This is a genomic window from Pseudomonas sp. Bc-h, assembly GCF_002080045.1.
Lineage (GTDB): Bacteria > Pseudomonadota > Gammaproteobacteria > Pseudomonadales > Pseudomonadaceae > Aquipseudomonas.
The window spans coordinates 344,740-460,082 of the sequence record NZ_MUIN01000002.1 but is presented as its reverse complement, the minus strand read 5'-3'; the positions used below and the strand labels follow the sequence as shown (position 1 = coordinate 460,082).

General features: G+C 60.7%; 92 protein-coding genes, 1 tRNA gene and 2 pseudogenes (2 of these 95 only partly in view). 63 read left to right on the top strand and 32 right to left on the bottom strand.

Features of this window, described 5'->3' with window-relative positions; all coding sequences use genetic code 11:
• The 12 genes from fdnG to BWR59_RS04135 form a co-directional block, all read left to right on the top strand.
• On the top strand, nt 1–501 hold the 3' end of the coding sequence (fdnG, locus tag BWR59_RS04195; protein ID WP_143490756.1) for a formate dehydrogenase-N subunit alpha. Its footprint begins 2,565 nt before the window's first position; 501 of the gene's 3,066 nt are visible here — the last part of the coding sequence; its start codon lies off the left edge, out of view; it ends in the stop codon at nt 499–501.
• Nucleotides 501–1,454 (top strand): formate dehydrogenase subunit beta, encoded by a 954-nt coding sequence (gene fdxH / locus BWR59_RS04190; RefSeq protein ID WP_081564366.1) that lies wholly within the window; start codon nt 501–503, stop codon nt 1,452–1,454. Before fdnG ends, fdxH begins: the two co-directional genes overlap by 1 nt.
• Complete coding sequence (locus BWR59_RS04185; protein WP_081564365.1) at nt 1,451–2,131, top strand: formate dehydrogenase subunit gamma; 681 nt, start codon at nt 1,451–1,453, stop codon at nt 2,129–2,131. Before fdxH ends, BWR59_RS04185 begins: the two co-directional genes overlap by 4 nt.
• Nucleotides 2,132–2,135: 4 nt before the next feature.
• Complete coding sequence (gene fdhE, locus BWR59_RS04180) at nt 2,136–3,068, top strand: formate dehydrogenase accessory protein FdhE (RefSeq protein ID WP_143490755.1); 933 nt, start codon at nt 2,136–2,138, stop codon at nt 3,066–3,068.
• A gap of 130 nt (nt 3,069–3,198) precedes the next feature.
• Nucleotides 3,199–4,629 (top strand): L-seryl-tRNA(Sec) selenium transferase, encoded by a 1,431-nt coding sequence (gene selA / locus BWR59_RS04175; protein WP_081564363.1) that lies wholly within the window; start codon nt 3,199–3,201, stop codon nt 4,627–4,629.
• A complete protein-coding gene (gene selB, locus BWR59_RS04170; RefSeq protein WP_081564497.1) occupies nt 4,626–6,557 on the top strand; it encodes a selenocysteine-specific translation elongation factor in 1,932 nt (643 codons plus the stop codon). The genes selA and selB overlap by 4 nt, the downstream gene beginning before the upstream one ends.
• An 8-nt stretch (nt 6,558–6,565) precedes the next feature.
• Nucleotides 6,566–6,661 (top strand) — tRNA-Sec (locus tag BWR59_RS04165).
• A 327-nt stretch (nt 6,662–6,988) separates the two neighbouring features.
• On the top strand, nt 6,989–7,669 hold the full coding sequence (locus BWR59_RS04160) for a TIGR04211 family SH3 domain-containing protein (protein WP_081564362.1): 681 nt from the start codon (nt 6,989–6,991) through the stop codon (nt 7,667–7,669).
• 211 nt (nt 7,670–7,880) lie between these two features.
• A complete protein-coding gene (locus BWR59_RS04155; RefSeq protein ID WP_081564361.1) occupies nt 7,881–9,215 on the top strand; it encodes an MFS transporter in 1,335 nt (444 codons plus the stop codon).
• Nucleotides 9,216–9,569: 354 nt separating this feature from the next.
• Nucleotides 9,570–11,294 (top strand): gamma-glutamyltransferase, encoded by a 1,725-nt coding sequence (ggt, locus tag BWR59_RS04150; protein ID WP_081564360.1) that lies wholly within the window; start codon nt 9,570–9,572, stop codon nt 11,292–11,294.
• Between the two features lie 231 nt (nt 11,295–11,525).
• Nucleotides 11,526–12,464: a GTP cyclohydrolase FolE2 gene (gene folE2, locus BWR59_RS04140; protein ID WP_081564358.1), complete on the top strand. Its 939-nt coding sequence runs from the start codon at nt 11,526–11,528 to the stop codon at nt 12,462–12,464.
• A 50-nt stretch (nt 12,465–12,514) separates the two neighbouring features.
• Nucleotides 12,515–13,669, top strand: coding sequence for a DUF1624 domain-containing protein (locus BWR59_RS04135; RefSeq protein WP_081564496.1), 1,155 nt, complete (start codon nt 12,515–12,517; stop codon nt 13,667–13,669).
• 38 nt (nt 13,670–13,707) lie between these two features.
• On the opposite strand, the gene BWR59_RS04130 is transcribed toward BWR59_RS04135, so the two are convergent.
• Entirely contained in the window at nt 13,708–14,859 is a 1,152-nt protein-coding gene (locus BWR59_RS04130) for a MalY/PatB family protein (RefSeq protein WP_081564357.1), read from the bottom strand.
• A gap of 188 nt (nt 14,860–15,047) precedes the next feature.
• On the opposite strand from BWR59_RS04130, the gene BWR59_RS04125 reads away from it, so the two are divergent.
• Together BWR59_RS04125 and BWR59_RS04120 are read left to right on the top strand one after the other, a co-directional pair.
• Nucleotides 15,048–15,665, top strand: coding sequence for a hypothetical protein (locus tag BWR59_RS04125; RefSeq protein ID WP_081564356.1), 618 nt, complete (start codon nt 15,048–15,050; stop codon nt 15,663–15,665).
• On the top strand, nt 15,658–16,380 hold the full coding sequence (locus BWR59_RS04120) for a hypothetical protein (RefSeq protein ID WP_081564355.1): 723 nt from the start codon (nt 15,658–15,660) through the stop codon (nt 16,378–16,380). Before BWR59_RS04125 ends, BWR59_RS04120 begins: the two co-directional genes overlap by 8 nt.
• Before the next feature lie 48 nt (nt 16,381–16,428).
• On the opposite strand, the gene BWR59_RS04115 is transcribed toward BWR59_RS04120, so the two are convergent.
• Complete coding sequence (locus tag BWR59_RS04115; RefSeq protein WP_081564354.1) at nt 16,429–17,586, bottom strand: aminotransferase class V-fold PLP-dependent enzyme; 1,158 nt, start codon at nt 17,584–17,586, stop codon at nt 16,429–16,431.
• A gap of 214 nt (nt 17,587–17,800) precedes the next feature.
• Between BWR59_RS04115 and BWR59_RS04110 the strand changes: the two genes are divergently transcribed.
• The 9 genes from BWR59_RS04110 (at nt 17,801) to BWR59_RS04070 (ending at nt 25,684) form a co-directional block, all read left to right on the top strand.
• Entirely contained in the window at nt 17,801–18,262 is a 462-nt protein-coding gene (locus tag BWR59_RS04110) for an Lrp/AsnC family transcriptional regulator (RefSeq protein WP_081564353.1), read from the top strand.
• A 116-nt stretch (nt 18,263–18,378) separates the two neighbouring features.
• Nucleotides 18,379–19,140, top strand: coding sequence for a GntR family transcriptional regulator (locus BWR59_RS04105; protein WP_081564352.1), 762 nt, complete (start codon nt 18,379–18,381; stop codon nt 19,138–19,140).
• Nucleotides 19,137–20,867: a fumarate reductase/succinate dehydrogenase flavoprotein subunit gene (locus BWR59_RS04100; protein WP_081564351.1), complete on the top strand. Its 1,731-nt coding sequence runs from the start codon at nt 19,137–19,139 to the stop codon at nt 20,865–20,867. Before BWR59_RS04105 ends, BWR59_RS04100 begins: the two co-directional genes overlap by 4 nt.
• 57 nt (nt 20,868–20,924) lie before the next feature.
• On the top strand, nt 20,925–21,170 hold the full coding sequence (locus BWR59_RS04095) for a ferredoxin family protein (RefSeq protein ID WP_003217650.1): 246 nt from the start codon (nt 20,925–20,927) through the stop codon (nt 21,168–21,170).
• Between the two features lie 142 nt (nt 21,171–21,312).
• Nucleotides 21,313–22,722 (top strand): ABC transporter substrate-binding protein, encoded by a 1,410-nt coding sequence (locus BWR59_RS04090; protein ID WP_081564350.1) that lies wholly within the window; start codon nt 21,313–21,315, stop codon nt 22,720–22,722.
• Nucleotides 22,723–22,744: 22 nt separating this feature from the next.
• On the top strand, nt 22,745–23,527 hold the full coding sequence (locus BWR59_RS04085) for an ABC transporter permease (RefSeq protein ID WP_081564349.1): 783 nt from the start codon (nt 22,745–22,747) through the stop codon (nt 23,525–23,527).
• A complete protein-coding gene (locus tag BWR59_RS04080) occupies nt 23,527–24,375 on the top strand; it encodes an ABC transporter ATP-binding protein (protein ID WP_081564348.1) in 849 nt (282 codons plus the stop codon). The genes BWR59_RS04085 and BWR59_RS04080 overlap by 1 nt, the downstream gene beginning before the upstream one ends.
• Nucleotides 24,372–25,343, top strand: coding sequence for a HEAT repeat domain-containing protein (locus tag BWR59_RS04075; protein ID WP_081564347.1), 972 nt, complete (start codon nt 24,372–24,374; stop codon nt 25,341–25,343). The genes BWR59_RS04080 and BWR59_RS04075 overlap by 4 nt, the downstream gene beginning before the upstream one ends.
• Entirely contained in the window at nt 25,340–25,684 is a 345-nt protein-coding gene (locus tag BWR59_RS04070) for a gamma-butyrobetaine hydroxylase-like domain-containing protein (protein ID WP_081564346.1), read from the top strand. The genes BWR59_RS04075 and BWR59_RS04070 overlap by 4 nt, the downstream gene beginning before the upstream one ends.
• Nucleotides 25,685–25,782: 98 nt before the next feature.
• Here the strand turns inward: BWR59_RS04070 and pcsA are convergent, their stop codons facing one another.
• Nucleotides 25,783–26,502, bottom strand: coding sequence for a phosphatidylcholine synthase (pcsA, locus tag BWR59_RS04065; RefSeq protein ID WP_081564345.1), 720 nt, complete (start codon nt 26,500–26,502; stop codon nt 25,783–25,785).
• A gap of 297 nt (nt 26,503–26,799) precedes the next feature.
• Here pcsA and BWR59_RS04060 point away from each other — a divergent pair, with 297 nt between their 5' ends.
• Nucleotides 26,800–27,129: a hypothetical protein gene (locus BWR59_RS04060; RefSeq protein WP_081564344.1), complete on the top strand. Its 330-nt coding sequence runs from the start codon at nt 26,800–26,802 to the stop codon at nt 27,127–27,129.
• A gap of 33 nt (nt 27,130–27,162) precedes the next feature.
• On the opposite strand, the gene BWR59_RS04055 is transcribed toward BWR59_RS04060, so the two are convergent.
• Entirely contained in the window at nt 27,163–27,732 is a 570-nt protein-coding gene (locus BWR59_RS04055) for a GNAT family N-acetyltransferase (protein WP_081564343.1), read from the bottom strand.
• Between the two features lie 224 nt (nt 27,733–27,956).
• Between BWR59_RS04055 and BWR59_RS04050 the strand changes: the two genes are divergently transcribed.
• The 3 genes from BWR59_RS04050 to BWR59_RS04040 all read left to right on the top strand — a co-directional run bounded on the left by BWR59_RS04050 (nt 27,957) and on the right by BWR59_RS04040 (nt 31,237).
• Nucleotides 27,957–28,340, top strand: a complete 384-nt coding sequence (locus tag BWR59_RS04050; protein ID WP_081564342.1) for a hypothetical protein — start codon at nt 27,957–27,959, stop codon at nt 28,338–28,340.
• A 218-nt stretch (nt 28,341–28,558) separates the two neighbouring features.
• Entirely contained in the window at nt 28,559–29,770 is a 1,212-nt protein-coding gene (locus BWR59_RS04045; RefSeq protein WP_081564341.1) for a M24 family metallopeptidase, read from the top strand.
• A 126-nt stretch (nt 29,771–29,896) separates the two neighbouring features.
• Nucleotides 29,897–31,237 (top strand): MFS transporter, encoded by a 1,341-nt coding sequence (locus BWR59_RS04040; protein WP_081564340.1) that lies wholly within the window; start codon nt 29,897–29,899, stop codon nt 31,235–31,237.
• A gap of 303 nt (nt 31,238–31,540) precedes the next feature.
• Here the strand turns inward: BWR59_RS04040 and BWR59_RS04035 are convergent, their stop codons facing one another.
• From BWR59_RS04035 to BWR59_RS04025, 3 genes are all read right to left on the bottom strand, one after another.
• Nucleotides 31,541–32,557: a GlxA family transcriptional regulator gene (locus BWR59_RS04035; RefSeq protein ID WP_178111210.1), complete on the bottom strand. Its 1,017-nt coding sequence runs from the start codon at nt 32,555–32,557 to the stop codon at nt 31,541–31,543.
• Nucleotides 32,558–32,789: 232 nt separating this feature from the next.
• Entirely contained in the window at nt 32,790–34,166 is a 1,377-nt protein-coding gene (gene gabP, locus BWR59_RS04030) for a GABA permease (RefSeq protein WP_081564339.1), read from the bottom strand.
• 67 nt (nt 34,167–34,233) lie between these two features.
• The gene (locus BWR59_RS04025) at nt 34,234–35,016 is read right to left on the bottom strand and encodes a creatininase (RefSeq protein WP_081564338.1); all 783 of its coding nucleotides are present in this window, start codon (nt 35,014–35,016) and stop codon (nt 34,234–34,236) included.
• Nucleotides 35,017–35,343: 327 nt separating this feature from the next.
• Here BWR59_RS04025 and BWR59_RS04020 point away from each other — a divergent pair, with 327 nt between their 5' ends.
• The 4 genes from BWR59_RS04020 to BWR59_RS04005 are packed head-to-tail and all read left to right on the top strand — an operon-like array spanning nt 35,344 to nt 39,349.
• Nucleotides 35,344–36,471, top strand: coding sequence for an extracellular solute-binding protein (locus BWR59_RS04020; protein ID WP_081564337.1), 1,128 nt, complete (start codon nt 35,344–35,346; stop codon nt 36,469–36,471).
• A 23-nt stretch (nt 36,472–36,494) separates the two neighbouring features.
• Complete coding sequence (locus BWR59_RS04015) at nt 36,495–37,424, top strand: ABC transporter permease (RefSeq protein WP_081564336.1); 930 nt, start codon at nt 36,495–36,497, stop codon at nt 37,422–37,424.
• On the top strand, nt 37,421–38,221 hold the full coding sequence (locus tag BWR59_RS04010; protein ID WP_081564335.1) for an ABC transporter permease: 801 nt from the start codon (nt 37,421–37,423) through the stop codon (nt 38,219–38,221). The genes BWR59_RS04015 and BWR59_RS04010 overlap by 4 nt, the downstream gene beginning before the upstream one ends.
• 36 nt (nt 38,222–38,257) lie before the next feature.
• The gene (locus tag BWR59_RS04005; protein WP_081564334.1) at nt 38,258–39,349 is read left to right on the top strand and encodes an ABC transporter ATP-binding protein; all 1,092 of its coding nucleotides are present in this window, start codon (nt 38,258–38,260) and stop codon (nt 39,347–39,349) included.
• Between the two features lie 98 nt (nt 39,350–39,447).
• On the opposite strand, the gene BWR59_RS04000 is transcribed toward BWR59_RS04005, so the two are convergent.
• The 8 genes from BWR59_RS04000 to BWR59_RS03965 form a co-directional block, all read right to left on the bottom strand.
• Nucleotides 39,448–41,442, bottom strand: a complete 1,995-nt coding sequence (locus BWR59_RS04000) for a U32 family peptidase (RefSeq protein WP_081564333.1) — start codon at nt 41,440–41,442, stop codon at nt 39,448–39,450.
• A 174-nt stretch (nt 41,443–41,616) separates the two neighbouring features.
• Nucleotides 41,617–41,997, bottom strand: coding sequence for a RidA family protein (locus BWR59_RS03995; protein WP_081564332.1), 381 nt, complete (start codon nt 41,995–41,997; stop codon nt 41,617–41,619).
• Between the two features lie 87 nt (nt 41,998–42,084).
• Nucleotides 42,085–44,184 (bottom strand): site-2 protease family protein, encoded by a 2,100-nt coding sequence (locus tag BWR59_RS03990; protein WP_081564331.1) that lies wholly within the window; start codon nt 44,182–44,184, stop codon nt 42,085–42,087.
• Entirely contained in the window at nt 44,184–45,530 is a 1,347-nt protein-coding gene (locus BWR59_RS03985; RefSeq protein ID WP_178111209.1) for an HlyD family efflux transporter periplasmic adaptor subunit, read from the bottom strand. The genes BWR59_RS03990 and BWR59_RS03985 overlap by 1 nt, the downstream gene beginning before the upstream one ends.
• Complete coding sequence (locus BWR59_RS03980) at nt 45,517–46,275, bottom strand: efflux RND transporter periplasmic adaptor subunit (protein WP_081564329.1); 759 nt, start codon at nt 46,273–46,275, stop codon at nt 45,517–45,519. Before BWR59_RS03980 ends, BWR59_RS03985 begins: the two co-directional genes overlap by 14 nt.
• On the bottom strand, nt 46,256–47,791 hold the full coding sequence (locus tag BWR59_RS03975) for a TolC family protein (protein WP_081564328.1): 1,536 nt from the start codon (nt 47,789–47,791) through the stop codon (nt 46,256–46,258). Before BWR59_RS03975 ends, BWR59_RS03980 begins: the two co-directional genes overlap by 20 nt.
• A 22-nt stretch (nt 47,792–47,813) precedes the next feature.
• Complete coding sequence (locus BWR59_RS03970; protein WP_081564327.1) at nt 47,814–59,150, bottom strand: VCBS domain-containing protein; 11,337 nt, start codon at nt 59,148–59,150, stop codon at nt 47,814–47,816.
• 256 nt (nt 59,151–59,406) lie between these two features.
• Complete coding sequence (locus tag BWR59_RS03965) at nt 59,407–60,000, bottom strand: hypothetical protein (protein ID WP_081564326.1); 594 nt, start codon at nt 59,998–60,000, stop codon at nt 59,407–59,409.
• Between BWR59_RS03965 and BWR59_RS03960 the strand changes: the two genes are divergently transcribed.
• From BWR59_RS03960 to BWR59_RS03950, 3 genes are all read left to right on the top strand, one after another.
• Nucleotides 59,993–60,961, top strand: coding sequence for a DUF2092 domain-containing protein (locus BWR59_RS03960; protein ID WP_230981954.1), 969 nt, complete (start codon nt 59,993–59,995; stop codon nt 60,959–60,961). The genes BWR59_RS03965 and BWR59_RS03960 overlap by 8 nt on opposite strands.
• A 12-nt stretch (nt 60,962–60,973) precedes the next feature.
• Nucleotides 60,974–61,570 carry a hypothetical protein gene (locus tag BWR59_RS03955; RefSeq protein ID WP_081564324.1) on the top strand — a complete coding sequence of 199 codons (597 nt, stop codon included), beginning with the start codon at nt 60,974–60,976 and terminating at the stop codon, nt 61,568–61,570.
• 63 nt (nt 61,571–61,633) lie between these two features.
• Entirely contained in the window at nt 61,634–63,277 is a 1,644-nt protein-coding gene (locus tag BWR59_RS03950) for a mechanosensitive ion channel family protein (RefSeq protein WP_081564323.1), read from the top strand.
• Here the strand turns inward: BWR59_RS03950 and aspT are convergent.
• Nucleotides 63,274–64,962 (bottom strand): aspartate-alanine antiporter, encoded by a 1,689-nt coding sequence (gene aspT / locus BWR59_RS03945; RefSeq protein WP_081564322.1) that lies wholly within the window; start codon nt 64,960–64,962, stop codon nt 63,274–63,276. The two genes, BWR59_RS03950 and aspT, sit on opposite strands and share 4 nt — an antisense overlap.
• Before the next feature lie 88 nt (nt 64,963–65,050).
• Nucleotides 65,051–66,211, bottom strand: a complete 1,161-nt coding sequence (locus tag BWR59_RS03940; protein WP_081564321.1) for an AI-2E family transporter — start codon at nt 66,209–66,211, stop codon at nt 65,051–65,053.
• Nucleotides 66,212–66,577: 366 nt separating this feature from the next.
• Between BWR59_RS03940 and BWR59_RS03935 the strand changes: the two genes are divergently transcribed.
• The 15 genes from BWR59_RS03935 (at nt 66,578) to BWR59_RS03865 (ending at nt 84,007) form a co-directional block, all read left to right on the top strand.
• Entirely contained in the window at nt 66,578–67,084 is a 507-nt protein-coding gene (locus BWR59_RS03935) for a DUF3015 domain-containing protein (protein ID WP_081564320.1), read from the top strand.
• 378 nt (nt 67,085–67,462) lie between these two features.
• Nucleotides 67,463–68,437 (top strand): MoxR family ATPase, encoded by a 975-nt coding sequence (locus BWR59_RS03930; RefSeq protein WP_081564319.1) that lies wholly within the window; start codon nt 67,463–67,465, stop codon nt 68,435–68,437.
• Between the two features lie 13 nt (nt 68,438–68,450).
• Nucleotides 68,451–69,419: a DUF58 domain-containing protein gene (locus BWR59_RS03925; protein ID WP_081564494.1), complete on the top strand. Its 969-nt coding sequence runs from the start codon at nt 68,451–68,453 to the stop codon at nt 69,417–69,419.
• On the top strand, nt 69,416–69,913 hold the full coding sequence (locus tag BWR59_RS03920) for a DUF4381 domain-containing protein (protein WP_081564318.1): 498 nt from the start codon (nt 69,416–69,418) through the stop codon (nt 69,911–69,913). The genes BWR59_RS03925 and BWR59_RS03920 overlap by 4 nt, the downstream gene beginning before the upstream one ends.
• Nucleotides 69,900–70,898, top strand: coding sequence for a VWA domain-containing protein (locus BWR59_RS03915; RefSeq protein WP_081564317.1), 999 nt, complete (start codon nt 69,900–69,902; stop codon nt 70,896–70,898). The genes BWR59_RS03920 and BWR59_RS03915 overlap by 14 nt, the downstream gene beginning before the upstream one ends.
• Before the next feature lies 1 nt (nt 70,899).
• Nucleotides 70,900–72,483 carry a VWA domain-containing protein gene (locus BWR59_RS03910; protein WP_081564316.1) on the top strand — a complete coding sequence of 528 codons (1,584 nt, stop codon included), beginning with the start codon at nt 70,900–70,902 and terminating at the stop codon, nt 72,481–72,483.
• The gene (locus BWR59_RS03905; RefSeq protein WP_081564315.1) at nt 72,480–73,838 is read left to right on the top strand and encodes a BatD family protein; all 1,359 of its coding nucleotides are present in this window, start codon (nt 72,480–72,482) and stop codon (nt 73,836–73,838) included. Before BWR59_RS03910 ends, BWR59_RS03905 begins: the two co-directional genes overlap by 4 nt.
• Nucleotides 73,822–74,835 (top strand): HAD family hydrolase, encoded by a 1,014-nt coding sequence (locus BWR59_RS03900; RefSeq protein WP_081564314.1) that lies wholly within the window; start codon nt 73,822–73,824, stop codon nt 74,833–74,835. Before BWR59_RS03905 ends, BWR59_RS03900 begins: the two co-directional genes overlap by 17 nt.
• A gap of 95 nt (nt 74,836–74,930) precedes the next feature.
• Nucleotides 74,931–76,508 carry an arylsulfatase gene (locus BWR59_RS03895; protein WP_081564313.1) on the top strand — a complete coding sequence of 526 codons (1,578 nt, stop codon included), beginning with the start codon at nt 74,931–74,933 and terminating at the stop codon, nt 76,506–76,508.
• A 163-nt stretch (nt 76,509–76,671) separates the two neighbouring features.
• Entirely contained in the window at nt 76,672–79,131 is a 2,460-nt protein-coding gene (locus BWR59_RS03890) for a fused MFS/spermidine synthase (RefSeq protein ID WP_230981963.1), read from the top strand.
• Between the two features lie 43 nt (nt 79,132–79,174).
• Complete coding sequence (locus BWR59_RS03885; RefSeq protein ID WP_230981953.1) at nt 79,175–80,503, top strand: OmpP1/FadL family transporter; 1,329 nt, start codon at nt 79,175–79,177, stop codon at nt 80,501–80,503.
• A gap of 16 nt (nt 80,504–80,519) precedes the next feature.
• On the top strand, nt 80,520–81,152 hold the full coding sequence (locus BWR59_RS03880) for a paraquat-inducible protein A (protein WP_081564311.1): 633 nt from the start codon (nt 80,520–80,522) through the stop codon (nt 81,150–81,152).
• Nucleotides 81,149–81,781: a paraquat-inducible protein A gene (locus BWR59_RS03875; RefSeq protein WP_081564310.1), complete on the top strand. Its 633-nt coding sequence runs from the start codon at nt 81,149–81,151 to the stop codon at nt 81,779–81,781. The genes BWR59_RS03880 and BWR59_RS03875 overlap by 4 nt, the downstream gene beginning before the upstream one ends.
• Nucleotides 81,781–83,406, top strand: a complete 1,626-nt coding sequence (locus BWR59_RS03870; protein WP_081564309.1) for an MlaD family protein — start codon at nt 81,781–81,783, stop codon at nt 83,404–83,406. Before BWR59_RS03875 ends, BWR59_RS03870 begins: the two co-directional genes overlap by 1 nt.
• Before the next feature lie 28 nt (nt 83,407–83,434).
• On the top strand, nt 83,435–84,007 hold the full coding sequence (locus BWR59_RS03865; RefSeq protein ID WP_081564308.1) for a PqiC family protein: 573 nt from the start codon (nt 83,435–83,437) through the stop codon (nt 84,005–84,007).
• A gap of 432 nt (nt 84,008–84,439) precedes the next feature.
• Here the strand turns inward: BWR59_RS03865 and BWR59_RS03860 are convergent, their stop codons facing one another.
• The 3 genes from BWR59_RS03860 to BWR59_RS03850 all read right to left on the bottom strand — a co-directional run bounded on the left by BWR59_RS03860 (nt 84,440) and on the right by BWR59_RS03850 (nt 88,341).
• Nucleotides 84,440–85,618: a cystathionine gamma-synthase gene (locus tag BWR59_RS03860; protein WP_081564307.1), complete on the bottom strand. Its 1,179-nt coding sequence runs from the start codon at nt 85,616–85,618 to the stop codon at nt 84,440–84,442.
• Nucleotides 85,615–86,991, bottom strand: a complete 1,377-nt coding sequence (locus BWR59_RS03855; RefSeq protein WP_081564306.1) for a pyridoxal-phosphate dependent enzyme — start codon at nt 86,989–86,991, stop codon at nt 85,615–85,617. The genes BWR59_RS03860 and BWR59_RS03855 overlap by 4 nt, the downstream gene beginning before the upstream one ends.
• A 153-nt stretch (nt 86,992–87,144) precedes the next feature.
• Nucleotides 87,145–88,341, bottom strand: coding sequence for an MFS transporter (locus tag BWR59_RS03850; protein ID WP_081564305.1), 1,197 nt, complete (start codon nt 88,339–88,341; stop codon nt 87,145–87,147).
• A 338-nt stretch (nt 88,342–88,679) separates the two neighbouring features.
• On the opposite strand from BWR59_RS03850, the gene BWR59_RS03845 reads away from it, so the two are divergent.
• The 5 genes from BWR59_RS03845 to BWR59_RS03825 all read left to right on the top strand — a co-directional run bounded on the left by BWR59_RS03845 (nt 88,680) and on the right by BWR59_RS03825 (nt 94,806).
• A complete protein-coding gene (locus BWR59_RS03845; RefSeq protein ID WP_081564304.1) occupies nt 88,680–89,612 on the top strand; it encodes an AraC family transcriptional regulator in 933 nt (310 codons plus the stop codon).
• A gap of 88 nt (nt 89,613–89,700) precedes the next feature.
• Complete coding sequence (locus BWR59_RS03840) at nt 89,701–90,159, top strand: (2Fe-2S)-binding protein (protein WP_081564303.1); 459 nt, start codon at nt 89,701–89,703, stop codon at nt 90,157–90,159.
• A complete protein-coding gene (locus tag BWR59_RS03835) occupies nt 90,156–92,405 on the top strand; it encodes a molybdopterin cofactor-binding domain-containing protein (RefSeq protein ID WP_081564302.1) in 2,250 nt (749 codons plus the stop codon). Before BWR59_RS03840 ends, BWR59_RS03835 begins: the two co-directional genes overlap by 4 nt.
• Nucleotides 92,406–92,422: 17 nt before the next feature.
• Entirely contained in the window at nt 92,423–93,775 is a 1,353-nt protein-coding gene (locus BWR59_RS03830) for a cytochrome c (protein WP_081564301.1), read from the top strand.
• Between the two features lie 11 nt (nt 93,776–93,786).
• Nucleotides 93,787–94,806 carry an XdhC family protein gene (locus BWR59_RS03825; RefSeq protein ID WP_081564300.1) on the top strand — a complete coding sequence of 340 codons (1,020 nt, stop codon included), beginning with the start codon at nt 93,787–93,789 and terminating at the stop codon, nt 94,804–94,806.
• A gap of 73 nt (nt 94,807–94,879) precedes the next feature.
• On the opposite strand, the gene BWR59_RS03820 is transcribed toward BWR59_RS03825, so the two are convergent.
• On the bottom strand, nt 94,880–95,143 hold the full coding sequence (locus tag BWR59_RS03820) for a hypothetical protein (protein ID WP_081564299.1): 264 nt from the start codon (nt 95,141–95,143) through the stop codon (nt 94,880–94,882).
• Nucleotides 95,144–95,369: 226 nt separating this feature from the next.
• On the opposite strand from BWR59_RS03820, the gene BWR59_RS03815 reads away from it, so the two are divergent.
• Nucleotides 95,370–96,044 carry an HAD family hydrolase gene (locus tag BWR59_RS03815; protein ID WP_081564298.1) on the top strand — a complete coding sequence of 225 codons (675 nt, stop codon included), beginning with the start codon at nt 95,370–95,372 and terminating at the stop codon, nt 96,042–96,044.
• A 97-nt stretch (nt 96,045–96,141) separates the two neighbouring features.
• Here BWR59_RS03815 and BWR59_RS03810 read toward each other — a convergent pair whose 3' ends face one another.
• The 4 genes from BWR59_RS03810 to BWR59_RS03795 form a co-directional block, all read right to left on the bottom strand.
• On the bottom strand, nt 96,142–97,149 hold the full coding sequence (locus BWR59_RS03810) for a transketolase family protein (RefSeq protein WP_081564297.1): 1,008 nt from the start codon (nt 97,147–97,149) through the stop codon (nt 96,142–96,144).
• Nucleotides 97,146–97,994: a transketolase gene (locus tag BWR59_RS03805; protein ID WP_081564296.1), complete on the bottom strand. Its 849-nt coding sequence runs from the start codon at nt 97,992–97,994 to the stop codon at nt 97,146–97,148. Before BWR59_RS03805 ends, BWR59_RS03810 begins: the two co-directional genes overlap by 4 nt.
• A gap of 18 nt (nt 97,995–98,012) precedes the next feature.
• A complete protein-coding gene (locus BWR59_RS03800; RefSeq protein WP_081564295.1) occupies nt 98,013–99,314 on the bottom strand; it encodes an MFS transporter in 1,302 nt (433 codons plus the stop codon).
• 100 nt (nt 99,315–99,414) lie between these two features.
• Entirely contained in the window at nt 99,415–100,164 is a 750-nt protein-coding gene (locus tag BWR59_RS03795) for an SDR family NAD(P)-dependent oxidoreductase (RefSeq protein WP_081564294.1), read from the bottom strand.
• 188 nt (nt 100,165–100,352) lie between these two features.
• On the opposite strand from BWR59_RS03795, the gene BWR59_RS03790 reads away from it, so the two are divergent.
• Nucleotides 100,353–101,270: a LysR substrate-binding domain-containing protein gene (locus BWR59_RS03790; RefSeq protein ID WP_081564293.1), complete on the top strand. Its 918-nt coding sequence runs from the start codon at nt 100,353–100,355 to the stop codon at nt 101,268–101,270.
• Nucleotides 101,271–101,338: 68 nt separating this feature from the next.
• On the opposite strand, the gene BWR59_RS32765 is transcribed toward BWR59_RS03790, so the two are convergent.
• The 3 genes from BWR59_RS32765 to BWR59_RS03775 form a co-directional block, all read right to left on the bottom strand.
• Nucleotides 101,339–101,662 (bottom strand): hypothetical protein, encoded by a 324-nt coding sequence (locus BWR59_RS32765; RefSeq protein ID WP_081564292.1) that lies wholly within the window; start codon nt 101,660–101,662, stop codon nt 101,339–101,341.
• A gap of 103 nt (nt 101,663–101,765) precedes the next feature.
• Nucleotides 101,766–102,659 (bottom strand): class I SAM-dependent methyltransferase, encoded by an 894-nt coding sequence (locus BWR59_RS03780; RefSeq protein ID WP_230981962.1) that lies wholly within the window; start codon nt 102,657–102,659, stop codon nt 101,766–101,768.
• A gap of 92 nt (nt 102,660–102,751) precedes the next feature.
• The gene (locus BWR59_RS03775) at nt 102,752–104,116 is read right to left on the bottom strand and encodes an iron-containing redox enzyme family protein (protein WP_081564290.1); all 1,365 of its coding nucleotides are present in this window, start codon (nt 104,114–104,116) and stop codon (nt 102,752–102,754) included.
• Between the two features lie 364 nt (nt 104,117–104,480).
• Between BWR59_RS03775 and BWR59_RS03770 the strand changes: the two genes are divergently transcribed.
• Nucleotides 104,481–106,433, top strand: a complete 1,953-nt coding sequence (locus BWR59_RS03770; RefSeq protein WP_081564289.1) for an EAL domain-containing protein — start codon at nt 104,481–104,483, stop codon at nt 106,431–106,433.
• 63 nt (nt 106,434–106,496) lie between these two features.
• Here the strand turns inward: BWR59_RS03770 and BWR59_RS03765 are convergent, their stop codons facing one another.
• The 3 genes from BWR59_RS03765 to BWR59_RS03755 form a co-directional block, all read right to left on the bottom strand.
• On the bottom strand, nt 106,497–107,678 hold the full coding sequence (locus BWR59_RS03765; RefSeq protein ID WP_081564288.1) for a PAS domain-containing sensor histidine kinase: 1,182 nt from the start codon (nt 107,676–107,678) through the stop codon (nt 106,497–106,499).
• Complete coding sequence (locus BWR59_RS03760) at nt 107,668–108,483, bottom strand: alpha/beta hydrolase (protein WP_081564287.1); 816 nt, start codon at nt 108,481–108,483, stop codon at nt 107,668–107,670. Before BWR59_RS03760 ends, BWR59_RS03765 begins: the two co-directional genes overlap by 11 nt.
• Before the next feature lie 98 nt (nt 108,484–108,581).
• Nucleotides 108,582–109,367 carry a substrate-binding domain-containing protein gene (locus BWR59_RS03755; protein WP_081564286.1) on the bottom strand — a complete coding sequence of 262 codons (786 nt, stop codon included), beginning with the start codon at nt 109,365–109,367 and terminating at the stop codon, nt 108,582–108,584.
• Nucleotides 109,368–109,524: 157 nt separating this feature from the next.
• Here BWR59_RS03755 and BWR59_RS03750 point away from each other — a divergent pair, with 157 nt between their 5' ends.
• The 4 genes from BWR59_RS03750 to BWR59_RS03735 all read left to right on the top strand — a co-directional run bounded on the left by BWR59_RS03750 (nt 109,525) and on the right by BWR59_RS03735 (nt 113,200).
• Nucleotides 109,525–110,202, top strand: a complete 678-nt coding sequence (locus BWR59_RS03750; protein WP_081564285.1) for a response regulator transcription factor — start codon at nt 109,525–109,527, stop codon at nt 110,200–110,202.
• Nucleotides 110,180–111,571, top strand: coding sequence for a HAMP domain-containing sensor histidine kinase (locus tag BWR59_RS03745; RefSeq protein WP_081564284.1), 1,392 nt, complete (start codon nt 110,180–110,182; stop codon nt 111,569–111,571). Before BWR59_RS03750 ends, BWR59_RS03745 begins: the two co-directional genes overlap by 23 nt.
• Before the next feature lie 164 nt (nt 111,572–111,735).
• Complete coding sequence (locus tag BWR59_RS03740; RefSeq protein ID WP_081564492.1) at nt 111,736–112,842, top strand: D-alanyl-D-alanine carboxypeptidase family protein; 1,107 nt, start codon at nt 111,736–111,738, stop codon at nt 112,840–112,842.
• Between the two features lie 178 nt (nt 112,843–113,020).
• Nucleotides 113,021–113,200, top strand: coding sequence for a CsbD family protein (locus BWR59_RS03735; protein WP_081564283.1), 180 nt, complete (start codon nt 113,021–113,023; stop codon nt 113,198–113,200).
• A 79-nt stretch (nt 113,201–113,279) separates the two neighbouring features.
• Here the strand turns inward: BWR59_RS03735 and BWR59_RS32760 are convergent.
• A pseudogene (locus BWR59_RS32760) lies at nt 113,280–113,507 on the bottom strand (MFS transporter); the annotation flags it as partial.
• Between the two features lie 15 nt (nt 113,508–113,522).
• Between BWR59_RS32760 and BWR59_RS03730 the strand changes: the two are divergent.
• Together BWR59_RS03730 and BWR59_RS03725 are read left to right on the top strand one after the other, a co-directional pair.
• Nucleotides 113,523–113,876 (top strand): annotated as a pseudogene (locus BWR59_RS03730) (LysR substrate-binding domain-containing protein); the annotation flags it as partial.
• A 98-nt stretch (nt 113,877–113,974) separates the two neighbouring features.
• Nucleotides 113,975–115,343, top strand: partial view of a PAS domain-containing sensor histidine kinase gene (locus tag BWR59_RS03725; protein WP_081564281.1) — the 5' portion only. It continues 776 nt past the right edge of the window; 1,369 of the gene's 2,145 nt are visible here — the first part of the coding sequence; its start codon is at nt 113,975–113,977; its stop codon lies off the right edge, out of view.

Sequence of the window (115,343 nt, the reverse complement as noted above, 5' to 3'; positions counted from 1 at the left end):
TTCGAGACGCCTATCGGCATCAACCCGCTGCACCCGAACAACAAGAATGCGACCAGCAACCCTGCAGGGCGCATTTTCGATTCGGTGTGGGACTCACTGGGTGTCGCCAAGGACTTCCCGTACGCAGGCACCAGCTACCGGCTGACCGAGCACTTCCACTACTGGAGCAAGCACTGCCGTCTGAACGCGATTGCTCAGCCTGAGCAGTTCGTCGAGATCGGCGAAGTGCTGGCGAAGGAGAAGGGCATTGCGGCGGGAGACCGGGTAAGGGTCAGCAGCAAGCGCGGCTTCATCGAGGCGGTCGCGGTGGTGACCAAGCGGATTCGTCCGCTGCAGGTCAACAATCAGGTGGTGCACCAGATCGGCATCCCGATCCATTGGGGCTTCACCGGCACCACACGCAACGGTTATCTGGCCAATACATTGGTGCCGTTCCTGGGCGACGGTAACTCGCAAACCCCGGAATCCAAGTCGTTCCTGGTGAACGTGGAGAAAATCTGATGGCCATTCAAGACATCACTGCGCGTTCCGCCACCACCACGGTGCCGTCCTCGGTCAGGCAGCTCGAAGAGGTCGCCAAACTGATCGACACCACCAAGTGCATTGGTTGCAAGGCCTGTCAGGTCGCGTGCTCGGAATGGAACGAGTTGCGCGACGAGGTAGGCCACAACCATGGCACCTACGACAACCCGCAAGACCTGAGCGCCGAAACCTGGACGCTGATGCGCTTCACCGAGCACGAGACCGCCGACAACAACCTTGAGTGGCTGATCCGCAAGGACGGCTGCATGCATTGCGCCGATCCGGGTTGCCTCAAGGCGTGTCCGAGCCCTGGCGCGATCATCAAGCACGCCAACGGCATCGTCGATTTCAACCAGGATCACTGCATCGGCTGCGGCTATTGCATCACCGGTTGCCCGTTCGACATTCCGCGCATCTCGCAGAAAGACCACAAGGCGTACAAATGTACTCTTTGCTCGGATCGGGTGTCGGTGGGGCTTGAACCGGCCTGCGTGAAAACCTGCCCGACGGGCGCCATTGTCTTCGGCACCAAGGAAGACATGAAGGTGCATGCGGCTGAACGGGTGGTTGACCTGAAGTCTCGCGGCTTCGACAACGCCGGGCTGTATGACCCTGCCGGGGTCGGTGGCACACACGTGATGTACGTACTGCACCATGCCGACGATCCGAAGCTGTATGCGGGCCTTCCGCAAAACCCCGAAATCAGCCCGTTGGTGGGGCTGTGGAAGGGCGTCAGCAAGCCGCTCGGCCTGTTGGCGATGGGCGTTGCGGTGCTGGCGGGGTTTTTCCATTACGTGCGCATCGGGCCGCAACGCGAAGAGGCGCAAGACGATCACACGCATGGCAAAGACCCGGATGTGCATGAGGTCGATCCTGCGGTACACGTCTACGATCCGACCAAGACGGGACCTGAAGGGGAGCAACGGCCATGAGCGACAACCGTGAACCCGGCAAGACCATCCTGCGTTACAACGCTAACGAGCGGACCAACCACTGGCTGGTGGCGATCCTGTTTTTCATGGCCGGTCTATCGGGCCTGGCGCTGTTTCACCCAGCGATGTTCTGGCTGACCAACCTGTTCGGCGGCGGCCCGTGGACGCGCATCCTGCACCCGTTCATGGGCGTGGCGATGTTCGTGTTTTTCTTCGGGCTGGTGATCCGTTTCTGGCGCGCCAACCTGTTCATCCCTAACGACAGGCTGTGGCTCAAACGCATCGACCGCGTCATGGTGAACTCGGAGGAGGGTGTGCCACCGATCGGTAAGTACAACCCCGGCCAGAAGCTACTGTTCTGGACGCTGCTGCTGTGCATGCTGGGCCTGTTATTGAGCGGGCTGGTGATCTGGCGTGCCTATTTCAGCGAGTATTTCGGCATCACCGTGATTCGCCTCGGCGCATTGGTGCACGCGCTGGCGGGATTTGTGCTGATCACCAGCATCATCGTGCACATCTATGCCGGTATCTGGATCAAGGGTTCGGTGGGCGCGATGCTGCATGGCTGGGTCAGCCGTCGTTGGGCGAAGAAGCATCATGAGCTGTGGTATCGCCAGATCGTCGACAAGGACGGCCGGCCCGATCAGGTGCCGCCTCGCATTACCAAGAAAGGATGACGCTTTGAGTCAGATTCTCGAACCTGAAGAAATCCAGGTGCAGGCGGGGGCCTTTTCGCTGCCGTTTCTGCATCAGCCACCGTCCAGCCTCTTCGCCTTGCGCGCTGATCGCCTTGAGCGGCTCGCCGAAGGCCACCCGCTGGCTGATTATCTTCGCTTGATCGCAGGCCTCTGTCGGGTGCAGCAGGATCTGCTCGATCACCCGCCAGGCGACTGGGTGCCGGATCAAGCGCGTCTGGACCCCTGCCTTCAGCATGGTTTGCCGCCCCTGGCCGCCGACAGTCTGGTGCGTGAAGCGCATTGGCAGGTGTATCTCGACGCGTTGCTGGAGCGCTTCACACCTTGCGCGCAAGACCACGTCAAGCAGGCACTGGCCCAGTTACGAGACGCCAGCGAAGGACAGCGCAAAGCCTGGGCGATTTCCTTGCTCAGCGGCCAATACGCGGGGCTGCCGGCCGCGCTGGTGCCGTTCCTGGGCGCAGCGTTGCAAGCGGCGTGGAGTCATTGGTTGTTGGCGCTCTCGTTCACAGATCTGAAACCCTGCGACAGCCTCGGGCAATGCCCGGCCTGTGGATCACCTGCCATGGCCGGGGTGATTCGCCATCGCGGCAAATACAACGGGCTGCGTTACCTGGTGTGTTCGCTGTGCGCCTGCGAATGGCATGTGGTGCGGGTCAAGTGCGTGTATTGCGAGCAGAGCAAGGGCTTGAAGTACCTGAGCCTGAATGACGACCGCGTGGCAGTAGACAAAGCGCCGCTGCGGGCTGAGGTGTGTCCGGGGTGCAACAGTTACTTGAAGCAGATCTACCTGGAATGCGATGCCGATGCCGAAGCGTTGTCGGCGGACCTCGCGAGCCTGACCCTGGACATGCGTCTGGATCTTGAAGGCATTCAGCGCCTGGCACCAAACCTGATGCTGGCGCCTGGGGGAGAGTGAGATCGGGGTCTACACTGGGTCTGCACACCGCTCTCGGCCAGCACCCGGCCTGCTGCAGGGGTAGTCAGGCCCATCTGTACCCACGGCCTGCGGCCTGAATAACAGAGATTTTCAGTGACGGAGTTCATGAATGCCCGCAAACCTCGCCTCGATTCCCCCGCGCTTACCCTCTGTCGACAGCCTGTTGCGTCATCCCGCCTGCCATCCCCTGATCGACCGCTATGGCCGCGACGCCGTACTTGCCACGGTGCGACAGTTGCTCGATGACGTACGCGATGACGCACGCCAGGGCCAGGTCAGCGCCGCAGAACTGAGCAGCGAGGTGCTGGCGGGCAGGGCGGCGGAACGTCTGGCGGCTCAGCACCAGAGCAAGGTGCGGCGGGTGTTCAACCTTACCGGCACCGTGCTGCACACCAATCTTGGCCGCGCCTTGCTGCCCGAAGAGGCGATCGAGGCGATTCAGACCGCCGCGCGCTATCCGCTGAATCTGGAGTTCGACTTGAGCAGTGGCAAACGTGGCGACCGCGACGATCTCATCGAAGGGCTGATCCGTGAACTGACGGGCGCCGAAGCCGTCACTGTGGTCAACAACAACGCTGCAGCGGTCCTGTTGGCGTTGAACAGCCTTGGCGCGCGTAAAGAAGGGATCATTTCCCGTGGCGAGCTGATCGAGATCGGCGGTGCCTTTCGCATCCCCGACATCATGGCCCGGGCTGGGGTCAAGCTGCACGAGATCGGCACCACCAACCGCACCCACGCCAAGGATTACGAGGCGGCGATCAACCCGTGCACCGGCCTGTTGATGCGCGTTCACACCAGCAATTACAGCATTCAGGGATTCACCACCAGCGTGCCGACCCAGGAGCTGGCACGCATCGCCCATCAACACGAATTGCCGCTGCTGGAGGATCTGGGCAGCGGCAGCTTGCTGGACCTGACTCGCTGGGGGCTGCCAGCCGAACCCACCGTGCGCCAGACACTCGTCGAAGGCGCCGATATCGTCACGTTCAGCGGCGACAAATTGCTCGGCGGGCCGCAAGCGGGGCTGATCGTCGGCAGCAAGGCGCTGATCGCGAAGATCAAGAAGAACCCGCTCAAACGCGCGCTGCGGGTCGACAAGCTGACCCTGGCTGCACTGGAAGCGGTGTTGAGCCTCTACCGCGATCCGGATCGCCTCGCTGAGCGCTTGCCCAGTCTGCGTCTGCTGACCCGGCCTCAAGGCGAAATCCTCGCTCAGGCAGAGCGCCTGCGGCCACTGATGGCCAGGCTTCTGGGCGAAAAATGGGGCGTGGCAGTCCAGCCGAGTCTGGGCATGATCGGCAGCGGCAGCCAGCCGGTGGCGCGCCTTCCCAGTGCCGCTTTGTGTTTACGACCGATCGTCTCAAAAAAACTCAGGGGCCGCCTGTTGCATGGTCTGGAGGCCGGTTTGCGCAGCCTGCCGATTCCGGTGTTGGGACGTATCGACGATGACGCGTTGTGGCTGGACCTGCGTCAGTTGGACGATGAACAACGCTGGGTCGCGCAATTGAACCAGCTGCAATGGGAGGGCGAGGCCGGGTGATTATCGGCACGGCGGGGCACATCGATCATGGCAAGACGGCGCTGCTGGAAGCCTTGACCGGTCAGGCGGGTGATCGTCGTCGCGAAGAGCGCGAGCGCGGGATCACCATCGATCTGGGTTATCTGTACGCGCCACTGACCGCCGATGCGCCGTTGACCGGTTTCATCGATGTACCGGGGCATGAACGCTTCATTCACAACATGCTCGCTGGCGCCCAAGGCATCGATCTGGTGCTGCTGGTGGTCGCTGCCGATGACGGGGTGATGCCGCAGACCCGCGAACACCTGGCGATTGTCGAGCTGCTGGGCATCCCGGAACTGCGGGTGGTGATCAGCAAGTGCGACCGGGTCGAGTCGGCGCGGATAGAACAGGTGCGCAAGCAGATTCGTCGCCTGCTGGAGCCCGGTCCCTACGCCGATGCGCAGATGTTCGAAGTGTCCAGCCACAGCGGCGAGGGCATCGATGAACTGCGCCAGGCCCTGTTACTCGCTCAGAACGAAGTGTTGGAGCGCAGTGACCGGGGCGGCTTTCGCCTGGATATCGACCGGGCGTTCAGTGTTTCCGGCGCGGGTATTGTCGTCACCGGGACTGCGTTGGCCGGGCAGGTGACCGTCGGCGACACTTTGCTGCTGGGGCAATCCGGTAAGCCGGTGCGTGTTCGGGGGCTGCACGCGCAGAACCAGACCGCGGCCCAGGCCTGGGTCGGCCAGCGAGTGGCGTTGAACCTGAGCGCGGAAAAACTGGCGCTGGAGCAGATTCATCGCGGCGACTGGCTGTTGGCCGAATGGCTGTTCGCGCCGACTCAACGCATCGATATCGATCTGAACCTGTTGAATGGCGAAACCCGCAACTTCGAACACTTCAGCCCGGTCCATGTTCACATCGGCACTCAGGATGTCACCGCTCGCGTGGCCTTGCTCGAAGGCAGCAGCCTGGCGCCGGGCAAGCGCATGTTCGCCCAGCTTTTGCTCAACGCCCCGATTCACGCGGTGCATGGGGATCGATTGGTGTTACGCGATCAGAGCGCGCAGCGCACGTTGGGCGGCGGCCGGGTGCTGGACCCATTTGCACCGTCCCGCCAGCGCCGCAGCAGTGAGAGGCTGGCGCAGCTGCAGATCCTCGCGGGCGCCGACACGCTGGAGCAAGCGTTGCCCATGCTGATCGCCGAGAGTGAAACCGGGCTGGATCCGCAGCGTCTGGAGCAGCAATTCAATCGGCTGCGCGCGACCTGGCGCTTGCCTGCGGACATCCGCATCATTGCCACTCGCCAAGGGCAGTTGCTGTTCAGCGACGCTCGATGGCAGGCCCTGCAGCACACCCTGCTTGAGCATCTGGCGCGTTTTCACGAGCAGGAGCCCGATCAACTCGGCCCGGATCGTGACCGCCTCCGTCGATTCGCCTCCATGGCGCTGGAGCGACCGGCGTTCATTGCGCTGATCGATGAGTCACTGGCCAGCGGCGCCATCGCCAGCAGCGGGCCGTGGCTGCATCTGCCGGACCATCAGGTGCAGCTCAACGATGCCGATGGCGCCCTCTGGCTGCAGATTCGGCCACTGATAGAGCAGGCCAGTTTCGACCCGCCATGGGTGCGTGACCTCGCTGCCGCCACCGCTCATGAGGAAACGCAGGTGCGTTTGTTGCTGCGCAAACTGGCGCGCATCGGCCAGGCGCATCAGGTGATGCGGGATCTGTTTTATCTGGAGTCCACACTCGGAGAAATGGTGGCTATGCTGTTGCAACTGTCCGAGACTGACCCCGTGATTCAGGCGGCGGCGTTTCGTGACAGATTGGGTATCGGCCGCAAGCGCAGTATCCAGATCCTCGAGTTTTTCGACCGCATCGGTTTCACCCGGCGGATCGGCGATAAACGCCAGATCCGTGGGGACAACGCCTTGGCGCAGAAGCACAAAGGTGCCGATACGGTCTGATCGATCATGGAAGGCAATCGCGCCCGGTGGCGCGGCCGGGCTTCAAACCCGGTTGGGGACGGCAGCCGTTCCCGGGCAGGTTCGACTCCCGCTGCCTTCCGCCATTATCCACGTCACCACTGTGCCGTGTGGCAGTCCGGCTTGCCGGCGGTGCCGGCCTTGAGAACCTTTCACCGGCAAGCCGTGCGGCTGCAGACCAGACGAACGTAACCTCCCTGTAGTGAACCTGACACCGTTTGCACTGTCTGTTGACCACTGTGCGCGCAGCGCGTCGGGTCGTGCGGCCCCGGCTTGCAGTGGCGATTTTCGCGTGTTCAGGTGCCTTTTCCAGCAGTTGCAGCGCGTCCCTCGTCGCTGCCGACCAGGCTTTTTGTCCATTGCACGCGGCCCGACCATCCGGCCTTTCTTTTTTATTTTGTCGAAGATCACCCATGTCCCTAACTCGTCCACTTTCAGTTTCCGCTTCTCAATCCTCCCTGTTGCCGGGCGCTCGACGCCGTTTGCTCAGTGCCGGCCTGGTGGGAACCCTGTTGACCGTAGGTATCGCAAGTCAGGCCCAGGCCGAAGGCAAGGACCGGTGGGTTACCGACACCCTCAGCACTTACGTCCGTAGTGGCCCCACCGATGGTTATCGCATCGTCGGCACGCTCAAATCCGGCCAGAAGGTCGAACTGCTTAATACCCAGGGCGACTACAGCCAGGTGCGTGGCAACTCAGGCGATACGGTGTGGCTGCCGTCCAGCGACCTGCAGGAAGTTCCCGGCCAGGCCGAGCGCCTGCCGCAACTGACGCAACAGGTCGCCGACCTCAGTGCTCAGCTGAAAACCATCGACGATGACTGGAAGACCAAGGTTCAGGGCATGCAGGAGACCCTGGACTCACGCAAGAAGCTGGTGGATGAACTGGAGTCCCGCACCAAGGACCTCAACGCACAGCTGACCGATGCCCAGTCAGAGCTGCGCTCGACCCAGGCCAAACTGGGCGACGAGAACAATCAGGTGTTGATGCGCTACATGGTCTACGGCGGCAGCATCGCCGGGGCAGGGCTGTTGCTGGGCCTGATCCTTCCGGCATTGACCCGTGGGCGCAAACGCAACGATCGCTGGTTCTAAGCGGGTTCCAAGAAGCACCACCGCCTTTCCTCTAGCGATGGGGCTTGCCGACGGTAGCGGTTCGAAAGACGCTGGCGCCGGCAAGCCTTGCTGCTACAAAAATCGCAATAACCAGCCGCTATCGATTGTTGAAGATTTGTCATTGGGAATTATCGGACGTCTGCTCTAGTTTCGGCTGGCACGCAGATTCACACCCCCGATAGGCATAACAATGACAATAAAATCTGACTCGGCCGCCGCAGCGGCTATCGAAAGCGCCATCCGCAAATGTCGCTGGAAACTCCTGCCGTTTCTGGCGCTCATGTTCGCGCTGGCGATGATCGACCGCTCCAACGTTGGCTTCGCCAAGGCGGCATTGCAGGCTGACGTGGGCCTGAGCAACGCCGCCTTCGCACTGGGCGCGGGGATCTTCTTCATTGGCTACGCGATCTTCGAGGTGCCGAGCAACCTGATGTTGCATCGGGTCGGCGCCCGCGTCTGGCTGAGCCGAATCATGATCACCTGGGGCCTGGTGTCGGCCGCCATGATGTTCACCCACAGCGAAACCAGCTTCTACGTATTGCGTTTTCTGCTGGGCGTCGCCGAAGCGGGTTTCTCGCCGGGCGTCATCCTCTATCTCACTTACTGGTTTCCGGCCCGTCGTCGCGGTCAGGCCATCGGTATCTACTATTTCGGGCTGCCGTTCGCGCTGATGCTGGGCAGCCCGCTGTCGGGCTGGCTGCTGGAAATGCACGGCGTGTTCGAGCTGACCAACTGGCAGTGGATGTTCCTCGTCGAAGGCCTGGCCGCCGTGGTCGTGGGCATCGTCGCGCTGTTCTACCTCAAGAGCAAACCTCAGGATGCCAGTTGGCTGAGCGCCGAAGAAAAAGCCGCGCTGAGTGCCGAATTGCAGGCCGAAGATCAACAGAAACTCAACCATGGCCCGAGCAACCTGCTGGCGATGGTGCGTAACGGTCGCGTGCTGAAGTTCGTGCTGATCTATTTCAGCGTGCAGGTCAGCGTCTATGGCGTGATCTTCTACCTGCCAACCCGCATCGCCGAGCTGCTGGGCACCACGGTGGGATTGAAGGTCGGCATGCTCACCTCGATTCCGTGGCTGTGCGCCGCCGTGGTGATGTTCTTCGTCACTCGCTACGCCGACCGCAGTGCGCGTCATTTGCCGATGGCGATGTGCATGCTCGGCATGGCGGCGCTGGGCATTGCGGCGTCGACGCTGCTTGCCAGCCTGCCACTGGTGCTGCTGTCGTTCTGCTTCGCGGCCGCAGGCTTCGTTACCGTGCAGCCATTGTTCTGGACCTTGCCCACGGGGTATCTGGGCGGCGTTGCGGCAGCGGGCGGTATTGCGCTGATCGGCTCGCTGGGCAATATCGGCGGTTTCGTAGCGCCAATGCTCAAGGCCAACATGGAGATCTGGGTTGCCGACCCGCGCGCGGGTATGTTGTCGCTGTCGGCGGCAGGTGTGGTCGGCGTGATCCTGCTGTGGAGCTTGCACACGCAAAAGCCGGCACGATCGGTTGAAGCGCCGGGCGTGCTGGCCTCACGCTGATCGTCGCTCGCGCCCATCACGTCCTCCCAGCCCGGTTCCGTTGACGCCCGTCGACCGAACCGGGTTCTCACGTACACCCCCCTTTACCTGCACGGCCTGACGACAGCTCATGGGACGAACGTCCCAGTAAACCGTGCTGGTTCTTTTAAATATCCTGTCATTGGTACTCGTTAAGTTCTGCGGTACGCGCTATTTTGGTGCGGTCGTAACCGACGCTGTTGTACCTCTAACCGCTCCAACAAATGTGCATCTGCAGTTGCAAGGATGCCGGGCGAGTTCGCGAGAGGGGAAATCCCGTCACGGCTCGACCCGTTCATGCTGTTCCACATTCAAAAGAAAAAAGAGAGTCGACACATGAAGTACGAACCCTTGGCCAAGTCGCTGATTGCGACAGCGCTTACCCTCGCTTTCTCATCCTCCTTTGCAGCTTCCGTCGCGCCAGTCGCCGCCGAAAACGGCATGGTCGTGACCGCACAGCACCTCGCAACCCATGTTGGCGTGGACGTTCTCAAGTCCGGCGGCAACGCTGTCGACGCCGCAGTGGCCGTCGGCTATGCGCTGGCGGTGGTTTACCCGGCCGCGGGCAACCTGGGCGGTGGAGGCTTCATGACCATCCAGCTCGCCGACGGTCGCAAGACCTTCCTCGACTTCCGCGAAAAAGCCCCGCAAGCCGCGACCGCCAACATGTACCTGGACAAGGACGGCAACGTCGTCCCTCATCTGAGTTCCAAAGGGCATTTGGCTGTGGGCGTTCCCGGCACCGTGTCCGGCATGGAAATGGCGCTGCAGAAATACGGCACCAAGAAACGCGCGGAAGTCATCGCCCCGGCGATCAAGCTGGCCGAGAACGGTTTCCCGCTGGAGCAGGGGGACATCGATCTGCTGCACACAGCCACTGACGAGTTCAAGGCCGACAAGGACCTGAGCCCGATCTTCCTGAGCAAGGGCCAGCCGATGCAGGTTGGCGAAAAGCTGGTGCAGAAGGACCTGGCGAAAACCCTGAAAGAGATCTCCGCCAAGGGCAGCGACGGCTTCTATAAAGGCTGGGTGGCCAAGGCCATCGTTGATTCGAGCAAGGCAGGCAAGGGCATCATCGTTCAAGCCGACCTGGACAAGTACAAGACCCGTGAACTGGCGCCCATCGAGTGCGACTACCGTGGCTATCACGTGGTCTCGGCGCCGCCTCCAAGCTCCGGTGGCGTGGTGATCTGCGAGATCATGAACATCCTCGAAGGCTACCCGATGAAAGAGTTGGGTTATCACTCGGCTCAAGGGATGCATTACCAGATCGAAGCCATGCGTCACGCTTACGTCGACCGCAACAGCTACCTGGGCGACCCGGATTTCGTGAAGAACCCGATCGACCATCTGCTCAATCGTGACTACGCCGAAAAACTGCGCGCAGCCATCGAACCGCAGAAGGCCGGCGTGTCTCAGGAAATCAAACCGGGTGTCGCGCCCCATGAAGGTAACAACACCACTCACTACTCCATCGTCGACAAATGGGGCAACGCGGTATCGGTCACGTACACCCTCAACGACTGGTTCGGGGCGGGCGTGATGGCGAGCAAGACCGGGGTGATCCTCAACGATGAAATGGACGACTTCACCTCCAAGGTCGGCGTACCCAACATGTACGGCCTGATCCAGGGCGAAGCCAACGCCATCGCACCGGGCAAGACGCCGCTGTCGTCGATGAGCCCGACCATCGTCACCAAGGATGGCAAGGCCGTGATGGTCGTCGGTACGCCGGGCGGCAGCCGCATCATTACTGCAACCCTGCTGACCATGCTCAACGTCATCGACTACGGCATGAACATCCAGGAAGCCGTGGATGCTCCGCGTTTCCACCAGCAATGGATGCCGGAAACCACCAACCTGGAAAACTTCGCGGTGAGTCCTGATACCCAGAAGATCCTCGAAAGCTGGGGCCACAAGTTCACCGGCCCGCAAGACGCCAACCACTTGGCGGCGATCCTGGTCGGCGCGCCATCGCTGGGTGGCGAACCGGTTGGCAAGAACCGTTTCTACGGGGCCAACGATCCACGTCGTAACACCGGTCTGTCGCTGGGTTACTGAAGCAACCCGATTCTGTAGCCGTCCGGCTCACCGGCGGTGGCGCCTTTGAAATCGCCACCGCCGGCGAGCTGGTTGGCTGCAAGGGGGCTGTGGGCGCCAGCGCTTGGCATTTGAAACGGCTCCCAATGGATTTTCGTTGCCTGAATGCCTGCATTGAGTGTTATGTTATAACTCTGTGCGGCGAGCACTCTGTGTTCGCGTGGCTTTCGCGTTTCGAGAATCCAGTCCCCCATGAGCAGCCCACTACCTGACGTCGCTTCTTCCGAATTATCCCAGGCATTGCTGCCCCTCGATTGGGTGGGCATGCAAGGCATCGATATTCCCCTGATCCTCGACGAGCCCGGTGTCGACGCGCCGGTGCATGCGCGAGCGGACTTGCATGTGAACCTCCCGGTGCCGCAGATCAAGGGCATTCACATGTCGCGGCTGTACACCTTGCTTGATCGCTTCGCCGAGCATCACGCCGTCACCCCGGCGAGCCTCGCCGCGCTGCTGGAACTGATGGTGTCGAGCCACGCCGATTGCCATTCCACTCAGGCCAGATTGCGCCTGGGGTTTGAGTTGTTGTGCAAGCGCCCGGCGTTGATCACCCAGGGGCTGAGCGGCTGGAAGTCCTACCCGGTGATCATCGATGCGCAATGGCAGCAGGGCCGTCTGGACCTGGACGTCAGTGTGGAAGTGACGTATTCGTCGACCTGCCCCTGTTCGGCGGCGTTGTCGCGACAATTGCTCGAACAGGCCTTTCTCGCTCATTTTGGCGCGCGCCCCGTGGACAGCAGCGAAGTGGCGGCGTGGCTGCGCCAGAACGGCTCCCACGCCACGCCCCACAGCCAGCGCAGCGTGGCCAGGGTTCAGGTGCGCATCGATGAGAGCGCGCAATGCCTTGGCTTGCTCAACCTCATCAATGGTGTAGAAGACGCGTTGGGCACGCCGGTACAGACTGCCGTCAAACGTGCCGACGAACAGGCATTTGCCCGACTCAACGGGCAAAACCTGATGTACGTGGAAGATGCCGCACGCAAGATTCAGCAAGCGCTGGCCGGGCACTTCCCGAGCAGCAGCGTGGCGGTCAGACACCTTGAAAGCCTGCATCCACATGACGCGGTGGCGTTTGCATCCAGCGGCTTGGCGTTCTTGCCCAAGGCCTCGGCAGAGGATCGTCTGGGGTGAGCACATCTACATTCGAGCACAAACCCCATTCTGCGAACGCGCCGACGGTCTTGCCCGGCGCCTCGCTTTCCCTTGGCAGGCTGCAATCGATCGACGCGTTGCGCGGATTGATCATCGTTTTCATGCTGTTGGACCATGTTCGCGAAACCTTCTTTCTGCACCGTCAGCTGGCGGACCCGATGGACGTGAGCAACACCAGCCCGGATCTGTTTTTCAGCCGCACGCTCGCGCATTTCTGCGCCCCGTTATTCGTGTTTCTCACCGGGCTCTCGGCCTTTCTCTATGGCGAGCGCCGTACGGGAACGGGCGAGGTCGCCGGTTTTTTGTTCAAGCGGGGTCTGATCCTGATCGCTCTGGAACTCACGCTGGTGAACTTCGCCTGGACCTTTCAGTTTCCGCCGACAGTGATTTATCTGCAGGTGATCTGGGCTATTGGCCTGAGCATGATCGCCCTGGCGGGACTTGTCGCATTGCCACGCGGGGCGCTGGCCGCCCTTGGGCTAGTTATCATCGCCGGCCACAACCTGCTGGACGATGTACATTTTGCCGCGGGATCGCTGATGCACATTCCCTGGGCGATCCTGCATGACCGCGGCTGGATAGAGATTTGCGACACCTTGCGCCTGCGAACATCCTACCCGGTGCTGCCATGGATCGGCGTCATCGCGCTGGGATACGCGGCCGGCCCATGGTTCGCCAAAGGCGCCGATCCGCAAAAACGCGAGTTGAACCTGATCGCCTCAGGCTTCGGTCTGTTGGCACTGTTTCTGACGTTGCGCGCGCTCAACGGTTATGGCGAAAAACCCTGGGTCGCAGGCGAAACCACGGTCCACAGCGTGATGAGCATCCTCAACATCACCAAATACCCACCGTCTTTGCTCTTCATTTGCCTGACGCTGGGTTTTGGCCTGTTGCTGCTGGCGTGGATGGAGCGACGCGGTAGCGCGCGCTGGCTGAAGGTTCTGGCGACATTCGGTGCAGCACCGATGTTCTTTTATCTGCTGCACCTGTATGCGCTCAAACTGCTGTATCTGGCCGGCGTTGCCATCTGGGGAACCAACCAGGGGCGTTACTTCGGTTTCGACTCGGTCGCAGCATTATGGGGCTGTGCGGCGCTCCTCAGCGGGCTGCTGTTTCCGGCAGTGCGTTGGTTTGCCGAACTCAAGGCCCGACGCCGCGACATCCTCTGGCTCAAATATTTCTGATACGCCTGCAAGCGCTGGGGGTGTGAGCCGCCGTGCTGTCAAGCGCGGTCCTGCAAACTGCGCTCCATGCGCGCCAGCGCTTCTTCGAGCATCGGTCGTGGGCAACCGAAGTTCAGGCGCACGAACTGGCTGCACTCGTCGCCGAACTCAGGGCCGGCGCTGAGCGCCACCTTGGCTTCGGTGAGGAAGAATGTGTGCGGGTTCACCAGCCCCAGACCTGAGCAATCGAGCCAGGCCAGATAAGTGCTCTGCGGCAGGTTCATCGTGATGCCGGGGAAGCGGGTCTTGATGGCATCGGCCAGATAATCGCGATTGTCCTGTAGATAGACGGTGACCCGCGCCAACCACGGCGCGCCCTGGCTGTACGCTGCCTGAGTCGCTTCCATTCCCAGTGCATTGACGCTGTCGACCAGTCCCAGCCGCCCGCTGTCGAAGCGCTGGCGCAATTCGGGGTTAGCGATCACGGCGAATGCGGTTTTCATCCCGGCGATGTTCCACGCCTTGCTGGCAGACATCAACGTGATGCTGCGCGCGGCGATTTCCGGACTCAGGGAGGCAATCGGCGTGTGGCGACGGCCATCGAACAGGATATCGGCGTGGATTTCGTCGGAGATGATCAGCACGTCGTTGTCGACACAGGCCTGACCGATGGCGCGTAACTCTTCACGTTCGAAGACCTTGCCCAGCGGATTGTGCGGATTGCTCAGGAGCAGGGCGCGGGTGGCGGGCAGGGCGCGTTTCAGCGCTTCAATGTCGGTGGGGTATTGGCCATTGGCATCGGCGTGAAAGGGCAAGTCGATGCGCGGCAGCTTCCAGTTGGCGGGCGCGTGCAGCAATGGTGCGTAGTTTGGGGTCTGGACCAGCACGCCGCTGCCAGCGGGCAGCAGTGCGTTCAACGCCATATTGACGCCAGGCTCTACGCCGGGCAGAAACACCAGTTCTTCGGGCAGCACCTGCCAGTCGTATTGCGCCGCCAAATGCGCCACCAGCGTCTTGCGCAGGCTGTCCTGGGCCACGGAATAACCCAGCAGCGGATGCTGCAGACGTTCGGTCAATGCCTGAATGATCGGCTCGGCCACCGGGAAATCCATGTCCGCCACCCACATCGGCAACACGTCCTCGGGGTAGTGGCTCCACTTCTTGCTGCCGGTGTTCAGGCGTTGAAAGGTGCTGTTCAGGTCCATGCTCATCTCTGTCGGAATACGCTGATGAGCGATTGTGCCAGAGTCACGACGCCAAGTTCACTTGTCGGTACCCTGCCAGCTTCAATATGCAAAGTAACCTTTTTAGGTTACTTTATTAAATGTAACCTTTTTAGGTTACTTTCCCCCATTTTCACCTATAGTCAATCCACCAACGATTGCCAACGGGGCTTTCCATGACCACTCAGGCTGTCCTCACCGGCGACCTTACGCACTCACAAATCGTGAGCGACACTCAGGCTTACCTCAGCGGTCTCAAGTCAGTATTGGCCGCGCTCAAGAAAACCTACGGGCTGACCATCGACACCTACCGGGGGGACGGTTTTCAGGTGGTACTCAAACACACCCACCAAGCGTTCGAATGCGCACTGGCGATTCGCGCGGGCCTGATTGCGGCCAGTCCCGCAGGGGAACGCTGGGATGCACGGATCGCCGTCGGGGTCGGCGCCGCCACGGTCGGACGCACTTACGGCGAGGCGTTCGTGCTGTCAGGGCAGGGGCTGGACGGGATGAAGAAGCTGAGCCTGGCACTCTTCAGCCACGACGCATCCCTGCTGCGCGGCGCGGAACTGGTCACCGAATTCGTGGCCGCCATCGTCGACAAGTGGACGGTGGTCGAGGCGCAGGCCTATCACGCCCATTTGCTGGGCGTTGGCGATCAGCAGAGCATTGCCGAGAATCTGGGTAAATCCCGCGTGGCCATCAACAAGGCATTGCAGCGCGGCCAGGCTCGCCTGCTGGACCGTTACCTGACGTGCACGCGGCAATGGCTGCTGGAGGTGGCGGATGCGTGATGGGTCATTAGTGTTGCTGGTGTTGATACTGGCGAACATGCTGCTGGACTTTGGCAGGACCCAGTGGCGCGAACGACGTCGTCAGCCGTTCACCGCCCTGCAGAATGGGCTCATGACGGTGCTTCAGGGCGCAGGGGTAGCGGCGCTGCTGTACGCCTTCAACCGTTCGGGCGTGCCGGCACTGATGGCCGGGATAGTCTTCGCACTCTCTTGGGCAGCGATCCGCTGGCTGATGGCGAAAGTGCAATCACCCTTTGCCTTTGTCTTGCAATTCTTCTTGCAGGTGATGGTGTTGACAGTGATCTGGCTGACGGCCCAGGGGTACTGGCATTGGGCACTGGATTCGACCAAAGCGCTGTTCAATGCCCGCAATCTGCTGTTTGTGCTGGGGTATGTTCTGGTGCTGCGGCCTACGGGTGCGCTGATCGGTGCAGTGTTGACGCCATGGTTGGCCAGCGTCAGCAGCAAGGGATCGTTGAAGAAGGCAGGCACACTGATCGGTTATCTGGAGCGGGCCCTGATTCTTACGTTCGTGCTGCTGGATCAGTGGGGTGCCATCGGTTTTCTGCTCACCGCCAAAAGCATCCTGCGTTTCAACGACATCAAGGGCGACGAGCAGCGTTCTCTGAGCGAGTACGTGTTGCTCGGCACGTTGGTCAGTTTCGCGGTGAGTATCGCAGTCGGTCTGACGGTGTTGAAACTGGCAGGAAAGTAACCTCAACAGGTTACTTTCGCCAATGTAACCCCTAGAGGTTACTTTCGATCACCAGAACGTCGTGGGCTGGCTGTTGACCCGTCCTGCAATGGCAGCGATGGCTTTTTCTACATCCTCGGCCTGAGTGTATCGGCCCAGGCTCAGACGCAGACTGCTACCGGCCTGGCCCTGAGTAAGACCAAGGGCCAGAAGCACATGGGAAACAGCGCTGCTGGCGGAGTTGCACGCCGAGGTCGAGGAGACCGCCAGATCGTTTGCCAGACTCATGACGCTGAAACCGGGGCTATCGACGCAGATGTTCAGGGTGTGAGGGATGCGTTGCCGGGGATCGCCATTGAGGCTGACCCCCGGCAGTTGCAGCAGGCCGTCACGCAGGTGTGCGGACAACTCGCCGATACGCAGGACTTCTTCCGCCATTTCGGCGCTGGCCAGCGCATAAGCAGCACCCATCCCGACGATCTGGTGCGTAGCCAACGTGCCGGAACGATAACCCTGCTCATGCCCGCCGCCGTGCATCTGTGCCTCCAGTAAGGTTCGCGCGCGCTCGCCGACATACAACGCGCCGATGCCTTTGGGGCCATAGGTCTTGTGCGCCGAAAACGACATCAGATCCACGGCCAGGGCCTTGAGATCGATGGCCAGTTTGCCCGCGCCCTGGGCGGCGTCGACATGGAAAATCGCCCCATGGTCACGGACCATCTGGCCGATGGCGGCGATGTCGGTGACGGTACCCAGTTCGTTGTTGACCAGCATCAGCGACACCAGCAGGGTGTCATCGCGCAATGCCTGCCGCACGGCCTCGGGCTGGATCAGGCCCTGGTTGTCGGGCTGAAGCCAGGTCACCGGAAAACCGGCTTGCTCCAGTTGGCGCACGGTGTCGATGACAGCCTTGTGTTCGATAACGCTGGTGATCAAATGACGGCGCGGGCCCTTGGCGCCTTGCGCAATGCCCTTGATGGCGAGGTTGTTGGATTCGGTTGCACCAGAGGTCCAGATCACCGATTCAGCGTCGCTGCCGATTAGCTCGGCCACCTGACGCCGCGCCAGTTCGACGGCCTGACGTGCCTGATTACCATAAGTGTGAGAGCTGGAAGCGGGGTTGCCAAAGGTGCCTTCGCGGCCCAGACACGTGACCATGGTCTGTATGACGCGATCATCGACCGGTGTTGTGGCTGCGTAATCGAAGTAACAAGGAAGTGTGCTCATCGGGGGAGAAATCCGCGCTGTCCGTAATGCTGGAGATACTACCGGCGTGAAGGTGAAAAAAAATTGATATGTGAACGTTGATTTGTCTCATGGTTAGATTATTTTCCGCACTTAAGCTCGCTCAGGAGAATATGATTTCGCGCTTAGCAAAATATGGCCTATCTTTATCGCCTCAAGGCATATCACCTGCATTCCAGAACCAGAGCGGCATCGTATGGACAAGTTCGATCAGGCAATCCTCGGCATCCTGCAAAACGACTGCACCCGACCCATCGCCGAAATCGCCGACAGCATCGGCCTGGGCAGCACGGCCTGCTGGCGCCGTGTCCAGAAACTCGAAGAGCAGGGCATGATTCGCGGCCGTGTGGCCTTGCTCGATCCGGCGCAGTTGAACGTCTCGGTGACGGTATTCGCGGCGATTCGGACCAATCAACACAACGCGCAGTGGCTGGGGCGGTTTCATGACCTGATCGCGACCTTGCCCGAAGTGGTCGAGTGCTATCGCATGGCGGGGGATACCGACTACATGCTGCGCATCGTGGTCCCGGACATCGCCGGGTACGACGCGGTGTACAAGAAACTGATCCAGCTCTCGGGGATCACCGACATCAGTTCGAGCTTTGCCATGGAGCAGATCAAATCCACCACACAGTTGCCTTTGGGTTACGTGGGCTGATGATGCAGGTTGAGGCGCCTGCCATTGCGCACTAACCATATATCCAAACGGTATTTCCAGAGGCCTGCTTAAGCTGTTTAAGATCACGTCATAACTCGTTATGACAAGTGATGCCAATGACGGATTCAACCACGACTTTATCCCCTGTTTCCAGCGTGCCACTGCACAGTCAGCTGCGTGATCTGCTGCGCGGGCGAATTCTCGACGGCGAATATGCGCCGGACAGCCAGATGCCTTCGGAAAGCGAGCTGGGCGCGATGTTCAAGGTCAGTCGGATCACGGTGCGCCAGGCACTGGGCGATCTGCAGAAGGAAGGGCTGATCTTCAAGATCCACGGCAAAGGCACCTTCGTCTCCAAGCCCAAGGCGTTCCAGAACGTCAGCACCCTGCAAGGCCTGGCCGAATCCATGACCGGTCGCGGCTACGAGGTGATCAACCGTCTGCGCAGCTTTCGCTTCGTCCCCGCCGACAAACTGGTGGCCGAGCGCTTGAACGTCGCCGAAGGCGAGACCGTCACCCAGATCAGGCGGGTACGGCTGATCAATCGTGAACCGGTGTCCCTTGAAATTACCTGGCTGCCGAAGCATCTGGGCGAGCGACTGGAAAACGCCGACCTAGTCACCCGCGACATCTTTCTGATTCTGGAAAACGACTGCGGCCTGACATTGGGCCACGCTGACCTTGCCATCGACGCGGTGCTGGCGGACAGCGACCTGACCCAGGCGCTGGAGGTCGAAACCGGCTCGCCGATCATGCGCATCGAGCGCCTTACCCACACCGCCGACGGCCAGCCGGTGGACTTTGAACATCTTTATTACCGAGGCGATGCATTCCAGTACCGCCTGCGAATCGACCGTCACCGAGAGGCTCAGTCATGACGCGCCAAGTGCTTGAACAGGAATATGACATCGTGGTGATCGGCGGCGGCACGGCCGGCCCGATGGCAGCGATCAAAGCCAAGGAACGCAACCGCGATCTGCGCGTGCTGTTGATCGACAAGGCCAACGTCAAACGCAGCGGCGCGATCAGCATGGGCATGGACGGCCTCAATAATGCGGTCATTCCCGGGCATGCCACGCCGGAGCAGTACACCAAGGAAATCACCATCGCCAACGACGGCATCGTCAATCAGGCCGCGGTGTATGCCTACGCCACCCACAGTTTCGAAACCATCGAGCAACTGGACCGCTGGGGCGTGAAGTTCGAGAAGGATGAAACCGGCGATTACGCGGTGAAGAAAGTCCACCACATGGGCGCCTATGTATTGCCGATGCCCGAAGGCCACGACATCAAGAAGGTGCTGTACCGCCAGCTTAAGCGGGCGAGGGTGACCATCACCAACCGCGTGGTCTGCACTCGGCTGCTGACCGACGCCGAGGGCGCGGTGAATGGCGTCATGGGCTTCGATTGCCGCACCGCCGACTTCCATGTGATCAAGGCCAAGGCGGTGATTCTGTGCTGCGGCGCTGCCGGACGCCTGGGCTTGCCGTCGTCGGGTTACCTGATGGGCACCTACGAAAACCCGACCAACGCTGGCGACGGCTACGCCATGGCGTATCACGCAGGGGCTGAGCTTGCGAATCTGGAGTGCTTCCAGATCAACCCGCTGATCAAGGACTACAACGGCCCGGCCTGCGCCTATGTGACCGGACCGCTGGGCGGCTACACGGCCAACAACAAGGGCGAACGCTTCATCGAGTGCGACTACTGGAGCGGGCAGATGATGTGGGAGTTCCACCAGGAACTGGAAAGCGGCAACGGCCCGGTGTTCCTCAAGCTCGATCACCTGGCCGAAGAGACGATCCAGAACATCGAGGAGATTCTGCACAGTAACGAGCGCCCCAGTCGCGGCCAGTTTCACGCCAATCGCGGCACCGACTATCGCAGCCAGATGGTGGAGATGCACATCTCGGAAATCGGCTTCTGCAGCGGGCATTCGGCGTCGGGGGTGTGGGTCAACGAGCGCGCCGAGACGTCGGTCAAGGGCTTGTACTCGGCAGGCGACATGGCGGCCGTGCCGCACAACTACATGCTCGGCGCGTTTACCTATGGCTGGTTCGCAGGCAATAACGCGGCGGACTATGTCGCCGAACGAGGGTTTACCGAGGTCGATGCCGGCCAATTGGAACGCGAGCAAGCGCGGGTCTATGCACCGCTGGACCGCGAACATGGCCTGCCGCCCGCGCAGGTCGAATATAAGCTGCGGCGGTTCGTCAACGATTACCTGCAACCGCCGAAAGTGACGAAAAAGATGCAGATCGGCCTGCAGCGTTTCAGCGACATCGAGCGCGACCTCGATCAACTCAAGGCCAGCAATGCCCATGAATTGATGCGCGCCATGGAAGTCAGCGTGATTCGCGACTGCGCGGAAATGGCCGCTCGCGCCTCGCTTTATCGCACCGAAAGCCGCTGGGGCCTGTATCACCATCGCGTCGATCATCCGCTGCGCAACGACCGCGACTGGTTCTGCCATACCCACCTGAAAAAGGGCGATGACGGCAGCATGGTGAGCCTCAAGAAACCGGTCGAGCCCTATATCGTGGCGCTGGACGCCGAGGAAATGCTCGCCTATGACCGCCTGCGCGTGGGGGCCGATGCCGCCTGAAAACCCTTGAAACCTTGCCCAGACAGAGAGCGCGACACGCGCCAAGGACACCGTGAAATGGCTTACCAGCCCCAGGAAATCTTCTTCCGCTCCAACGCCCCGGTCACCGTGGACGAGGACAAGTGCATCGCCGAGAAAGGCTGCACCGTGTGCGTCGACGTCTGCCCCATGGACCTGCTGGCGATCAATCCCGCGACCCAGAAAGCCTATATGGCGTTCGACGAATGCTGGTATTGCATGCCCTGCGAAAAGGACTGCCCGACCGGTGCGGTCAAGGTCGAGATTCCGTACCTGCTGCGCTGAAACTCGATTCGTTGCGCAATCTGTGACCACCCAAAAGCCATCCGTGAACAGCGGACGCCGATTCGCCTGAAACCCCTCGTTTCCCACCACGCCAGATCGTGGCGGAGACGACTTCCTGCAAATGATTCGAGGGGATACATCCATGTTATTGCGTGCCACTCTGGCCGGCTTCGTGCTGGCTTCATTGACCCTGTCGGTACAGGCGCAAACCATCCGCATCGCCATCGGTACCCAGGACACCACCATTAACTGCGCCGCTGGCGGCCTGCTCATTCGTGAGCTGGGCTTGCTGGACAAATACCTGCCTCACGACGGCAAGTACAAGGATGCGCAATACCGGATCGAGTGGAAGAACTTCACCAGTGGCGCGCCGCTGACCAATGAAATGGTTGCGGGCAAGCTCGACTTCGGCGCCATGGCCGACTTCCCCGGCGCCTTCAATGGCGTAGCCTTCGAGACTGCGGGCAAGCGCAGTCTGTTCATCAGCGTGCTGTCGGGCAATATCAAGGGCAGCGGCAATGGCATCGTGGTGCCGACCGCCTCCAGCGCGCAATCGCTGGCCGACCTCAAGGGCAAGACCATTTCCGTACCGTTCGCTTCTACGGCACACGGGATGTTGTTGCGTGCAGTCGCGGCGCAGGGCTGGGACCCGCTCAAAGACGTCAACATCATCGCCCAGGCCCCGGAAGTCGCAGGCTCTGCCTTGCAGGCCGACAAGATCGACGCCCATGCCGACTTCGTGCCCTTTGGCGAGCTGTTTCCGAACCGAGGGTTCGCTCGCAAGATCTACGATGGCTCGCAATCCAATAGCCCGACGTTCCACGGCGCACTGGTCGACGAAAGCTACGCGAAGAAATACCCGGAAGTGGTTGTTGCCTACTTGCGCGCAGGCATCGAAGCCAATCAACTGCTGGCCGCAGAGCCCGAGAAATACAGCGAGCTGATCGAAAAAGTCACCGGTATCGAGGCCGAGGTCAATTACCTGTTCCATGGTCCGCTGGGTCTGCAGACCCGTGATCAGACCTGGAAGCCGGAATATCGCCAGGCCGTGGGCACCGCCATCGACACCCTCAAACTGCTGAAAAAGGCCGATCGCGGCCTTGATCTGAACACCTTCATCGACGATCAGTACATCCGCGCCGCTTACAAGGCATCGGGCCTGGACTACTCCGCGCAACTGGCGAATTACGCCCAGACACCGCTCAAAGCCAACGACGCGCTGACCGGCAAGCCCATCACCGACTTTGCCCGTGTGGCAGAAATCTGGGTCAAGGGTGAGCCGAAAGTCCGTCATTACGCCTCACCAGAGTCAGCGTTCACGGCGCTGGAAGCGCTGAACAAGGAAGGCAAGGCCGTGCGCGCGGTCTACGCCCAGGCTGAGGACAGCGGCATCAAGCTGTTGGCGAATCAGGCCTGGTTTGCCAGCGATGCCAAAGGACGGTTGAGCGCGTTCCTGCTCAAGGGGCAGGCGCAGCAATTCGCCGAGACTCAGGGCGGCAAGGTGCTGGACTTCAACGACGCCAGCGCTCAAGCCGCTGTGGCCAGCCGCTAAACCCAAGACGGAGAGCACGATAATGCCCAATCCTGCACTGCGCTGGTTGCCAAGAGCGGCGTCCTTGCTGTTGTGTTTGCTGTTCTGGCAATTGGCGGCGAGCAATCACTGGAATCTCTGGCTGGTGACATTCAGCAATGTGCCGACGCCCTACGCGGTGATACAGGCCGCCGTAGGGCTGGTGGACTCCGGAAGATTGATGCAGCACTTGAGCGCCAGCCTGAGCCGCGTGTTTGCGGGTTATGCGGCGGCGTTGCTGGTCGGTGTGGGGCTGGGCGTGGTCATCGGTCGTTCGCGCTGGGCCGAGGACCTGCTGTTGCCACCGCTGGAAGTATTGCGACCGATACCGGCAGTGGCGTGGATTCCACTGGCGATCCTGATGTTCCCGTCGTCGGAGCTGTCCATGGTGTTCATCACCTTCACCGGTGCGTTGTTTCCGATTCTGCTCAACACCGTGCATGGCGTGGAAGGCGTCGACCCAAGGCTGATCGCGTCGGCTAAAAGCCTGGGAGCAGGGCGCCACGCCATCCTGCTGGAGGTGATTTTGCCGGGGGCGGCGCCGAGCATCATCACTGGCCTTGCGATCGGCATGGGCACTTCGTGGTTTTGTCTGGTGACCGCGGAAATGATCTCCGGGCAGTTCGGCATCGGTTATTACACCTGGGAGTCGTACACCATCCAGAACTACGCCGATATCGTCGTCGGCATGCTGCTGATCGGCCTGTTGGGCATGGGCAGCAGCCTGCTGATCAAGCGCCTGGGCCACCTGTTCACGCCTTGGCATCGACCACGAGGGAAAGCCTGATGAATGCCGCTACCCACCCGGCCGGCCGCGTCGACATACGCGGCCTGTCGATCATCCTCGGCGAGAAGCACACCGCGTTCGAGGCCGTACAAAAGATCGACTGCCAGATAGAACCGGGCCAGTTCGTCTGCATCCTGGGCCCGTCCGGCTGCGGCAAGTCGACCTTGCTCGGCGCACTGGCCGGGCACTTGCAACCGGCGCAGGGCAGCCTTGATGTCGACGGTGTGCCGGTTCATGGGCCGTCGCCGCAACGGGGCATGGTGTTTCAGCAACACACGTTGTTCCCCTGGCGCACGGTTAGGGAGAACGTCGCCTTCGGTTTGAAAATGAACGGCACCGGCAAGGCCGAACGACTGGCCGCCGCCGATGACATGCTCGCGCTGGTAGGGCTGGAGGCGTTTGCCGGTCACTGGCCGAATCAGCTGTCAGGCGGCATGCAGCAGCGGGTGGAGATTGCCCGCGTGCTGATAAATCGTCCCCGTTTGTTGCTGATGGACGAACCCTTTGGCGCGCTGGATGCGCTGACTCGCATGAAAATGCAGGCGCTGTTGCTGGACATCTGGACCAGGATTCGCACCACCGTGGTGTTCGTCACCCATGACATCGACGAAGCACTGTTTCTCGCCGACCGGATTCTGGTGATGAGTTCGCGGCCGGGTCGCTTCATCGAAGACCTGCGCCTGGACTTCCCCCGCCCGCGAAGCACCGAACTGGTGACAAGCCCGGCGTTCTCCCGCCTGAAACGCCATTGCCTTGAACTGCTGCATCACGAGGATGGCCGGCAGCTGCCGCGCCTCAATCCCCTCGGGCTTCCCAACGACCACGACAGACTGCGACTGGCCCTATGACCGACCTCAATAGCTACTTTGAAACCATCGACCATCCCGACATCCGGGCGCTTGGGCCTCGACTGCAAAATGACGACGCCGGGGTGCGTCGCATCGCCCTGATCGAACTGGCCGACCTTGAAGAGCCCGAGGGGCTGGACTGGTTGATCGATCGTCTGGCCGCTGACCCGGCAGAGGACGTGCGCGCCCAGGCTGCGGTTTTGCTTGAGGCCTGGGAAGAGCCTGAAGTGGTGCAGGCGTTGTGCGAAGCGCTGACCGACCCTCAGGCCTCGGTGCGTGACGCTGCGGCGCAAAGCCTGAGTGTGCTCAAGACAAGTGAGGCGGGCAGGGTGATTTTGCCGTGGACCGCTCATGCCCTGACCAGCGTACGCATCGCCGCATTCCGGGCCTTGCGTGAGTTGCGTCTGGAAGAGGCAGCGCCAGCCGCGCTGTTGGCGTTGACCGACGAAGACGCCAGCGTACGGCGCGAAGCCGTGGGCGTACTGGGTTGGTTGAAGCAAACCCAGGCCCTGGAGACCCTGGCGGCCCTGGCCAGTCATGACCCCGACACCGACGTGCGCCGCGCCGCGACCGGCGCCCTTGGCCTGGGGAACGGCGCTGAAGTCTTGCCCGCCTTGCGCACAGCACTGCGGGATGAGGCCTGGCAAGTGCGCGAAGAGGCGGCCACGACGTTGGGCAAGGTCGGGCATCAGGATGCAGGTGCCGCCTTGATCGAGGCGCTGGAGGACCAATACTGGCAAGTGCGTTTGCGCGCCACCCGCAGCCTCGGTCGCCTGCGGCATCAGCCCGCGCTCGGGTCGCTGGTCGGAACCTTGACCCACAGCATCAGCAACCTGCGCAAGGAAGCAGCCTTGGCGCTGGGTGAATTGGGCGACGGCCGCGCCCGACCTGCGTTGCTGCAACTGGAGCACGACGGTGATCCGGAAGTGCGCAAGGCCGTGCGCATCGCGTTGGGGCAACTGCCATGATTGCGGCACCGCGTTCTATCGGAAACTCCCGAGACCGACAATTGCTGCGCCTGAGCTGGCAGGACGGCAGTGAGCAGCACATCGGTCATGTTCAGCTCAGGCAACTTTGCCCGTGCTCCCAGTGCCGCGCGTTTCGGCTGCGGGGCATGAAGCCCGTGGTCGCCGACTCGATTCGCTTGCTGGAGGTTCACGCTCAGGGTTACGGGCTGCAGCTGGTGTTCAGCGACGGGCATCAACGAGGGATCTATCCGTGGGCGTATTTGACGCAGCTTGGGGCAGAGCGGACCGGCAACAGTCCAGATACGCCGAGACAGGTTCGCTGCCACAGTCGATCCACGTGATCCAGAGATCCAGAGAATCCTGCCGAGAAGGTATCAGGCATAAAAAAAGCAGCCGTTCGATGGGCTGCTTTTTTGTTTTCAAGGAGATCAGGCGCGAATCAGAACCGCGCCTTGTCGATCCATTCAAGCGACGTGCGCCAGATACAGATGCCCAAAAAGTAGGCCGACATCGCCAGCCACAGGCTCAGCACCCACGAGCCGTTGTAAGGATGATTGATCACCAGCAGGAAACTGCATAGAAACCACACGCTGGTCACAGCGATGTTGATCGGCATGAAGCGGCGCACGCGGAACGGGTGCAGGAACTTCATCCGGGTCACGGTCAGCAGCGCCAGGCAAATAACGGTGATGAAGGTCAGCCACGGCGCGGGAGACAGAATGTAAACACACAACGCCACCACGTTCCAGGCGGCGGGGAAGCCCTGAAAATAGTTGTCCTTGCTCTTCATCTCGGTGTTGCAGAAGCAGAACAGCGACGACACCAGAATGATCGAGGTGGTCAGCAGCAGGGTGTATTCAGGCAACGGGATGTAGCGGTAGATGAACAGTGCGGGGATAAACACGTACGTCAGGTAGTCGATCACCAGATCCAGCACGGAGCCGTCGAAATGCGGCAGCACCGACTGCACGTTGACCTTGCGCGCGAGCGAACCGTCCACGCCATCCACGATCAAGGCAATGCCCAACCACAACAGACACGCCTTGGGTTGATTGTCGAACAGGGCGATGGTCGCCAGGAACGCGAGGACGACGCCGGTGGCGGTGAAGCCATGGGCGCCCCATGCTTTCAGCCAGGCGATACGTTGAATTGGAATCATGGACGGTCCTTCTGGAAATAAAGCTGACCAGATCGGCGAATCGGAGCGGTTACCGACAGACCTGGGCAGAGGTGCAACTATCGACCGGTTATCGGCCAATAAGGTTCACCAGCAACTCCTACACGGTAGCAGCCGGCGCGGCCTTTCGTTACTCAATTGTCACTTCGCCCGCCACGTTTTCATGCTTGGCACATGTCATTGGTCGGCTGCGGCGCAAAAGAGGCATTTTGCTGGCCCCTATCCTCATTATTGATCGGCAGAATCGTCGCTCTATCAATCGGTTAGGCAAGGATCTGCATGCAAACTATCAGGATTGTTATGGTGTTCTGTGCCTTGGCAGGCGCTTCATCCGGCACGTTTGCGCGGGATCTGAACAAAAATGAACGGGACATATGCACCTGGGGCGCCGGGGTTGCGGCCACGGCGCAACAGTACAAACTCTCGGGGCTGACACTTTACGGCGCGCGCAACAAGATGCAGGCGCGGCACTTCCCCCAGCAGTGGATGCGCATGAGCGCCCTGGGGATTACCGAACAGACTTACGACAGCCCGTCGCGATTGCGCCCCGAGGGCGTCAAACAGGTCTATTACGAAGGATGCACCCGCCACGAGCTGGCGCGCCGCTGAAGCCCGCCGGGCTGAACCTCGGGAAATCAGCGCTCAGGAAAGCCGCTGCATCAGATAGGCCTCGCCAGTGACTCGAATCAGCGGGTGCGGGGTGATCTGGCAGGTTTTCACCACGCTGAAACCGTGGCGCTCGTAGAAACGCCGGGCGCCGGTGTTGGCGGCGTAATCGATCAGGCTCAGGCCCTTGAGTTCGAGGTCGTTGGCCCTGACTTGAGCCTGTTCAAGAAATTTCACTCCCAAGCCCTTGTTTCTCCAGCCTTCGTGCAGCGCCAGGCTGGAGATATACAGCGTGTCCGGGACTTCCATGTCAGCGTAGGGCGCCAGCACCGGGTCGGTCGGCGGCTCGGGATTCGGATCTTCGGGCATGACGTAGCTGTGCAGCATGCCGATGACTTCGCCCAGGGCTTCGGCGATCAGGCAATTCTGGTAGGAAAAATCCACACCCTCGCGGGCATAGCGAACCGCACCGACGTCCAGCAAATCCTGACCTGGCGCTGCAATCTGGCTCCAGATGTAATCCGATGCACCTTCTGAAGTGATCTGAAACAGCCGCGCGATGTCACGGGCATCCGAACGCTGCGCTGGGCGAAACTCAACGGTCATTACAAGGCTCCACAAGGCATTGGGCGCCTTTATAACGTGGATTCCAATGGCCTGGCAGCGCAGCGGATGCCCGCGTCGCAATCCGGCCAGCCGCCGTCGCTATTGGCCAGAGCCACCTTGCGCCGGGTACTGACGGACAATCACAGGTCGACTTCAGACACATCCCCATGCCTCGCCCGGGCAACAATCGGTCTTCATCTGCCGGCGCCCCAAGGAGAGAGCACATGCCGCAATCGACGCAATCACCCTCCGGGACCAACGCCCGACCACCGTCCGAGGTATTGCGAATCGGCTTCTGGTTGACCGAGGCGTTCGATTTCTATGCCCTGGCCAGCGCCCTGGAGCCACTGCGCCTTGCCAATGAAAGTGCCGGGCGCACGGTGTGTGAGTGGCAGATTCTCAGCGCTGAAGGGCGGCCGTTGCGCGCCAGTAACGGGATCACCATGGCGAGCCTGGCGATGGCCCAGGCGCAACCGTTCGATGTGCTGCTGCTGCTCAGTTGCGCGAGTCCACAGGGCATGCGCGGGCTGATTCGTGAACTGCTGGCGCGCAGTCGCAAACAGGGTGTCGTGTCTGAACGACAGGTTTGCTCACCGCACATTCACTGACTTCCCACAGGTTTTTTCTCGATGCTCCTGCCAAGCGGCTGATACAGCGCTTGCCAGGGGCATTTTGCGTTGCGCAGCACCCGGTTTTCAGCGCAGCGGGTCTGGCCAATTACAGGTCGGATTCACACAAAAAACCGCGAGAAGCTTCTGTTCGAATGATCTCCAGCGGCCCGAACAACTGGTGCCCTCTGTTGCTCAATCACTGAAGGATAGAAGACATGCAAATGCCGAAAACCATCCAGATCAAGAACGGCGAAAAAGTGAAGCCGACGTTCTCGGTACAGGAATATACCCGCCGCCAGACCACGCTGCGCAGCTATCTGGCGCAGAACAACATCGATGCCGCCGTCTTCACCTCCTATCACAACATCAACTATTACAGCGACTTCCTCTATTGCTCGTTCGGTCGCCCCTACGCGCTGGTGGTGACTCAGGACAGCGTGGTCTCGATCAGCGCCAATATCGACGGTGGCCAGCCATGGAGGCGTACGGTCGGTACGGAAAACATCGTCTACACCGACTGGCAGCGCGACAACTACTTTGTTGCGATACAGCAGGCGTTACCCAAGGCAGGCCGCATCGGCGTTGAATTCGATCATCTGAATCTGCTCAATCGCGACAAACTTTCGTCTCGCTACCCACAAGCCGAACTGGTGGACATCGGTGCTGCCTGCATGCGCATGCGCATGATCAAGTCAGCCGAGGAACATGCGGTGATCCGTCAGGGGGCCCGCATTGCCGATGTCGGTGGTGCAGCCATCGTCGAGGCGCTGCGTGATCAGGTTCCGGAATACGAAGTGGCGCTGCATGCTACCCAGGCGATGATCCGCGAAATTGCTCGCACCTTCCCGGATTCGGAGCTGATGGACACCTGGACCTGGTTCCAGTCCGGGATCAACACCGATGGCGCACACAACCCGGTGACGTCGCGCAAGGTCAACAAGGGCGACATCCTCAGCCTCAACTGCTTCCCGATGATTGCCGGTTACTACACGGCACTTGAACGCACGCTGTTCCTCGACCATTGCTCCGATGAGCATCTGCGTTTGTGGGAGGTCAACGTCAAGGTTCACGAGGCAGGGCTGAAGCTGATCAAGCCGGGCATGCGCTGCTGCGATATCGCTCAGCAGCTCAACGAGGTTTTCCTCGAGCACGACCTGCTGCAGTACCGCACCTTCGGCTACGGCCATTCGTTCGGCACCCTGAGCCACTACTACGGCCGCGAAGCCGGGCTCGAACTGCGCGAAGACATCGATACCGTACTGGAGCCAGGCATGGTGGTGTCCATCGAGCCGATGATCATGCTGCCGGAAGGTTTGCCGGGTGCCGGCGGGTACCGTGAGCACGACATCCTGATCGTCAACGAGCAGGGCGGGGAGAACATCACCAAATTTCCTTACGGCCCTGAACACAACATCATCAAGAAGTGATTTGCCACGCCGCACGTACCCCGTGCGGCGTTTTTGTTCGTTCCAAATTCCACTGCATGCGTGCTCAGACACGCAGCATTTCCTGACTTTTCACCCTGCCAAGTACAACAATAGAGGGTATCCGTCATGAGTCTTCAAAGTGCAAGTCTGCAAGCGTCCACGGACGTGCAGGGCGAGCAGGGTGCCGAACGCAAGGCCTTGCGCCGCGCGGCCAGCGCCAGCTTCATGGGCAACTTCGTCGAGTGGTTCGACTACGCCGCCTACGGCTATCTGGCGACCATCATCGCCCTGACATTCTTCCCCCAGACCGACAAGGCCACGGGGTTGCTGGCGACGTTCGCCGTGTTCGCCCTGTCGTTCATCGTTCGCCCGCTGGGAGGGCTGGTGTGGGGGCATTTCGGCGACAAGTACGGACGGCGCAGCGCCTTGTCCTGGTCGATCCTGATTATGACGGTATCGACCTTCTGCATCGGCATGCTGCCAACCTACAACCACATCGGTCTCTGGGCCCCGGCATTGCTGTTGTTGATCCGGCTGTTTCAGGGGTTCTCGGCTTCAGGGGAATATGCCGGCGCAGCCGCTTTTCTCGCCGAATACGCGCCGTCGGGCAAACGAGGGCTCTATACCAGTATCGTGCCCGCGAGTACCGCCGCTGGTTTGCTGTTCGGCGCATTGTTTGTCGCCGGGCTGCACGCCTGGCTCAGCGTCGAGGATCTGCACAGTTGGGGCTGGCGTCTGCCGTTTCTGCTGGCAGCGCCTTTTGGACTGGTCGGTCGTTATATCCGCATGAGCCTTCAGGACACGCCCAAGTTTCTGGAAATGGAAAAGCGTCTGGAGGAAAAGGAGGGTGGCAACCAGGCGCCCGTCCGTGAACTGTTGACCGTGCACCGCCGCAGCGTGCTGATTGGCGTTGGCGTTACGTGCCTGAATGCCGTGGCCTTCTATCTGCTGCTCAGCTACATGCCGACTTACCTTTCCAGCGAAATGGGCATGAGCGAGAGCGATTCGTTTCTGGCATCGACTGTGTCGCTGGCAACATACATCGGACTGATTTTCCTGATGGGCACGCTGTCGGACCGTTTCGGGCGCAAGACCATGTTGTTGACTGCGTCCGTGCTGTTTCTGCTGCTGACATTTCCGCTGTTCGGCATGCTTGATCACCAGCCGCTGCTGATGATTCTGGTCATCCAGATCCTGTTTGGCGCAATGCTGGCAATGAACGACGGAACATTGCCGTGCTTCCTGGCCGAGATCTTTCCCACCCGCGTACGCTTCAGCGGCTTCGCCTTCAGCTTCAACCTGGCCAATGCCCTGTTCGGCGGCACCGCGCCCTTCATCGCGACCTGGTTGATTCAGCTCACGGGCAACAAGATGGCGCCGGCCTGGTACCTGCTGGCCGCAGCCGCCGTGGCACTGATCGCAATGCTGATGAGCCGGGAGACGGCGCATAAGGCACTGCAAGACTGAAAGGGCTTGATCTTGATCGTCCCCACGCTCCGGATCATTAGTGCTCAGATCGTTCCCACGCAGAGCGTGGGGACGATCATCACGGGCCTGGCTGCGGTCGGACGAGGCGTTGGGTCAGACGGCTCATCTTCAACTGACCCACTGCTTCGCTGCCGTTGTGACCTCCGGCGTCTCCCACAGGAATCGCGCAAGACCGGGGGTTATCAAGTAACCCGCCGAAGGCGGAACAGGTATGGCGTTAGCCAGAGCCCTTCCAGCCGCGCCGCTATTACCAGCAGACAACCCGTTTTGAAACAAAAAAAATCAATGTAACGATGCCACCTGCTTACGTTCTCCCATCGGCGAAAGCCCGAAAAAGCGGCTGTAGCACTTGGAGAAATGCGCCGGTGAAACAAACCCGCACGCCAGCGCGATATCCCGCACCTGAGACTCACTGCGCAATAGCAATTGTCGCGCCCGTGCCAGACGCAGTTCCAGATAGTACTGGCTCGGTGTGCGCTGCAAATGCTTGTGAAACAGCCGCTCCAGCTGCCGTACCGACACCTCGTTCAGGCTGGCCAGCTCCTCCAGCGTCACCGGTTCTTCGAGGTTGGCTTCCATGATCGAAACGATCTGGCTGAGTTTGGGCTGAGAAGTCCCCAGCTTCTGGCGCAACGGCACCCGCTGCCGCTCCTGAGCCCCTCGCACCCGATCACACAGCAACAACTCCGCCGCGTGAGCGGCAATATCGCGACCTCCCGGTTCACGGGCGATCAACTGCAACGTCATGTCCATCGATGCCACGCCGCCCGAGCAGGTGTAGCGGTCACGGTCCAGTTCGAACAACTGATTGGAAATGATGATCCCCGGAAACCGCTCCTTCAAAGCTTCGATGTCTTCCCAGTGAATGGTGCAGCGATAGCCCTTGAGCAGATCGGCGCGGGCCAGCAGGTGGCTGCCGGTGCAAATACCGCCCAGCGGCACCTGATCGTGGGCCAGTTTGCGCAGCCAGTTGAGCAAGGGGCGGGTGCTGTGATTGGACACGATCGGGTTGGACCCGACCACGAACAGCATGTCCAGCTTCGGGGCATCCGCAATGGAATGATCCGGCAGCACGCGCATGCCGTTGCTGGCGGTCACCGGTTCCATGTCGGCTGCGATGATCAGCGTTCGGAACAGGGTTCGGCGGGCTGCCAGATTGGCCATGCGCAAGGTTTCTACCGCAGAGGCGAAACCAATGGTGGTGAAGTTGGGGATGACCAGAAAGCCGATGGTCTTCGCTGGCTGTTGTTCTTTGACCGAGATACCCGCAGTGGGGGTCGGCGCACTCAGTTTCGCCATCAATACCGCTCCTCAACTGCAAAAGAGGCGCATGCAGCGCCATTTGCCGACATCGGCAACATCAAGTGGTTTAGGGGTACCAGGCTTGATCTTACACCCGCAGCTGGGGTGACAGGTTTCGCCTTCGGGCATGAAAAAGCCGGCCTGCTCCGTGGTGAGAAGCGGCCGGAAAGAGGTGAAACGGTTGCAGTGCGGATGCTGCCTTGCATTGTTCTGATCGATTAACCCGGGTCTAGGCGGTTTCGGTTCTGGTTACGGCGTGCTTTCTGCCGGAGAAGATCGCGCTCATACAGACGATGGACACCGCCAGCGCGCCGGTCGCGATTACTTCCATGCGGTGCTCCGGCAGGATCAGCATCACCGCCAAAATGCTCAGGATCGACAGGATCACCAGATAACTCAGGCCGGGAAACAGCCACATGCGGAATTCGATGGGTTCGCCACTGGCGTCCATTTTCTTGCGCAGAATCACCTGCGACACCGCAATGACCAGATACACCAGTAACGCCACAGCGCCGGAGCTGACCAGCAGGAAGGAGAACACCTGTTCCGGGGCGAAGTAGTTCAGCGCCGTGGTCAGAAATCCCACCGCGGTGCTGGCCAGAACTGCGACCCATGGCACGCCCGCCGAAGAGGTGTGCTGCAACAGGCGTGGGCCGTCGCCGCGGCGGCTCAGCGAGTAGACCATCCGCGAAGCGGTGTAGATGGCCGAATTCAGGCAACTGGCGACAGCGATCAACACCACGATGTCGACAATCATTTTGGCGTGGGGGATGTTCATCATTTCCAGGGCCCGTTGATAGGAGCCTACCTGCATCAGCATCGGGTCGTTCCACGGCACGATGGAGATGATCAGGAACACCGAAACGATGTAGAAAATCCCCATGCGCCAGACCACCGAGTTGGTGGCGCGGGTGATCTGCTTCGAAGGGTTTTTCGATTCAGCGGCGGCGATGGTGACGATTTCGGTGCCCATGAAGCTGAACACCGTGGTCAACATTGCGCCAATCACCGCCGTCATGCCGTTGGGCATGAACCCGCCAAACTGCTGACTCAACTGCATCACGCCGCTGACGTTGGTGTGCGGCAACATGCCTACCAGTGCCAGTGCGCCCAGCGCAATGAAGCCCAATACTGCGATGACCTTGAGCATGGCGAACCAGAATTCGAACTCACCATACCGGGCGACGCTGAACAGGTTGGTCAAGGTCAGCAGCCCGGTCACTGCCAGGGCGAACTGCCAGGTTTCAATGGCGGGGAACCAGGCATGAAGAATCGCTGCGGCGGCAATCGCCTCGATCGGTATGACCAGCACCCAGAACCACCAGTACAACCAGCCGATGGTGAAGCCGGCTGTGCGGCCCATGGCCCGCTCGGCGTAAGTGGAGAACGAGCCGGTGTCGGGGGCGGCAACCGCCATTTCGCCGAGCATGCGCATGACCAGCACCACCAGCGTGCCGGAGAGGATGTAAGCCAGAATCGCGGCAGGGCCTGCGGAGGCGATGGCGTGGCCGGAGCCGATGAACAGACCGGCGCCGATGGCGCCGGCAATCGACAGCATGGTGACGTGGCGCTGTTTGAGACCTGGGGAAAGACTGCTGCTGGACATGATGTGTACCCTTTTTATTCTTGGGACCGCGTTATAGGGCTAGCGGAGATCGGTGTCTTGGCGCTGGTTACTGCTTGAGTTCGAAGGCTTCCCGCACGGCGGCGCTGATCCCGGCAACGCACACGTCCAGAATGAGTTGGCCTTTTTCGCGGCTGGAGCCTTTGGGCGAGGACAGTGTTCCGCAGGCGGGTGTACATTCGGGGATGATCGGGAACACGTCGTAAGGCGGGAAAGTAGCGGGGGGATGGTCCACTGCACGGCTCAGATCGACTTTGTCGGGGTGCAGGGCGAGCATCAGGGATGTCTCGAAGACGCCGCCATGTTCGATGTCCCAACCGAGAAATCCATCCGGGTAGAGCTTTTCGATGACCGCCGGGTCATTGACGAAGTCCCAGTAAGAAAGCACCACCACTTTGAAATCGTTAACGCCGCCATATCGCAGTTCGCGCAGCGCCAGATCGATGCCCTCGACGATGAACATCGAGTTCTCGTAATGTCCGTTCATCATCACCAGCCTGCGCGCGCCATGGCGGGCCAGTTCACGAATGATGTCCTGCACGGTGTGAGTCAGCGTTGCGCCGTCCAGGCTGGTGGTGCCGGGGAAGTGGTTGCCGCCACCGGATTTCTGCTGCGACTTGTAGCCGTAGGCCAAGGCAGGCAGCACCAGCCCATCGACGTTCTGTGCCACCGCCTTGCAGATGGCGCTCGGCAGCAGTACATCGACCTCCATGCACATGTGATGGCCGTGCTGTTCCAGTGCTCCGACGGGCAGGAATATCGGGCAACCGGTCATGACCCTGCGCGCATAGTCAGGCCAGGTAAGTTCTCCAATCACGACGCTGTCGTTCACGGGTGCATCCTCCGTTTTTGCTGGCTGTCTCAGGATTGCCCGCCTGGCGAAATCCCTGAACCGAATGCAGTGATTCGATCAGATCCAACCGACGCCCAGTTGTCTGTTTCCGACCTGTAATTGACAAAATCACCCTTTGCCTGCGGCCGCTCTAATTCGCGCGTGTCAGATGGGATCCACAGGGCGGTTCCGGCCAATTACAGGTCGGATTTGCACAAAAAAACCTGATAGCGATCTGCTGCAATTCCCGTCGACAAAGGAGGAACACATTCAGCGCTGCAAGGAATGACGGGCACAGGCATCTTTCGATCAGTCGGGGACACATCAATGAGCAAGCGCATCGAGCTTTCACGCCGCACATTTCTCAAGGGCAGCGGCGTACTGGCGGGCACAGCTGCCTTGTCGGGGCTGCTGCCGCTGCGCAGCTTTGCCGCAGCGGAAAAGGAGTTGGTGATCCTGGCCTGGGCTGGTCACGCCGAGCCTGACATCGTCGCCGATTTCGAGCGCCAGTACGCGGTCAAGGTCCGCGCCAAGTACTACACCGGTGGCGACAACATGCTGGGGCTGATATCCCAGTCACCGCCCGGCACCTTCGACCTGATCCTCTCCGACGCCGAATACGTACAGCAGCTCAATGCCGCCGAATACATCGAACAACTGGACCCCGCCGATTATCCCTTCGACGACTTCTACCCCGAATTCCAGCATTTTCCCGGCCACTGGCAGGGCGACAAGCTGTACTCGGTGCTGATCCGGTTCGGCTTCCTGGGCATCGCCTTCAACACCCAGCTGATTCCTGAGTCCAGAGTGCGCAGTTACAACCTGTTCTGGGATGAAAGCCTCAAGGGCAAGGTCGGGCACTTCGACTGGCACCTGCCAAACTTGGGGCAGTTGAGCTTGCTCAATGGCAATTCCCGTCCCTACGACATCAACGCCGCCCAGTGGCAGACGCTGCAGGACAAGACCATGAGCCTGCGCGGGCAGATCGGCGGTTTCTTCGATTATGGCGGCACGTTCTCATCGTTGAAAAATGGCCAGATCCACACCATGTGCGGCATCGGCGACTGGATCACCGGGGTTCTGCAGCGGGCAGGGGCGCCAGTCAAAACCGTGATTCCGGAGGAGGGCGGGCTGCAATGGACCGAATCCTACTGCATTGCGAAAAAGGCCCACAGCCCGGACCTGGCAAAGAAATTCATTCAGTACATCACTTCACCGGAAGGCCAGGTGAAGTCGGCAAAAATGGCCGCGTATCCGGCGCTGATCCCCAACAAGCGCGGCTGGGACCTGCTGAACAAGAACGATCCTGCGGAGGCCAGGCGCCAGGGCATGGTCATAGCTCAACGCAATGTCATGGATGACATCCGCGACGGGCGCATCAAGTACCGCGAGTTACCGATCCAGCAAAACCTGGAGGACTGGAACGACTTCTGGTCGCAGTACAAGGGCGCGTGAGCCGGCGTGGGGAGGGGACTGCGATGATGTCGGACAAACTGAAACAAGCCGATCCGAGCAGCGCAGAGAGGGTCACTCTGCAGGCTGATGCTTGTGTACCCGGTCGAAGGCGAACGCTGCGACTGCCGTGGTACCGCGTCGGGTTTTCGCTGCCGATCCTGATCTGGCAAATGATCTTCTTTGTATTTCCGCTGCTGTTTCTGCTGACCATCAGCTTTTGGCAGGTGCGCAACTTCCGCATGGTCCCGGCGTTCGAGTGGACGAACTGGCGCTACATGCTGGGTCGGGAGTTCTTCTGGGATGCCTACGCGCATACCTTCGCCATGGCCGCAGGGGCCACGGTTCTGGTCAGCGCGGTGGCGTTTCCGTGCGCTTACACGATCGCGTTCAAGTTTCGCGATTCGGCCAGACAGTTGCTGATCCTGCTGCTGGTGACTCCGTTCTTCACCAGCTATCTGGTGCGCACGTATTCGTGGCAGGTGTTTCTCAGCGATAACGGCATTTTGAACGCGGCCTTCGGGTATCTCGGGTTTGGGCCGCTGCCGATGCTCAACACCACATTCGGCAGCTACGTAGGGTATTTCACCTTGTGCCTGCCGTTGGTGGTGCTGCTGCAACTGTTCAGCCTGATGTACCTGGACCGATCAATGATCGAAGCCGCCCACAACCTTGGCGCCGGGCGCGTGCGTACGGTGTTTCTGGTAGTGATCCCGGCGGCACGGATCGGCATCGTGGTGGCGGCGTTGTTCTGCTTCATCCTGACCTTCGGCGACTTCGTCAGCCCGCTGTACCTGGGCGGAGGGCAGCCGCCGACTTTAAGCACCCTGATTACCGACACCACCAAATCCGGGCAGCAATGGCCGAGGGCAGCGGTGATCGCCACGATGATGATCGTCACGCTGTTGATCGTCGCTTTCGTTTCGGTGAAGTTTGCCTATCGGAGGCGCGCATGAACGAGCATCGGTTGATCAACCTCACATTGCGCGGCTTCGTCGTTCTGGTGTTCGTATTCATCTTCACGCCCATCGTCGGCAGCTTCGTGTTTTCGTTCAACATCGACCGCTTTCCGTCCCTGCCGCTGGGCGGGTTCAGTCTGCACTGGTACGAAACCGTCGCAGCGGACCCTGCAATCTGGCGGGCGTTTGGCAACAGCTTGTTGGTAGCACTGGTGGTGGCGCTGGTGTCCACATTGCTGGGGTTCACGGCCGCGTATACCGACTTTCGCTATCTGTTCTTCGGCAAGTCGGTGTACATGGCGCTGGCGTTGCTGCCGCCGACCATTCCGGTGGTGATCATGGGCCTGGCGATGTTGTCGTTCCTCTCGCGCATCGGGCTGTCCGGCGAGATCTACGCAGTGATGATCAGCCATATCGTAATGTGCGCACCGTTCGCCATGGCCGTGATCCGCATGCGTCTGGCGCAGATGGACCCGAACATTGAGGCCGCCGCCTGGAATCTGGGGGCGAACCAATGGAAGGCTATGCGTTTCGTGATCCTGCCGTTTACCGCACCGAGCATCTTTGCCGCGCTGTTCGTGACCATGGCGGTGTCTTTTGACGAATTCGCAGTGGCCTGGTTTGTTTCCGGGCTCAACGAAACGGTGCCGGTGCGCATTCTCAATACCCTGCAAGGCCAAGTCAGCCCGACGATCAACGCCATCGGCACGATCGTCTTCATCACCACCATGACCCTGGTGATCCTCGCGCAACTGTTGCTCATGCGCCGGCAGAAGAAGCCTGCCAATGCCTGAGCCCATTCCCCATCTCACGACTTGCAGGATTCAACCATGAACCAGCCGCTGGTGGTATTCGATAACGTGGTCAAGCATTTCGGCAGCTACGTCGCGGTGGAACGCTTGAACCTGGAGATTCACAAGGGCGAGTTCGTCGCCATCATGGGTTCCAGCGGCTGCGGCAAGACCACGACCCTGCGCATGCTCGCCGGGCTGGACAAGCCGAGCGAAGGCGAAATTCGCCTTAACGGTGAGCGCATCAACGACCTGTACTCGTGGCAACGGGAAACGCCGCTGGTGTGGCAGAACCTGGCGCTGTTTCCGTTCTTGAACGTGCTGGAAAACGTCGAGTTCGGCCTGCGTATGCGCGGCATGGCCAAGGCCGCGCGGCGCACCAAAGCCCTGGAATGGCTGGAACGTCTGGGGTTGCAGGAGTTTGCCTCACGGGATATCAGCATGCTGTCCGGAGGCCAGCGGCAGCGCGTTGCATTGGCCCGTTCGCTGGTCACCGAACCGCCGATGCTATTACTGGATGAACCGCTCAGTGCCCTCGACACCCACCTTTCCGTGCGCATGCAGGGTGTCCTGACCGGTTTGCAGAAAGACTTGGGCATCACTTTCGTTTATGTCACCCACAGCCAGTCCGAAGCCTTCGCCATGGCGGATCGCGTAGTGATCATGAGCAAGGGCAGGGTGGAGCAGATTGGCACGCCGAAGGAGATTTTCCTTGAGCCGCACAATCGCTTTGTCGCTGAGTTCATTGGTGGCAAGAACATCCTCGGCGCGACGGTCGTCGGGCTCGACCCTAACGGTCTGGTGCAGCTCGAATCAAAGCACGGTGGTTTGCTGGCCCGGCCGCCGGGTGACAAGCAGGCAGAGGTTGGCGAACAGGTGGCGGTGTGCATCAGTGCCGAACACATCGATCTGACGCTGCAACCCTCGAAGCGTAACCATCTGGCGTGCAGCGTGGTGGGTGAGGAGTTCATCGGTTCGATGGTCAACCTTTACCTTGAAGGGAGTGAGGGTCTGGAAGTGCAGGTACAGAAGAGCTACGCCGACTACAACCGTCTGGGGCTGGTCGGTGGGCAGAAGGTGTTTGCAGAGTGGAGCGACAGCGACGCCCTGATACTGCGCAGCAGTCTCTGACCGGAGGACAAGTCGCCCAGGTTTTGTGCTCGGGCATCAGGTAATGGATAGGCCAGACCGAACCGGCGATGGTATTCGCCGGTTCGGTAGCTGTTACCTCAATGCGTCCCGCGAGGAATGGTCTTGAGCAGGTCAGCCGGGCTGATGTGACCCACCACCGGCGTGCTGCCCGGTTGTGGCAGGTTGAGGATGTGGCCTTTCATCTTGCCGATGATGTGCATCTCGCAGGGTTTGCAGTCGAACTTCAAGGTCAGCACCTCATCGCCGTGGATGAGTTGCATCGGCTCGACCTTGGTACGCACGCCGGTCACGCCTTTGGCCTGTTTCGGGCACAGGTTGAAGGAGAAACGCAGGCAGTGCTTGGTGATCATCACCGGCACTTCACCCGTCTCTTCGTGAGCCTCGTAGGCGGCATCGATCAGTTTCACACCATGCCGATGGTAGAAGTCGCGGGCTTTCTGGTTGTAGACGTTGGCCAGGAACGACAGGTGCGAATCCGGGTACACCGGCGGCGGGCTGGTTTCGGCCTTGCGACCGCCCCGTGGATGAGCGGCGACGCGTGCAGCGGTCAACGCTTCGATGACCTCGCGACGCAGGGCCTTGAGCTGAGAGTTGGGGATGAAGAATGCCTGCGGCGCATCGAGTCTGACGTCGGTCGCGTGGTATTGGGTGGTGCCCAGTTGCCCCAGCAGGTCGCGCAGCTGATCCAGTGCCTGTTCCGGCTTGTTGGCAGCGCCGAACGGGCCGTCGAGAACAACGCTGGCACTGATGCCTTCTTCGCTGGTAACGGTGAGTTCAAGACGCTCTTCGCGCAGCGACGCTTGCCACGACACACCGATTCGACGTTCGGCGGAGGTCTTCTGCAAGGCCTGCTGCCAGTTGTGGTCCAGGTTGCGGTTCAGCGGATGGTTGGGACGCGCCTTGTACAGGTCGGCTGGCATCTCGTTGGGCTCGACGCGGTAACGATAGCGCTTTTCGCCGTCCTCTTCGAATTCGCCCTTGGGCTCGGCGATATTGGCGCGGAAACCCACGACTTCACGCTTGATCTGCACATTGAGGCCGTCGCCGTTGGACAGCGGCTCATGAGTGACCACTTGCAGGTCGCGCTTGCCGACCTTTTCCACGATGCCCACCGGCAGGCCGGTGAAGGTCGGGGTGTCGAACGCGCCGATGTCGATCTTGCGGTCGCTGACGAAGTAGTCGGTGCTGCCGCGGTGGAAGGTCTTTTCCGGGTCCGGCAGGAAGAAGTGCGCGGTACGGCCGCTGGAAGCGCGGGCCAGGTCCGGGCGGTCTTCGAGCACGTCGTCCAGACGCTGACGGTAGTAAGCCGTGATGTTCTTCACGTAGCCCATGTCCTTGTAACGACCCTCGATCTTGAACGAGCGAACGCCGGCTTCCACCAGGGCGCGGATGTTGGCGCTCTGGTTGTTGTCCTTCATCGACAGCAGGTGTTTTTCGAAGGCAACCACACGGCCCTGATCGTCTTTCAACGTGTAGGGCAGGCGGCAGGCCTGGGAGCAGTCGCCGCGGTTGGCGCTGCGACCGGTATGGGCGTGGGAGATATTGCACTGGCCGGAAAAGGCCACGCACAGCGCGCCGTGGATGAAAAACTCGATGGCGGCATCGGTTTCACCGGCAATGGCGCGGATCTCTTGCAGGTTCAGCTCGCGGGCCAGTACCAGTTGCGAGAAACCGGCCTGATCGAGGAACTTGGCGCGTTCCAGGGTGCGGATGTCGGTTTGCGTGCTGGCATGCAGCTCGATCGGCGGGATGTCCAGTTCCATGACGCCCAGATCCTGAACGATCAGCGCATCGACGCCGGCATCGTACAGTTCGTGGATGAGCTTGCGCGCCGGCTCCAGTTCGTTGTCGTGCAGGATGGTGTTGATCGTGGTGAACACCCGCGCGTGGTAGCGATGGGCGAACTCCACCAGTTCAGCGATATCGCTGACGTCGTTGCTGGCGTTATGGCGGGCGCCGAAGCTGGGGCCGCCGATGTAGATGGCGTCAGCGCCGTGCAGAATGGCCTCGCGAGCGATGGCTACGTCGCGCGCAGGGCTGAGCAATTCGAGATGATGCTTGGGTAGGGACATGTTTTTTTAGTCGGATCGTCACGGTCAAGTCGCGCATTGTAGCGGCGAAACGCCCGACCGGCATCCATGGACTGCCCGGTGGCGGGAAACAGGCCCAGGCGGTGGCGATCTCAAAGAAGCCACCGCCGGCAAGCCGTGCTGTTACAAGAGAACGCGGTGCTGTCGGGTTATCGCTCAGGCCTTGGCCGCCATCGCGGTCACTTCCACACGCATGCCCTCGACGGCCAGCGCTGCGACGCCGATGGCCGCACGCACCGGCCATGGCTTGGCGAAGAAGCGCTTGTAGACTTCGTTGAATGCCGCACGGTCGGCCATGTCGGTGAGGTAGATGGTCAGGTGCATGACCCGATCCATGGAACTGCCTGCACGTTCCAGGGCGACCTTCAATGCCTGCAGGGTGCATTCGCTTTGCAGGGTGATGTCGCCCAGCTCCAGGCTGCCGTCGGCGCGGGTCGGGACCTGGGTTGAAACCATGATGCCGTTGAAGGTCGCGACGTCGGAGGAGATGGAGTCGGCATCAGGGTCGGGGAGGAAGCTGAGGTCTTGGCTGGACATGTAAATCTCTTGCTTGGGGTGAAAAGAAGTACGCCGCGCACACGGCAATCGGCGCACATCATAAGGGAGAATGCACGATCTTCGGAGTCAGAAGCCGCTTTCTCGCATCAGCACCGCCAGCAATTGCGTCGCGCCATCCCCCAACAGGCTGCGCCGTTCACCGTCGATTTTCAGGTGGCCACGGGTTTCCCGAAGGCTCGCCGGTGGCGTATCCAGCTGAACCAGTACCTGAAACAGCGCGGCGCTGGGCACCACGGAGTGCTCCTCGGCGGTGGCCGGTACAGGGCCGCCGTACCGTGAAGACAACATCTTGTGCGACAACTGACTGGCGCGGGTGCTGCCGATGACCCGTACCACACCACTGAGCGGCGTGGTCTGGCCGTCGGGATAGAAGCGCACGTGATCGCCGACGGTCATGCGGTGCACCTGATCCTGTGCCACGTAAGCGTCTATCTGCCAGCTGCGCGGGTCGATCAGCACCCCCAGCGACTCATCGCGACCGACCCATTGGCCGGTTTTCAGGTCCGGGTTGACGTCCAGCCACAGTCCGGCAAAGGACGTCTGCAGGTTCAACCGGGCAATTTCCGAGCGAGCGGCGCGGGCTTCCTCGAACTGCACGTTGAGCCGTTGCCGGGTCACGGCGTCTTCGGCCAGCCCGCCGGGATCGGCCAGCAAGCCGGACAACCGCGCTTCGTAGCTTCGGGCGTTGGCTTCGCTGCTCGAAACGCGCAAGGCAATGTCCGGCTCGTCGAGGGTCACCAGCACCTCGCCGGTGGTGACCTGGCCCGCGTCGTGAATCGATTGCAGGCGGGCCGGGTAGGGCGCGAACACCCGCAGCTGATGCTCGGCGCGAGCCACACCAACCGCGTCGATCTGAGTCCGCCAGGGCATCGCCAGGCCCACCAGGACCAGCGCTGCCAGCGCGTAAAACACAATCTTGCGACTCGCGGGGACCGCCGCGCGATGGGTCCACCAGTGGCGCAACTCGCGTACCACCGGCATGGCGATAAACCACGACAGTTCGACCATGAACAGAAAGATCCCCAGCAGCTTGAAGAAGAACAGATACACCGCCAGCGCGATCCCGAGAAACAGCACCAGACGGTACAACCAGGTGACGATTGCGAACGTGACCAGCATTCGCCGCTTGCCTGTGGCGAACGCTTCCGGCCAATCCTCGTCCAGCCCCAGCAGATTGCGTCGCAAGGTGACCCGTGCCAGTGCCGACGCGCGTTCGTGCAGATTGGGAAAGTCCAGCAGATCGGAAAGAATGAAGTAACCGTCAAAACGCATGAACGGGCTGGCATTGAGTGCCAGCGACAGCAGCCAGCTGGTGGTCGCCAGATACAACAACGCATTGCGCAGCGCGCCGGGGTCGCAGAGGGCCCAACCCAGGGTCGAGAGCCCGGCAAGCGACAACTCGGTGACGATACCGGCCGCGGCAATCGCTAGCCGTTGCCGTGAACGGCGCAGTTTCCAGCTCTCGCCAGTATCGGTGTAGAGCATCGGCCACAGCACCACGAAGGCGATGCCCATATGCCCGACGCGCAATCCCAGCCGGGTCGCCACCAAGGCATGCCCCAACTCGTGCAGTGTCTTGGCGACGATCAGCGCCAGGGCGAAACTGAACAGGCCTTCGGTGGAAAACGACTCGACCACAGCATGGGTGAAGCTGTCCCACTGCTGCAGGACCAGCACCACACCCAGCAGGCTCAGGCAAAACACCAGGATCCCGGTAAACGGATGAAACAGCCAGCGCAGGGCATGGGCCAAGTGCTGCAATGGCCGTTGCGGGCGCAGCAGCGGAATGCGGAAAAACAGATAGTGATGCAGCCACCAGTTCCAGCTCAACCAGCTGACTTGCTCGCCCTTGGCCTGAAGCCGGGCGAGGGCGGCGGGGCCTGCGCGCAGCAACTGGTGCTGTTCGAGAAACTGCCGAAAGTCGAGGACTTGCTCGACATCAGGCTTGAGTGCGGTGCGTTCTGCGATCTGCTGGCTGATCTGTCGCGCCGACTGCTGCCCCCAACGCAGCAGGCATTCGAACTCCAGCCAGCCGATGCGGTAAAACCGGTTGACCACGGTGTCTTGAATCACCCATGCCGGTTCGCCGCTGGCGCCAGGGGCCGCCTCGCTCAGGCGCAAGTCCTCGCGCAACGGCGGCAGGGGTTGGTCGGCAGGATCGAGCATCACCAGCCGCTCCATGCCCGCAGCGTCGCCAATGGCCGACGCAGCAAGTAATAGCCGAGCAGCACGCGGCCGCCGTAGAGCTTGGCGGTGCCGTGCAAACCCAGACGAGCGTGTTCCGGGGCGCCTTCAATGCTTGCCAGCAGGCGGTAGGCGACCACGCCTTCGTCGCTCGGGCGTGCCTGGTAGCTGGTTTCGATGATCTGGCCTTTGAGCGGGGTCAGCGGGTATGCGGTGAGAAACAGCGTGACGTCGGCGCCCGGTTCCAGGGCAATGGCGTCGGCCACCGCCAGCTGGATCAGCATCGCCGGTTGCGCGGGATCGGCCACCCGCATGATGCGCTCACCGGTCACCACCGGTTTGCCGAGCCAGTCGTTGGGGTCGCTGAACACCGCCACGCCGCTGCGGGGCGAGAGCACCTGAGTTCGTTTGAGTTGCGCCTGAACCGCCGCCAGTTCGGCCCGGCGTTGTTGTGATTTGCCCCCCAGCAGGGTCAGCTCGCCCTTGCTCTGGGGGTTGTCGAACGCCCGCTGACTGGCCGCCAGCAACTCGGCATCGGCCACGGCCACTTCCTTGCTCAACACATCGGCGCGGCTGCGCAAGGTGGTTTCATCGAGGGCGAACAGCGGTGTACCCGCCTCGACTGTCTGATTGGGACGAACCAGAATCCTGGCGATCACGCCATCGATCGGCGAACTGATGATCTGCGCCTCGCGCGAGACGATCTCGGTCGGCGCCAACGCGGTTTGCCGCACGGGCACCAGCAGCAGCGCCGCCAGAATCGCCAGCACCAGCAGCATCTGCAGGCGTTTTGGCCGCCAGCGGCGAAACCCTTTACGCCGGCTCAGGGCGGCCCAGCAATAACACCAGGTTTGGCTCAGCCCCTTGAGGTTGTCTCGGAAGACGGCGGGCGGCTCCTGTTCCAGCAACATCACCAGCAGCCCCAGTCGCTCTTGCTCACGATCATGCAAAGGGATGCACCACACGCCTGCCGGCCACCATTCGTTCCAGCCTTCGGCGATGTCTTGCGGGGGTGAGGCCGCTTCCTGTGTCAACCACACCGGGTTGTCATCCGGGACCTGGCTGGCGAGCCAGCGACTGGCGCGGCGCAACCAGACCAGATACGGCGAATCCTCGCTGGGTCTTGCCAGCCCGGAGACGCTGAGCAATTCAAGGGAATGCTCGCGTTGAGCGAACACCAGCGCCTGATGAAACCCCAGCAGCGGATACAGATCGTTGGCCATGCTGAACGCCAGGGCATTCAGCGAATCGGCGGCCATCGCCTTGTCACGCAGAGCATCCAGTTCCAGCAGCAGGTGAGGGTGCGGCAACGGCTCATTCATTGTCATGGGCGAACTTCGCTGTGCCGCTCATGCCGGCGATCAAGTCCGGGTATTTATCGTCCAGGCGGGCTTCCAGCTCAACCGTCTGCGCCACGGCGTCGACCCGCGAGTTGATGACCGTGATATGGGCCTGATAGGTCTTGCCAGTCTCGTGAATGTCCACCTGCAGCGGCATGCCTGACTTGAGCTTCTGCAGCAGGCTGGAAGGCACGTTGAGTCGCACTTTCAAGGCGCCGTCGCTGACCAGATCGAATAGCGGAGTACCCGCAGTGACGGTCTGGTAGGGTTTGACGTAGACCTTGGCCACATGCCCGGAAAACGGCGCCAGCACTTGGCAATAGCCGCTCTGCGCCACGCCCATGGCCCGTGCGCCATCGGCTTTCTGCACTTCGGTGTTGGCCATGGACACTTCGATGTCGCCGACTGCGTTGAGCTGACGCAGTTGTTTTTTCGCCTCCAGGTTTTGCCGTGCCATCGCCAGTTCGGCTGCCGCGACCTTGCTGCGGGCCTCTGCTTCGTTGCAGTTGAAGCGCGCCAGCAACTCGGACTTGTCGACGTGTTCGCCAAACGTGGCCTTGAGTTCGCCCAGGGTTCCGTTCATCTGGCTGGACAGCGTGGTTTCCAGTTCAGCGGCGAGCAACACGCGGATGGCGGTGGAGCTGTCCATGGGAGGATCTTCAGCGTAAGCAGCGTGGGCCGTGATCGCGAACAGCAATACACAACAGCGCGGATCAAGGGGCAGTCTGGACATTCGGCGTTCCTTGCTGAGTGACGAGAAGACGTTGTTGTTCCTGCTGGTTCAGCGTGCGCTGGATCTCCCGGGCCAGGGTCTTGATGTCGTGTTTTTCGATTTCGCTCGGCAGCACGTCAAGGCCCACCGAGTTGTACAGCCGCCCCCACGCTGCCTGCGCGCTGGAAAACGCCGCTTCACGCTGGTAGCGCGACAGCAGATAGCGACCCTCCGAGCGGATCACTTCCAGTTCCGAGCCCAGAGCGCCGGTCTTCGCCGCGAGCGAGTAATCGAGCAGGCTGCGGTCGACGCGCAGGCTGTCTTCAGTGAACTCGACCTCCTGTCGCGCCAACTGATAACGCAGGGCGCCGACGCGCACTTGGGTGAGAATCGCCATGGACAGCGCCACACGGCGCGTGTCGTCGGTTTCGCTCTGGGATTTTTGGGCAGCATTCAGCGCCGGCAGTTGCAACAACCGGATCAGGTTCATCGAGACTTGCAGCCCGGTGCCGGTCCAGTCGTTGTTGTAGAGGTATTTGTTGGAGTCGTATTTGTAGCCGAAGTCCACGCTGACGTTGGGCCAGAGCTGCGCCTTGGCGATTTCCAGATCCTTCTGGTTGACCCGCTTGCGGTACCACTCTTCCATGATTTCCGGGCGGTGTTCCAGCGACAGCTGTTCGAGCTGGGCCATGCTCTGGTGCAGATCAGGCAGGGGCGGGTCAGGCACGTCCGCCAGCACCATTTTCGAACCGGGCGGCAGCGACATCAGCGCAGCCAGTTCAGCCTGGGCGAACTCAAGGTCCTGACGGCGCACGGTGAGCAGGTAGATCGAATCGAGCAGGGCGCGTTGATAGGCGAGGATCTCCTGACGGGGCAGCAGCCCGCGGGTTTCGGCTTCCCGTGCCGAGGTCAACGCGGTGTGGGTGCGCATCAACAGCTTGTCGACTTCCGGCATCAGGCGCTGAGCCCCGAGGGCACGCCAGTAAGCGTTGCGCACATCCTGCAGGACGTTTTGCGCGACCTTGCGCCGGCGTTCTTCGGCCATGAGGATCTGATCGGATTTCTGCTGTGTGCGGTAATAGGCCACGCCAAAGTCCAGCAGGCTCCAGCTCAAGCCCAGCCCGTACAGCTCGCGATAGCGTTCTTCTGAGGTCGATGGCCGCAAGCTGACCTGGCGGTCCTCGATGCCGATCGAGGTGCCGCCCGAGTCGTTGTTGCGCCCGGCGTAACCGGCCGATGCCACCAGGCGTGGCAGCATCTCGTGGCTCGACACATCGCGCAGGTCGGACGCCAGCGCGCTTTCCATCAGTTTGAGGCGATAGTCCAGGTTGTACTTGAGTGCCCGGGCCGAGGCTTCATAAAAGGTGATCGGGGCGGTGACCGGTTCCTGGTCGGTGTACATGCGGCTCTGGTCAGCGAGAATCCTTTGGCGGTTTTCTTCGTCGGTAGGCGGGGTAGTGGTCACCGACGAGCAGGCACTGACCAGCAGTGCAGAGGCGAGTGCAGTGCACATGAACCGGGGCGCTATTCTGGACATATTCAATCCTTTGTCGTTGCATTTATTCTGTCTGGCCGCGCTCGCTGCTTTGGCGAGTCGGGTACAGGCGCTGCCCTGCCTGTCGCAGCTGAGCACTGAAGCCGCGCGCGCTGCGTGATTCATTGGCCGAATCCTTCTGAGAGCCGCCGACGGTCAAGCGCGCGGAGTCCGAAATGAACAGCGACGGATCACTCAGCAAGCCGTCGGCACTGAGGCTGGTGCGGCCATGACGACCCAGCACCCAGGCCAGGTCCTCTTCGCTGTCGAGCCGGCTCTCGCGTACCGCCTGGGCGACGAACTGGCCCGGCACCAAACCCAGATCCGCGCCGAGGGAATCGCTGCGCAACTCGCCCGGCGTCACCATGAACAGCTTGCTGCCATCGGCAAAGCGGCTCGACAACTCCAGCAAGTCCGCCGAGCGCTCGACCACCGGCGTAACAAACACGGCTGGAACCGGATCGGGTAGCAGGAAGTCAGCGCTGCCTGGCCCGGATTCCTGCACGAAAAAGTTGCCTCCCGGCGCGGGAATGAACGGTGTGGCAATGTCCAGTGTGATCGTCAGTTGTGCCTGATCGCTGGCCCCCGTCCGATCATTGATGGTGTAGGTGAAGACATCCGTCAGGATCTGGCCCAGACCTGCGGCGGCAAGCACCTGCGGATTGCTCTGGTCGATGGTGTAGGTGTAACTGCCGTCAGCGTTGAGGACCAGGGTGCCGTACAGCCCGGCGATGGGCTGACCGATGACGCCGGTGGTACCGCTTGCGCTTTCGGCTCCGGTGCGGATGCCGACCACTTGTAAAGCGTCGTTGCCGTCGACGTCACTGTCGTTGGGCAATACGTTGCCGGTGGTCTGGGGTGCGGCTATCTGGTCAGACGCTACGGCGCTGTCGTTGATGGCCACCGGCGCGTCGTTGGCGCCCTGGATGAGCACGGTCAGGCGCGCATCCGAGGTCGCGCCCGCCGTGTCGCGCATACGGTAGACGAACGTTTCACTGAGGGTTTCGCCTGCCGTGCGCAGGGCCTGAACCAGCGGATTGTTGTTGTCGATCAGATAGGTGTAGCTGCCATCCGCGTTGAGGGTCAGTTGACCGTAGCGACCGTTGAGTACTTGCCCGGCAAGACTCGACTGCCCGGTTTCATTGCTGACCGCCAGCACCTGCTTGCTCTCGCCGTTGGCCACGCTGTCGACATCGCTGTCGTTGCCCAGCACGTTGCCGGTGCCATGGCTGCCGGGTGTGCCATTGGCGATGCCACCGGCCTCGACCGCCACCGCGCTGTCGTCGGCAGCAATCGGCGTGTCGTTACGGCCGTCCAGGGTAATGCGCAGTTCGGCGGTGTCGGTGGCGCCGAAGTTGTCCGCCAGGGAGTACGTGAAGACTTCCGTCAGGGTCTGGCCGCTCTGACGCAACGCTTGCACTTCGGCGAGGCTATTGTCGACGGTGTATTGCCAGCTGCCATCGGCGTTGATCAACAGCTCGCCGTAGCGTCCGCGCAAGCTCGTGCCGATGACGCCGCTGGTGCCGGTCTCGGCCTGACCACCTGTGCGAATGGCGGACACCGCGAGCCCGTCGCCCTCGGAATCGCTGTCGTTGGCGATGACGTTGCCACTCGGGTCGATACCGCTCTGGACATTGTTCAACCCGCCGGCTTCCACCGCCGCACCGATGTCATCGTTTGCCACCGGGGTATCGTTGCGTCCTCGAATGATGATGTGGATTTCCGCCAGATCGCTCTGGCCGCCCCGATCGGTCACCTGATACGTGAAGCGTTCGTTAAGAAATTGCAGTGGCGCCAACGCCAGAACCGCCGGATTGCTGGAGTCCACGATGTAGGTGTAGTTGCCATCGGCGCCGATGATCAGTTGTCCGTAGAGACCGGTAATCAGCGTGCCATTGGTGTTATCCGTTCCAGGATTGACAGCCGTCAGGGCGCCGCCGGCAGCTTCGGTACCAAAACGGATGCCGCTTATGTGCAGCGCATCGCCCTGGTCGACATCAGTGTCATTGGGCAGCACATTGCGGGTCGGGTTGACACTGTTGCCAGCGCCATTGTCGGCGACTGCCAGTGCAATGTCGTTGGCGGCAACCGGTGCATCCCAGGCGCCGTCGATGCGAATGCTCAACTGCGCGTCATCGGTAGCGCCTGCAGTGTCGCGCATCCGGTAGGTGAAGGTTTCGACCAGTGAATCCCCGGGTTTCAGGGCCTGAACCGCCGCCAGCGAGTTGTCGACCACGTAGCGGTAACTGCCATCGGCAGCGATGGTCAGGGTGCCGTAAAGACCGCTGATGCTCTGCGCGATACCTAGCGCGGTAAAGCTGCCGCCTGACGGTTGCGCACCCGTGCGGATGCCGGTGACGGTCTTGCTGTCGTTGGCATCGACGTCGGCGTCATTGGTGAGCACATTACTGGCAGGGTTGACTCCTGCGGTGGCATTGGCCGTACCCCCGGCTTCGACGGCGACTGTGCCGTCGTCCACTGCCAACGGGTTGTCGTTGGCTCCGCGCACGGTAATGGTCAGCAGTGCGCTGCTGGTGGCCCCCGCCAGGTCGCGGATTTGATAAGTGAAGTTTTCCACCAGAACATCGCCGTTGCTGCGCAATGCCTGAACCTGAGGATTGCTGTTGTCTACCACGTAGGTGTAGCTGCCGTTGGCATTCAGGGTGAGGGTGCCGTAGGCCCCGACCAGGCCGGTACCTATCACGCCGTTGGTGAGTGCATTACGTACGCCAATGACGCTCAGTGCTTCGCCGTTGGCATCGACATCGCTGTCGTTGCCCAGGACGTTACCTGTCGGATTGATCCCCGGCGTCGCATTGTTCAGACCGCCGGCTTCGACCGCGGTATTGACGTCGTTCTGCGCGACCGGCGTATCGTTGCGGCCCTCAATGGTGATGCTCAGGGTCGCGGTGTCCTGCGCGCCACTGGCATCGACCACGCTGTAGGTGAATGCGTCTGCCAGCGTGCTGCCCGCGCGCAGCGCCTGAACCGCCGCCATGCTGTTGTCCAGCCGGTAGCTGTAGCTGCCGTCAGTGTCCAGGGTCAGCCAGCCATAGGTGCCCCGCAGTTCTGTACCGAGGACTCCCGCAGTGCCGCTGACGGTTTCGGCGCCGGTGCGCACCGAGGCCACGGCGCGGCTTTCGCCGTAGTCATGGGCCGGCAGATCCGCCGGGATTTCGCCACCGTCGACGTCGCTGTCGTTGGTCAGCACGTTGCCAGTCGGGTCCACACCGGGCTGATTGTTGTTCAGCCCACCTGCTTCCACAGCTGTCGCTGTGTCATCGCTGGCCACCGGGTTGTCGTTCTGGCCCCGGATCAATACGATAATTTCTGCCGTGTCGATTTCTGCAGTGGGGTTCACGCCGTCGGTGACCGTATAGGTGAAGCGCTCCAGCAGCAGATCACTGTTTTCCCGCAGTGCCTGTACGTCGGCATTGTCGTTGTTGACGGCATAGCTGTAAGTACCGTCGGGGCGAATGGTCAAGGTGCCATAAAGGCCATTGATCACGGTGCCGCCGGCAGATACCGCGACCGACGGGCTCGAAGTATTTTCACCCCCGATGCGAATGAAGGTGACGGTCAGTGGATCGCCATCCGGGTCGAAATCGTTGGCCGTCGCATCACCGCTGGGGTCGACCCCGGCGGCGCCGTTGTTCAGGCCACCTTTCTCGGTGGCAACTGCAACCACGTTTTGGGCCAGGGGTGGATCGTTGACGCCGTGGACGGTGATCAGCAGCTGCGCGGTGTCGGTCAGGCCTGCAGTGTCGACCACCCGATAGGTGAATGCCTCGATGAGTGTCTGACCGGGCGCCAAGGCCTGAACCACGGCATTGGTGCTGTCGACGTCGTAGAAAAACGAGCCGTCGGCACCGATTCTCAAGGTGCCATACAACCCCGTCACGACCGTTCCGTTGGCTGATGTGGTGCCGTTGCCGACGATATCAAGCACATCGTTGACCGGGTCGTAATCGGCTTCGGTGCCGACGGTCACACCATTGACCTGCAATTGCTCGCTGGGTCTGTCAGCCTGGTCGACGTCCTGATCCACGCCATTGCCACCGGGTTGATCAATAATCCCTGGGCGGCTGGGGAACAGAATGACGTTGCCGGACGGATTACTTTCCGTGGCGTTGTTGTTGGTCGACGCAGCCTGGGCGTCAGCGGCATCGTCACTGGCAACGGGGTTATCGTTGGCGCCTTGAACGGTGATGCTCAACTGCGCCACATCGTTCAGCCCCCCGGCATCGGTCAGCCGATAGCTGAAGACTTCCAGCAGTTGTTGACCGGCGCTCAGGCGTTGCACGGCCACGTTGGTATTGTCGATCGCGTAGCTGTAGCTGCCATCGGGGTTGATGGTCAGCGTGCCGTAAGTGCCGACAATAAGGGTGCCTACCGACACGGCGGTGAAATTTCCCGGCGTCGATTCGCCCAGGGCACGGATCCCGGTCACGCTGCGGGTTTCGCCATTGGCGGCCGTGTCGACGTCGGTGTCGTTGCTCAGCACGTTGCCGGCGGCATTGCTCCCCGCAGTGCCGTTGAGTATTCCACCGGCCTCTATTGCCGTGCCTTGATCGTCCACGGCCACGGGCGTGTCGTTGGCGCCCTGAATGGTGACTGTGAGAGTGGCGCTGTCAGCCGCACCTGCAAGGTCGCTGAGCACGTAATCGAAGCTGTCGACCAGGGTCTGTCCGGACACACGCAGCGCCTGCACCAACGGGTTGTTGTTATCGACCACATACTGATAGGCGCCATTGCTGGCCACCAGCAACTGGCCGTATTGACCGGTAATTGCCACCACTCCGTTCGCCGGTGTCAGTACAGCGCTGCCATTGGCGGGAGCAACAGAGGCGACGCGCAGTTGATCGGCGTTGGTCGCGATGTCGACATCGGTGTCGTTGGTCAGCAACGTTCCGCTTGGGTTGATGCCAATGGCGTTATTGTTGGTGCCCCCGGCTTCGACGGCGGTGATGCTGTCATTGACCGCGACCGGCGCGTCATTCACCGCTACGAGGACGATCTGCAGGCTGTCGGTATCGGTCAGCGCATCGCCTGCAGCCCCCGGCAGGCCATCGCCATTGGCATCGCCGTAGTTGCCCTGGTCGTTGCTGACCACCGTGAGGGTGTCGTTGCCGTTGTAGTTCGCGCTGCCGAGGTAGCTCAGGCTGGCGAGCACAGTGTTGATGTCGGCCAGGGTTCCGCTCAGGTTGAGGCTTGCCGTACTGGCCCCGTTCACGGTGACGCCTGGCAGGGTCGTGCCAAGCGAGAGCGTGCCGTGGAGCACACTCAAGGTTACGCTGATGGTACGGCCTGCGACGTTGGGATCGCGATCAGCGTCGATGTCGGCGACGCTGATACCGCCGATGCTGAGGGGCACATCTTCCAGACCCGATTGCGTACCGGGCAGGGTGTTGACCGGCGCGTCGTTCTGTTCGACGTAGCCTGCACTGGCCGCCTGGCTGTCGGCGTCGCCCAGGGTGATGCTGATCTGACCGAGGGTCGCGCCATCGGTGTCGATGCGTACACGCAGGTCACCCAGCGGTTGCGGATAGCTGACCAGCCCGGCTGGCACGTCAATGCGAAACACGCCGAGCGGCAGTACGCCAAAGTGGTACTGACCGTTGCCGTCGGTCACGGTCGTGAACGAAAGGTTGTCCGCCGTGGTACTGAGCAAACCATCGGCGCCGGCCCAGGTCAGGGTAACGGTCTGTCCGGCCAGGCCAGCGCCATCCGGGGTGCTGCTGGCAGTGGGGGATGCGGTGTCATTCCACAGCGTGCCGCTGATAATGCCCAGCCCTGCGTTGTCACGAAGAATGTACTGGTTGGGGCCAATCGCGCTGCCGGTGCGCTCCCCGTCGACCGCGCCGTCGGTGCCGACGCTGTTGCCGCCCCAACTGGTGAAGTCTTCCGGCAGGCTGCTCCAGGTCAGGGTTGCGTCGCTGCTGGCGATGACTATCGCATTGGGCACGGTGACTTGATAGATCACGTTGATCTGCGCGCCGACGTCCAGTTGATCGAAATTGACGCTGATGCCGCCGGTGTTGCTGAAGGTCACGCCGCTGGGCAGGTTGCCCGGACCGTAGGTGACGCCATTGATGCTGACGCTGACCAGACCGTAATTGCTGCCGTTGGCAAAACCGTCGGTCAATCGGGTATCGAACGCTGGAAGGCCGCCGTTCTGGGTGAAGCTGACACTCACCGTCGCTGTACCATCGGTGCCTGCGGGGTTGGGATTAAAGCCGACAACCTGTTTATCCACTGCGCTGAAGCCTGGCTCGACGACTTGCTCGAACACCGTGTCGCTGTTCGAGCGACCGGCGCCATTGACAATTTCGTGGGCACTGGCCCCAAGCGATGCGCCGCTGACGTTGCTCGCCTGATTGGCGACGCGCACGTTGAATTCCACCACGATGCCTTCCAGATCGACGTCCTGTCCGGCGTTGACCACATTGCCCAGGTTGAACGTCACCACCTGGCTGCCGTCGGCGTTGGTCACCACGGTCAGGCGTGAGGGGTCGAACACCCCGTTGGGTGCGGCGCCCTGCAGGTCAGGGGTAATGGGCAAGGCTTGCGGGCTGCTGCCGTTGCCGTTGATGTTCAGCGTGCCGCCGACGATCAGGTTGGCGTCGCTGCTCAGTTCACCATTGGAAATGAAGCCGATGCGCAGGGCGTTGACCAGTGCATCCGGCGAGATGAATTGCAGGCCATTGGCGAGCGTAATCTGGATCTGATAATTGGGGTTGTTGCCTTCCGGCACCAGCACCACCACGCGGTAGCGAATCACTTCGCCAATGGTCACCGCCTCCTGTGCGCCGTTAGTGGGAGAGGGCGCCGCCGTATCAGGCAACCCGCCGACCCGTGATATCTGGATCGCCTGCGCGACCGGGATCAACAGTGTCGAGCTGTTTTGGTAATCGTTCAGTGTGCCGCCATTGATTGGCCCGTCGACGCCGGTTCGTTCACCGCCCTGGGCGCCGTCCAGGCTTGTCCATTGCACACTGGCGACATTGCTCAACACTGATTGCGCGGCGGCCGAGGCATTCACGACACCCGTCAGGCTCAGGACGATACTGCCGCCCTTGGCAATATCGACGTTTGAGCCGCTCGCCGTGCGCAGCTGGCCGTTGACCACCTCGAAGTCGATTCCGCCGTTGTTGGTCGCGCCGTTCTGATACAGCACGCCGACCAGTGTCACGTTGCTCAGTTGGGTCGGCAGGTTGTCGAGCAAACTGATGTCAAAGGCACTGAAGTCGCTTCCGCCTGCGCCGTTGCTCAAGGTGATGGTGAACGTCACCGTATCGCCCTGATCGTAACCGCCCGGATCGGACACCGAGGTCAGGGCCTGAGAAACCGTGATAGTGGGCTCCCGAAGGGTCACGGTGGGTTGCCCGCCAGTCAGCGCAACCGTGCGGTCCACGGGGGTATTGCCATTGGGCGTATCGGCGTCCGGGTCACTGAATTGCAACTGTGCGCTGTTCTGTAGCGACAGGTTGGCCTGGTTGGCGATCACGTTGTTGGCTACCAGTTGCAGCCGAATGACGAAGCTGTTGTTGCCGGTCTGGTTGTCCGCCGTGGCGCCTGAGACGCTGAACGTCCAGCGGGCGTCGACACCATCGGCCCCCAGCGTACCGCCTTGGCCGGCAAAGCCGCTGACCACCACGCTGCCGGCAAAGTCGACAGTCAGCGCGCCACTGCCTGTGCGCGTGGTGATGATCTGGTAACCCAGGCCGCCGTTGAACGCAGTGTCCAGGCGCATGCCCGGCGGGATCAGATCATCGATGCGCAAGGTTTGGGTGCTGCCTTCAGGCAAAGTCACGACAATGTCGTAACGCATGCTTTCGCCAACCACCAGATCGCTGCCGGTGGAATGGCTGGCGCTGGAGTCGCCATTGTCCAGCGTGCCGTCCGCGAATACCTTGCTGATGACCGGGGCTGCGACCTGCTGGCTGGACAGATCGGTCAAATCCGTGGGCGTGAAATCTGAACCGCCGTCGACGCTGGCATAGTTGCTCAGGGTCGCGGTACTTTGCAGGCTGCGACTGGCTTCGATGGTTGCACTGACCGTGACGTCATAACTGATGACCAACAGATTGGCGCCGCTGGTATCGGCTGCAGTGCCGCTGCGTCCGGCCAGCAACGTGGCCTGACCGCCTGCGTCGAGGAAGGTGATCTGGTTACCGGAGACGTTGTAATCGACACCGAGCACCAGAGCGGTACCGTCGCCGCGATATATCTGCAGATTGGCCGTCGACAGGCTGCCGCCGACAAAACTCAATCCGGATGGCAGCGCAATGCTGGTGCTGACATCGAATGCGCCGCCCCCGCCTGAGTTTTCGATGGCGGTGACCATTCGTAACTGATCGCTGCCGTCGATGCCGCTGATGTTGCCGTCGACTGCTGCCAGATCCGTGACTGTCCCGTTGAACGGCGAACCGGTACTGCCCGCAGGATTCCAGCTACCGGTGGTGTTGGTAACGGTGCCGTTGGATCCCGACACCACTCCATGTTTGATCGACAGCACCGGTTCGGCTACCGAGACGATGGCCACGACGTCGGATGACACCAGCGTCTGGTCGGTCAGCGTCGTCTGCTGGGTCGACTGCGCCAGCACATCAAGCGAACGCTGGTCGGCAAATGGCTGATCGCCGACCCGCAGTGTGAAACGCACGACGATACGGCTGCCCGTGGTGTCGGCGGTGACGAAACTGCCGAAATCGAAGACCACCGCATTGCCGGTGGCGCTGGTGACGCTGATCACACCGCCGGCATTGGTGTTAGCTGCGCCGAGCGACCATTGGCCGACGTCATTGCCGGTGCCCCAGGTCACGCCCGTGACATCGAACAGTGGCAACGGCAGGTAGGCAGTGAGCTTGAATTGCTCGTAGTCGCCGGTGACCAGGTCGTAGCTCATTTCGAAGGTGACTTCATCGCCTGGACGCAATTCACCATTGCCGGGCGGCGTGCCGTTGTTGACCTCCACCAGTTGAATATCGACGTTGCTGGTCGGCACCACGCTGGTGGTTGCCGAACCATCGGTTTCGCTTTGGCCGGTGAGGTTCAAGCGATCCTGCAGCAGGGTGCCATCGACCACGGCGGAGTTGCCGAACGCGTCGCCTTCATTGATTTCGCTATGTGGGTTTCCCGAGGGCGGGGTATAGCTCTGGCCGACAATCGCCGAGTAGCTGAGCACTGCCACCACCGCGCCCTGCAACTGCTCATCGAAGGCCAGATCGCCATTGAGCCAACCACCGGCGTTAACCGAGGCGTTGCGGATCGACTGGGCAATATCGAAAGCCAGTGACGTCGTTCCATCGGCGTTGACCACCGTGGTAGTCACCAGTGTGATGGTTTGTGCCACGCCGTTGATGGTCACGGTCAGGGTCGGGGTGCCGCTGAACGTCTGCCCGTCGCCCAGTTGATCGCGGACCACCAGTTGCCCATCGCCGAAGAAATCTTTGCCGAATGCGAAGTAGTCAGAGATGGAAATGTTCAGCGAGTACTGCAGCGTATCGCCGGGTGAAATGCCGGTGTGCCCGATGTCGGTCTGCAAAGTCACCTGCTTGAGCAAGGTGATGGACTTGGCGACGAAGTTGGTGGGCTGGCCGGTACCGGAAAAATCGATGGTGGTCTGCGGAGCGGTCACGTCGCGCGGATCCAGCGGTACCCATTGCCCAGAAGCTGTTGGCGCACCGAGGGTGATGGTCACCGCATCCCCGGTTACTGGATTGATGACTGGCTGGCCATCAGCGTCGACTTCCGGCACGTAGAACGTCACTTGAGTGTCGGTCTTGGCCGACAGTGAATCGTACTGCACGGTGAACGAGTCGATGAACACATTATCGGCAGCGATCAATGCAGTGATTTCTGCCGGTGCGGTGATCACCCGACCGTCGTGCAGAGTGATCGACACCAGTCGGCCGCCCGCGCCCGGCGTAATTGCTGTGACCTGAATGTTGTCCGGCAGGGGCTGGGTAACCACGACATTGGTCAGTGTCTGGCCCGGTGCCGGGGTCACGGAGAGGGTCAGGGTGCGACCGTAGTTTGGGCCGGTGACAGTTTCGCCTTCTGGAGTAGTGAGGGTCTTGTCCAGCGTGATCACTGTCGGATGCACGACAAACGCCGCAGCACCCGCCTGGATCAGACTGGGGTCATTCTGGGGGTTGTCCAGTGCGTCGTTGCCGAACTCGAACCCGCCCGCCACACGCAGTGTCAGGTCCGGGGTGCCGTTGGAAAAGGCGGTATCGGCCAGGTTGCTCAGGCTTGCGGTGATCTGCACCGGGATCACCGGTTGGGTATTGGTGACGCTGGCGAACGGCAATTCGATCACCACCATCTGGTCGCCCGCACGCATGCCGTAGGTGGCGGCAGAGATCACCAATGGATTGCCGCTGGCGTCTTTTGCCAATGGATGAGTGGCGTTACCGGCGGCATCGAACACCACCAGGTGGGTGGTCAGGTTCTGCCCCAGGTAGCTGGCGGAAACGAAGCTCACACCGTCATTGCCGTCTTTACCCGTGGCGGGCATGAACAGGTTGAGGAAGGGCGCATAGCCGACTTGAGTCGAGCTGTTTTGAAAGTCGACGGTGAAGTTGAACTGGTTGCCAAGCAGCACATCGGTGGTGGCAGTGGAGACGCTGGCAGTCGGCGCAGCATCGGCCAACAGTCCGTGAAAATCATTAATCGCCACAGCGTTGAGCGCAATGCTCTTGTCGATGTCACCGACCTTGACTTCAAGTGCCCAGTCGCCGCCTGCGTCCTTGCTGCCAGTGTCATTGTCGGACGCCGCGACATCGGCGCCGGTCCAGCGCGCCAGTTCGGTGACCAGGGTCTTGCCGGCAGATCCGGCCCCGACGTCACAGCCGTACAGCTGAATGTCAGCGCCCTGAGTCAGGTTGTCTCGCCAGTGTTCGAGGGTCTGCCCCAGTTGGTCGACGTTATCGGAACTGATGGTCCGGTTGCCCAGGGTGAATTGTCCCGCTGCGCCATGGGAAATCACCTGAATCGAATCCACTTTGCCGAGTTTGTCCAGGGCGGCGGAAATCGCGGCCAGTCCGTCCTCATTGCTGTTGACCACCAACGCCGTCACGTTGCCGGGCAACTGCGCCAGCAGCTGGTCACGGTTTTCGATTCGGCTGTCGATCACCAGCAGACTGCGGGCCGCCGAAGGCGCTGCTTCCGTGGTGCTGCGCGCTTCGGTTGGTGAGGCGGGATGGGCGGTGTTGGCGTCCGCCGCGGCGTCAGTGTGATGATTGTCAGTGGCTGCCGTGGCGGCTGCGCCATCGAACAGAATTCGCGGTTCGAGTGCCAACGCCTGACGTTGCGGGCGCAAATGAACGGCGGCAGAAAACTCCTGGCGAGTCGGCATAGTGACACCTCTGAAATGCAATGAACTACGCGGTCGCTATCCCTAGCTCACTACCGAGAACATGAGCGTAGAACTTAAAAAGGAACTTTCCAGCCGTTCGAGGTGAAAACTGCTTAGTTGCCGCTTACTTGTGCCGGTTTTGAGTGATGGCCAAATAACATTCACTTCACAAACATGGAGGTATTGCTTAACGAGCGGCCAATTGAGTGCAGGTGACTCTTCAAACGGCTGAAGGACCACCCGTGGCAAAGACAAGTTACGGACGTGACATCCAGGGTTGGGCAAGTTCGAGCAAGCCTCGTCCGCCGCGTTTGAGACCGTTGACCACCGGCAGCCAATTGATGTCTGTGATCACCACGTCCGCCGCTGGGGTGATGCGAACTTCGCCCGCTGTCACGCCGGCCATGCCGCCATCGGGAATGAAAATCGTGACCCAGTCGCCGGCGGCCTCGATGACCATGCAGATGCGCCAGCTTTCATCTTCCTTGAGTAAGCCGATCCTGGCGCCGTCAGCGTTTTCAAGGCCCGCAAAGCGCTCGGCAGTTTCCTTGACCAGTTGATATCCGGGCAACTTGGTCAGCACGTTGTTCTCGATGCTTTCAAGGGTGCGTCTTGCCGGCGCGGTTCTGGCCAGCAGACCGGCGAGAAAGCACAAAAGGATCAGGCTGAACAAGGTCACCAGACTCAGTAGCGCAACGCCGGCTACATCGTAGTCAGCGAACATCGGCAGCAGTTTGTGAATGGGGCCGCTTAACAAGTGAATGGCTTTTTCGATCAGCACCGCGATGAGCACCAACGGCAAGATAAACAGCAAACCGCCCACTACAGTGGTCTTGATGAACTTGAACATCGCTGCCTCCGTCGTCCATTTATTTGGAAGTGAGGAGAGGCTAGCTGATAAAAAACCGTCTATACCGAACAAGCGTGATGACCGCTGCCTCTGGAACAGTCCAGTTCCAGCAGCCTCAAGGATTCCGGGCGTCGCAAAAACGGATGATTGCAACTACGTTTTTCAGCGCACGGCCTGCTGCATGCGGATAAACAATGCCGGGAGCGTGATGATGAAGCGGAACCTGAAGCTCTTCTGCCTGCTCGCTGCGACAGCGAGTCTGAATGTTCACGCTGACGATCCGCCAGCGACCGAGGTTGTTCGCAATCCGCAGGTGATCAACAAGGTCATCGACATGGGCGAGTATTTGCGCAGCCTGTCGCAATTTGAAGTCACTGCCGCAGTGTCCAGGGACACGGTTCTGGATTCAGGGCAAAAAATAGAGATCGCCTCGAAGAACACGCTGCTGGTGGTCGGGCACGATCGCCTCTACGCACTGAGCGACGGCGATAACAACACCCGCGAGTTTTTCTACAACGGCAAGAAGCTTACGCAGTATTCGCCTTACCTCAACTACTACACCACGGTGGATGCGCCGAAGACGATCCAGGAAACGCTGCACCTGGTCGAGCAGCATTACGGTATTCAGGTGCCGATGGAAGACATGTTTCTGTTCGGCAGCGATCAGGCGCAGATCGATGCCCTGCAAAGCGCTTTGTACATCGGACCTTCGACCGTCAACGGACAACTGTGCGATCACCTTGCATTTCGCCAGCCAGGTGTCGACTGGCAGCTGTGGATCACGCGAGCCGAGAAGCCCTTGCCGTGCAAGCTGGTGATCACCACCACCGACGATCCGAGTTTTCCGCAGTACAGCGCGGTGTACCGCTGGAACCTCAAACCCGTCATCAAACCATCCGCCTTCACCTTCACCCCGCAAAAGGGTGACGTTGCGATCGCATTGAAAAAGACCAGTGAATAGGAGAGCGCGATCATGTTCGGGAGGACACTCAACGGTGGGCTGCTGTCGATACTGACCGTCTCTCTTCTGACACTTGGCATCTCGGTGGAGGTCGACGCGGGACCGCGAGGCAGGGCCAACGCCCGTGCGTCGATAAACCGCCCCCATGCGGGCAATGTGCAACGCGCGCAACACATTCCTGTGCAACGTAATGTGGGGCACAGAAACAACGCGATGCCGCGCAACAATGCTGCTCAACGCAACGACCACATCAATTCCAATCGGCAGATGTCGGCGGGCAATCGCGTGGGCAACCGCAACACTCGCGTCAACAACAGCGTGCATAACGTCAACATCGACAATCACCGGGATGTGGACATCGATGTCGACGGGCGCGGACGTTACGGCTATGACGACCACTATCACCCGATTGCGACAGCCGCGGCGGTCACCGCCACGGTGGCAGTGACCTCGGCGGTGGTGGGGGCGATCTTCAGCCCGGCGCAGATCCCGTCCGATTGCGTACAGGTCATGCGTTACAACACTGCCTACATGCAATGCGGATCGACGTGGTTCCAGCCGCAATATCAAGGGTCCAACGTGACCTACGTGGTGGTCAATGCCCCGTAAAGGGCGAGTCAGTTGTGGGGCTTTTCTTTGTCCCGGTTGGGGCAAGCCTTCAGCTTTGGGGAGATGGGCAAGATGCGGCACAAGCTATTGCGTTCGTTGATAGCGTTGGCGTTATGCGTACTGTGGTACATACCAGTTCAGGCAGCGACAGAAGCTTCGGCCGATGCAGACGCAAACGCCTTACAGGCCCCTGATCCGGTAGAACTGAAGATCGGCAATCGCAGTGTCTTCGTGTTCCGTGGCGCGCTTCTGGGGGAAACCCCAGCCAATCGTGCCAAACGGGCGACGGCCAGCATCGTGGACGCCCTGCAAAGCGATGACGATCTGACCGTCAGGGTCGACCCGATCCAGAGCAGCTTTCTGGTGCTGTTGGGGTATAACCGCGCGTTCATTGTCTCGCCCAGCGACGTGGGCAGCCCCGAAAAATCCGTACGCGACCTTGCCGAACAGGCGGCCAGTAACCTGCGCCTCGTCGTGACGGAAAACGGCGAAGCCCGCAGCCTGAAATTCCTCCTGGGGGCGGCAGGTTATTCACTCGCCGCGACAGCGATCTTCGTGCTGCTGCTCAAGGGCGCGGCGTACCTCAAGCGCAAGTTGCTGTCGTTATTGCCCCGCGCCATGCGCAAGCATTCCGGGTTGTTGAAGTTCGGCGAAACGCCGCTGTTCGACCTGCAATACCTGTACTACGTGTTCGACCGGTTTTTCTGGCTGATTTACTGGATCCTCGTGGCGCTGCTCAGCTATCAGTGGTTGAGCTTCGTGCTCTCGCAATTTCCCTATACGCGGGCTTGGGGAGAAAGCCTGAACCTCTACCTGATCCAGTTGTTTCACTACCTGTTACGCGGAACCCTCAACGCCATGCCGGGCCTGGCGGTAGCGGTGTGTATCGTTCTGATCGCGCGAGCCATTTCCGCGTTCAGCCGACATCTGCTGACGCGCATGGCCCGGCCCGGCACCCTGCGCTGGTTGACCGCCGAAACCTTGCAGCCGACCGTACGCCTGACTTCACTGGCGATCTGGCTGTTCGCGCTGGTCATGGCCTATCCCTATCTGCCCGGTAGCGGCACCGATGCATTCAAGGGGCTCTCGGTGCTGATCGGCATCATGATCTCGCTGGGGGCTTCGAGTGTCGTGGGGCAGGGCGCGGCAGGGTTGATCCTGACCTACTCGCGCACCTTGCGTGCCGGCGAGTACGTGCGTGTCGGGGATCACGAAGGCACAGTGACCGAAGTCGGCATGTTCACCACCACCATCCGTACAGGGCTTGGCGAGGTGTTGACGTTGCCCAACTCGATGATCACCGGCAACGTCACCAAAAACTATTCGCGGGCGGTGCAGGGCCAGGGCTACATCGTCGACACCGTGGTCACCATCGGTTATGACACGCCGTGGCGGCAGGTAGAAGCGATGCTGATCGAGGCGGCGTCGCGCACCGAGGGGATACTGCAGACACCGGCCCCGCATGTCTTTCAGACCGCGCTTTCGGATTTCTACCCCGAATACCGGCTGGTCGCTCAAGCCGTGCCCAAGGAGCCACGTCCCCGCGCGGTATTGCTCAGTGAGTTGCACGCGCACATTCAGGACGTGTTCAACGAGTACGGCGTGCAGATCATGTCGCCGCACTATCTGGGCGATCCAGAGCAGGCCAAGTGGGTGCCCCGGGATCAATGGCATGCGGCACCCGCCAAGCCGCAAAACGACGGCTAGGCGCCGGTTACGGCGATGATGATCGGGCCGCACACGGCCAGCAGTACGTTGGAGATCGCGTAGCAAACGGTGAAGCCAATGACCGGCGTGCTGCTGCCGGACTGATCGAGAATCCGGTTCATGGACGCTGCTTCGGTTTGCGCGCCGGCCAGCGCGCCGAACAGGATCATGGGGTGCAGTCGCAATACGTAGCGCCCGAAATACAGCGACACCAGTGGCGGAACCAGCGTCACCGCTGCGCCGGCGAGCAACAGGGCAACGCCTTGTTCCTGTATCGCGTTGATCGCTGCGGGCCCGGCGAGCAAGCCCACCACCGCGCCGAACGCCGTCAGCCCGAACTCCGAAAACGCCCATTGTGCCGCAGGCGGCAGGGCGCCGAACTCTGGATGGCGCGAGTTGAACCAGCCGATCAGCAAGGCCACGACCAGCACGCCACCGCCCACGCCCAACTCCACCGGGATCATGCCGATGTGGGTCGACAGCAGGCCGATCACCGAGCCCAGCACCATGCCCAGAGCATGCACGGCGATATCAGTCTTGTAGCTCTTTTTGCGCGAGCGGCCGATCTGGGTTGCCAGTGCGTTCACGCTGCTGGTGCGGCCGGTCAAGCTGATGACATCGCCACGACGCAGGACGGTGAACGGCAACAGCGGCAAATCCATGCCCTGGCGCTTGATCCCCGTCAGGTGGCAGCCCAGGCGCTCCGATCCCACCAGGCGGCTTTTGACGTCATGCAAGGTCTTGCCAGCCAGCTGGGCATTGGTCACCACGACATCGGCGCTGGCGGTGGGAAAGGACATCGCTTTGGAATGATCGACCTCGGGGCCTATCCACATCGCCAGATTGCCGACTGCCGAACGCAACGCATAGATACCCAGCACGTCGCCTTCCATCAGCGTGAACGCTTCGTCGCGGTCGTGAATTTCTCCGTCACGGATGACGCGCTCGATGCTGATGGCCGGGTGCAGTTGCTCAAGGTCGGCGACGGTCAGCCCGCTCGCCAGAGAACTGGACACACGATGGGCGCGGGTCACGATCATCGTGTACGCCACGGTGAGGATTTCCTCCTCGCGGGTAATGCCCAGCTCCTGCTCCAGCTCCCTGGCCGAAGTGCGCAGATCTACGCCCAGCAGCTTTGGCGCGATCGTTCCGACGAAGACCAGCAGGCCGACGGTGCCGAAGATGTAGGTGATGGCGTAGGCGATGGCCATGTGGCTGTTGAGCAGCTTCTGCTCCTCAAGGGATATCGGCAACTGCGCGATGGCGCTGCTGGCGGTGCCCATGATCGCTGTATCGGTCAACGCCCCGGCGCCCACGCCGGCGGTGAATCCGGCGTCGAAATGGAAGATCGCGTTCATGGCCAGAATCGTGGCCAGCGCCGTTGCGCACAGCACCACTGAAAACAGCACCAGTTTCAGCGTGCCCCGGTTCAGGCTGCCGAAAAACTCGGGGCCGCTTTTGAAGCCCACGGCATAGATGAACAACGTGAAAAAAACCGATTTCAGCGCATGGGGTACTTCCAGCCCGATCTGCCCGATCAGCAGCCCCATCAGCAGCGCGCCGGCCACCGAGCCCAGGTGAAAGCTGCCAATGTGAAGACGACCGATCAGGATGCCCGAGGCAATCGCGAGGAACACCGCGATCTCGGGATTGGCGCGCATGACATGAAGCACGAACTCGACCATCGAGACACTCCTTGTGGAAGGCCTGGAGCACCCGTCTGGAGGTTTTTTTCATGCTTCAGGCCGGGAAAGTTTTCACGCGCCTGGCGTTTCAAGGCTCCGGTTGCGGGGTAGGGGGAATGTGGCTGTCGAGCGGCCCGGACACCGTGCCTCGGGTCTCGACGAGAGCCGGGTCGAGCGGCGCAGGCCGGGCGGGAGCGTCGACCCAGGAATTGAACAGTTCATAACCGATGGCCAGGATCACCGGCCCGATGAACAGCCCGATGATGCCATTGGTGATCATCCCGCCGAGGGCGCCAATCAGAATCACCGGCATCGGCACCGCCACGCCACGGCCGAGCAGCAACGGTTTGAGGACGTTGTCCGACAGCCCTGCCAGGACGTTCCAGATCGCGAACACAATGGTCGCGAAACCGGCGCCTTCCTGCATGAACACGTAGATGATGATCGGCACGGTGACCAGAAAGGTCGGCAGCTGCATGATCCCCAGCAGCAAGACCATGAGTGCCAGCAGCCCGGCCGCCGGGATTCCCATGATGATCAGCGATACGCCGACCATCAGCATCTGGATGAAGGCGATACCGACCACCCCCTGAGCGACCGCGCGAATGGTGGAGGTGCACAGAACCGCGAGTTCGGGGCCGCGTTCCGGGCTGAAGATCCGCGCTGCGATGGCATTGGCACGTCGCCCGGCGGCTTCACCGTAGGCCATGAAGAAGCCGGCGATGATCAACGCCAGGATGAACACGATGATGCCGCGCCCCACGCCGGCCAGCTTGAGCAATATCAGGGTGCTGAAGCTTTTCAGGTGCGGCCCCACCTCCTGGATGGCCCAGGTCATGTCGGTGGACGCGTGGGTCCAGATGGCGAATACCTTGTCGCCAATCAGCGGCCAGTCCTGCACCGAAGCTGCGGGGGGTGGGATTTCCGGTGTCCAGTCTTGGGCGAAATGCATCGCGTGCTGTACAGAGGTAGCGACTGACTCGCCGAGAAACACCATGGGCACGATCAGAATGCTCAAGCCCACCAGCACCAGCAGAATGGCCGCCTTGCCGGACGACAGATGCAGGCGTCGGGCGATCAGCATATTGAGCGGATACAGCATCACCGCGAGGATGATCGCCCAGAGCATGACGCTGAGAAACGGGTGAAAGATTTCATAGCAGAAGATCACCAGCGCAGCGATCAGGCCAGCGCGGATGAGCACATCCAGAAACTCCCCGGAGGCCGCGCTGAGTCTTGGGTTAAGCATCGTCGAAGTGCTCCTGCAAAAGTGTGTATTGCGCCGCGCGGACTAACGCTCGGGCACAGGTGAAGGGCGCTAGTTGCGTCCTTCACTGAATGGATAAAGCAGGGTCGGAAAGTATCGGTGTTAGCCCAACTCTAGTAGCAAATGAATGGATCAACGACTGCAGTTGAAATATTTTTAGTGTCAGTTACTTCGGCAAGAGAAGTGACGGGCGCTCATGGGCGCCTTGCCTTACACCCATCACGAAAAAACCACTGGCGGGTTTGAAAGTCCGCCGATTGTTGCCTACAACACCAGTAGCCCTCTCGCTGCTCGCTTGAGAAGTCCGGGCTACTTCCAATGATTCAAGACGACCAAAGGAATAAGCAGATGACACGATCACTGATGGTGAACGGCGCGCTTGTGGCGGTGTTGGGTGCGGCCAGTATGTTCGCGCAAGCGGATCAGGCAGGAGGCAACGGGTGTGGCTGGGGCAACATGGTGTTCGAAGGGCATAACGGCCTGGCACCGCACCTGTTGGCGACCACCACCAACGGCACGTCCGGCAACGCCACGTTCGGTCTGACCTCCGGTACCAACGGCTGTAACAAGGACGCCAAGCTCGGCTATGGCGGCAAGTCGATGTTCGCCATGAACGGCATGCTGGACAACATCGCCGAGGACATGGCGAGCGGCAAGGGCGAAGCGCTGGATGCCTACGCCGTACTGCTGGGGGTCGAAGCCCAGGACCGTGAACATTTCGCCAATGTGACCCACCAGCACTTCGCCGAAATCTTTACCCAGGGCAAGGAATCCGGTGAGCAGGTTTATCAGAATACCCTTGCGGTGATGGAACGTGACGCAGTACTGGCGCGTTATGCGCGTCAACCGGCTTAACACCCGACAAGCACAAACGCCTTTGCAAGAAGGCGTTTGTTTTGTGAATTTTTAACTTTCCGTTATCACTAAGAAAACAATCCGAGCGCATGGAGTCGACCCTTTTCTCCTTCATTCGCATGTGACGACCGCAGGAATGACTATGAGCAAAGTGCCATCATTAGTTGTGTTTCGCGAGCAGAGGGGCTTTTCCTGAGAGCGCAGGTATTTTCTGGCGAATGAAAGATTCGGGTCTATAGTTTCGATCTGTTATCGCGAAAGTTTAAAAAAAGACCGAACTAACTAAAGGTCTGCAAGCGCTGTGTGCATGGGTAAATAACGTGCGGTCAAGTCACGCCTTCAGATCGGGCTCAGACGATTTCAACAGGGAAGGTAAACGTGAGCGTACGCGAACAAATCGTGGATCTTGAAACGAGCGTTGGCCAGAGTGTGCTGGGTCAAGGTGGCGTGATTCGTCACTTGCTGATCGGTTTGCTGGCCGATGGGCACGTGCTTCTGGAAAGCCTTCCAGGACTTGCCAAGACCCGTTTGGTCAAATCCCTCGCCAAACATCTGGACGCGAAAATGAGCCGCATCCAGTTCACCCCGGACCTGCTGCCATCGGACATTACCGGTGCAGAAATCCTGCAGCAGATTGACGGCCGCAACCAGATCAAATTCCAGCCGGGCCCGTTGTTCGGCAACGTGATCCTGGCCGACGAAATCAACCGGGCCCCGGCCAAGGTTCAGGCCGCCTTGCTGGAGGCCATGGAGGAACGGCAGATCACGGTGGCGGGCGAAAGCCATGCGATGACGCAATTGTTCATGGTGATTGCCACCCAGAACCCGATCGAGCAGGAAGGCACTTATCCGTTGCCCGAAGCGCAGATGGACCGGTTCCTGATGAAACTGCACCTGGATTATCCAAGCCCTACCGACGAGGCCTCGGTGTTGCAACTGGTTCGTGGCGAAGAAGCCCTGGCCCACGCTTCAGCCGCAGTTGCGCAGCGCCTCGAACAACAGGCGATTTTCGCCGCGCGCCAGGAGATCAGCTCGATTCACGTGGCGCCGACCATCGACCGCTACCTGATCGATCTGGTCAATGGCACGCGCCGGCCGGCGGACTTCGATGCGGACCTGGGGCGCTGGATCAACGTCGGCGCCAGCCCCCGCGGCGGCATCGCTCTGGACCGCGCGGCGCGGGCCCATGCCTGGTTGAATCAGCAGGATTTCGTGTCGCCGGATGATGTGCGTGCCGTGCTGCACCCGGTGCTTCGTCATCGAATGATGCTCAGCTATGACGCCGTCGCCGACGGCGTGAATGCCGACCAAGTGCTCGACCGCCTGCTGGACAAGGTAGCGATTCCGGCCTGAAGGGTTCCCGATGATGCAACAGCCACTACAGCCCGTTGCCGATGGGCATGTCTACGTCTCCCTCGAGCAGTTGATGCTGTTCGAGCACCGTGCCCGTGGCCTGAGTTTTCTGGCCCGGCAGCCGGTGTCGAGCGTACTGGCCGGGACCCGCGCCTCGCGCCTGCGAGGGCGTGGCCTGAGTTTCGATGAGCTGCGTCACTACAGTCCCGGCGACGATCTGAGGCATCTGGACTGGCGTGCGTCGCTGCGCTTTGGCAAACCGTTCATTCGCACCTTCACCGAAGAGCGCGACCGCCCCACGTTGTTGCTGGTCGATCAACGCATGAGCATGTTCTTCGGCTCGAGGATGAACCTCAAATCGGTGACTGCCGCAGAAGTGGCGGCGCTGGCGGCCTGGATCGCGTTTCAGGCCGGAGACCGGGTCGGCGGCATGGTGTTCGACGATCAGCGTATCGAGACCGTCCGCCCGCTGCGCAGCCGCTCGCGGGTTGAAGCATTGTGCTCGGCGATCGTGCGCTTCAATCAGGCGCTCAATGCCACACGGCCGGAAGAGGCCGAAGGCGTGATATTCGACCGGGTGCTGCGTCACTGCCTGAACAACGCCGCCCATGACCATCTCATTTGCATCATCAGCGACTTCGCCGACATCACCGAGCAGACGTTGCCGCTGCTGCGTGAGTTGCGCGCGCACAACGACGTGCTGGCCCTTCAGGTGTTCGACCCGCTGGCGACGGCCTTGCCCGAGCGTGGCAATGTCACCGTGACCCAGGGTGAACTGCAGATCGACCTCAACGTTGAGCAACGCAACGTGAATCGGCCACTCGGCGCCTTCCTGACCGGGCGCCTCGACGATGTGGCGACGCTGATGAAGCGCAGCCAGATCCCGCTGATGATGTTCAATACCGGGGAAGACACGGTGGCGCAATTGCGTCAGGCGTTGGGTCGCGGGCAGGTGCCGCGTCAAGCAGGAGTGCGGCCATGACCGCCAACGCGCCTGCGGATATCAACCAGTTGCAGGAACTGGCAGTGGCTGCGCCGGATGTCAGTTATCTGCCGCAAACCTGGGGCTGGGCGCTGCTCGCCGGGTTGCTGGTGATCGTGGTTGCGCTGGTGTATTGGCGTCGCCGGACGCATTGGCGGCGTGATCTGTATCGCCGCGAAGCCTTGGCGCGGCTGGGGTTCATCGAACAGCACATCGACGATCCCGCACAGCGGGCGCAGGCGATTCGCGAGCTTCCTGAACTGCTCAAACGCGTGGCCTTGTCGATCCCGGCCAGGGAGAGCGTGGCAGCGCTGCGAGGCGAGCAATGGCAGGGTTTCTTGCAGCGCCACGCTGCGTCGCCACTGCCGGACGATTTCGCCGCACAACTGGCAAGCCTGGCCTATCAGCCGAGTGAACGCGTGACGACGGCGCATCTGCGGGAGTTGTTGAAGGTGAGCCGGCAATGGATCGAGGCGCACCATGTGGCAGTTTGAGTATCCCTGGGTGTTTGTGCTGATTCCGGCGCCATGGCTGGCGTATCGCTTTCTGTCCGAATACCACGAAGCACGCAGTGCGCTGCGCGTGCCTTTTTTCACGTCCATGAGCCGCGCTGTGGGCCAGACGCCCGCAAGATCAAGCACCACCGGACGTTGGCAATTGGCCCTGCATCTGCTGGTCTGGGTTCTGCTGCTGATCGCCTGCGCCCGGCCGGTACTGGTGGAAAAACCGCTGGAGCGCGAGCAACCGACCCGGGACTTGATGCTGGCCATCGACATCTCGCAGTCCATGCAGACTCAGGACTATGCCGCCCCCGATGGACGCCTGATCGATCGCCTGACCGCCGTGAAAGCCGTGGTCCGTGATTTCATCGCCCAGCGCAAGGATGACCGCCTCGGCCTGATCGTCTTCGGCACGGGCGCATACACTCAGGCGCCGCTGACGCTGGACCACGACAGCCTGTTGCTGCTGCTGGACGAAACCCGCATCGGCATGGCCGGGCCCAACACGGCGCTGGGCGACGCCATCGGTCTGACCATCAAGCTGCTGGACCAGGCTCATGAGCAGGAAAAGGTGCTGATTCTGCTCACCGACGGCAATGACACCGGCAGTGCGATCACCCCCGATCACGCCGCGAAGATGGCCAGCGACCGGGGCATCGTCATCCACACCATCGGTATCGGTAATCCCCAGGGCACGGGCGAGGCCAAGGTCGACCTGCAAACCTTGCAGGACATCGCGCAAGCCACCGGCGGCCGCTCGTTCCTGGCCCGGGACCGCAACGCCTTGCAGCAGGTTTACGCCACCCTCGACCAGATCACCCCGCACAAGGTCAAGACCTTCAGTCATCAGCCCAAGCGCGATCTGTTCTGGGTGCCGCTGGGCATTGGTCTGCTGCTGTTGACGCTGTGCCAGCTGTTCGCGGCGTTCTGGGGGCGAATGGCATCACGCGCTCCAGCGCGCGCTGAAGTGGAGGCCTGAGATGCAGATTGACCTCAGTGCTTTCCATTTTCTGCGCCCGCTGTGGCTGCTGTTGTGGGTGCCGGGCCTGCTGTTGCCGATCCTCTGGGTGCGTCGGCATGATCTTTCTCGACGCCTGACGGGGGTGATCGCACCGCACCTCATTACTCATCTGGTGATCACGCCGGAGGACGAACACCGATTCCGTCCGGTGCACCTGTTCGCAGCGTTACTGCTGCTCGGTGGGCTTGCGGCGGCTGGACCGACCTGGGAGCAGGACCGCCCTGATTTTCTGGAAAACCGCGCGCCCTTGGTCATCGCACTGGACCTGTCGCGCTCAATGGACGCTGACGATCTGCAGCCCACGCGGCTGGAAGCGGCGAAACAGAAACTGCATGACCTGATTCACTTGCGCGGCGGAGCGCGCACCGCGTTGATCGCCTACGCGGGCACTGCGCATCTGGTGATGCCGGCGACTGAAGACCCTGCCTTGCTCGACACCTATTTACAGGCACTGAGCACGGACCTGATTTCGACCTCGGGCAAGGATGTTCTGGGCGTCATCGATGAGGCCAAGCGTCTGCTGGGCACCGACACTCCTGGTACCTTGCTGCTGGTGACCGACGGCGCCGACAGTCGTCAGTTTGCGGCGATCAAACAGCATCTGGACGACAGCGACCTGCAAGTGCTGGTCATGGCGGCAGGGGTGAAAAATGGCGGCGTGGTCAATGGCCCCAATGGCGAAGCGCGCACCGATGACAACGGCCGGCCGGTGCTGGCCCGTTTCGATTCCGACGGGCTCAAACAGCTCGCCCACGCCGCGGATGCGCCGCTGGGCAGCCTGAGCCTGAACAATGACGATCTGGACTGGATCGAGTTGCACGCCCAACAGCACTTCCAGGCCTCAGCCAATGACGCCGATGTCCTGCACTGGAAGGACGCCGGTTACTGGCTGTGCTGGCCGCTGCTGCTGATCGCGTTGCTGACCATTCGCCGTGGCTGGCGGATCAACTGGCTGGCGAGCCTCTTGCTGGCGTTCGGCATGAGCGGGCACGCGCCAGACGCTAGCGCCGGTGCGCTGGCCGACGCCTTTTTGACCCCCGATCAACAGGGCCGCTGGGCGTTCGAACATCAACGTTATGCCGAGGCCGCCGAGCATTTCAGCGATCCGTACTGGAAGGGCGTGGCCGCCTATGAGGGCGCGGATTTCAAAGTGGCGTTGGCCAGCTTCGCCGAGCTGGACACGCCGCCTGCGTATTTCTATTTGGGCAACAGCTACGTGCGCCTGTCGAAATTCCCCGAAGCGATCGCCGCCTATGAGCGTGCCCTGAAGTTGCAACCGGCGTTTCCCGAAGCCACGGCCAATCTGGCGCTGGCTCAGGCGTTGCAAAAGGATCGCGAGGACCAGCAACAGGCAGGGCCACCGGACGAGAAACCGGATCAAGTCAAGTTCGACAACACCAGCAACAGCGGCAAGCAGGTCGAGCGCAAGGTCAAGGTCGCGAGCTCCGATCAACAATGGCTCGACAACCTGACCACGTCGCCCGCGAAGTTTCTCAAACAGAAATTCCTGGTGCAGAGCGCATCCCGCGAGGCGCCGCAATGACGCGCGCGCTGATGTTCCTCATCTGTCTATTGCCTGCGCTGGCAGTGGCTGCGCCGCAGGTCAGCGTACGCAGTGAACTGCTCAATGGCGACAAGGCCCTGGTCGGCGGCACCGTGACGTTGCAGGTCGACGTGCTGGTGGACACCTGGTTCAGCTCGCCGCCCGAGTTACCCAAGCTCGCCATCGATGGCGCAGTGGTAACCCCGCCCAGCGGAGAGGCTCAGCACCTGACCGAGAAACAGCAGGGGCAAACCCTGTTCGGTCTGCGCTTCAATTACCAGATCACGCCGCTCAACGCTCAGGCCTATGACATTCCAGCGCTCAGCGTTCGCGTCACCCCGGGGCAGAGTCAGCAGCCGGTGACGGTCAGTACGACCGCGCAACATTTCAGCGCAGCGCAACCGGCAGGCGCCAAAGCCGGAGAGTCTTCGCTGATCGCCCAGCAGGTCGAACTCACGCAGACCATCGTCAAATCCCATGACCCGCTGCGCGTTGGCGACAGCATCACTCGGCAAGTGCAGACCCGTGCGGTCGGCGCCCAGACCATGCTGATTCCTGCGCCGCCGTTCGCCGAAATCAAGGGACTGACCCGCTATGTACAGCCGCCCAGCGTACACCCGCTGGAAGATGGCCGTGGCGGGGTGAACGGCGGTGCGCGGGAAGATTCGGTGATGTATCGCGTCACCGAGGAAGGCCATTTCAGTGTGCCGGCCATCGAGATGCCGTGGTGGAGCGCAGCCGACGGTCAGGCGCATTCGGCATCGGTGCCGGCGATCACCTTTGAGGCCAAGGGCGAGGCGAGCTATCAGGCGCCGTTCTCCATGGCGCAAGATCTGCGCGCGCTCAGGCACAGCGCGCAGGTCAACATCGCTCGGCATTGGCTGGTGATTGTGGCGGTGCTGGTCATCGGCGCTGCGCTGGTTTATTTCGGCAAGACCCGGGCCCGCGCGCTTTGGGTTGATTGGCTGCAGCGCCGTGAGCGGCGCAAGCGCGAATGGCTGAACTCCCCCGAATACGCCTGGCAACTCACGCGCCAGCAGTTGTCGGCGCAACCGCCTCGGCTCGATGGCCTGTACCTGTGGGTGCGGCGCAGTACGGGACGTGTCGATCTGCAGAGTTTTATTGGCAGCCGGCGTTTGCCGCTCATGCAGCGGCTGCAGCGCTGGTTCGCCAACCTCTACGCCGCAGAAAAATCGGCCCAGCCAGAACCACCTGCCGCGCTGCTGGATGACCTGCAAAAGGTGCATCAGCAGCACGCGACACGGACCTCGGCCAGGTACCACCTGAAACCACTGAATCCGCAATCGACCTATGGGGCCATCGATGAGAGCGAACGTCATGCAAGCGTTTCCTAAGCCGCAAACGCGACTCTGGCTGCTGGCCCTGTTGCTGGTATTGCCGCTCGCAAGCCCTGCCGCAGAGGTGCTGCCATCGTGGAAAGATGGCCCCTCGCGTCAGGCCATCGAAGCATTCGTGACCGCCGTCACTCGCGCAGGCGACAAGGATTTTATCCCGCCCGCCGAGCGCATCGCCGTGTTCGACAACGACGGCACGCTCTGGAGCGAACAACCGATGTATTTCGAGGTGCTGTTCGCCCTCGATGAAGTCAAGCGCATGGCCCCGCAACACCCCGAGTGGAAGGACGAACAACCGTTCAAGGCGGTGCTGGAAAACGATCAGAAGGCGTTGGCAGCAGCAGGGGAAAAGGGCTTGCTGCAAATCGTCGGTGCGACCCATACCGGGGTCACAACCGCTGAATTCAACGCCAACGCCCAGCGCTGGCTGGCCAAGGCCGTGCACCCACGCAGCCACAAGCCGTACACCGAAATGGTGTTCCAGCCGATGCTCGAACTGCTGGGCTATCTGCGTGAAAACGGCTTCAAGACTTACATCGTGTCCGGCGGCGAGGTGGCATTCATGCGCGCGTTCGCCGAAGAGGTTTACGGCATTCCCCCGGAACAGGTGATTGGCACGACCTTCGTGACTCAGTTCCAGAACAAGGACGGCAAATTCTCCATCCTGCGCCAGGGCAAGCTCGCCCACAACGACGACGGCCCCGGCAAGCCTGAGAGCATCGAATCGATCATTGGCCGCCGCCCGGTGTTTGCCTTTGGCAACTCCGACGGCGACCTGCAAATGCTGCAGTGGACGACGGCAGGAGAGGGCCGGCGTCTGGCAGGACTGGTGCATCACACCGACGGCCAGCGTGAGTGGGCCTACGATCGAAAGAGCAACATCGGGCGTCTGGACAAGGCGCTTGACCAGGCAACAGGTAACAAATGGGTAGTGGTAGATATGGCCAAGGAATGGACCCGGATCTATCCGGGCGACCCGGACCAAAGCCATCCCTGAAACCGCAGGCACATCAGGTCAGCGACGGTTCGCGTCGGTGGCTCGGGTGTACGTAGTCGTGGCATCGAAAGTTGATTTCGAATGGAGAAACGCCAATGAAACGCACGGGAAAACGGATATTGAAGTTCGCCATAGCGGCGACGGCGCTAGTGGGTTTGTCGGTCGCAAGCGCGGCTGAGAAACCCAATATCCTGGTGATATTCGGCGACGATATCGGGCAGACCAATATCAGCGCCTATTCCTTCGGTGTCGTGGGTTACAAGACCCCCAACATCGACCGGATCGCCAAAGAAGGGATGATGTTCACGGACTATTACGCGGAGAACAGTTGCACGGCGGGACGTTCGACGTTTATCACGGGCCAGACCGCGCTGCGCACAGGTCTGTCGAAGGTCGGGATGCCGGGTGTGCCAGTAGGCTTGCAGGACCGTGACGTCACTATTGCCCAGGCCCTCAAGGCTCAGGGTTATGCCACGGGGCAATTCGGCAAGAACCACCTGGGGGACCGCGACGAATACTTGCCGACCAATCATGGGTTTGACGAGTTTTTCGGCAACCTGTACCACCTCAATGCCGAGGAAGAGCCTGAGCGTCCATACTGGCCAAAAGACCCCAATGACATTGTGGTCAAAAATGCAACGCCTCGCGGCGTGATGAAGTCCAGCGCGGACGGCAAGATCGAGGACACCGGAGCGCTTACAAAAAAACGCATGGAGACAGTTGACGACGAAACAACCCAGGCTGCAATCAATTTCATCGACAAGCAGGCCAAAGCCGACAAGCCTTTCTTCGTATGGATGAACACAACGCGGATGCATGCCTTCACCCACGTGCGCGAGAGCATGCAAGGGCAAAGCGGGATGCCCGGGAACGAGTATGCAGACGGAATGCTCGAGCACGATGGTGATGTAGGCAAGCTTTTGAAAACGCTGGATGACTTGAAAATAAGTGACAACACGATCGTTGTTTACACCACCGATAACGGGCCGAATCAGTGGTCATGGCCGGATGCGGCCACCACGCCATTCCGTAACGAGAAGAACTCCAATTGGGAGGGCGCATATCGGGTACCGGCCATGGTTCGTTGGCCAAACCACATCAAACCGGACACCGTTTCCAACCAAATGTTCTCCGGGCTTGACTGGTTCCCGACGTTGCTGGCGGTCGCAGGTGACACCACGATCAAAGACCGCTTGCTCAAGGGCGCGGACTTGGGAGGAAAGAACTTCAAGGTGCATCTGGATGGCTATAACCAGCTCGACTACTTGACAGGCAAGGCTGACAAGAGCGCGCGTAGCGAGTTCTATTACTTCAGTGATGATGGAGAACTGGTCGCAATGCGTTACGACAACTGGAAAGTTGTTTTCTGCGAGCAACGAGCGCCAGGCGGTTTTGCTGTCTGGAGCGAGCCATTTACCTGCCTGCGGGTACCCAAGCTCTTCAATCTGCGCATGGACCCTTATGAACGAGCGGATGTCGTCTCTGACCAGTATTACGATTGGCTGGCCAAAAACGACTATCTGATCTTCGAAGCAACTGCCCGGGCTGCGGCGTTCCTCCAGACATTCGTCGATTACCCACCCAGCCAGCGGCCTGCCAGCTTCAGCATCGATCAGGTGCGTGCTGACGTCGACAAGAAGATCGCAGAGAAAATGAGCAAGGGCGGTAAATAAAAACCACGTGTCTCAGGGGGGCTGTTCATGGGCACCCCCTCCACCTGCAGCGGGGCAACCCGTTGCAGGCTTTATCCAATCTGTTCAGGTCTGACCGATGCCTACAGCCATGCGCTCAACCCGTTATCGTGACGCCGCAATCGAAGACGCCAGGGCCCCGACCATGAGGTTGCTGGTGCTGTGCGCGTTGATGTTCGCCTCCGGTGGCGCCGGGCTGATCTATCAGGTGTTGTGGGTCAAACAGCTTTCTCTGGTCGTCGGGGTGCAGGTGTATGCCGTGACGACCGCCATCAGCGCCTTCTTTGCCGGCCTTGCCCTGGGCGGCTTGTGGTTCGGACGCTTTGCCGATCGCCTTGCGCATCCGGTTCGGCTGTACGCGGCGCTCGAATTGATCGTCGCCTTGCTGGGGGTTACCGCAACCTTTGCCTTTCCTCATGTCGCCGAGTTGTTCGCGCGAATGCAACAGTCCACGGGGCTGTTCGCCTGGGTCTTGCCGTTTCTGATCGTTGGCCTGCCTGCGTTCTTCATGGGCGGCACGTTGCCGGTGATGGTCCGGGCACTGGGCCCGGAACACGGCAAGGTCGGGTTGTCTGGCGGGCGCTTGTACGCCGCCAATACCGCTGGCGCGATTGCCGGTACCCTGCTGTCGGCATTCATGTTGATTCCTGCCTTCGGGGTGATGGGCAGTGCCGTGTTCGCCGCTGGCCTGAATCTGCTGGCCGCCTTGGGCGCAACGTTGCTCACCTCGCGGGCAATCTCCCGATTGCCTGTCGAAAGCGCCAAGGCTGAACGGATACCCGGAGCCCGTCTGGCGATCACTTTGTATGCCGTGGCCGGTGCGGTTGCCTTGGGCTATGAAGTGGTCTGGACCCAGTCCATCGTGCAATTCATGAGCACTCGCGCCTACGCGTTCGCCGTGGTGCTGGCGACCTATCTCGCGGGTTTGGTACTGGGCAGTGCGATCTATGCGCGCAAATCGGACCGCTTGACCGACCCGTGGGGCCTGTTCGGCTTGTTGATCGCGCTGGCCGGGCTGATCTCGCTGGCGCAGATCGCCGGCCTCGGCCGCTGGCTGATTGTGGCGCAGACCCAGGCCGAAGGCTTTGCGCTGGGCCTGACCGGCAGCGAACTGGCGGGCATGTGCGCGCGCTTCGCAGTGGCGGCACTGAGCGTGGTGTTTTTGCCGACGACCTTGCTGGGCGCGGCGTTTCCGCTGGCGCTGCGGCTGGTGGTTGATCGCGCTCATGTCGGCCGCGATGTCGGCGGGGTCGTTGCGGCCAACACCCTTGGCGGGATTCTCGGCGTCATGCTCACAGGATTTGTGCTGATTCCGCTGCTGGGCCTGGTTCGCACACTCGGCGCTTTGGCGGTGATCGCCTGCGCGGTGGGGCTGGTCGCGGTCTGGCGCGGGGCGAACGTCGGCCGCAAGATGCGCGGCGCGGTCATCGCCCTTGGCGTACTGACGCTGGCGACGGCTTCGCTGATTTCGCCCGCGCATCTGGCCGATCTGATGCCAGGCGCAGGGCAGGGCAAGATTGTCTATTACCAGGAAGGACGGGCCGGAACCGTCGCCGTCGTGCAGCAAGGCAAGGCCGAGCGCACGTTCAATCGTCTCTATATCCAGGGCGTATCCAACACCGGCGATGCGATGCCTTCCCTGCGTTACATGCGTCTGCAGGCGCTGATCCCGCTGTTGATCCACAGCGAAACCCCACGCTCGGCGCTGGTCATCGGTTTCGGCACCGGCATCACGGCGGGTGCAATGTTGCGTTATCCGGATCTGCAGCACCCGGTCGTGGCCGAACTGTTGCCTGAAGTGCTCGAAGCTGCGCCGTTGTTCAAGGGCAACTATCAGGCCGTCAGTGATCCTCGACTGGACATTCGTTTACGTGACGGGCGCCGCGAGCTGTTGAGCAACGATCAACGTTACGACGTGATCACCCTCGAACCGCCACCGCCTTCTGCCGCCGGCGTAGTGAACCTGTATTCCAGCGACTTCTATCGTGTGGCCGCCCAGCGTCTGCAGCCCCATGGCCTTGTCGCGCAGTGGCTGCCGCTGCCAACACAAAATGATGAAGACAGCCGCGCGCTGGTGCGCAGCTTCCTCGATGTGTTCCCCCACGCAACGCTGTGGACCACCGAGTTCCACGAGATGCTGCTGGTGGGCTCGCTGCAACCGATCACCCTGGACGCGCAGCAGATTCAAGCGCGCTTCGATCAACCCACGGTTGCCGAATCGCTGAAGGAAGTGGGCATCGATTCGGTCCAGGCGCTGCTTGCCACCTGGATCACCGATGAGCGAGGACTGGCTCGGTATGCCGGCGACGCGCTGCCGGTCACTGACGATCACCCGCGTATCGAGTACGCCGCCTGGGTCCGCCCCAAGGAAATCACCCGCACGCTGCCCGCCTTGCTGGAATTGCACCGCGACGTGCCGCTGGTCAACGCCGGGGACGGGTTCAAGGGCGCAGTGGGCGACAAGTGGAAGCAGTTGAGGCTGTTTTATGACGTCGGGCTGCACGCCTATAACGGCAATCGCAAAGCCTGGGCCGACGATGTGCGTCAGGTGATGCGCGAGGATGGCGACAACCCTTACTACCGCTGGTTCGTCGGCGCGCAGTAAGGCTGCCGCGCGGTAAACGAAAACTCAGGATGGAGTTTTGCTCATGTCTACAACACAGACTCGCCACAAAATGCCGGCCTTCGGTGGTTTCAAGCTCGGGGTTCCGGCCGGCGTCTGCGCCGTGTTGGGCGCGCTGCTGCTAAGTGAAACGGCGAACGCCGGCGGCATCATGGTTTACGAGGCTGGGCAGGAGGGCGCGGGTCTGGCCAACGCGGGGGCGGCGGTGCTGGCCACCGACCCGAGCATCCTGATGAACAACCCCGCTGGTATCACTCAACTCAAGGGCACGCAGGTCAACGCCAACGCCCAGGTCATTCTTGGCGCCATGAAGTTCTCCCGCGATGACGGCAATACCTTCGACGGCGGCAACGGCGGTAACCCGCTGCCTTATTTGCCGGGCAGCAGCCTGTTCATCACCCATGAGGTGAACGACCGGGCCAGCATCGGTTTCGGCGTGTACGGCAATTTCGGCCTGGCGGTGGATTACGACGACGATTGGGCGGGCCGCTATTTCACCCAGGAGTCCGCCCTGATTGGTATCTCGTTCCAGCCGACGTTCGCCTACAAGATCACCGACGCGCTTTCCGTCGGCATCGGCCCGCGTTTCGTCTATGGCTACTTCCGCACCGAAGTGGCGGTCAACAACAACCCCTTCGGCTTGCTCGATACCCCCGATGGCCAGCTGCGCTACAAGGACACGGATTGGGGCACCGGCGTCAACGTGGGTTTGCTCTATCAGCTCAATGAGCGCACCCAGCTGGGCCTGGACTACACCAGCAAGGTCAAGCTCGAATTCAGCGACTCGCCCGAACTCAAGCACATCACCAACCCGGTGCTCAATTTCGCGCTGAACCGGCTGGACGTCGACAACCTCGATCTGGACATGAACATTCCGCAGACCGCGACCTTCAGCGCGTCCTACGAGTTGTCGCCGCAGTGGAAACTGCTGGGCTCTCTCGGCTGGCAGGACTGGAGCGACTTCGGCAGCATCGGCGTGCAGGTCGACAGTAACGCCGGCGGCACTTCACGCAGCGTGGATCGCCAGTACAAGGACACCTACCATGTGTCCATCGGCGCGCAGAACCAGATCGATTCACACTGGCGCTGGAACATGGGCGTGGCGTTCGACTCGTCCGCCGTAGACGACTCCGACCGCACGGTCGACGTGCCCATGGGTGACGCCTGGCGGTTCGCGACCGGCGTCAACTACGCTCTGGACAAGGACACAGACCTGCACCTGAGCTACACCTTGATCTGGATGGGTGACATGTCCACCGAGCAAACCAAGAACTCCAACGGCCAGTCAGTCTCCGGCGAATACCGCAACGCAGCCTTGCATGTCATCGGCGGCGGCATGGTCTGGCGCTTCTAGTGCGGAGCGCAACGTCATGAAAAGCTTGACGCAGTCACGACAGGATCGATCCTCGACCCGTACCGGAAAGTTGATCATCTGCGAGTACTGCGACGCCGTGTACCGCAAGTCGGTGCTGTCGCGCCATCAAAAAGCGGTCTGTGTGCGCTGCGCAGGTGTGGTGGACCGCCATGTTGCGCTGTCCGTGCAGCAGCGCCTGGCGTTGAGTATCACCGCCGCAGTGCTGTTGCTGTTCGCCAACCTGTACCCGGTGATGAGCATCAATCTGCAGGGCGTGAGCAACTCGGCGACGCTGTTCGACTCGGTGATGATCCTGAGCGTCGGCCCCATCACGTTCATCGCTCTGGTTGCAGCCCTGGCGATCATCATCGCGCCGGTCTGCCAGGTGCTTCTGTTGATCTGGGTCTTGAGTTTCGCGGTGGCGGGCAGACGCTCGCCAGGTTTTGCCCCCTGCATGCTCTGGCTCGAAGCGTTGCGGCCCTGGAGCATGCTGGAAGTGTGCCTGCTGGGGGCTATGGTCGCCGTGATCAAGCTCGCCGGACTGCTCGACGTGATCCCGGGGATCGGGCTCTTGGCGCTGGTGCTGCTGAGCATCCTGATCATCGCCATTGCCGGTCGCGACGTTCGCGATCTCTGGGAGCGGTTATGAAAACGCCTCCGCTGGCCAAGGATCTCAAACTCTGCCTGTGTCATGGCTGCGGCAAGACGTGCGATGTCAGCAAACCGACGCACCATTGCGACCGCTGCGGCGCGCCGCTTCACGCGCGCAAGACCGATGCCATCGCCCGCTGCTGGGCATTCCTGATCGCCGCGCTGGTGTTTTACGTTCCGGCCAATCTGCTGCCGGTCATGCACACCGTCATGGCAGGGAGCGGGGTGGACAGCACGATCGCCGGCGGCGTGCTGGAGTTCTGGGAGAGTGGGGCGTGGGACATCGCCCTGATCATTTTCATCGCCAGTATCGGCGTGCCCGCCATCAAATTCCTGGCGCTGGGGCTGCTGCTGATCACCGCTCAGCGCAAAAGTAACTGGGCCAGGCGTCAACGTTCACAGTTGTACCGTTTCGTCGAACTGATCGGCTATTGGTCGATGCTCGACGTGCTGGTGGTCGCCTTGGTGGCCTCGCTGGTGCAGATGCAGGAACTGGGCACCATCGAGCCTCGGGCGGGCATCCTGTTTTTCGGCATGGTGGTGGTGATGACCATGCTCGCGGCAATGAGTTACGACCCTCGTCTGATCTGGGAAGGCGAACCTGAAACCGACAAGGAGGACGTGTGATGCAAGACGACAACGTTGAGACGGCGCCTATCAAGAGCCGACGGTGGAACGTGTCGCTGGTGTGGATCGTGCCTGTGGTAGCGATACTCGTCGGTGCATCGCTGGTGGTGCGCAACTGGATGCAGGAAGGGCCGACGATCACCATCACCTTCAGGACCGGCGACGGCCTGACCGCACACAAGACTCAGGTCAAATACCGCAACGTGCTGATCGGCGAAGTGACGGCGGTGGAGCTGGCCAAGGACAAGAAAAGCGTGTCTGCCAAAGTTCAGCTGTCCAAGGAGGCGGAGACCTTCGCCCGATCCGATTCGACGTTCTGGGTGGTCAAACCGCGCATCGGGGCAGGCGGCGTGACTGGTCTGGACACCCTGCTGTCCGGCAGTTTCATCGGTGCCGACGCTGGCCAGTCGAGCGAGGTGAAAGACACCTTCAAGGGCCTTGAGTCACCCCCGCCGGTGACCTATGGCGAGAGTGGCAAACGCTTCACGCTGTATGCCAAGGACCTCGGTTCGCTGGATATCGGCTCGCCCATCTACTACCGCAAGATCCCGGTGGGCCAGGTGATCTCCTACGCACTGGATAAAGACGGGAAGGGGGTCAATATCGAGATTTTCGTCGACGCCCCTAACGATGGTTTCGTGACCGCCGACACTCGGTTCTGGAATGCCAGTGGCATCGATGTCGACGTGGGCGCCAACGGGCTGAAGGTCAATACCGAATCGCTGTCGTCGATGCTCATCGGTGGCCTGGCATTCGGCGAGCCTGAAACCTCCACCGGCGACGCGGTAGCGACCGAAGGCGCGCGGTTCGACTTGTTCGCTGACTCGCAAGCAGCTCTGGCGCCGCCCAATGGCAAGTCGCAGACCATCGTCATGCGGTTCGACCAGGCCATGCGCGGGCTTTCGGTGGGCGCGCCGGTCGAGTTCATGGGGGTGGATTTCGGCAGGGTCACATCGGTCCAGTTGGACTTCGATCCGGTGAAACGCTCGTTTCCGGTCATGGTAGAGGCCGTGATCTATCCGGAGCGCATGGGACCGGCTCACGCCAAGATGATCAGTGCGATGGACCATGCGCCGGAAGATCAACGGGCAGTCGGCGAGTTGATCGCTATCTTCGTCAAGCATGGCCTTCGGGCTCAGGCACGCAGCGGCAACCTGCTGACCGGCCAGCTTTACGTGTCGTTGGATTTCTATCCGAATGTCAAGGAAGTGCCATTCGACCCAGGAAAGTATCCCATCATGATGCCCACCACCCCTGGCAGCCTGGAGAAGGTGCAGGAACAGTTCCAGGCGCTGGTCGACAAATTCAGCAAACTGCCCGTGGACAAGATCGCGAACAATCTGGATGCCAGCCTGAACGCACTGCACAAGAGCATCAACCAGTTCAACGACAAGACGCTGCCGAACATCGACAACACGCTCACCAAAATGACGGCGACCGTGCAGATCGCCAATCAGGCGTTGTCCGAAGATTCGCCGCAACGCGAGCAACTCAAGGAATCACTGGACGAAATCCAGCGCGTCTCTCGCTCGCTGCGTGATCTCTCGGATTATCTGGGCAGGCATCCCGAGTCCCTGATTCGTGGCCGTCCGAAGTCCAAAGAAGCGACGAGTCTGGAACCTTGAACGTGCCAATCCTATGGAGCAGACCTGCATGAGCCATCCGCTGAAAACATGGATCGGGCGCGTGTCGCCACTCATCGTCGCCGCAGCCATCGCGACCGTCAGCGGTTGCAGTAGCGCGCCCATTCATTACCACACGCTGGTGCCGATCAAGGGCTCGAGCACCAGCACCTCGCAGTACGACATCGTGATCGACCGGGTAACGATGCCGCCCCAGGTGGACCGCTCGCAAATGGTCATCCGCCAGGGCAATAGCGGGCTAGTGATTCTGGAAACCGAATGGTGGGGCGCCAACCTCACGGACGAGCTCGCAAACGCCCTCGGCAACCAGCTGCCACAACCCAGCGGCACCACCTCGGGGCGCAGCAAACTGCACCTGACGCTGGATGTTCAGCGGTTCGATTCGGTGCCGGGGCAATACGCGCTGATCGAGGCCAAATGGCGCCTACGCTCCCGCGACGCCAACATAAAGATGGAGTGCTACACGAAACTGAGCACCCCGGCAGGGAACTCGATCGATGAACTGGTGATAGCCCATCAGGGCAATCTGATGAAGCTGTCGTCGATGATCGAGGCGGCGGGGCGGAGCGGGCGGTGTTCGTAGCTACCCGGTGAGCCCCGTAGCAGCATGGAGATCTATAGTGGGGAATTGCCAGGCCCAGACCGGGGGTGTCAGAAAGACCGCTTCGCCACCGTCGTAACCTCCGGCAGCTCCCACAGGATTCGTGGTGGGCTGCAGAACAGGTCTAACAACAGCATTCGCGGTGGCGGCAGCACAGGTCTAACAACAGGGTTCCTGGCGGGCTGCGCGACTTGTCTAACAACAGGGTTCGCGCCAGGCTGTAGAGCCAGCTCGACCGAAGTTGCGGGTTATCCATTTGAACTGGCGGAACCGAAATCCACTGTGGGAGCTGCCGGAGGTTACGACGGTGGCGAAAGCGGCAGGTCAGCTGGCATCGCGTTTCCAGACCCACCGCCATCGGTAGCTTCGCTCCCTCCCACCTGATCTCTGGCAATCCGACGGTGCCCTCAGGATTCAGATCTTGCCCAGCGCCTGCGCCAGATCAGCGCGCAGGTCGTCTACATCCTCGACACCGACCGACAACCGCACCAGCGAGTCGCCGATGCCAAGCTTGGCGCGGTTCTGCGCGGGAATGCTGGCGTGGGTCATGATCGCCGGGTGTTCGATCAGGCTTTCCACGCCACCCAGGCTTTCCGCCAGAGCAAAGATCTGCACCTGTTCGAGGAAGCGTTTTGTGCCTGCCAGATCAGTGTTCAGGTCCAGCGAAATCATGCCGCCGAAGCCACGCATCTGGCGACAGGCCAACGCGTGCTGCGGGTGCGTCGGCAGGCCGGGATAATAAACGCGCGCCACCTGCGGCTGGCGCTCCAGCCATTGCGCCAGTTCCAGCGCATTGCTGCAGTGGCGCTCCATGCGCAAGGCCAGGGTTTTCACCCCGCGCAGGGTGAGGAAGGCATCGAAAGGCCCGGCAATCGCACCGACCGAGTTCTGCAGGAAACCCAGGCGCTCGGCCAGTTCAGGGTTATCCCCGACCACCGCGATGCCGCCGATCACGTCCGAGTGGCCATTGAGGTATTTGGTGGTGGAGTGCACGACGATATCGAAACCCAACGCCAACGGGTGCTGAATCCATGGGCTGGCGAAGGTGTTATCGGCAACACAAATGATGCCCCGGTCACGGCAGACGCGCGCGATGGCAGCCAGATCGCTCAGGCGCAGCAGGGGGTTGCTCGGGGTCTCCACCCAGATCATTCGCGTGTCGTCCTGAAGCCCGGCTTCAAAGGCGGAAAGGTCGGTCATGTCGACGAAGCTGAAACGATGCCCGGCGCTACGCTGGCGAACCTTGTCGAACAGGCGGAAGGTGCCACCATACAGGTCGTCACCGGAGAGAATGTGCGATCCGGCATCCAGCAATTCGAGCACTGAAGAGATCGCCGCCAGCCCCGATGCGAAGGCGAACGCCTGAGTCCCGCCTTCCAGATCGGCCACGCAGCGTTCCAGCGCAAAGCGCGTCGGGTTGTGCGAGCGGCCGTAATCCAGGCCTTTGTGAACGCCGGGGCTTTGTTGCAGATAGGTGGAGTTGGCGTAGATCGGCGGCATCAGCGCTCCGGTGGAAGGGTCGGGCTCCTGGCCGGCGTGGATCACCCGAGTGGCGAAGGCGTGGGACGTCTGGTTTTCGTCGTGCTGACTCATGCAAGGGATCTCCGCAAATGATTGAGCAAGTCGACCCGGGTGATCAGGCCGTGAAACCCGGACGCGTCGGCGATGATCGCGACCAGCCCTCGGTCCAGTTCCGCCTGCAATGCCGGCAGCCCGGCATTCGGTGGCAGGGTTTCGACTTTGTTGGTCATGGCGCTGGCGACCGTGGTGCGAAAATGCGACGTGTCGTTGTGCACGTCGAGGAGGATGTCGGACTCATCGATCACCCCGACCAGCTGCTTGCCATCCACCAGCACCGGCAATTGCGAGACATCGGCCAGGCGCATGCGCTGGAAAGCGGTCAACAGGGTGTCGTCCGGGCCGACGCTGATCACCCGGCCATCCTCGAAGCGCCGAGCGATCAGGTCGCGCAAATCACCGTATCGGGTGCGTTGCATCAGGCCCTGATCGGTCATCCACTGGTCATTGTAGACCTTGGACAGGTAGCGGGTGCCGGTGTCGCAGACAAAGCTGACCACGCGCTTTGGCGTCGTCTGTTCGCGGCAAAACCGCAAGGCGGCGGCCAACAGCGTACCCGTCGACGAACCGCCCAGAATCCCCTCGGTGCGCAGCAGATACCGGGCGTGCTCAAAACTGTCTTCGTCACTGATGGAGTAAGCGTGGCGCACGCTGGAAAGGTCGGCGAATGACGGAATGAAGTCTTCCCCGATGCCTTCGACCGCCCACGAACCGGCCTCGGGGAGGGTTTGCGTCCTGCTGTACTGCGCAACCACAGAGCCCACAGGGTCTGCCAGCACCATTTCCAGGTCCGGTTGCACACGTTTGAAGAAACGGGTCAGGCCGGTGAGGGTGCCCGCCGAGCCCACGCCGACCACGATGGCGTCGAGGTCATGCTGGGTTTGCGCCCAGATTTCCGGCGCCGTACTGCACTCGTGGGCCAGCGGATTGGCCGGGTTATTGAATTGATCAGCGAAGAATGCATCGGGAATTTCGCTCGCCAACCGCGCCGCCACGTCCTGGTAATAATCAGGATGACCCTTGCCCACATCCGAACGGGTGATGTGCACCTCGGCGCCCATGGCCTTCAAGTGCAGCACCTTCTCGGTCGACATCTTATCGGGCACCACCAATACCACCCGGTAACCCTTGGCCCGACCGACCAGCGCAAGGCCCAGGCCAGTATTGCCCGCCGTGGCTTCGACGATCGTGCCACCGGGGCGCAGGCGGCCGTCGCGCTCGGCGGCATCGATCATCGCCAGACCGATCCGGTCCTTGATCGAGCCGCCGGGGTTCTGGGATTCGAGTTTCAGGAAAAGGGTACACAGACCGGTATCGATGCGACTGACGCGCACCAAGGGAGTGTTGCCGATTAGTTCGAGTACGGCCGGGCGGGAGTCAGCTGACATGTCACATCCTCACATGCGCGATAGATATGGAGTGGACAGCGCTGGGGCGAAATTGTGCAGCGGATCGGCGGTTGCATGAGCACAGTTGCATGAGCACAGCTGAATGCGCGCAGCTGCATGAAACTAGCTGCATGACATCAGCTGCCGATGGCATCACGCGGTCGCGTTCGACTCCGGCAGATGAACTTCGGAGGCGCTGCGACCTGCCAGCCAGGCAAGGACAGCGGCGGCGACCAGCACGGCTGCGCTCAGCTCGAAAGTCGCTCGATAGCCACTGAGATCGAAGGCCAGGCCGCCGACGATTGCTCCGCTTGCGATAGCCAACTGGACAATTGCCACCAGCAAACCGCCACCGGCTTCAGCGTCATCAGGGAGAGTTTGCGCCAGCCATGTCCACCATCCCACGGGCGCAGCGGTCGCGACCAGACCCCAAAGGCCAAGGAGCACGGCGGTGAACAGAGGCGATGCACCGAAGTTCACCAGCGCCAGCGCAATCACCGCCATTATCAGCGGGATAACCGTCAGTGTGCGGTAGAGGCCTTTACCGAGGAATCTTTCGATCAGAAAAGTCCCGACGAAACCTGCAACGCCAAGCCCCAGTAGCATCAAGGACAGTGTTGAAACGCTGACACCGGTCACGGCTTCAAGGAATGGGCGCAAGTAAGTGAACAGCATGAACTGGCCCATGAAAAATACGCTCACCGCGACCATTCCCAAGGCAACTGGCAGCTGCTTCATCAGTCGCAGGGCGTTACCGCTACCTGGCTGGCGCTCGTCCTTGAAGGACGGAAGACTGATCATCAGCCAAACCGCCGCCACCGCGGCGACAGGAACGACACAGAAAAATGCGCCGCGCCAGCCAATCAGCGAGCCCAGGAAGCTGCCCGCCGGGGCGGCAATGACCGTTGCAAGTGCGTTACCGCCATTGACGATGGCCAGCGCCCGGGAAACCTGTCCGGCGGGCACCAGGCGCATCGCAGTGGCTGCCGACAATGACCAGAAACCTCCGATAGCGACGCCGATCAAGGCACGGCCAAGCATGAATGACGGATAGCCTGGCGCGAGGGCAACGACGGTTCCTGACACGATCATCAGCAAGGTCAGGCACAGCAGCAGCTTCTTGCGTTCGACACGAGCGGCAATCGCGGCAATGACCAGACTTGTGATCAGAGCGAACGCACCGGACACGGAGATCCCCTGGCCGGCCTGGCCTTCGGTGATGTGCAACTCTGTCGCAATCGGGGTCAGCAGACTGACGGGCATGAATTCTGAGGCGACCAGGGCGAATGCGGCCAACGACATGGCGAGCACGGCGCTCCAGCCGCGTTGTGGTGTAGAGCGAGAAGTCATCGGGGTACCTGTAATGCGAAAGCGCGTTGCTTCACCGCGCTGAAAAGCCGGGCGGTGAAACGTGCTGAAAATCAAGGGACAGGCCGTTCGCTCTGGTTCATCCGAGCGACCGGGATACGCGGTTTTTTCACCTGCCCGGGCTCGGCGAGCGACAACCGGCGTTGCGGCTCTCCCGTAACAGTTCGACACATTCTCCCGGTCGATCGGCCCGCGCCCTAGTGCATTCCTCTTGAATGCTTGCCTAATCCTATGAGGATGCAGGGTGATGGATAGGAAACCCCTCAGCAGCGGATTAGAGTTCAGTCAACGAAGCGTTCGGCCAACATAAGAGTCCTGCCATGCTGTCGACCACCCAGCGCCATGAATCCGTTCTGGCGTCAAACATTGACCCGCGCGTAAGCGTCCAGGGCGACTTCGCCACGTCCATATCAGGCCTGTCGCTGTTTCGTCGCGACCAGCCAGCGCCGCCCGCGGTGTGCATGATCGAGCCAAGCCTGATTCTGGTGGGCCGCGGCGAGAAGCGGCTGTGGGTGGGTGGTGAGGGGTACCGTTATGACCATTCGCGGTTTCTGGTCACATCACTGGATTTGCCGGCCAACTCCGAAGTGCTCGCGGCCAGTGCTGAACATCCCTGTGTCGGGCTGGTGCTGAAACTGGATGTGAGCATGCTCGCCGAGGTCATCGCCAAAGGTGGCTTGCCGGCAACGCGTCAGCGAGCGGAAGGGGCAGGGGCGGGTATCGGCCAGATGTCGCCGGCGCTGGAAGGCGCGCTGGACCGGTTACTGGCACTGCTCGATGAACCCGAGGCGATCCCCGTGCTGGCGCCGCTGATTCTGCGGGAAATCCACTATCGGCTGCTGCATACCGATCAGGGGCCACGGCTGCGCCAGATCACGGCCGTCGATGGGCAGGGTTATCGCATCGCCAAAGCCATCGACTGGCTCAAGCTCAACTACGCCACCGCGCTGCGCATCGATGATCTGGCCGCGCGCGTGCAGATGAGCGCACCGACCTTCCACCACCATTTTCGCCAACTGACGGGCATGAGCCCGCTGCAGTACCAGAAATGGCTGCGCCTGAACGAGGCACGTCGGCTGATGCTGATAGAGCGCCTGGATGTCTCGCGGGCGGCATTCGCCGTCGGGTATGAAAGCCCCTCGCAGTTCAGTCGCGAATATGCTCGCCTGTTCGGCACCGCGCCGAGTCGTGACATGTCGCTGCTGCGGGGGCAGCCACTGGAGGCGCAAGCCCTCGGCAATGTGGCAAGTTGAGCGCAAGACACGCTTTACCGTTGATGCGCCTCGCTGCGTGTCACCGTTCATAACAATGCACGTCAACCGATGATCGAGCGGGTGAACCATGGAATTACGAATCAACCAGAAGACCTATCAGGTCGATGCCGACGCCGACACGCCGCTGTTGTGGGTGATCCGCGATGACCTGGGCATGACCGGGACCAAGTACGGCTGCGGACTGGCGCAATGCGGCGCCTGCTCGGTGCTGGTGGACGGCAATGTCGTGCGCTCGTGCGTGACGCCGGTGGCTGGTGTGGTGGGCCGAGAGGTCACCACCATCGAGGCCATTGAAGCCGATGAAGTGGGCAAGCGGGTGGTCGCAACCTGGGTCGATCTGCAGGTCGCTCAGTGCGGGTATTGCCAGTCCGGTCAGGTCGTGGCGGCCACGGCGCTGCTCAAGCAAAACCCCAAGCCGAGTGATGCGCAGATCGAGGCGGCGATGGTCAACCTGTGTCGCTGCGGCACTTACAACGCCATTCATGCTGCCGTGCATGAACTCGCTGGCAGGGGGGATGCATCATGAACGTGCGTATCGATCCTTCGCTGGAGCCGTCAACCCTCGTGCTGACTGATCCGGTCAACCTCTCCCGTCGGCGCTTTCTGACCGGGACCGCGGTGGGCGCGCTGGTGATCGGTTTCGGCCTGCCGCTCGGTTCACCCCGCGTACAGGCCGCAGCCGCAGCGACGGCCGAGCGCGGTACGCAGGTTCCGGCGTTTCTGGAAATCCGCCCAGACAACCGCGTGCGTCTGCTGTGCCCGTTCATGGAAGGCGGGCAGGGCACGTTCACCGCCATGGCCCAGATCATCGGTGAAGAACTCGACGCCGATCCGTCGACCTTTCTGGTCGAGGCCGCGCCGCCTGGCGAGGCGTACGTGGTGATGGAAAACGGCATGCGCATCACCGGCGGCAGCATGTCGGTGCGCATGAGCTACCCGGTCATGCGCCGACTCGGCGCACTGGCTCGCGCTATGCTGCTGGAGGCGGGGGCTGAGGAACTCAAAGTCCCGGTGAGCGAACTGACCACCGAGCCTGGCAAGGTGGTGCATGCCGCGTCGGGTCGCTCACTGACTTACGGCGCGTTGGCCGAACGCGCGATGAACTTGCCGGTGCCCGATCCTGCCAGCGTGCAACTGCGTGATCCGAGCCAGTTCCGCTGGATCGGCAAGCCCGTGAAGCGTCTCGATGCTTACGACAAATCCACCGGCAAGGCGCTGTACAGCATCGATCTGCAGGTCGACGGCATGCTCCACGCGGCTGTTCAGCACGCGCCACGCCTTGGCATGACCGTGGCGAACCTGCGCAACGAAGATCAGGTCAAGGCCATGAAAGGCGTGCATTCGGTGCACCGTCTGGAGGGTGCGGTTGCGGTGGTTGCCGAGCGCTGGTGGCACGCAAAACGTGCGGTGGAAGCGATTCAGGTCGACTGGCAGGAGCCAGCGGCCGACAGCAAGGTGCGGCCGATGCCGGCGGACTTCTCCAGCGACGCGCACTTCAAGCGGCTGGCTGCAGAAAAAGGCCCTGCTCGCGATGATGAAAACCAGGGCGATGTTGCCGCAAGCCTGGCCAACGCCAAAAGCCGTGTCGAGGCCACTTACCACAATCAGTACCTGAACCACGGCCAGTTGGAGCCGCCATCGGCATTGGCACGCTTCAATTCGGATGGTTCTCTGGAGGTCTGGCTGCCCAATCAGGCACCGGACATGTTCCGCGCCGATATCGCCAAACGCACCGGCCTTGATCCCTCGCAGATCACGCTGCATTCGCCGCTGTTGGGCGGGTTTTTCGGCCGACACTTTCTTTACGACTCCGCCAATCCTTACCCGCAGGCCATTGTCCTGGCCAAGGCGGTCGGGCGTCCGGTCAAGCTGATCTGGAGCCGCGAGGAGGAGTTTCTGCGTGATGTGCTGCGCCCTGTGGCGGCGGTCAATTTTCGCGCCGCGCTGGATAACGACGGCTGGCCGCTGGCAATCGAAGCGATCAGTGCCACCGAAGGTCCGACCGAGGCCCTGGCGGGCAAGCAGGGTGAAAAGATCGACCCTACGGCGCTTGAAGGATTGTCCGGGAAGTCCTACGCCATCCCGAACAAACGCATTGCCCAGATCTACGTGAAAGGCCCGGCGATGCTCGGTTACTGGCGCTCGGTGGGCAATTCCCTCAATGACTTTTTCTATGAATCGTTCCTTGATGAGCTGGCCGACAAAGGCGGGAAAGACCCGTTCGAATTGCGTCTGCATCTGTTGCGTGACAACAAACGCCTGACCACATTGCTGCAGGCTGTCGGTGAGTTGTCGGGTGGCTGGAAGCGCGGCCCGTTTACCGCCGAGGATGGCACCAAGCGTGCGCGGGGCGTCGCGATGGCTTCGCCGTTCGGTACCCAGACTGCGGTGATCGCCGAGGTGTCCATCGAAAACGGGCAGGTCAAGGTGCATGACATCTGGCAAGCGATCGACCCCGGCAGCATTGTCAATCCGGCGATCGTGGACGCTCAGGTCAATGGTGCTGTGGCGTTGGGGCTTTCTCAGACGCTGGTGGAGGAGTCGGTGTGGATTGATGGCAAACCCCGGGCGCGGAACTACGACCTGTATCCGATTCTGCCGCCTGCGCGGATGGCACGGGTGCATGTGCGGATCGTCGAGAGCGGGGAAAAAATGGGGGGAGTCGGCGAACCGCCGCTTCCGGCCGTTGCACCAGCAGTCGCCAATGCGGTGGCGACACTGACGGGCCAGCGGGTTCGCAGCCTGCCCATGAGTCGACACACCTTCACCTGATCAGCGCCGGAGCGTCCATGAATAACAGCCGATTCGCAAGAACCGTTGGCTGGCTGGCTGTGCCCTGCCTGGTCGCGGCAGGCCTGCTGGCCTGGTATGTCACGCGCGAGCCTGTCTCGCACCTCGAAAACAATCAGCTCGCCGTGGCCGATCTCGACCCGGCGTTGGTCGCCCGTGGCGAATACGTCGCCAGACTCAGCGACTGCGTGGCCTGCCACAGTGTGCCAGGCGGGGCGCCATTCGCTGGCGGCCTGGAAATGGCCACACCGTTGGGGGCGATTCATGCCACCAATATCACCCCAGACCCCGAAACCGGTATTGGCCGCTACAGCCTGACGGACTTCGACCGCGCGGTGCGTCACGGTGTGGCACCTGGCAGCCGCCGTTTATATCCCGCCATGCCGTATCCTTCCTACGCCAAACTCAGTGATGACGACGTACGTGCCTTGTATGCCTTCTTCATGAAAGGCGTGGCGCCGGTCAAGCAAGCGAACATCGCGAGTGCAATCCCCTGGCCGCTTAACATGCGTTGGCCGATTGCGCTGTGGAATGGCGTGTTCGTCGACGCCGAGCCATACGCACCCAAAACTTCGCAGGATGACCTGTGGAACCGCGGTGCCTATCTGGTTCAGGGCGCCGGGCATTGCGGCAGCTGTCACACGCCGCGAGGCCTCGCATTCAATGAGAAGGCACTCGATGAGTCAGGCACGCCGTTCCTCGCCGGCGCCTTGCTCGACGGTTGGTACGCGCCGAGCTTGCGTGACGACCACAACACAGGCTTGGGCCGATGGAGCGAACCGGAGATCGTGCAGTTCCTCAAGACCGGTCGCAACAGACACGCGGTGGTCTACGGCTCGATGACTGAGGCGTTCAACAATTCCACGCAGTTCATGAGCGACGAGGATCTGGCGGCCATCGCCCGGTATCTGAAGTCGTTACCGGGTGATCGTCAGCGCGACGGAGAACAGTGGCAGTACGCAGAAGGCTCGGCTGCGGCGCTTCTCGATAAACCTGGCGCTCACACCTATGTGACGCGCTGCGCGTCCTGCCACGGTCTAGACGGCAAAGGGCAATCCGAGTGGATGCCGCCGCTCGCGGGCGCCACGTCGGCCTTGGCAAAAGAGTCCGCGTCTGCCATCAATATCACCCTCAATGGCTCACAGCGCGTCGTTGCCGCCGGTGTGCCGGACGCCTATCGCATGCCGGCATTCCGTGAGCAGCTGTCGGATCAACAGATCGCAGAAGTGTTGTCCTTCGTGCGGGGCACATGGGGCAATCACGGCAGCACGGTCGACGCGCAGGCCGTGAGTAAATTGCGTGAGCATACGGATCCTGCCAGTAGCAGCCCGATCATCCTGCACATGCGCTGAAGGAGAGCCAGATGGAAAGCATTGATCTGCTGGTCCTGCGTACCGCGCGGGACTGGCTCGCCGCCGGAGAGCACGTTCTGCTTGCCACGGTGGCCCGCACCTGGGGCTCATCACCGCGCCCGGTAGGCTCGATGATGGCTTTGCGAAACGACGGTCGAGTGGTGGGCAGCGTCTCTGGCGGCTGCATCGAAGACGACCTCATCCACCGCTATACCACGGCCCATGGAGGAGGGGGCCTGAAGCAGGGCGCCCCCGAAGTGGTTCGTTACGGCATCAGCGCCGACGAAGCGCATCGGTTCGGTTTGCCCTGCGGGGGCACGCTGGAGCTGATTCTGGAGTTCGATCCGTCGTGGCAGTCGCTCGATGAGCTGCTGGCGCAACTGGACGCCGGCTCTCTGGTGCGCCGCCGGCTGGCATTGGAAACCGGGCAGGTCACGCTTGCACCCACGGCGACGCCGGAGCTTTTCAGTTTCGATGGCGTGCAGATGTTCAATACCTTGGGGCCCGGTTACCGGATGCTCATGATCGGTGCCGGCGCGCTGGCCGAGTATCTGGCGACCATGGCCTTGTTCAACGGCTTCAAGGTTGCGGTGTGTGATCCACGTCCGGAGTACATGCAGGCCTGGGCCGTGAACGGCGTGGAGCGCATCGCCGGCATGCCCGATGACGTGGTCCGTGACTTCGCGGTGGATCTGCGAACCTGCATCGTCGCCTTGAGCCACGACCCCAAACTGGACGATCTCGCTCTGCTCGAAGCGCTACACAGCCCGGCGTTTTACATCGGTGCCATCGGCTCGCGGCGCAACAGTCGGCAACGTCGGGAGCGACTGATCGAACATTTCGGTGAAACGCAGGAGTCACTTGAGCGTCTGCATGGGCCAATTGGCATCTACATCGGCAGTAAGACCCCCGCAGAGATCGCTGTCAGCGTGATGGCGCAGATTCTGGCAGCCAAGAACGGCGTCAGCTTGCCGCGCGAGACGTCGGTCGCCGGGTCTAAAGCGTTTGAAGGTCTACCTGAATCCAGTTGAAAGGCGGTTGCGTCGATAGAACGCCAGAAAACGTGGGGAAGCCAGGGCGCAAAGCCCTGGCGGGGAGCTGGGGTTACTTTTTCTTTTTAGCAGGCTTGTCCGACTTCTCGGATTTCTTTGCCTTTTCCGGCTTGCTATCGGCTTTCTTGGCCGATTTCTTGGGCTCGGCATCCTTTTTCTTGTCTTTCTTCGCGGGCGCCTTCTCGGAGGATTTCGAAAGCGCAGCGGCCGCGGCTGATTTCTTCGTCGATGATGACTTCTTGTCCTTCAAGTCCTTGCTGGCTTTCGAAGATTCACCTTTGCTTTTCTTGTCGTCGTCTTTAGCCACGTTAACCACCTCGCAGAGTGTGCCGGTATTGACACATGGCCTGTGGGAATACCCACACGCTGATCATTAGGCGAAGGCTTCCACAAGCGGTTCAATCTTTTTCAAGCGTACTCAGTTGTTTAAAAACACTGAACACTCTTCTCAGCCCGGTTTCTCACTCACAAGGTTGCCTTGGCTAAAACCGGTGGCGCTTTGATGCTCTTACTTGCTTACATTCGCCCCAATGGAGAAACCCATGCGACCAAAAACCTCGTTCATATTTGACCTGGACGGCACGTTGACAGACAGCGTTTACCAGAACGTCGCCGCCTGGAAAGAGGCGCTTGATTCGGAGCGCATTCCTCTGGCGATGTGGCGGATTCACCGGAAAATCGGCATGAGCGGCGGCTTGATGCTGAAATCCCTGTGCCGTGAAACCGGGCTGGAGATCTCCGAAGAGCAAGCATCCCGGCTCAACGACAAACATGCCCAAGCTTATGCAAGGCTTCAGCATCAGATCACGGCACTGCCGGGCTCCATGGAGTTGTTGCAAACCCTTGGCCATGAGGGGCTGAAGTGGTGTATCGCTACGAGCGGTGGCAGTGATACCGCTCAAATCAACCTCAACGCGTTGGAGCTGGACGTGAATGACATCACGCTCATCACCCGTGACGACGTCAAATACGGTAAGCCAGACCCGGATCTGTTCATCACCGCCGCCCAGCGTATGGATGTGCCAATCGAGGAGTGCCTGGTGATTGGCGATGCAATCTGGGACATGCTCGCGGCACGACGTTGCAAAGCCACCGGAATCGGTCTGCTCTCGGGTGGTTATGACATTGCGGAACTGGAGCGGGCGGGGGCATTGAGGGTTTACGAAGATCCGCTGGATCTGCTCAATCATCTGGACGAGATAGCGTCTCGCACCTAGGTCTTGTGCCTCATGGCGCCTCGACCTTCACCCAGCGTTGAAAGAAGGACTGACTGCGTCATGCTGAGTCAGCCAGTCCTGATCGTTCATTACTCGGTTATAGCCAGGCCTTGATCCGGGCACACACCGCCTGGGTCGAAATGCCATAGCGATCATGCAATGTCGGCAACGCACCCGCGTCGAGGAATGCGTCCGGCAGGGCAATCTGTCGGAAGGTCGGTGTCACGCCATTGCGCAGCAGCAAGCCTGCAACCGCTTCGCCCAGCCCGCCGATGATCGAATGGTTTTCAGCAGTGACCACAAGCCGCCCCGAATTGCGTGCCTCGGCGAGAATCGTCTGCTCGTCCAGCGGCTTGATGGTCGGAACGTGCAGCACCGCCACGTCAACCCCGTCCTTCTGCAGCTGAGCTGCGGCTTCCAGTGAGCGCATGGTCATCAGGCCGGTGGAGATCATCAGCACATCCTTGCCGGTGCGCAGGGTCTTGGCCTTGCCAATCTCGAATTTATAACCGTACTCGTCGAGCACCAAGGGCACGTTGCCGCGCAGCAGGCGCATGTATACCGGGCCTTGATGCGCCGCGATGGCGGGCACAGCCTGTTCGATTTCCAGTGCATCGCAAGGGTCGACGATCATCAGGTTGGGCATGGCCCGGAAGATCGCCAGGTCGTCCGTGGCCTGGTGGCTGGGGCCATAACCGGTGGTCAAGCCTGGCAATCCGCAGACGATTTTGACGTTAAGGTTTTCTTCGGCAATCGCCATGCAGATGAAGTCGTAGGCACGGCGCGAGGCGAATACGGCGTAGGTCGTGGCAAACGGTACGCTGCCTTCGCGGGCCATGCCGGCGGCGGCACTCATCAGTAACTGCTCGGCCATGCCCATCTGGTAAAAACGGTCCGGGTGGGCCTTGGCGAAGATGTGCAGGTCGGTGTATTTCGACAGGTCAGCCGAGAGCCCGACGATGTCCGGGCGCTGCTCGGCCAAGGCCGCCAGTGCATGCCCGAATGGAGCGGAACGTGTGGCCTGGCCTTCGGCTGCGATGGAGGCAATCATGGCCGAGGTCGTCAGGCGTTTCTTGCCGGTCTCGGTAGTGTTCACGCTGCTCATACGGTTCTCCCCACCTTCAGATTTTTCAATGCCAGATCCCATTCGTTTTCGTCGACGCGAATGAAGTGGGTCTTTTCGCGGGTTTCGAGGAAGTCCACGCCTTTGCCCATTTTGGTGTCGCAAATGATCACGCGGGGTTGCGCACCCTCATGGTTGCGCGCCGCGTCGAAGGCGGTCACCAGCGCACCGATGTCATTGCCGTCTACGCGCTGGGTGAACCAGCCGAAAGCCTGCCAGCGGTCGACGATGGGTTCGAAGGCAAGCACTTCGCTGGAGTGGCCGTCAGCCTGTTGGTTGTTCACATCGATGATTGCGATCAGGTTGTCGAGCTTCCAGTGGGAGGCTGACATCGCCGCTTCCCAGGTCGAACCCTCGTTCAGCTCGCCGTCGGACAGCAGGTTGTAGACGAACGAGTCCGACTTTTTGCGTTTCAGCCCCAGGCAGGCCCCGACCGCGATGCCCAGGCCATGGCCCAGAGAGCCACCGGTGATTTCCATGCCCGGCGTGTAGGCTGCCATCCCCGACATCGGCAGGCGGCTGTCATCCGAGCCGTAGGTTTCCAGCTCATCGAGGGGAATCACTTCGGCCTCGATCAGGGCCGCGTAAAGCGCAATCGCGTAGTGACCGATCGACAGGTAAAAGCGGTCGCGCGCCTCCCATTCAGGGTTTTGCGGCTGATAGCGCAGCGCATGGAAATACGAAACCGCGAGCAGGTCGGCAGCGCCGAGCGCCTGACCCACATAGCCCTGGCCTTGCACCTGACCCATGCGCAGAGCATGGCGGCGGATGTTATGGGCGCGCTCTGCCAGAGCGGTGAGCGCGGTACTTGATACGTTGACAGTCATGGTGACGACTCCGTGAACTTAACGATTGACTGAAGCGGCGGGGATGCGCAGTACCAGACAGGCGCCGATACACAGCACGCCGGTGATGAGGTACATGCCAATGGCGCTGGAACCGGTCGTGGTGGTAACCCAGCCGATCAGGTAGGGCGAGCAGAAGCCTGCGAGGTTGGCGAAACTGTTGATGCCAGCGATCCCGGCCGCAGCGGACACACCGCCGAGCAGCGTGGTCGGCAGCATCCAGAACAGTGAGGACGCGGACAGCACGCCGGCCGCTGCCAGACACAGGCTCAGCACCGACAGAACCAGATTGCCGCCGAGCAATGCCGCCAGGGTCAGGCCGATAGCGCCGGCGATCATTGGAGCAACCAGGTGCCAGCGACGCTCGCGGTGTTTATCGCCACTACGACCCATCAGCAGCATGGCAACGATGGCGCACATGTAGGGCAGGCTGGTCAGCAGGCCGATGTGCAACGGGTCTGAAACCCCGGCGTTGCGGATCAATGTCGGCAGCCAGAACGTAATCGCGTACTGCCCCATGACGACGCAGAAGTAGATGCATGCCAATAGCCAGAGACGACGATCCCGGATGAACTCGCGGGCCGAGCCGTGCGTGACCTTGCGGCTGTTGTCTTCGGCCAGTTCTTTGTTGACCAGATCCTTTTCGTCGTCATTGAGCCAGGTCGCTTGATGCACGCCGTCTTTCAGATACGTCAGTACCAGCAGGCCGACGATCACGGTAGGAACTGCCTCGATCACGAACATCCACTGCCATCCGCTCCAGCCATGGAAGCCTGCAAACGCGTTCATGATCCAGCCGGACAGCGGGCCACCGACCATGCCCGACAGGGGAATGGCGACGAACCACAGGACGGTCATTTTGGCGCGGCGGTAGGACGGGAACCAGTAAGTCAGGTACAGGAGCAGGCCGGGTGCGAGACCCGCTTCGGCAATACCCAGCAGAAAGCGCAGCGCATAGAACTGCCATGCGGTTTCAACGAAGGCGAAGAGGGCGGAGATGATGCCCCACGAGATCATGATCCGGGCAATCCAGCGCCGGGCGCCAACCTTGTGAAGAATCAGGTTGCTCGGCACTTCGCAGAGGAAATACCCCAGGAAGAACATGCCCGCGCCGAGGCCATAAACGGTCTCGCTCAGCGACAGGTCATTCATCATCTGCAGTTTGGCAAAGCCGACATTCACGCGATCCAGATAAGCGCACAGGTAGCACAACATCAGGAAGGGCATGAGGCGCCAGGCCGTCTTGCGATAAGCATTCGAGCGTACGGTCGAGACCGCGTCGAGGGTCATGGTGGTGATCATGATGGTCTGATCTCTTGTTTTTATAGACCACCAGGCGTTCAAGCCTGGCGGATCATCGATCCAGAACAGTGCGGGCCGGCGCTGGCCAGCCCGCTGCGCGTCAGTGAATGAGCATTCCGCCGTTCACATCCAGCGTGATACCCGTGAGGTAGGAGGACAAGTCGCTTGCCAGAAACAAAGCAGCATTGGCGACGTCTTGAGCAGCACCCAAACGGCCCAACGGGATGCCATCAATGATTGCGTGACGGCGCTCGTCCTGCATCAAGCCACCGGTAATGTCGGTGTGAATCAGGCCGGGGGCGATGGAATTGACACGAATCTGATCGGCGCCGAACTCCCGGGCCATGGCCTTGCCGAGACCCAGTACGCCGGCCTTCGCGGCGCTGTAGTGCGGGCCACCGAATATGCCGCCGCCCCGTTGCGCGGAAACGGACGACATGCACACGATGCTGCCTGAGGATTGAGCACGCATGGCCGGGATGACCGCTTGAGACATCAGGAGCGTACCCCGCAGGCTGACATCCAGCACTTTGTCGTAGTCAGAGGGGCGAATGTCCAGGGTTTTGATGGGTTGTGTGATACCCGCGTTATTGACCAGCACGTCGATGCGACCGAAGTGCTCCAGCACTTTGGCGACTGCAGCCTTGACCTGTGTTTCATCGGCGACGTTGGCAGCCAGCCCCAGATGACCCTCACCAAGCGCTGCGGCAGCGTCACGAGCCGCTGACTCGTCGAGGTCGAGAATGACTACATGAGCGCCGTGTTTGGCGAAGGTAACGGCAGTGGCACGACCGATTCCGCGTTCTGATGCAGCGCCAGTGATGATTGCGACTTTGCCTTGAAGAAGCATGAGAAGTACCTCTGATTGTTTTTATAGTCGATTCAGTGATCGATGATTCAGAGTGTTCCGAGCCCACGTCCTGAGCAATGCTGCAAACGTCACTCGTAGGTGAAGAAAATTCACCTCTCGTCAGCTCAAGTGTCGGGTGGTTGAATAGGGCAGTCCCAAAAACCACAAGAATCCACGCAGGAGTATCCATGCGCCACGACGATAGTGCACCTCCAAACCTGCCACCCTTGAGAGCTATTCAAGCCTTCGAGCAAACTGCGCGCTTTGGCAACCTGGCAAGGGCAGCAGAGGTGCTCGATTTGACGCCGTCGGCAGTCAGCCACCAGTTAGCCAAACTGGAAGCGATGATCGGGCGCCAGCTTTTCGTTCGAGCTGCCCGGGGGGTGACACTCACCCCGGTCGGTAAACAGTACCTGAAGGACATCTCCGGTCTGTTGCACAGCCTTGAAATGGCCACGGAACGAGCATCCAGCGATGTAAGCCTCGACTGCTTACGCCTTCACTCATCACCCAGTTTCGGCCTGCTCTGGTTGATGCCCCGGCTGGAGGCGTTTCGCATGAGTCATCCAGATATCCAGATCAACCTGTCGTGTTCTTACGAATCGCTTCACTTCAGCCGCGACAAGATCGACGTGGATATCCGCCATGGGCAACCCAATTGGCCGAGCTACGAAGTGCGAACTGTACGCAACGAGACATTCGCCGTTCTGGCTTCTCCCACTCTGCTCGCGCGTCATCCCGTCGTCAGTGCGACGGACCTGCTCGAAAGGGATCTGATTCTTTCCGAAGCCACGCTGCTCAAGTGGCCGGAGTGGTTCGCGCAGCATGGCCTGGCGCGACCGGAGCATCCGTACGCGTTGAGCTTTGACCGTTCCTACATGACGCTTGAGGCCGCGAGCCACGGGCTGGGCTTTGCCTTGGAAAGTACGTTACTGGCTCAGAAGTACCTGGCCGCAGGATCGCTGGTGGAGGTAGCGCCGCAAATCCTGTCAGCGCCGGTGGCGGCTCATCACTTGGTGTTTCCTAAAGCGCACTCAAGTTTTCCGAGGGTCAGAAGGTTTCTGGAGTGGATGGAAAGCGAGCTGGGCCATGACTTTGTATTCTGATGCGTGACGGCACAGGATGTCAGCCGACCGGCTTGTTGCCCCGCAAGGATGGGCAGCATCTCCAGGGCTCAAGCGCTTGTTGCACCGAGCGCCCCGTACCAATCTGCATACGGCGTGTTGTCCGCATTATGCCTGTTGAAGTCCGGCGCTCCATCCGTCCACCAAACCGGCCCGCGCTCTCCTAGTGCCACCTTCGCCGCGTGGACCGCGGCGCGCGCAACCTTCATTTCACTCGGATCAGCCGACGCCTTTGCTGATTTCACAGCTCGCCGCGCGCCCATCAGTTCATTCACCAAGTGCTGACGCTCGCCTTCGGAAAGGGAAGGGTTGGCGCAACGCCACAGCCGTCCTTTCACAACAAAATACCGGCCATCGGGCGTCGTTGGATGCATAAGCTGCCCTTGGCTCTTTCAGGCTCATCATTATTTACAGCTTGCCTGCTCAAAGCGTCGTGATGGCTGGCTGGCGAGTGCCCGGCCCATCTTGCAGCGGACTTCAGGCCGACGCTCTTGTCACCTCTAAAACCACGGCTGCGATGCGTTCAGCCCTGCTGTAGCTGTCAGTCTCCAACTCCTCGCCGAATACATCCGGATCGACCTCGCGATACGACCAACTGAACCCGGGTTTATCGGCCAGGGGCCGCGCGTGCTCGAGGAACAGATCGACACCGTCTACCCAAGGGGCGCCGGTATAAAGCACGAGGCTGCCGCCAGGGGCCAGGCGGGTCAAGGCTTGCTCGACAATGCGCACGGACAAGGCTGAACCGAGCCGGTCGCCACCATGGCGGTAAGCTCTTTTCTGGGTATCCTCCATATACGGCGGATTAGCGACGATGAGATCGAATTCGCCCGACGCGCTATCGAGCAGATCACTGTGCCATGCCGAGACATTTTCCGTTTCCGCCAACGCCGCGTTGACTGCTGTGAAGCGCAGCGCTGTCGGATTGATGTCCAGGGCAAGCACTTGAGCATCGCGTCTGGCTCTGGCGATGAGGATCGCCCCCGCGCCACTGCCGCAACCGATGTCGACGGCAGTGCGTATCGGGTGCGTCGAGGTGCGCAGGTGCTCCTCGATGGCTTGGGCAAATCGGTAAGTGTCTGGGCCGAAAAACACTGAATCGTGAGCCACCGTAGGGAAGGCCGAGTGCACGAATAGCAGGTCATCCAGACTCGACCAGCGTATCTCACTGATCCACAGCCCGGCGTGGGCCCTCACCACGCCGCTTTCCAGCAGAGATTCAAGCTCGGCCTCGGGCAACAGTCGGGTCTCGAAAGGGCGGTTCCAGCCGAAGATATCCCGCAGGTCGCGAGCCTCACGATTGTGCTCCCGTACGTTGTTGCGCTGGTGGGTCAAGGGGGTCACGGTGGTGAACTGGTAACCGTCCGCCATCAACCGGCGGCCAAGCTGGAGCAGGGCTTTGTCGTGTATCTGGTTTTCAGACGCGACGCTGTTGTCTGTTACCGATTGAGCGGTGGCTTGATTCATAGGGATAGCGATCCTTCGGCAAGTTGCCGGGCATAGGCCTGAGTGGCGCGCAAACCTTCAGGCGTTGAATGGTGGGCCGGCGACAAGAGGTCGATCAGATGCGCAGCTGAGGGCGGGGTGTGGAACCGTGAGGCTGTCTTGGCGGTATCGGCTTTTGGGCGATTACGGAACTGAGCCCGAAACGGATTTGGCGTGTGGGCAGGGTCTGGGCTTTGCCAGTCACCGGCGATCCAGTCTTTGAGGAGCTGCATTTCATACCCGCTGAAAACCCCGAACATCACGGCGCCCGGTCCATCGATCAACTGCCAGAAGCGACTGTTCGCGGGGTTCTGGTGGCGCTTGATCCAGCCTTTGTTTTCGAGTGCCGCGAGAAAGTCCCTGCAGCGTCCCGGCTCCGACAGCCATTCATTGACGGTCAGGCCCTCAAGCCGACAGTAGTCGGAGTGCATGTGTTGCCCGAATGAACGTTTGCTCTCCAGCATGGCGACGACTTCCTGCTCCATGTCGAAACTGGAGATCACTGCTTGAGTGCCTACGCCCAACTCATTGAGCAGATATCCCTTGCGTATCCGGGCGATGAAATCGCTTCGGGATTCATCTGTGGGAAGCAGGTCAAGCACTGTTTTCACGGCCTTGTGCGCATGGCCATTGCTGGCATTGTCGATGGTGACATGAAGGGTGAAGTAATAAGGGTCGATCCCAAGTTCGTTGAGTTCGAATGCGGTAATCAACAGGTGCAGAGGAAGTTGCTCGTAACCCAGGTTATAACCCAGCAGTTCCGGCAGAAAATCGTCGCCCATGTGCCCAAGCGCCAACTGAATCGCGCCCTGGACGTAATATTCTTCACCCAGGGTTTCGGTGGGCGCGCAATCATGGTCGGCCAGGAGCTTGCGATAGAGCACGACATGATTCAGCGCAGGTTCGCCGTCGCCCAATTCCTCCAGGTAGGTCCGGATGAGGTCGCGATAGCGCCAGTCGTCGGCATGCCAGACGGAACTGTACAACCACGCGCCGTCGACCAATTTGGTGGGTGCCACGTGCTTTAGAAAGTACAGCGCGTGCGCTTTGTTGGTGAAGAATGTTCTGCCATGGCCTGCATGTCGGCCCTCCAGGTATGGCCTGTATGCAGACGCGACGTCGCCCGCGTTGCCTGCTATCCACGCGCTCAGATCGTTGAGGTCGTCGGGCAGTGAATCGGCAAACCGACCCGCGTTGTCCAGTTGTTCGGCAAGATAAGCGCGCAGCAGGGCGCGGTCGATGCTCTGAGGATCACGAAGCAGAGCGTGGTAGATGGAAACGGGGTCGCATGATGCTGCGGGATCTGGGATCAGGCGGTCAGCAACACTTCGAAGAGAAGTCATAAATGGCCTACACGGTTTTCTTGGTATGTAGGTGAGAGGGAGGCATCGAAAAAAAAATTCAACGAAGTTTGCATGCAGAGGACGGGCGACATCGAACGTTAAGTTCGATGCGCGCCCCTGGGGAATTTTCAGGATGTGCTCAAGTCGGCCGGTAAATACCCCGAATGCGTGTGTAGGGGCTTATGGTTACATCCATTGGAATGCTTTTTCTACTCGCCGCTCGGCGTCTTGTTCTAATTATCGAATTGCCGTCTTTAGAAACGGGCATAGGGGCCGAGTATTAAAGGGAAAGCACTCGATACCGCAAGCGCGTAAGTGATATGAAAATGAAATCCAGTGTCATCTGCCAAGGGTTCTACGCCCGATGATAGGTAGCGTCCTCGTTTGGCTCAGAGCGCTTCTCAGCGTGCGTCGTGACAATCCCAAGCTGCTTGAAGCCCAGTATGTCGCCCTCGCCAGGCAGATGCCCGTCATGTACGTGACCCTGCTGGTGAATACGGTAGCGTTGGCCGTTACCCATTACCAAATGGCCCCCCATTGGCTGGCCATCTACGTGCCGGTGGTTCTGATCGCCGTAGGCTGTTTTCGGGGTTGGGACTGGTGGCGTAAGCGCGGTGTGCCGGTCACTTCCGGTTTTATCTTACAAACGCTGACCCGCACAAACAGACTTTCAGTCTTCATTGCTCTTGCTTTCACTGCCTGGGCATTGGCTTTGTATCCATATGGGGATGCGTACTCCAGGTCCCACATCGCGTTCTACATGGCGATTACGGTGGTCGCCTGCATTTTTTGCATGATGCATTTACGTTCGACTGCACTGATCACCACAGCGGTCGTGAATCTGGCGTTCGCAGGCTTTTTTCTGTCGACGGGTACCTATGTCTACATGGCCATGGCCGCGAATGTGCTGCTGGTATCTGCCGCCATGATCTGGGTGCTTCATGATCACTATCAGGACTTTACCCGCCTGGTGAATATGCAGGCCCATACAGAGAAGCTGAGCGAGGAAAATCAAAGACTGGCGAATCAGGACAGCCTCACCGGCTTGCCAAATCGTCGGCAGTTTTTTGCTCTGCTGGAAGCAGATCTGGCAGCGGCTACGCGGGAGCAGTCGCGGTTAGCGGTCGGGCTGATAGATCTGGACGGCTTCAAACCGGTAAACGACCTCTACGGCCATAGCGTGGGTGACAAGCTTCTGTTTCAGGTCGGGCAGCGACTGATGCGCTACGAAAGTGGCGACCTGAACCTGGCGCGGCTGGGCGGTGATGAATTCGGCCTGCTCAAGAGAGATGCTTCGGATGAGGGCCTGGTCGAGTTGGGCAAAGACCTGCGCAAACTGCTCGAGCAGCCGTTCATCATCGGTGACATCCAGGTCTCGATCAGTGCTTCCCTGGGGTTAGTGGTCTATCCGGACATGGCGGGCGACGCCACGCAAGCCTACGAATTCGCAGACTACGCGCTGTACCAGAGCAAGCGCGAGGGCGCAGGCAGCATTTGTCTGTTTTCATCCAGGCATTATCTGGAGCTCAACCGTGACCTGCGCACCGAACAAGGATTACGCAGCGCTGATCTGACCCGGGAATTCAACGTGGTCTACCAGCCGGTGCTGGACATCCGTTCCGGCCGTACGGTGGCTTTTGAGGCGTTGGCTCGATGGATGAGTCCTGAGCTGGGTCAGGTTCCGCCGGGTCAATTCATCCCTGTCGCTGAAAGGCTCGGTCTGATCAATCGTTTGACATTGCCGTTGCTTGAAAAGGCGTTGGGCGGCGCAATGTCGTGGCCGGACGATGTGCGACTCGCGTTCAATCTCTCGGCCCACGATTGCGGGTCGATGACAGCCGTGGCCGATATCGTCAGCCTCATCGAAAAGAGCGGGATAGATCCCGCGCGCATAGACTTTGAGATTACCGAGACCGCTGTGATTCAGGACCTCGAGCAGGCGCAGCGAACTGTTACGGCATTTCGTGCGCTGGGCTGCGGCATCTCGCTGGATGACTTCGGAACGGGATATTCCAGCCTTAGCCAGCTTCACGGCCTGGCGCTGACCAAACTCAAGATTGATCGGTCGTTCATCACAGGCATTCAGCACAATCCTGCCAGCTACAAAATCGTCAAATCCCTGTTGGCGCTCAGTGCCGATATGGAGTTGGAGTGTATCAGCGAGGGTGTGGAAACCGCTGAGGAGCTTGAGGTGCTACAAAGATTGGGCTGCGCTCTGGTGCAGGGCTATTTGATCGCAAAGCCAATGTCAGCGGAGCAGGCACTGCTCTGGCTGCAGGGCGCGCACACGATGCCATATGCGGATTCTGTCGCTTAGTACGTCACCTGACTTAATGAGGCGTGGCCCCTGATTAGAGTATTGCCATCGCGCCTGATGGCATCAGGTGATGGAACCCGCATTGGGGAAGCTGACGCTGAAAGTGGTGCCGTTAGCCTCAGTGGAGCAAACCTCGGCTTCGCCGTCGTGTGCTTTAGCGATCTCACTGACGATGTACAGCCCAAGCCCGACACTTCTCACATCGTCATCTTGTTCGCTCCCCCGGGTCATAGGCTCGAAAAGGACGCTGATCAAGGCTGGAGGTATCATCGGCCCTTCGTTGTGCACCGAGATGATGGCGTGGCCCGGTTGTGTTTCAGAGGCAATGGTGATCCGGTGGCGGACATCACCATAGGCGACGCTATTGGCTACGAGGTTTCCAATCAGTTGTTGCAAGCGATCCGGGTCTAGATCTACCGTCCCTGAGCCCATCTGCTCATGCACCAATGTGGCCTGTGGAAAGGCGACTCGGAGCTCGCTGACACTTTGTGCCGTGACTGCATGAAGATCCACTTCGCGACGAATGATGTTAATGCCGTGGCCGACTCTCGCCAGGGCAAAGTCGAGCAAGTCTGCAATCATCCGTTGCGCCCGCTCTGAAGACTGGGTGATGTGGCCCAGCAGTTGACTCTCCTTAGCGCTACGTTCACCTTGCGCGAGGATATCCGTGGCCATCTTGATAGCGGTCAAGGGGTTTTTGAGATCGTGGCTTGCAATGGCGACCATCTGTTCCGCGAACTCGGCCCTGCGCTGTGCTTTTTCATAGGCGACATTGAGCTCAGCCTGGGCTTGTTGGAGGGAATTTTCAGCGGCTGTTTTTTCCCAGAGAAGTTGCTCGGCTGCCTTGCGCGCGTTCAGCAGCTCTTTTTCGTACCTGTCCCTGTCGGTCGTACTGAACAGTGCCAGCTCAAAAAAAGCGGTGTCGCCGTGCTCGCGCCGGACGCCATTGAGCATCATCGTAACGGTGTGACCTTCTCGGTGGCGGAGCTCAAGCTTGACCTCGGCCACCGAGCCCTGCATCCGCATGAGTGGCGCCCAATGCGTTTGATGGAAGATCCGGCCTCCCATGGTCAGCAGATCCTGGAAGCGTCGCCCATTCAGTTCTGCCTGGCTGAAGCCCACCCAAGAGATAAATATAGAGTTGGCACGAAGGATAGCGCCGTCCTCTGTCGTCACGATCAACCCACAGGGCGCACCTTCAAAAAGCGCATCCGGGTCGGGCAAACTGCTTTCATTACTCGACATACTCGGTTACCCAAGGCGAGAGAAAACTGTCCATAGCCGCACCACACAAGGCGGGGACGCTCATGTGGGGGCAGTGCCCGACATTTTCCAACAGCTTGAGTTGACTGTTCGGCATGACGGCATTGAGGTACTCCCCGACGACAACTGGCGCTATCAGATCTTCCGAGGATTGCAGGATTAAAGTCGGTGTCGCCAGACCGTGCACGTCCTTGCGGTTGTCGGAGAGAAACGTTACCCGCGCAAATTGTTTTGCAATGTCAGGGTCCGTCCGGCAAAAACTGTTCGTGAGCTCATCGCTTAACGCGGGTTGCCCAGGGGCTCCCATGATTGCAGGCGCCATGCTGCTGGACCAGCCCAGATAATTGCTGTCGAGCGTATCGAGTAACGATTGAATGTCATCCGATTTGAATCCGCCAACGTATTCATCAGAATCGATGTAGCACGGCGACGGGCCAATCATGACGTGGGCGTTGATGCGTCCTGGGGAGGCGCGGTCGGCCAAGACGCCAATCATCGCGCTGACCGAGTGACCCACCAATATCACAGGGTTTTCCGCATACCGGTCAACGATCTCGTTCAGGTCGCGCGCGTATCCATCCAGCGTTGCGTATTTTTCGCGGCTGTACTCTGTGAGATTCGAATTGCCTGAGCCCACCAGGTCGTACATGACAACCCGGAAACGATGAGTGAAACGCTTGAACAAATAGCTCCACATGGTTTGATCGCAGCCAAATCCATGGGAAAAGATCAGCGTGGAAGGGCCTTCACCCCATACTTTCAAGTTATTGCGGATCTGAAGATCCATGCATTGTCCCCGGTTAGCCAAAGCCCTGTGGCTCCGGTGCACAGATATTGCTCCCCACGCCCACGGAGGGGCAACCCCATCCTCACAATCAGCGTTTTTCAGTGGACCGGAATCAGACCTCCATCCTTGATAACTGTCCTGGCGGCAGGGGATACCAGGTACTGGAGGAATCCACGCGTCTCTTGAGGATGTGAACTGCCTTTGACCGCAGCCGCTGAGTAGAGGGTCATTTGCTGTACCTGATCGGGAATCAACCCGATGACCTTGATACCGGGAACGTGCGTCAATTCGCTCATTTGCTGCAGTCCCACTTCAGCATCTCCGTTAGCAACGGCCTCGCCTACGGCCTGATCAGAGACCAGCCTGGCTTTGAGCGGCTTGCTCAGTTTCATATTCGGGAATACCCAGTGAGTCAGGTACATTCCGCTGGCGGTGTCTGAGTAAGCAACCGAAAGGGCATTAAGCAGCGTGCTTCGGAAGTTTTCCATATCGCTGATGTCCGGGGTCGCTGCACCTTCGCGAACGGCCATCGCAATGAAGGATTTTCCCACCTCCACTCTTGATGCCTTGTCCACGTTGCCTTGCGCCACCCACCTGTCCATCGTGTTGCGATTGGTTAAAACGATGTCCACCGGTTCACTGCGCGATGGGTTGGAACCAGCAGCTTGCGGGATGCGGTTGAACGGTGGCACGTCCGTGACATTCAACTTCACGCCGGCTGCCTTTTCATATTCGATGGCGGCTTTTCGAGCCGCCTGGCTGATGCCTTCGGCGGTGTACAAGGTGAGTGTCACCGGCTTCTCAGGCTTGGGATTGGAAGCCTGGACTGGACAGGCCGCGATGGACAGCAGGGTCAGGGCGAACGTAAACGATAGGCGAGGCACAACAGGGCTCCTGCGGCTGGAAAAGCCAGGACGTTAGCGCGCCAGCACTGGGGGAAAGCATTAACCCAGGTTAAGAATTGTTCACATTTCTACTCAACGGTCATGTCGGCCGCGCTGATGCCTTTAGAATGGTCGGTCGTTTAAGCAGGAGCTCAAGATGAATCGCGCCTTAATCATCGAGGACGACGAGGTCACGGCACAGGGCATCGTTGCCCAATTGGCACTCAACGGCTTCACAGCCCAGTGGGCCCCAACGGGGCGAGATGGTCTGGCCATGGCCATCGCTGGCGGACACGACGTGATCACACTGGACCGAATGTTGCCGGACTTCGATGGCTTGACCATCGTCAGCACGTTGCGGCAACTCAATATCCAGACGCCGGTGCTGATGGTCAGTGCGCTCTCGGATGTCGACCAGCGAGTGAAGGGGCTGCGCTCGGGTGGAGACGATTACCTTACCAAACCGTTTTCCATGGTCGAACTGATTGCTCGGATCGAGGTGCTTCTGCGTAGCCCGGACCCTGCAAGTTGTGACCATCGCCTCTCGTTCGGGGGCGTGGTGCTCGACCTTATCGAGCAACAGCTGACCCTCGACGATGTCCCCGTTCTGTTGCTGCCAACAGAGTTCAAGCTCCTCACCTACTTCGTCCGTAACGCGGGTCAATTGGTCACGCGCACCATGCTATTTCAGGAGGTTTGGGGTTATCACTTCGACCCCGGCACCAACATCATCGAAGTCCATATCGCGCGCCTGCGGAAAAAAATCGAAGGTCAGCGGTCACCTATCATCCAGACGGTGCGCGGGGCGGGCTATGTTCTGGTCGAGAAACACTGATCGATGGCAGTCCAGCAGTAGTCGGTTGATCGGCCTGTACTTTCTATTTTTCGTTGCCTGGGGCGGGCTGTTTACCGGCGTGCTGTATTGGGAGATCTCCCAGTATCTGGGGACGGTGGCCGAGCGCACGCTGATGCAACGTGCGCATTACTACGCAAAGATCGATGACGCCTCGCTGGTGGGCGAGCTCGCCGCGAGCGAAGCCTATTCGGTCACCGGCATCGACGCATATGGCTTGTTCGAAGCCGATGGCAAACACATCGCCGGGGACTTGCTCAAGCTGCGCTCAAGCCTGCCGGACGACAGACGTGTTCACTACCTTGAGCGGGGGCTGAGCGTTGCGCTTCCGGACGAGCAGACCCGAAGCAGCCATGTGCTCAGAGTTGATCGGCCAGACGGCAGGATTCTGATTCTGGCCCGCGATGGCGGTTCGATTTCAGCGGTGGGAGGGATCATTGGTCAGGCGCTTTTCTGGGGGCTGTCACTCACGCTGATCCCCGGCTTGATTGGCTGGCGCGTCTTGAGGCGTCGACCGCTGCGGCGGGTGGAAGTGTTGCAGCGCAGCACTGAGCGGATCGTCTCCGGCAATCTGGCTGAACGCCTGCCTCTTTCAGCCAGGCGAGATGAGCTGGACATGCTCGCCAGCGCGGTCAACACGATGCTGCAGCATATCGAGGAGCTGATGCACGAGGTCAAAAGCGTGTGCGACGGCATCGCTCATGATCTGCGCACTCCGCTGACGCGCCTGCGCACACGGCTCTACCAGTTGCAGCAGATGCCGTTGGAGCCCATCCACATCACTACCTTGAATCTGGCATTGGAGGAGAGCGAGTCAATCATGTCCCGTTTCCAGGGCCTGTTGCGCATCTCGGAGCTGGAGGACACGCGGCGGCGCAGCGCTTTTGAAAACATCGAGCCCGATGCCTTGCTGCGTCAGGCCCAGGAATTTTACGAGCCATTGGCGCAAGAAAAACAGCAGACGCTTCGGCTGGAGCAGTCAACTGCGTTACCTGTGCTGAGAGGGGATTCCGCGCTGCTGTTCGAAGCCGTTCTGAACCTGCTGGATAACGCGATCAAGTTCACTCAGCCTGCCGGGGAAATAGTGCTGCGTTCCAGCTACGACGCTGATCATGTGCGTCTCGAGGTCATCGACAACGGCCCCGGGATCCCGACGTCCCAGCGCAGCAGCGTGACGCGTCGTCTTTACAGAGGGGATGCATCCCGGCAAACGCCCGGACACGGCCTGGGGTTATCGCTCGTTTCTGCCGTGGTGCGGCTGCACGGGTTCCAGTTGCAGATCGAAGGTGGCCAGCAGGGTGTGGGCACCCGGGTGATAATCAGGTGCCCGTTGGCAACCTCTGCCGCATGAACCTAAACATTATTTAATCTCGGTTAATTTGAGGCAGCTGGACAAGGTCACTAGCGTGGCGGCCTTTGTTCAGCAAGGCTCAATTCGTGAAAAACCCGGTACTTCGGTTCTGCCTGACCTTCCTGTGTCTGTACGCCCCTGGGGTGTTCGCCAACCCTGGGGCGATGATTCCTGCTCATCCCCAGCTGACCGCCAAAGCGTGGGTCCTGATGGACGCTGCCAGTGGAAACGTGATCGCCAGTAGTCACCCTGACGAGCATTTGCCACCCGCGAGCCTGACCAAATTGATGACCGTGTACGTCGCGACGCGGCAAATACAGGCAGGGGAAATGAAGCCAGATGATCTGGTAACGGTGAGCGAAAACGCGTGGCGTACCGAAGGCTCGCGGATGTTCCTTGACCCTGGTAGCCAGGTGTCTGTGCACGACCTGCTTCGAGGCGTCGTGATCGATTCGGGGAACGATGCTTCGGTCGCTCTGGCCGAGCATGTGGCAGGCAGTGAGGACAGCTTTGCGGGGTTGATGAATAACACTGCACGCGAGCTTGGCCTGAACAACTCTCACTTCATGAACCCGACAGGCCTGCCAGCGCCTGACCATTACGCATCGGCTCTGGATCTGGCGAGGCTCGCCAGAGCGATCATCAATGATGAGACCGCGTACTACGACCTTTACAAGCACAAACACTTCACCTGGAACGGAATCAGGCAATCGAACCGCAATCTTCTGTTGTGGCGCGACAGCACGGTCGACGGGTTGAAAACCGGTCACACCGAGGCTGCCGGGTATTGCATGGTGACCTCGGCGTTACGCGATGGACGACGTTTGATCAGCGCCGTACTCGGCTCTACAACGGTCGGTAATCGGGCCTCCGATACCGAGAAACTGCTGACCTACGGATTTCGCTTCTTCGACACACAGACTTACGTCAAAGCGGGTCATGTGCTCGCGACTCCCATGGTATGGAAAGCTCACGAGGACGCCCTTCAGGTGGGGCTGCTGGATGACGTCACGCTGACGTTGGCAAAGAATACACACCGAAAAACCGAGACTCGAATCCTTATCAATAAACCGCTTGTCGCACCCATCGCTCAAGGAAGCGTGGTTGGAACGCTCCAGCTCTATGAGGGAGACAACAGGCTTGCAGAGCGCCCGTTGATCGCGCTCGAGTCAGTCGAGGTCGGAGGTTGGTGGACACGCGCCTGGGACTCGTTGCGCTTGTTTATCGGTGATTTGATTGGGGAATGGCCAGCAGATTCTGCTCCGGCATAACAGTTGGGCGCGATGAGTTCACAACGCGAGGGGTTGTGAAGCATGAGCTGGCGAGGGGCGTACCAGACAAGCGCCCCCTCTGATGCAAACGCACTGTAAGCGGTAGTGCAAAAGCGCCTTATACCTCAGCCACGCATTTCATATCCTGTCAGCGACACATTCCTATCGGAGAAATACCATGAGCGGCACTTCAGATAAGATTAAAGGCCTGGCTAACGAAGCAGTCGGTAACATCAAACAGGGAGTGGGGAAGGCGACTGGCAATGAAGAGTTGCAGGTGAAAGGCAAGGTTCAGGAGAACAAAGGCGAAGCTCAGCAGGTTGTCGGTAAGGTAAAAGATGCGGTGGATAAGCACTGACCGCTGGCAGGCAACCAAGAAACGGCCCTCTTCGCAGGGCCGTTTTGCATTTAAGCGAAGCGCTGCTCGATTGTACGTCTCAGCGCTTGGGCATCATTAGTAGCGCCACGACGATTGCCATTGCGGCAATGATCGTCGCGATCCCACCCAACGCCCCAAGGCCAAACTGCCCGATACCCAGCCCACCCAGGATTGCGCCAAGCCCGATCCCTGCGTTCGCAGTAGAAATATTCAGCGACGCGGCGAGGGCTTGGGCCTTCGCTCCCGCCTGCATCACGCGAACCTGGCATATAGGGAAGAGTGCGGTGGCAGAGCGTATCTGCTGCTCCAGCCGCATATATCGTTCTCGGACCGCTTCATCGATCCGGTTCATGAGGGGATCGACATCGTCGTGAGAATCGGTGGGCCGGACGCTTGGCCTCCTGGTCTTGGTCATCGCTTCATAGGTGCCCAGCGCCTGGTGTTCTGCGCTGCACCCGGTTATCTCGGTGAGCACGGAACTCCAGGCTCAGTCGCGGAGCTGGAGAATCACCACTGCATAGAGGTGTTACCGGAGCTGGCTACCGACGGCCTGCCGATGAACCTCGTATGGCTCAAATCACGGGAATCGTTGCCCAAAGTGAGCGTCCTGCTGGAATACCTGAGCGAGCGCCTGGCGCCCCATGGCAGCGTTTGAGGAGGCAACTTGGCTCGATTTTTCAAGCGCGTGCCGGTCGGTCGACCTGAATGCGGTTATTCTTCAGACTTCGTGGGTGAAAGGTCACCGAGGTAGGGATGAAACAATACAGCTCCAAACCCCTGATTCAACCAGTGGCTTCACCTTCTTCAGCACAGAGTTCCAAAGCAAAGAGCTCCGAAGCAAAGAGCTCCGAAGCAAAGAGCTCCGAAGCACAGAGCTCCGAATTCCCGGCAGACGCCTCCGAGCGGCTGCAGCTCGCCCTCGATGCCGGGGCCATCATCGGCACGTGGGTCTGGGACATTCCCGACGACCGAGTCACAGCGGACGAGCGCTTTTCGCGCACATTTGGTCTGCCCGTGGAGCGCTGCATATCCGGAATTCCCATCGCGGAAGCTTTCTCCTCCATTCATCCTGACGATGTTGACCGCCTGGCGTTTGACATTGAACAAACGATGGCGAGGGGCGGTGCGTTTCGATGTGAATATCGCGTGCGTCAGGATAACGGGTGCTACCGGTGGGTAGAGGCCAATGGCCGTGCCGAGCTTGACGCGCAAGGACAGGCGGTGCGCTTTCCGGGTGTGCTGATGAATATCGAGTTGCGCAAGGCTGCCGAAGCTGAGCGAGACCGAATGTCAGCCTTACTCAGAACGTTCACAGCGGCTGTACCTGGCGTGGTTTACGCCAAGGATCTGGAAGGTAGGATCCTGGTGGCTAACCATGGGACTACCGAGCTGATCGGCAAACCGCCAGAGTTCTACCTGGGCAAAACGGATCTGGAGTTCCTGGAAGACAAGGCTCAGGCACTCCAGGTGATGGAGACCGATCAGCGCATCATGCGAAGCGGCGTGGCCGAGCAGATCGAAGAACGGGTCGACATGCCTGATGGATCTGCGACCACCTGGCTCTCAGCCAAAGCGCCACTCCTGGACGAGTCAGGTGAGGTCATCGGTTTGATCGGCTCGTCGATCGACGTAACGGCGCGAAAGCGGGCTGAGACTGCACTTCTGGATCTCAATCGTAATCTGGAAGCTCGTGTGACTGAGGCTGTGGCTGCACGTGAGGACGCCCAAGCCGCGCTGCGCCAGTCACAGAAAATGGAGGCGATTGGACAACTCACAGGTGGCATTGCCCATGACTTCAATAACCTGCTTGCCGGTATTACAGGCAGCCTGGATCTGATCAAGATGCGACTCCATCAAGGCCGCACTGCAGATGTGGAGCGGTATGTCGGCGTTGCCTATGGCGCGGCGCAACGGGCTGCGGCACTGACTCATCGGCTACTGGCGTTTTCCCGTCGTCAGACGTTGCTTCCTGTACATACCAATGTTCATACCTTGATCGCGGACATGGAAGAGCTCATCCGCCGAACTGTCGGGCCGACCATTGATTTGAAAGTTGACCTGACAGCGGTGGAAAATACATGCCTCGTCGACCCGGCTCAGGTGGAAAACTCTCTGCTTAACC

Bases quoted from the DNA above. Each gene is read 5' to 3' on its own strand.
- fdxH (WP_081564366.1), top strand. From the start codon at position 501: ATGGCCATTCAAGACATCACTGCGCGTTCCGCCACCACCACGGTGCCG.
- BWR59_RS04185 (WP_081564365.1), top strand. From the start codon at position 1,451: ATGAGCGACAACCGTGAACCCGGCAAGACCATCCTGCGTTACAACGCT.
- selA (WP_081564363.1), top strand. From the start codon at position 3,199: ATGCCCGCAAACCTCGCCTCGATTCCCCCGCGCTTACCCTCTGTCGAC.
- BWR59_RS04160 (WP_081564362.1), top strand. From the start codon at position 6,989: ATGTCCCTAACTCGTCCACTTTCAGTTTCCGCTTCTCAATCCTCCCTG.
- BWR59_RS04155 (WP_081564361.1), top strand. From the start codon at position 7,881: ATGACAATAAAATCTGACTCGGCCGCCGCAGCGGCTATCGAAAGCGCC.
- ggt (WP_081564360.1), top strand. From the start codon at position 9,570: ATGAAGTACGAACCCTTGGCCAAGTCGCTGATTGCGACAGCGCTTACC.
- folE2 (WP_081564358.1), top strand. From the start codon at position 11,526: ATGAGCAGCCCACTACCTGACGTCGCTTCTTCCGAATTATCCCAGGCA.
- BWR59_RS04130 (WP_081564357.1), bottom strand. From the start codon at position 14,859: ATGAGCATGGACCTGAACAGCACCTTTCAACGCCTGAACACCGGCAGC.
- BWR59_RS04125 (WP_081564356.1), top strand. From the start codon at position 15,048: ATGACCACTCAGGCTGTCCTCACCGGCGACCTTACGCACTCACAAATC.
- BWR59_RS04120 (WP_081564355.1), top strand. From the start codon at position 15,658: ATGCGTGATGGGTCATTAGTGTTGCTGGTGTTGATACTGGCGAACATG.
- BWR59_RS04115 (WP_081564354.1), bottom strand. From the start codon at position 17,586: ATGAGCACACTTCCTTGTTACTTCGATTACGCAGCCACAACACCGGTC.
- BWR59_RS04110 (WP_081564353.1), top strand. From the start codon at position 17,801: ATGGACAAGTTCGATCAGGCAATCCTCGGCATCCTGCAAAACGACTGC.
- BWR59_RS04105 (WP_081564352.1), top strand. From the start codon at position 18,379: ATGACGGATTCAACCACGACTTTATCCCCTGTTTCCAGCGTGCCACTG.
- BWR59_RS04100 (WP_081564351.1), top strand. From the start codon at position 19,137: ATGACGCGCCAAGTGCTTGAACAGGAATATGACATCGTGGTGATCGGC.
- BWR59_RS04095 (WP_003217650.1), top strand. From the start codon at position 20,925: ATGGCTTACCAGCCCCAGGAAATCTTCTTCCGCTCCAACGCCCCGGTC.
- BWR59_RS04090 (WP_081564350.1), top strand. From the start codon at position 21,313: ATGTTATTGCGTGCCACTCTGGCCGGCTTCGTGCTGGCTTCATTGACC.
- BWR59_RS04085 (WP_081564349.1), top strand. From the start codon at position 22,745: ATGCCCAATCCTGCACTGCGCTGGTTGCCAAGAGCGGCGTCCTTGCTG.
- BWR59_RS04080 (WP_081564348.1), top strand. From the start codon at position 23,527: ATGAATGCCGCTACCCACCCGGCCGGCCGCGTCGACATACGCGGCCTG.
- BWR59_RS04075 (WP_081564347.1), top strand. From the start codon at position 24,372: ATGACCGACCTCAATAGCTACTTTGAAACCATCGACCATCCCGACATC.
- BWR59_RS04070 (WP_081564346.1), top strand. From the start codon at position 25,340: ATGATTGCGGCACCGCGTTCTATCGGAAACTCCCGAGACCGACAATTG.
- pcsA (WP_081564345.1), bottom strand. From the start codon at position 26,502: ATGATTCCAATTCAACGTATCGCCTGGCTGAAAGCATGGGGCGCCCAT.
- BWR59_RS04060 (WP_081564344.1), top strand. From the start codon at position 26,800: ATGCAAACTATCAGGATTGTTATGGTGTTCTGTGCCTTGGCAGGCGCT.
- BWR59_RS04055 (WP_081564343.1), bottom strand. From the start codon at position 27,732: ATGACCGTTGAGTTTCGCCCAGCGCAGCGTTCGGATGCCCGTGACATC.
- BWR59_RS04050 (WP_081564342.1), top strand. From the start codon at position 27,957: ATGCCGCAATCGACGCAATCACCCTCCGGGACCAACGCCCGACCACCG.
- BWR59_RS04045 (WP_081564341.1), top strand. From the start codon at position 28,559: ATGCAAATGCCGAAAACCATCCAGATCAAGAACGGCGAAAAAGTGAAG.
- BWR59_RS04040 (WP_081564340.1), top strand. From the start codon at position 29,897: ATGAGTCTTCAAAGTGCAAGTCTGCAAGCGTCCACGGACGTGCAGGGC.
- BWR59_RS04035 (WP_178111210.1), bottom strand. From the start codon at position 32,557: ATGGCGAAACTGAGTGCGCCGACCCCCACTGCGGGTATCTCGGTCAAA.
- gabP (WP_081564339.1), bottom strand. From the start codon at position 34,166: ATGTCCAGCAGCAGTCTTTCCCCAGGTCTCAAACAGCGCCACGTCACC.
- BWR59_RS04020 (WP_081564337.1), top strand. From the start codon at position 35,344: ATGAGCAAGCGCATCGAGCTTTCACGCCGCACATTTCTCAAGGGCAGC.
- BWR59_RS04015 (WP_081564336.1), top strand. From the start codon at position 36,495: ATGATGTCGGACAAACTGAAACAAGCCGATCCGAGCAGCGCAGAGAGG.
- BWR59_RS04010 (WP_081564335.1), top strand. From the start codon at position 37,421: ATGAACGAGCATCGGTTGATCAACCTCACATTGCGCGGCTTCGTCGTT.
- BWR59_RS04005 (WP_081564334.1), top strand. From the start codon at position 38,258: ATGAACCAGCCGCTGGTGGTATTCGATAACGTGGTCAAGCATTTCGGC.
- BWR59_RS04000 (WP_081564333.1), bottom strand. From the start codon at position 41,442: ATGTCCCTACCCAAGCATCATCTCGAATTGCTCAGCCCTGCGCGCGAC.
- BWR59_RS03995 (WP_081564332.1), bottom strand. From the start codon at position 41,997: ATGTCCAGCCAAGACCTCAGCTTCCTCCCCGACCCTGATGCCGACTCC.
- BWR59_RS03990 (WP_081564331.1), bottom strand. From the start codon at position 44,184: ATGCTCGATCCTGCCGACCAACCCCTGCCGCCGTTGCGCGAGGACTTG.
- BWR59_RS03985 (WP_178111209.1), bottom strand. From the start codon at position 45,530: ATGACAATGAATGAGCCGTTGCCGCACCCTCACCTGCTGCTGGAACTG.
- BWR59_RS03980 (WP_081564329.1), bottom strand. From the start codon at position 46,275: ATGTCCAGACTGCCCCTTGATCCGCGCTGTTGTGTATTGCTGTTCGCG.
- BWR59_RS03975 (WP_081564328.1), bottom strand. From the start codon at position 47,791: ATGTCCAGAATAGCGCCCCGGTTCATGTGCACTGCACTCGCCTCTGCA.
- BWR59_RS03970 (WP_081564327.1), bottom strand. From the start codon at position 59,150: ATGCCGACTCGCCAGGAGTTTTCTGCCGCCGTTCATTTGCGCCCGCAA.
- BWR59_RS03965 (WP_081564326.1), bottom strand. From the start codon at position 60,000: ATGTTCAAGTTCATCAAGACCACTGTAGTGGGCGGTTTGCTGTTTATC.
- BWR59_RS03955 (WP_081564324.1), top strand. From the start codon at position 60,974: ATGTTCGGGAGGACACTCAACGGTGGGCTGCTGTCGATACTGACCGTC.
- BWR59_RS03950 (WP_081564323.1), top strand. From the start codon at position 61,634: ATGGGCAAGATGCGGCACAAGCTATTGCGTTCGTTGATAGCGTTGGCG.
- aspT (WP_081564322.1), bottom strand. From the start codon at position 64,962: ATGGTCGAGTTCGTGCTTCATGTCATGCGCGCCAATCCCGAGATCGCG.
- BWR59_RS03940 (WP_081564321.1), bottom strand. From the start codon at position 66,211: ATGCTTAACCCAAGACTCAGCGCGGCCTCCGGGGAGTTTCTGGATGTG.
- BWR59_RS03935 (WP_081564320.1), top strand. From the start codon at position 66,578: ATGACACGATCACTGATGGTGAACGGCGCGCTTGTGGCGGTGTTGGGT.
- BWR59_RS03925 (WP_081564494.1), top strand. From the start codon at position 68,451: ATGCAACAGCCACTACAGCCCGTTGCCGATGGGCATGTCTACGTCTCC.
- BWR59_RS03920 (WP_081564318.1), top strand. From the start codon at position 69,416: ATGACCGCCAACGCGCCTGCGGATATCAACCAGTTGCAGGAACTGGCA.
- BWR59_RS03915 (WP_081564317.1), top strand. From the start codon at position 69,900: ATGTGGCAGTTTGAGTATCCCTGGGTGTTTGTGCTGATTCCGGCGCCA.
- BWR59_RS03910 (WP_081564316.1), top strand. From the start codon at position 70,900: ATGCAGATTGACCTCAGTGCTTTCCATTTTCTGCGCCCGCTGTGGCTG.
- BWR59_RS03905 (WP_081564315.1), top strand. From the start codon at position 72,480: ATGACGCGCGCGCTGATGTTCCTCATCTGTCTATTGCCTGCGCTGGCA.
- BWR59_RS03900 (WP_081564314.1), top strand. From the start codon at position 73,822: ATGCAAGCGTTTCCTAAGCCGCAAACGCGACTCTGGCTGCTGGCCCTG.
- BWR59_RS03895 (WP_081564313.1), top strand. From the start codon at position 74,931: ATGAAACGCACGGGAAAACGGATATTGAAGTTCGCCATAGCGGCGACG.
- BWR59_RS03890 (WP_230981963.1), top strand. From the start codon at position 76,672: ATGAGGTTGCTGGTGCTGTGCGCGTTGATGTTCGCCTCCGGTGGCGCC.
- BWR59_RS03885 (WP_230981953.1), top strand. From the start codon at position 79,175: ATGTCTACAACACAGACTCGCCACAAAATGCCGGCCTTCGGTGGTTTC.
- BWR59_RS03880 (WP_081564311.1), top strand. From the start codon at position 80,520: ATGAAAAGCTTGACGCAGTCACGACAGGATCGATCCTCGACCCGTACC.
- BWR59_RS03875 (WP_081564310.1), top strand. From the start codon at position 81,149: ATGAAAACGCCTCCGCTGGCCAAGGATCTCAAACTCTGCCTGTGTCAT.
- BWR59_RS03870 (WP_081564309.1), top strand. From the start codon at position 81,781: ATGCAAGACGACAACGTTGAGACGGCGCCTATCAAGAGCCGACGGTGG.
- BWR59_RS03865 (WP_081564308.1), top strand. From the start codon at position 83,435: ATGAGCCATCCGCTGAAAACATGGATCGGGCGCGTGTCGCCACTCATC.
- BWR59_RS03860 (WP_081564307.1), bottom strand. From the start codon at position 85,618: ATGAGTCAGCACGACGAAAACCAGACGTCCCACGCCTTCGCCACTCGG.
- BWR59_RS03855 (WP_081564306.1), bottom strand. From the start codon at position 86,991: ATGTCAGCTGACTCCCGCCCGGCCGTACTCGAACTAATCGGCAACACT.
- BWR59_RS03850 (WP_081564305.1), bottom strand. From the start codon at position 88,341: ATGACTTCTCGCTCTACACCACAACGCGGCTGGAGCGCCGTGCTCGCC.
- BWR59_RS03845 (WP_081564304.1), top strand. From the start codon at position 88,680: ATGCTGTCGACCACCCAGCGCCATGAATCCGTTCTGGCGTCAAACATT.
- BWR59_RS03840 (WP_081564303.1), top strand. From the start codon at position 89,701: ATGGAATTACGAATCAACCAGAAGACCTATCAGGTCGATGCCGACGCC.
- BWR59_RS03835 (WP_081564302.1), top strand. From the start codon at position 90,156: ATGAACGTGCGTATCGATCCTTCGCTGGAGCCGTCAACCCTCGTGCTG.
- BWR59_RS03830 (WP_081564301.1), top strand. From the start codon at position 92,423: ATGAATAACAGCCGATTCGCAAGAACCGTTGGCTGGCTGGCTGTGCCC.
- BWR59_RS03825 (WP_081564300.1), top strand. From the start codon at position 93,787: ATGGAAAGCATTGATCTGCTGGTCCTGCGTACCGCGCGGGACTGGCTC.
- BWR59_RS03815 (WP_081564298.1), top strand. From the start codon at position 95,370: ATGCGACCAAAAACCTCGTTCATATTTGACCTGGACGGCACGTTGACA.
- BWR59_RS03810 (WP_081564297.1), bottom strand. From the start codon at position 97,149: ATGAGCAGCGTGAACACTACCGAGACCGGCAAGAAACGCCTGACGACC.
- BWR59_RS03805 (WP_081564296.1), bottom strand. From the start codon at position 97,994: ATGACTGTCAACGTATCAAGTACCGCGCTCACCGCTCTGGCAGAGCGC.
- BWR59_RS03800 (WP_081564295.1), bottom strand. From the start codon at position 99,314: ATGATCACCACCATGACCCTCGACGCGGTCTCGACCGTACGCTCGAAT.
- BWR59_RS03795 (WP_081564294.1), bottom strand. From the start codon at position 100,164: ATGCTTCTTCAAGGCAAAGTCGCAATCATCACTGGCGCTGCATCAGAA.
- BWR59_RS03790 (WP_081564293.1), top strand. From the start codon at position 100,353: ATGCGCCACGACGATAGTGCACCTCCAAACCTGCCACCCTTGAGAGCT.
- BWR59_RS32765 (WP_081564292.1), bottom strand. From the start codon at position 101,662: ATGCATCCAACGACGCCCGATGGCCGGTATTTTGTTGTGAAAGGACGG.
- BWR59_RS03780 (WP_230981962.1), bottom strand. From the start codon at position 102,659: ATGGCGGACGGTTACCAGTTCACCACCGTGACCCCCTTGACCCACCAG.
- BWR59_RS03775 (WP_081564290.1), bottom strand. From the start codon at position 104,116: ATGACTTCTCTTCGAAGTGTTGCTGACCGCCTGATCCCAGATCCCGCA.
- BWR59_RS03770 (WP_081564289.1), top strand. From the start codon at position 104,481: ATGATAGGTAGCGTCCTCGTTTGGCTCAGAGCGCTTCTCAGCGTGCGT.
- BWR59_RS03765 (WP_081564288.1), bottom strand. From the start codon at position 107,678: ATGTCGAGTAATGAAAGCAGTTTGCCCGACCCGGATGCGCTTTTTGAA.
- BWR59_RS03760 (WP_081564287.1), bottom strand. From the start codon at position 108,483: ATGGATCTTCAGATCCGCAATAACTTGAAAGTATGGGGTGAAGGCCCT.
- BWR59_RS03750 (WP_081564285.1), top strand. From the start codon at position 109,525: ATGAATCGCGCCTTAATCATCGAGGACGACGAGGTCACGGCACAGGGC.
- BWR59_RS03745 (WP_081564284.1), top strand. From the start codon at position 110,180: ATGTTCTGGTCGAGAAACACTGATCGATGGCAGTCCAGCAGTAGTCGG.
- BWR59_RS03740 (WP_081564492.1), top strand. From the start codon at position 111,736: ATGATTCCTGCTCATCCCCAGCTGACCGCCAAAGCGTGGGTCCTGATG.
- BWR59_RS03735 (WP_081564283.1), top strand. From the start codon at position 113,021: ATGAGCGGCACTTCAGATAAGATTAAAGGCCTGGCTAACGAAGCAGTC.